This is a genomic window from Pseudomonas sp. OVF7 (assembly GCF_030644265.1).
GTDB lineage: Bacteria > Pseudomonadota > Gammaproteobacteria > Pseudomonadales > Pseudomonadaceae > Aquipseudomonas > Aquipseudomonas gorinensis.
This window is the reverse complement of sequence record NZ_CP128996.1, coordinates 803832-919174: the sequence shown is the minus strand read 5'-3', so window position 1 is coordinate 919174 and position 115343 is coordinate 803832. Positions and strand designations below refer to the sequence as shown.

Sequence of the window (115343 nt, the reverse complement as noted above, 5' to 3'; positions counted from 1 at the left end):
TGTCTCCGGGGTGGTCAAGGATGCCTTCAGCCTGTGGCTCAACGAACACCCGGAATTGGGCCTGGCCCTGGCCGAGCTCGCAATCAACAATGCCGGCCGCCGCCTGAAAGCCAGCAAGAAAGTCGAGCGCAAGCGCATCACCCAAGGCCCGGCACTGCCCGGCAAGTTGGCTGATTGCGCCGGGCAGGACCCGATGCGCTCAGAGCTGTTCCTGGTGGAGGGCGACTCCGCCGGCGGTTCCGCCAAGCAAGCGCGGGATAAGGAATTCCAGGCGATCCTGCCGTTGCGCGGCAAGATCCTCAACACCTGGGAAGTCGATGGCAGTGAAGTCCTGGCCAGCCAGGAAGTGCACAACATCGCCGTGGCCATTGGCGTCGATCCGGGCGCGGCGGACATGAGCCAACTGCGCTACGGCAAGATCTGCATCCTCGCCGACGCCGACTCCGACGGTCTGCACATCGCAACCCTGTTGTGCGCGTTGTTTGTGCAGCACTTCCGCCCGTTGGTGGATGCCGGTCACGTCTACGTCGCCATGCCGCCGCTGTACCGGATCGACCAGGGCAAGGAGATTTTCTATGCCCTGGACGAGGCCGAGCGCGATGGCATCCTCGACCGCCTGGTGGCCGAGAAGAAACGCGGCAAGCCACAGGTCACGCGATTCAAGGGCCTGGGTGAAATGAACCCGCCGCAACTGCGTGAAACCACCATGGACCCGAACACCCGGCGCCTGGTGCAGTTGACCCTGGAAGACTTCGACGCCACATCGGAAATGATGGACATGCTGCTGGCGAAGAAACGCGCGCCAGACCGCAAGTCCTGGCTGGAGTCCAAGGGCAACCTGGCCGAGGTGTTGGGCTGATGCGCACAGGTTTCGCCCTGGCGATCCTGATGTTGAGCGGGCTGGCGGCCACCCCGGTGGTGGCCGCGCCCGTGGCTGAGCTCAAGCTGGTGTCCGAACACCCGGTAGAGGGCATGCGCGGCGGTAACCTGTCAGGCCTGGCGCTGTGTGGCAAGGAGCTATGGACGGTTTCCGACCGTGATGACGACCGGATCTACCGCCTCGATATCAGCGCGTCGACCTGGCAGGCCGAAACCGTGAAGATTGACGTGCCGCCAGTGCCCGAGTCCGGCTTGCCCTGGGGCTTGCGCTCGCGCACCAAGGCCGCTTCATTCATTCGCGGCGGCGACCTGGACTTTGAAGGCATCACCTGCGATGCCGCGGGCAACCGCTACATTGTCAGCGAAGCCCATGCGGCGGTGTTGCAAGTGCCGGTAACCGGTGAGCCGCAATGGTTGAAAATCGCCCCCGGCATGGTGCGCGAAGCCCGCGCCAGTGGCATGTTGCTGCATTTCAATGCCCTGTTTGAAGGCTTGGCGGTCAACCCGGAAGGCAGCCAGATCTGGTTGGCTGCGGAGCGTGAACGGCGAGGCCTGATTTCCATCAAGCGGCCGCAAAGCCTTTGGGATTGTGACGGCCCCTGCGTGTTGTTGAGCGAGGCTGGCCAGGAAATGCAACCGGCCAAATTCCCCAACGCCAAGGCGGTGTCCAAGGATTTTGCCGACCTGGCGCTATTTGGCGGCAAGCTGTTTACTCTGGAGCGTAATGCGTTCCAGATTTGCCGGCGCGATGCGGTCACGGCCAAGGTCGAGCTGTGCTGGTCATTTGCCGACGAGACTCTGACGCCCGAGCGCCGCTATGCCCAGCCCTACGGCCTGGCCGAAGCCCTGGTGGTGGATACGGACGGTGCGTGGATTGGTATCGACAATAATTTCGGCCCGCGTGCCGATGGTGAAAAACGCCCCGTGGTCTATCGTTTCGCCGCCCCTGCCGGCGGTTGGAGCGCCAAGCCATGAGCCCCCGCTTTTTTGAATTGACCCGGCGCTGCGGCATTTCCGCTGCGCCTTACCAAATATTGATGAGGCCCGCATGAGTGACATCCTCGCAGACAGCTTAGATGGCGTAGAACGCCGGTCGCTGGCTGACTTCACCGAAAATGCCTACCTCAACTACTCCATGTACGTGATCATGGACCGTGCCTTGCCGCATATCGGCGACGGCCTGAAGCCTGTACAGCGGCGCATCATCTACGCCATGAGTGAGTTGGGCCTGGATGCCGATTCCAAGCACAAGAAGTCGGCGCGTACGGTCGGTGACGTGCTCGGTAAGTTCCACCCCCACGGCGACTCGGCATGCTACGAAGCCATGGTGCTGATGGCCCAGCCGTTCAGCTACCGCTACACATTGGTGGACGGCCAGGGTAACTGGGGCGCACCGGATGACCCCAAGTCCTTCGCCGCCATGCGTTACACCGAGGCGCGCCTGTCGCGTTATTCGGAAGTGCTGCTCAGCGAGCTGGGCCAGGGCACCGCGAATTGGGGCCCGAACTTCGACGGCACCCTCGACGAACCCCTGGTGTTGCCGGCGCGTTTGCCCAATATCCTGCTCAATGGCACCACGGGTATTGCCGTGGGCATGGCCACGGACGTACCGCCGCATAACCTGCGCGAGGTCGCGACCGCCTGCGTGCGCCTGCTGGATGAACCCAAGGCCACGGTCGAGCAGCTCTGCGAGCATATCCAGGGGCCGGATTACCCCACCGAAGCAGAAATCATCACGCCGCGCGCCGACCTGCTGAAGATGTACGAGACCGGCAAGGGCTCGGTGCGCATGCGTGCGGTGTACCACATCGAGGACGGCGACATTATCGTCACCGCGCTGCCGCACCAGGTGTCCGGTGCCAAGGTGCTGGAGCAGATCGCGGCGCTCATGCAGGCCAAACCGTCGAAACTGCCGCAGGTTGCCGACCTGCGCGACGAGTCCGACCACGAAAACCCGTGCCGAATCGTGATCATCCCGACCAATAGCCGGGTCGACCACGAAGTGCTGATGCAGCATTTGTTTGCCAGTACCGACCTGGAGTCCAGCTACCGGGTCAACATCAACATCATCGGCCTGGACGGCAAGCCGCAGCTGAAAAACCTGCGCAACCTGCTGGTGGAGTGGCTGGAGTTCCGGGTGCAGACCGTGCGTCGCCGCCTGCAATTCCGCCTCGACAAGGTCGAGCGCCGCCTGCACCTGTTGGACGGCTTGCTGATTGCCTACCTCAACCTGGATGAAGTGATCCACATCATCCGTACCGCCGAGCACCCGAAAGCCGAACTGATCGCGCGTTTCGAGCTGAGTGAGATCCAGGCCGACTACATCCTCGACACCCGTTTGCGTCAGTTGGCGCGACTGGAAGAAATGAAGCTGCGCGACGAACAGGATGCGTTGCTCAAGGAGCAGGCCAAGCTGCAAGCGCTGCTGGGCAGCGAAGCCAAGTTGAAGAAATTGGTGCGTAGCGAACTGATCAAAGACGCCGAAACCTACGGCGACGACCGTCGTTCGCCGATCGTCGAGCGCGCCGAAGCCAAGGCCCTGACAGAAACCGAGTTGCTCCCAAACGAGAAAATTACCGTCGTTCTGTCGGAAAAGGGTTGGGTTCGTTCCGCCAAGGGGCATGATATTGACGCCACTGGTTTGTCGTACAAGGCCGGTGATGGCTTCAAGACTGCCGCCGCCGGGCGTTCCAACCAGTTTGCGGTGTTTATCGACTCCACCGGGCGCAGTTATTCGGTGCCGGCCCATACCTTGCCGTCCGCACGGGGGCAGGGCGAGCCGCTGACCGGGCGTCTGACGCCGCCACCGGGGGCGAATTTCGAGTGCGTGCTGCTGCCGGACGACGATTCGTTGTATGTCATCGCTTCCGACGCGGGGTACGGGTTCGTGGTCAAGGGTGAAGACCTGCAGGCCAAGAACAAGGCGGGCAAGGCGCTGTTGAGCCTGCCGAACAACGCCAAGGTGATCCTGCCGCGGCCGGTGGACGATCGCGAGAGCAATTGGCTGGCGTCGGTCACCACCGAGGGGCGCTTGCTGGTCTTCAAGATCAGCGATTTGCCACAGTTGGGCAAAGGCAAGGGCAACAAGATCATTGGTATTCCAGGGGAGCGGGTCGCCAGTCGTGAAGAGTATGTGACCGACATCGCGGTGATCCCTGAAGGCTCTACCCTGGTGCTGCAAGCGGGTAAACGCACATTGTCGCTGCGTCCTGACGACCTTGAGCATTACAAGGGCGAACGTGGACGGCGTGGTAACAAACTGCCGCGGGGCTTCCAGCGTGTGGATGCCTTGCTGGTGGAAACGCCTGTTTAAGGCGGCAAGGAGGGCTCGGCGGGGTTCGCCTTGAAGCAGGCCTTGGAAAGGCAAAAACCATTCCCAGCGGCCTGCGCCTTGCCTGACCCGCTTTAAGGTGACAACGCAGTGGGGAAACTCACTGAGAACGCCCTCTGGAGCCGTTGATCTACGATTTAACGCGTAGATCGACGCTTTGGCGCTGGAGTCATGGCGCATATTCACGGATGATATGGCCTTTCCAGCGCCGGCGTGGCCGAGCGTGTTTAGGTTATTTTTAAGTATTACATTGTGGTTCGCCTTGTGGCAGCCACCTGGATGGGATGATGACTGCTCCACGCCTTCCTTTTATTTTGATGCTCGCTGGCCTTCTGGGGCTGGCGGGTTGCAGCACACACCAGCCTGTGTCGCTGTATCAGCTGGACAGCGGAAGTCCGGCCCAGCCCGCACAAACTGCGGGTATGGCAGTTTTACTGGGCCCGGTAGTCGTCGCTGACTACCTGCAACGTGAAACCCTGCTACAGCGTCAGAACGACGGCAGCCTGCAAGGTTCCGTTGATGGTCGTTGGGCCGGCAGCCTATCGTCCGACATCAACCAGCTGATGCTGCGCCAGGTGGCGGGTCAACTGGACAGCCAGCGTGTGGTCCTTGCGCCTGCACCCACTGGCTTTACCCCGGATGTTCAGGTGTTGCTGACCATTACCCGGCTTGATTCCGGTAAATCGCAACCGGCGATTCTCGATGCGCAATGGCGCTTGATCGACCGTCGTGGCCAGGTGCGCGATAACCGCATCGTGCACCTGCAGGAAGAACACACCGGCACCACCGCGTCCCAGGTCCAGGCCCAGGGCGTATTGTTGCAACACCTGGCGCAGCAATTGTCGGTGGCCCTCAAGCCATTGGCCAACCAGCCGCCGATCGCCGAGGCACCGCGTAAGCAGGCTCCGGTACAGGCCAAGCCCGCAGAGCCGCAGAAACCGAAGATGCCGATGGCGACACCGATTCGCACGGATATGGAAGTGTTCAGGTTCTGATCTGAATCGCAGACAAACAAAAAGGCCCGCTGACTCAGCGGGCCTTTTTGTTTGTGGTGAGATAAGTCACGGCGCAGATCAAGTGTGGGAGGGGGCTTGCTCCCGATAACGGTGGTTCAGTCAATGATGTGCTGACTGATGCTCCGCAATCGGGGGCAAGCCCTAATGCCGTTCAGTTAAGCGTACATCGCCTTTTGTAGGAGCGAGGGGGACGCCTAGTTCTTGCTCGCGAAAAACGTCAACGATAACGCGTGTCTCCTGAATGAACGCGGCGCCTGTGAGTTTTTCGCGAGCAAGAACTAGGCGTCCCCCTCGCTCCTACAAAAAAGCCTTAACTGAACGGCATTAGGGCAAGCCCCCTCTCACATGAGTCCGGCGGTTTTCTTCAGGGCTTTGTACGGGTCTCATGCATCCGCGCCAACTGCCGTTCCAGCATCGATGGATACGGCTCCATCAAGCGCTCCACACAACTGGCGCCTTCTGGGCTGGCAATGGGGCGAATACGCGCGCGTTGGCGAATCAGCGTGTCTTCGCTGATCTTGCGCTCCACCAGCAGGAGATTGCGGCTGTGTTGGGACAGGGCCAGCGCATCCTGGGCGATCTCGGTCAGCAGCAGGTCGATCTGGCTCATGCCAAACAGGTCGTCACCCACCGTCAGGCCCAGTTGCAGTTGCAAGGTGATGCCGCTGTCGGCCACTTCGATCTGCAATTCATGGCCCAGGGCGCGCAGCAGCTCGCCGCAGCAGATGGCGTTGGTCAGGTAGTCTTCGCCGCTGTCTTCGCTGTGGAACAGCATCAACGTGCTGCCGTCGTTCAGGGTGTGCAGCTCGCTCTGGTAGAGCGAGGCGGCCTGGTCGAGGCAATCGCGGTAGCGTTCCAGTAATTCGGTCAGGCGGGCGCGGGGCAGGCGGCGCAGTTGGTCCTGGGCGCCCAATTGCACGGCCAGTACGGCGCTGTGCTGGGGCTCGGCGTTCTTCGCTGGCACGGGCTTGGGTGCAACGGCGGTGCTGGCCGAGGTGTCGCGCAGGTCGGCGAATGGGTCTTCGTCGTCCAGCTCGTCTTCTTCGGCCCGGATCACATGGCGTGGCGCTGGTTTCAGGCCGGCTACCGGAGGGCGCTCGTCGAAGCCCGGGTCGCGCAGGTCGTGTACTTCGAACTCGGGTTCGTCGTCGAACTCGGGCTCGGGTTCAATCTCGCGTACCACCGGTTCCGGAGCGAAGCTGGCATGAAGTTGGCGCGCAAGGTCGCCGATTTCGTCCTGGCGATCGGTGGCCGGGGTATGTTCGTCGATATCCCGCAGCCAGATGCGCAGTTGCATCAGTGGCGTCGAGATATGCCGTCCCAGGCGCAGGCTCAAGGCCAGGGCCAGGGCCAGCAGGATCGCGCTGAGGATGCCCATGCTTTGCAGGCTGATGGTCATCGGCTGCTGGAATTGCTGCATGTCCAGGCTGATGCGCAATTGACCCGCCTTCACATCCTGGAACGTGATATTGCTCTGGTACAAGCCTTCGGCTTCGCCCAGCAGGCCGTTTTTCGGGCGTTGCCCGGCTTCGGCCATGATGCGGTTGTCCACGCTGTAGATGGCGGCGTGGGCGACCAACGGGTTCTTGGTCAGGTTGTTGAGCAGCACGTTGAGGCTGAGGATGTCGTTGGACACCAGCAGCTCGGTCGCCGAGGTGGCGGTCTGGGTGGTCAGGCTTTCGCCCAACGCATCGGCTTGCTCATGCATGGCCTGTTTGAACTGCAAACCCATCACGCAGGCGTAGATCACCAGGGCCAGGGCGACCAGGATCACGTTATGGCTGGCGATGCGTAATGCGATCGGTACACGGCGGTGGCGCAGTGCCCGGAAGATCAGCAGGAAGAAGTTGTCGGTTTTTACTGGCGTGGGCCGGTTCACTTGAGCTCGGCTCTTAGTCCGTGAAGTTGACGCGCAGTATAGCGACAGGCCCAAGACCGGCAAAGCGCTGGCTGTGCCCGGTGGTCACTGAAAGTGGGTAGAATGCGGTTTTTTTCCAGCCTGGGGGTGCGCTTTGCGCGAAATTGTCCTGATCAACATCACCGGCGAAGACCGACCGGGTCTCACCGCGGCCATTACCGGCGTTCTGGCCCAGGGTGGTGTAAACATTCTCGACATCGGCCAGGCGGTGATCCACGACACCCTGTCGTTCGGCATCCTGGTGGAAATCCCGAGCACCGAGCAGGCGTCTTCCGTGCTCAAGGACATTCTGTTTACGGCATACAAGCTGGATCAACAGGTACGGTTCACCCCGGTGTCCGAAGAGGATTACCAGCACTGGGTGGCCGGCCAGGGCAAGAAACGCCATATCGTCACCTTGTTGACCCGCAAAGTGACCGCCGAGCAGTTGCAGCGCGTCAGCTCGATCACCGCGCAGTTTGGGTTGAACATCGACCATATCGACCGCCTGTCAGGTCGTATGCCACTGGACACCCCGGCCGACAAGGGCAAGGGCTGCATCGAGTTTTCCGTGCGCGGCGAACCGGCAGACCCGCAGGCCCTGCGCGCTGAATTCCTCAGCGTGGCCCAGGAGCTGAACGTTGATATCGCCTTCCAGGAGGACTCGCTGTTCCGCCGCAACCGCCGCCTGGCGGTGTTCGACATGGACTCGACGCTGATCGAAGCCGAAGTCATCGACGAACTGGCCAAGGCAGCCGGTGTGGGTGAGCAAGTTTCTGAAATCACCGAACGCGCGATGGCCGGTGAGCTGGACTTCCGCGCCAGCTTCAAGGAGCGCCTGGCGTTGCTCAAGGGGCTGGATGTGAGCGTGCTGGACTCCATCGGCGCTTCCCTGCGCCTGACCGAAGGTGCCGAAACCCTGTTCGCCGAGCTCAAGCGCCTGGGTTACAAGACCGCGATCCTGTCCGGTGGCTTTACCTACTTCGCCAAGCAATTGCAGGCCAAGTTGGGCATCGACTATGTGTTCGCCAACGAACTGGAAGTGGTCGACGGCAAGGTGACTGGCGTGGCGGTGGAGCCGATTGTCGACGCACAGCGCAAGGCCGACCTGCTGAAGGACCTGGCCCACAAGGAAGGTTTGCGTCTGGAGCAGACCATTGCGGTGGGCGACGGTGCGAATGACCTGCCGATGCTGGCAATTGCCGGTTTGGGTGTGGCGTTCCGTGCCAAACCCTTGGTCAAGCAATCGGCCAAGCAGGCGATTTCGACCTTGGGGCTGGATGGTGTGCTGTATCTGCTGGGCTTTCGCGACCGCGACGGTCAGCTCTAATCCGAAGTCACTGTAGGAATACAGTCAACATGTGGGAGGGGGCTTGCACCCCGATGACGGTGGAACAGCCAATATACCTGTGGCTGGACTACCGCTATCGGGGGCAAGCCCCCTCCCACATTGGATCTCTGCAGGTTTTGAATCAGGCTTTCGGCAGTGCGATACCCTGGCCCATCTGCACCGGCGAACCGGCCACCAGTTCTTCAGCCCACTTCACCTGGTCCGGTCCGAACAGCACGATCGCGGTGGAGCCCAACTTGAAGCGACCCAGCTCCGCACCCTTCTCCAGGTGAATCGGCGCGCGTGCCGCTTCGTCATAGCGGAAGGTTTTCAGCTCGCGCTTGGGCGGCGTGACCAGCCCGGCCCACACGGTTTCAATCGAGGCGACGATCATCGCGCCGACCAACACCACGGCCATCGGGCCGCGTTCGGTGTCAAACAGGCAGACCACACGCTCGTTACGGGCAAACAGTTCCGGCACGTTTTCGGCGGTGGTCTGGTTGACCGAGAAAATCCGCCCAGGCACGTAGACCATTTCGCGCAGGGTACCGGCCAGCGGCATATGCACGCGGTGGTAGTCCTTCGGCGACAGGTAGATGGTGGCAAAATCGCCGCCCATGAAAGGCGCTGCCACGGCAGCATCGCCGCCCAGCAACTCCAGCACGCTGAAGCTGTGGCCCTTGGCCTGGAATATACGGCCATGCTCGATCGGGCCGAGCTGGCTGACCGCACCATCAGCCGGGCTCAGTACGGCGCCAGGGGTCGGGTCCAGTGGGCGCGCGCCGTCTTTCAAGGCGCGGGTGAAGAAGGCGTTGAAGTGCTCGTAGGCGGTCACGTCTTCCACCAGGGCTTGGGACATGTCCACTTGATAGCGCTTGGCAAACCACGTGGTGAAGGCATTCTTGAACCAGCGTACGCGGCACTCGGCAATGCAGCCGGCCAGCCGCGACAGCAGGTGATGCGGCAGCAAGTACTGGCTGAGGATAAACAACTGCTTTTTCATTAACTGTCCTTAAACCTTAAATCTCAACGGGGGTGTCGGGGTGGTTGCCCCATTCGCCCCAGGAACCGGCATAACCTTTGACTCGCGGATAACCGAGCGCCTTGGCCACCAGGTAGGTGAAGCCAGAGCGGTGGTGAGTCTGGCAGTGGGTGATGATTTCTTTATCGGGGGTCAGCCCGAGGCTTTCGAGGATCTGCGGCATGTCGCGGCGGATGCGCAGGTTGCGTGCCTTGTCCATGCCGGCGGTCCATTCGAAGTTCACAGCGCCGGGGATGTGGCCCCCCTTGGCGGCGAGGACTTTCTCGCCGGAATACTCCAGCGGGCCGCGTGCGTCCCAAATACCCAGGTCCGCCGCGCCGAGGCGGCTTTGCAGGTATTCGCGGGTTGCGGTGGGGCCCTCGTGCAGCGTGAGGCTGACGGGGCCACCGACGGGGGCGGGTACGTCGGTGGACACTGGGTGCTGCTCAGCCAGCCAGGCCAGCAGGCCGCCATCGAGGTAGTGGTATTTCTGATGGCCGATCACGTCGAGCATCCAGATAAAACGGCCAGCCCAGCCACCGCCTTCGTCGTCGTAGACCACGTAGGTTGCGTCCGGGGTGTGGCCCAGTTCGCCGAACAGTTTTTCCAGGTCGGCTTTGTTGGGCAGCAGGCCGGGTGCCGGCGGCTGGCCCAGTTGGGTGCGCTTGGGGTCAACGAAATGCGCGCCGGGGATATGCCCTTCGGCGTAGCGGGCGGCACTGGTGAGATCCACCAGAATCAGGTGTTCGGCATCAAGGCGACCGAGCAGGTCGCTGGATTCGATCACCAGCGGCAAGCCAGAGAAGTCAGGCATGTGAGGTCTCCTGGGCACAAATGTTGGCGATAAAGGACCGCGATTGTAGCGCAAGCATCAGGCGCTGCGGTTGGTAAAGCTGTGCAGGGCTTTCTCGATGCACTGGGCGGTTTTGCCGAAGGCCTGCACGGTGGTTTCCGAAAATGGCCCGCCGCCCTGGTCGGCCACCATCAACATCACCACGCGGCCATTGCAGCTCAGCGAACGCAGCAACAGGTGTTCCCCGGTGAACAGGCGACGCAGGATCGGCGGCAACAGGGCCGAGAACTGTGCGTGGTTGTCGGGCGTCAGGCGCACCTGGGCGGATTTTTCCAGCATGCGTTGCAGCAGCGTGCTGTTGACCACATCCAGGCTCAGGTTCGCGGCGTCCTTCGGCAGGCCATCGGCCTGATGCACGCGCAAGGTGCTCAGGGCGCGATCCGCCATGAACAGCAACACTCGTTGCATGCCACTGGCGACCAGCGCTTCCTTGGCGCACGTGGTCAAGTGCATGGCATTGGCAAAGCGGCTCGGCTCCACCAGCAACTCCGTGCAACGCTTGCGCCAGATGGCCAGGGACTCTGCGGTAGGCGGCGGCGCGGGCAGCAGGCCGCGATGGATCTTCTGCACATTCCATGGCCAGATCAGCGACAGCGCCGGGTGCCAAAGGTCGGGCATCAACGTCGTACGGGCGCTGGTGACGGCTTGCTGGTGGGACTGTTGCTGTACTTCGCTCAATGGCTGTTGCAGGTACAGGGCCGTGAGGTACTGCCAGCGTTTGGTGTGCGGGCAGGTCCATGACTCTTGCGCCGACATTGCCAGACCGTTGGCCAGCAGCACGGTATTGGCGGGTTGGTTCAACCAGCGGCGCAGGCTGGGGTCGGCATCGAGCAATTGCTGATGGCGCAGCGGGTCATCTTCCCGGGCGATGTGCAATGCCTTGACCAGCAGGCGTTGTTCCTTCAGCAGCAGGTTATAACCCTGGGACACCCAGATGGGCAGGTGCCAGGTTTCAGTCAGGCCGAGGCACAGGTCCAGCAGGCGGACGCCAAATAACTCCTGTTCGACCTGACGTGCCGACTGGCCTTTGTGGATAACTCGCAGTTCCCACTCTTCCAGGAGCTTGGGGTAGGCAACCGCCATCGGCCACAGCGGCGATAGAAACAGCAAGCTGCCCCAGTGAATGTCTTGCCACAGCCGCGCCAGGCGGCTGGCGAACAGGCCGTTGGCCTGCTGGGAAGCGTGTTGGCTCACCAGCAGCAGTTGGCGCAAGGCGACGGGAATCTCATTGGCAGGCACTGAAGGCAGGCGCGCGAGCAACTCTTCGGCGCGTTTGAGGCCGAGGCGGTTGAGCGCCACTTCGAGGTTTTCCGCCGGTTCCGCCAGGCTGCCATGGGTGTGGCTGTTGGCTTCGCGCATCACGCTGAGCACCAGCGCGGGGCTGTCTTGCATCAGTTCGGCAATATCTCGCAACGAACTGCGGCTGTCGCGGATGGCTTTGCACACGCGCTCGTGGTTCGCCTGGGGAACGGGCAGCCGCACTTCGTCCAGACGCTTGATCCAAGCAGCGAGGGTGGTGGGTTTTACAGTGGGTACGGTCGTTTCATTAGCCATGATTGGGGCGCGATCATCACTTGCGGTCAACACGCCCAGAGCGGGCCGAACTGGCTTTTCGCCTTAACGGCCTATAGTCTGGCGCAGTTTTGCCGATAAGTAGAACAAGAGTTTTGCAGTTCCTCCAAATATGTCCATGAACCTCACGGCGCAAGTACACATCCCCTATGGCTAAAATAATCGGCATCATCGTCGTCATCGCAAGCGTGCTCGGTGGGTACGTCCTGTCCCACGGTAAGATCGCTGCGTTGATCCAGCCCTTTGAAGTGCTGATTATTGGTGGTGCGGCGTTCGGCGCATTCTTGCAGGCCAACCCCGGCTACATGACCATGCATGTGATCAAGAAGTCGCTGGGCATGTTCAGCTCGCGCTTTTCCCACACCTTCTACCTGGAAGTGCTGGGGCTGATCTACGAGATCCTCAACAAGAGCCGCCGTGAAGGCATGATGGCCATCGAAGGCGACATCGAAGATGCCGCGGCCAGCCCGATTTTCGCCAAGTACCCGGCCGTGCTCAAAGATGAGCGCATGACCGCGTATATCTGTGACTACCTGCGCATCATGTCCTCGGGCAACATGGCGCCCCATGAGCTGGAAGGCCTGTTCGACATGGAGCTGTTCAGCCTCAAGGAAGAGCTGGAGCATCCTTCCCACGCGGTGACCGGTGTTGCCGACGGTATGCCTGGTTTCGGTATCGTCGCGGCGGTACTGGGTATCGTGGTGACCATGGCGTCCCTCGGCGAGGGCGACCAGAAAGCTATCGGCATGCACGTAGGTGCGGCGCTCGTGGGTACCTTCTTCGGTATTCTTGCGGCCTATGGTTTCTTCGGCCCGCTCGCCACCTCCCTGGCCCACGATGCCAAGGAAGAAATCAATCTGTATGAAGCGATCAAGGCCAGCCTGGTCGCTTCGGCATCGGGCATGCCGCCTTCGCTGGCGGTGGAATTCGGTCGCAAGGTGCTGTACCCGAAACATCGCCCGAGTTTTGCCGAGTTGGAACAAGCGGTTCGCGGTCGCTAAGCCATGGAAAACAACCAGCCGATAATCATCAAGCGCGTCAAGCGCTTCGCCGCGGGGCACCATGGTGGCGCCTGGAAAATCGCCTTCGCCGACTTCGCGACGGCGATGATGGCGTTCTTCCTGGTGCTGTGGCTGATGTCCACGGCCACGCCCGAGCAGAAGATCGCCATCGCCGGTTACTTCAAGGACCCTATTGGCTTCTCGGAAAGTGGCACCCCCTTTGTAATCGACCTTGGCGGTTCGCCGCAGTTGGCGCCTGAGCGCACCATCAACCCGGAGGTCAAGACCGAGGCGCCCCAGGAAAAAATTCCGATCGAGCGCGATACCGTCGAGAGCATGGCTGAGCAGGTCGAGCAGGAACGCCTTGAATTGCTGCTGCAGGAATTGCAGACCAAGGTCGAGGAAAACCCTCAACTGCTGAAGTTCAAGGATCAGATTTCCTTCGAGATTACCCCGGAAGGCTTGCGTATCCAGATCACTGACGCCGCGAACCGGCCGATGTTCGACTCCGGCAGCGCGCGCTTGAAGCCGTATTTCGAAGATATCCTGCTGGCCATGGCCGACACCATCAAGGCCGTGCCGAACAAGATCAGTATCAGTGGCCACACCGACGCCAAGCCGTATGCGGGGCAGGGCGACTTCGGCAACTGGGAGCTTTCGGCCAACCGTGCCAACGCTGCTCGCCGTGCACTGGTGGCCGGCAGCTACCCGGACGCGCAAGTGGCACGAGTGGTCGGCTTTGCCTCTTCCCAATTGTTTGATCCGAAAGACCCGTTCAACCCGATCAACCGTCGCATCGATATCGTTGTGCTGACTAAAAAGGCCCAGCGAGCGATTGAAGGCGATCAGCCACCGCCGCCGCCGACATCCGGCGCAGGCGCGCCAGGTGAAACCCCCGCCGATCCGAATGCGATTGCGCCTGGGCAGGAGCCATTGCCGGCGCATGAGCTGCGGCAGAAGCTGAACCTGTTTGATGACGGCGGGGTGAAGGATCCTACGGTGCCTGCGACGGGCTCGTAGTCACATCGGATGTTTGTGGTGAGCGAGCCTGTTGTGGGGGAGGGTGCGGGCTTGTTGTGGGATGCGGGCGTGCCCTGATGCCTGTCAGTTAAGGCGGAACACTGTAACTGTGGCGAGCGGGCTTGCCCCGCGTTGGGCTGCGAAGCAGCCCCAGAACCCGCCGCAGAGGAGTGCCTGATACTCCGCATTCCGATTGATTGGGGCCGCTTCGCAACCCAACGCGGGGCAAGCCCGCTCGCCACGACAGGCTTGCTCGCCAGATATTGCGTGGGGTGGTCTAGTAACTGCTTTCGGGCAAGCTCGCAATAATCGACCGATAGCTGTTCATCCGCTGCTGCTGCACGCGGCCATCCTCCAGCGCCTTGAGCAAGGCGCAACCGGGCTCGCGGTCGTGTTTGCAATCGCGGAAGCGGCAAGTGCCGATCAGGTCGTTGAATTCGATAAAGCCGGCTTCTACATCGCTGCGGCTGACGTGGCCGAGGCCGAATTCTCGAATACCTGGGGAGTCGATCAGCTCACCGCCGCCGGGGAAGTGGAACAATCGCGCGGTGGTGGTGGTGTGGGTGCCCTGGCCGGACAGTTCCGACAGCGGGCCGACACGGGTGTCGACTTCCGGTAGCAGGCTGTTGACCAGCGACGACTTGCCCACGCCGGACTGGCCGACAAACACGCTGATACGCCCATTCAGCTGCTGTTGCAGCTGTTCCATGCCGTTGCCGTGATGCGCCGAGACTTCCAGCACCGGGTAACCCAGGGTGCGGTAGACCGCCAGCAACGCATTGAGCGCCGGAGCGTTCTGCTCGTCGATCAGGTCGAATTTGTTCAGCAGCAGCAACGGACGAATGCCGGCATGTTCGGCCGCCACCAGGTAGCGGTCGATCAGGTTGGCATGAGGCTCGGGCAGCGGCGCGAACACGATCACGATCATGTCGACGTTGGCCGCTACCGGTTTGAGCTGGCCACGGCTGTCGGGGCGACGCAATTCGGTGGTACGTGGCAACTGGGCGACGATCACGCCGATACCCTGGTTGCCGGCACGCCAGACCACTTTGTCGCCAGTGACCAGTGCCGGCAGGTTGGCGCGCAGGTGGCAACGGGAAACCGAACCTGCGAATTCGCCCTCCAGCGCCTCGACTTCGACCTGCACACCAAAGTGTGCGATCACCAGGCCGGTTTGTTCGGGGCCCAGGTCGCCGCCCTCGAGCGCTTCCACGGCGGAGGATTCACGTTTGGCGGCGCGAGCGGCGCGTTCACCTTGAATCTTTTCGATGCGCCAGTTTTGGCGACGATTGAGCTGGCGTTTGGCCATTGGTGTTCCGTGTCGATAATGCGAAGGTTGGGTAAAACGGTCGCGAGTCTAGCACGCCCCTGCCTGCTAAACTGCGCAGCTACGCCAAGGTGCCAAGAGAATCAAGCCATGCAAAACCCACAAAACCTGATTTGGATCGATCTGGAAATGACCGGTCTGAACCCCGACACCGACGTCATCATCGAGATGGCGACCATTGTCACCGACAGCAACCTCAACACCTTGGCCGAAGGTCCGGTGATCGCCATCCACCACAGCGATGCCGTACTCGCCACCATGGACGAGTGGAATACTCGTACCCACGGCAACTCGGGCCTGACCCAGCGCGTGCGTGACAGCCGCATCAGCATGGCGGAGGCTGAGGCCGAAACCATCGCTTTCCTGGAGCAGTGGGTGCCGAAGGGCAAGTCGCCGATCTGCGGCAATAGTATCTGTCAGGACCGTCGCTTCCTTTATACCCATATGAAGGCGCTGGAAAGCTACTTCCACTACCGCAACCTGGATGTGTCGACCCTTAAGGAGCTGGCGGCACGCTGGGCGCCGGAGGTCAAAGACAGCTTCCATAAAGGCAGCACCCACCTGGCGCTGGATGATATTCGCGAGTCGATCGCCGAGCTGCAGCATTACCGCAAGCATTTCATCAAGGCTTGAAGAACCGGCGCCTTCGCGGGCGCCTGCTCCCACAATCGTTCCGCGTTCGTCATGGCGACTCGGTCAGGAGCGGGAGGGGCTCGCCCCCGATGGCAGGCAACTCGATTTATCGCCAAGTGCCCCCTTTTGGTGCCATCAGCAAATGATTAGACTGCCGGCCTCTTTGCAAGGATCGCCCTCATGTTGCTGATGCTCTACCTCATTGCCATTACTGCCGAAGCCATGACCGGCGCCTTGTCTGCCGGTCGGCGCGGCATGGATTGGTTTGGTGTGGTGCTGATCGCCTGTGTGACGGCGCTGGGTGGCGGTTCGGTGCGCGATGTATTGCTCGGTCACTACCCGCTGACGTGGGTCAAGCACCCGGAGTACCTGGTGCTGACCTCGATTGCCGCGTTGGTGACGATCTTTATCGCGCCGCTGATGCGCCACCTGCGGTCGCTGTTCCTGGCGCTGGATGCGGTGGGGCTGGTGGCCTTCACCCTGATCGGCTGCATGACCGCCCTGGAAATGGGCCACGGCATGTTGGTGGCTTCAGTCAGCGGCGTGATCACCGGGGTTTTTGGCGGCATTCTGCGGGATATCTTCTGCAACGATATCCCGCTTATCTTTCGCCGCGAGCTGTACGCCAGTGTGTCGTTCCTCGCCGCTTGGTTCTACCTGCTGTGCCTCTACCTGGAGCTGCCCAGTGAACAAGCGATTCTGCTGACGTTGTTCAGCGGCTTTCTGCTGCGGTTGCTGGCCATCCGTTTTCACTGGGAAATGCCCAAGTTCGTCTATAACGACGACGTGCATTGACGCTCGGCGTGCTGCTTGAGTGCCCACTCCACATGTTCACGCACCAGCTCCGAGGGGTAATCGCGGCGCGCCTTCAAGGCTTCCAGCACCGGAATGCTCGACGGCGCATTGCCCAGGCCCACCGCCAGGTTGCGCAGCCAGCGCTCATAGCCGGCGCGGCGCAACGGTGAACCTTCGGTGCTGCTCAGGAATGTGTCCTCGTCCCACATGAACAGTTCGGCCAGCTCTGCGTTGTCCAGATTATGCCGTGGCTTGAAATCGCCCTCTGTGGTGGGGCGCGCGAAACGATTCCACGGGCAAACGATCTGACAATCATCGCAGCCGAATACCCGGTTGCCGATCAGTGGGCGCAAGTCTTCTGGGATGGCGCTCTTGAGTTCGATGGTCAGGTAGGAAATGCAGCGCCGGGCATCCAGCACGTAAGGGCCGACGAAGGCGTTGGTGGGGCAGATGTCCAGGCACGCGGTGCAGCGGCCGCAGTGTTCGGTGCTGTGCGGCGGATCAACCGGCAATGGCAGGTCGACAAACAGTTCGCTCAGGAAGAAATAACTGCCGGCCTTGCGATTGAGTACCAGGGTATTTTTGCCGATCCAGCCCAGGCCAGCCTGTTCGGCGATGGCTTTTTCCAGCACCGGTGCGCTGTCGACAAAGGCGCGAAAGCCAAATGGGCCGATCTGTGCCTGAATACGGTCAGCCAATTGTTGGACGCGTTTGCGGATCAGCTTGTGGTAGTCGCGGCCGAGGGCGTAGCGCGAGATGTAGGCTTTTTCCGGTTTGGCCAGCAGTTGTGCCATCTGGGTCTCGCCGGGCAGGTAATCCATGCGTAGCGAGACCACGCGCAAGGTGCCGGGCACCAGTTCGTCCGGGTGGGATCGCTTGCTGCCATGGGCGCCCATGTACTCCATCTCGCCGTGGTAACCCGCGTCGAGCCAGCGTTGCAGGTGTTGTTCATGCTCGGCCAGGTCAAGGCCGCTGATGCCGACTTGTTGGAAGCCCAGCTCGCGGCCCCAGTCTTTGATCGATTGGGCGAGGGCGGGCAGGTCGTAGGTAATAGCAGGCATGAGACACGGGAAACCACGGGTTAGATGGGTATAATTCTGCCAGACATCGGAGCTTGAAGACGCATGCCGCAGACAAAACACGCAATAACCGACGTTCAGCCCCTGTTGCCCGGCCATTTGCCGCAACTGGCTGCACGTTCTCCGGACGCCCATAAGGGCCAGTTCGGCCACCTGCTGGTCATCGGTGGCGACCACGGCTTTGGCGGCGCCGCGTTGCTGAGCAGCGAAAGCGCCTTGCGCAGCGGTGCCGGCATGGTTTCCCTGGCGACTCGCGTCGAGCATGTGCCGGCTGCCTTGGCGCGCTTGCCGGAAGTCATGACCGTTGGGGTGAGTTCGGCCAACCAACTGATGGGCTTGCTGGAAAAAATCTCGGTCATCGTCATTGGTCCGGGCCTGGGCGGTGCCGCCTGGGGCAAAAGCCTGTTATCGGTCGCCGCCAACGCCAAACAGCCACAAGTCTGGGATGCCGATGCCTTGAATCAGCTGGCGACCGGCCGCGTAGCGCTTCCGGCTGACTGCGTGATCACCCCGCATCCCGGCGAAGCGGCGCGTTTGTTGGGGATATCGACAGCCGAGGTTCAGGCGGATCGTCTTAAGGTGGCGCGCGCGTTGAGTCAGAAATTCAATGCAGTGGCTATCCTCAAGGGGGCTGGCAGTTTGATCGCCAGCCCGGATGGGCGCGTTTCCCGGTGTGACCAGGGCCACCCGGCCATGGCGACGGCCGGGCTCGGCGATGTGTTGGCCGGCCTGGTGGGCGCACTGCTTGCCCAGGGGATGCCAGCCTTTGACGCCAGTTGCCTGGCCGTGTGGTTGCACGCGACGGCGGGAGATCGCCAGGGCACCTTGGGTCGCGGGTTGGCTGCCAGTGACCTGATACCTGCCATTCGTCAATTGTTGGAGGAGCAGTCGCCGTGCCTGAAGTAAACCGTTTCCTGGCCGATGAAGAGGCCATGGTGCAGTTCGGCCATTGCCTAGCACGGGTCACGAAAGGCGCGGGGCTGATCTTTCTCGAAGGTGACCTGGGGGCGGGCAAGACCACGCTGTCCCGGGGGATTATTCGCGGGTTGGGCCACCAGGGGGCGGTGAAAAGTCCGACCTTTACCCTGGTCGAACCTTATGAGATCGGGGCGATAAGAGCCTTCCACTTCGATCTCTATCGCCTGGTGGACCCTGAAGAGCTGGAGTACATGGGCATCCGTGACTACTTCGACGAAGATGCGTTGTGCCTGATCGAGTGGCCAGATAAAGGCACAGGCTTTTTGCCAAAGCCGGACCTGACCATTACCATTACGCCGCATGAGCATGGACGTCTGCTGAAGTTGTTGCCCCAGAGCGCGCGCGGTGAGTCGTGGTGCGCCGCTCTGGCATTGGAATTCAAATAATTGGTGGGGTTAGGTATGCGCTTTCGCGCGTTGGTTGCTGTCGTAGGGGTGTTGCTTGCGGCAATGACTGTCAATGCTCTGGCTGCTTCACAGGTGAAGAGTGTTCGCCTGTGGCGAGCGCCGGATAACACGCGACTGGTGTTCGACCTGTCTGGCCCTGTCCAGCACAGCGTCTTTACCCTGACGGCGCCTGATCGCCTGGTGATCGATATCAACGGTGCGACCCTGGCCGCGCCGTTGAAAGTCTCCACCGCCAATACGCCGATTACCGCCATGCGCTCGGCCCAGCGTACGCCGACCGACCTGCGTGTAGTGATCGACCTGAAAAAGGTCGTGACCCCGAAAAGCTTCTCCCTGGCACCCAACGCCCAGTACGGCAACCGGCTGGTGGTCGACCTGTTCGACAATGCCGCCGATGCTGCACCGCCGCCTGCGCCGACGCCGAGCGTGGCGACCGTGCCGGCGGTGCCGGTCAATCCGTCGCAACCACAGGTTAAATTGCCACCGCCACCTCCTGCCCCGGCGGGCAAGCGCGACATTATTGTCGTGATCGATGCCGGCCATGGCGGTGAAGACCCGGGCGCCTCCGGTTCACGCGGCCAGCATGAAAAAGACGTGGTACTGGCTATCGCCCGCGAGTTGCAGCGCCAGGTCAACGGCATGAAAGGCTATCGCGCCGAGCTGACCCGTACCGGCGACTACTTCATCCCGCTGCGCGGTCGTACCGAAATCGCCCGCAAGAAAGGCGCCGACCTGTTCGTGTCGATCCACGCCGATGCCGCACCTTCGGCTGCCGCCTTCGGCGCCTCGGTGTTTGCCCTGTCGGATCGCGGCGCCACCTCCGAGACCGCCCGCTGGCTGGCCGATAGTGAGAACCGCTCCGACTTGATCGGTGGGGCCGGCAACGTGTCCCTCGATGACAAGGACAAGATGCTCGCCGGTGTGCTGCTCGACCTGTCGATGACCGCTTCATTGACTTCCAGCCTGAACGTCGGCCAGAAAGTCCTGAGCAACATCGGCCGCGTGACCTCGCTGCACAAGCAGCGTGTGGAGCAAGCCGGGTTCATGGTGCTGAAGTCGCCGGATATTCCATCGATCCTGGTGGAAACCGGGTTCATCTCCAACTCCAACGAAGCCTCCAAGCTGGCCAGCGCCAGCCACCAGCAGGCGTTGGCACGCTCCATCAGTGCCGGCGTGCGTCAGTTCTTCCAGCAGAACCCGCCACCGGGCACCTACATCGCCTGGCTGCGCGACTCCGGGAAAATCGCCCAGGGCCCGCGTGACCATCGCGTGCAGCCTGGCGACACCCTGGCCATGCTGGCTGTCCGCTTCCAGGTGTCGGCCGCGACCTTGCGCAGCGCCAACAACCTGAAGACCGATGAGTTGAAAGTCGGCCAGGTGTTGACCATCCCTGGCACTGAATTGGCGGCACAGTAATGAGTGAATCAATCTTGCACAGCGGATCGCGCATCGAGCTGCTCAGCCCGCGCCTTGCCAACCAGATTGCCGCGGGTGAGGTGGTCGAGCGGCCCGCCTCGGTTATCAAGGAACTGCTGGAAAACAGCATCGATTCCGGCGCCAAGCGCATCGATGTCGACGTGGAGCAGGGCGGTGTCAAGCTGCTGCGGGTTCGCGACGATGGCAGCGGTATCTCCGCGGACGACCTGCCGCTGGCCCTGGCCCGTCACGCCACCAGCAAGATTCGTGACCTGGAAGACCTTGAACGGGTGATGAGCCTGGGCTTTCGCGGTGAGGCCCTGGCCTCCATCAGCTCCGTGGCCCGCCTGACCCTGACTTCCCGCACCCGCAGCGCCGACCAGGCCTGGCAGGTGGAAACCGAAGGCCGCGACATGGCGCCTCGGGTCCAGCCGGCGGCGCACCCGGTGGGCACTTCGGTAGAGGTGCGCGACCTGTTCTTCAACACTCCGGCGCGGCGCAAATTCCTCAAGGCTGAAAAAACCGAATTCGATCACCTGCAAGAAGTCATCAAGCGCCTGGCCCTAGCGCGTTTCGACGTGGCGTTTCATTTGCGTCACAACGGCAAGACCATCCTCAGCCTGCACGAAGCCAATGACGACGCTGCACGTGCTCGCCGGGTAGCGGCGGTGTGCGGCGCGGGGTTCCTGGAGCAGGCTTTGCCGATTGAAATCGAACGCAATGGCCTGCGCCTGTGGGGTTGGGTGGGGTTGCCGACCTTCTCCCGCAGCCAGGCGGACTTGCAGTATTTCTTTGTGAACGGTCGGGCCGTACGCGACAAACTGGTGGCCCACGCGGTGCGCCAGGCCTATCGCGATGTGCTGTTCAATGGGCGGCACCCGACCTTTGTGCTGTTTTTCGAGGTCGACCCTGCGGTGGTCGACGTCAATGTGCATCCGACTAAACACGAAGTGCGTTTCCGTGACGGCCGCATGGTGCATGACTTCCTCTACGGCACCTTGCACCGCGCCCTGGGCGATGTGCGCCCGGATGACCAGTTGTCGGCACCGATTGTCACGGCGGTGGTCCGGCCCAGCGGCCCGCAAGCCGGTGAGTTCGGCCCCCAGGAGGAAATGAGCCTGGCGGGTAACCTGTTGCAATCGCCGCAACCGCAGCCGACTTATTCGGCACCGGGTTCCGGTTCCGGGGCGGGATACCAGTATCAATACACCCCACGTCCGCAATCGGCCGTGCCGGTGGCCGAGGCCCAGGCGGCCTACCGTGAGTTCTTTGCGCCGCTGCCGGGTGCTGAGCCTGGTGCGGTCGCCTTGCCGGAAGGCGGAGGGGATATTCCTCCGCTGGGCTACGCATTGGCACAGCTCAAAGGCATCTACATCCTCGCGGAAAATGCCCATGGCCTGGTGCTGGTCGACATGCACGCCGCCCATGAGCGGATCATGTACGAACGCTTGAAGATCGCCATGGCCAGCGAAGGCCTCAGTGGCCAGCCGCTGTTGGTGCCGGAGTCTCTGGCAGTCAGCCAGCGCGAGGCCGATTGCGCCGAAGAACACCACGGCGTGTTCCAGAAACTGGGCTTCGAATTGCAGCGCCTGGGCCCGGAAACCCTGGCGATCCGCCAGATTCCCGCGCTGCTCAAGCAGGCCGAGGCCAACCGGCTGGTAGCCGATGTACTGGCAGACCTGATGGAGTACGGCACCAGTGATCGTATCCAGGCACACATCAACGAACTGCTCGGCACCATGGCCTGCCACGGCGCTATCCGCGCCAATCGCCGCCTGGCCTTGCCGGAAATGAACGGCCTGCTGCGCGACATGGAAAATACCGAGCGCAGCGGCCAGTGCAATCATGGCCGACCGACCTGGACCCAGATGGGCCTGGACGACCTGGACAAACTGTTCTTGCGCGGTCGTTGATGAGTGCCTTGCCCCCCGCGATCTTCCTGATGGGCCCGACGGCCGCAGGCAAGACCGACCTGGCCATCGAGCTGACCAAGGTGCTGCCCTGCGAGCTGATCAGTGTTGACTCTGCGCTGGTTTATCGGGGCATGGACATCGGCACCGCCAAGCCTTCCAAGCAGATGCTGGCGCAATATCCGCACCGATTGATCGACATCATTGACCCGGCCGAGAGCTATTCCGCCGCGGATTTTCGCGCTGATGCGCTGGTGGCGATGGCCGATATCACTGCGCGCGGCAATATCCCACTGCTGGTGGGCGGCACGATGCTCTACTACAAGGCATTGCAGGAAGGGTTGGCCGATATGCCGCCCGCCGACGCCCAGGTGCGCGCGGAGCTTGAGGAGCAGGCTGCACGCCTTGGCTGGCAAGCCCTGCATGATCAGTTGGCGGCTGTCGATCCGGTGTCCGCCGCTCGTATTCACCCCAATGACCCTCAGCGGCTCAGTCGGGCCCTGGAAGTCTGGCGTGTGAGCGGCCAGACCATGACCGAGCATCGGCAGCGACAATCTGCGCAAAGTGCTGACGCAGGCGCATCGGGGCAGTCACAATTGCCCTATACTGTGGCGAATCTGGCCATCGCTCCGGCAAATCGCCAGGTGCTGCATGAACGAATTGCACAAAGATTCACAATTATGTTGGAACAGGGGTTTGTGGAGGAGGTCGTAGCACTGCGTTCAAGAGGTGACCTGCATCCAGGGTTGCCTTCGATACGTGCTGTAGGCTACCGCCAAGTCTGGGATCATCTGGATGGCAAGCTGACGTCAGCTGAGATGCAGGAGCGCGGCATCATTGCCACGCGCCAATTGGCGAAGCGCCAGTTCACCTGGCTGCGCAGCTGGAGCGATTTGCACTGGTTGGACAGCCTGGATAGCGACAATCTGTCACGCGCCTTGAAATACCTGGGAACGGTCTCCATATTGAGCTGAGTCCTTGCAATTGCCGTCTATCCTTGGGGGTGTGACGGCCATAAGCTATCTATTTTCCGATTTTTTATTATTGATCCTTAAAGGAGTGCGGCACATGTCAAAAGGGCATTCGCTACAAGACCCTTACTTGAATACTTTACGTAAAGAGAAAGTGGGGGTTTCCATCTATCTGGTCAACGGTATCAAGCTGCAAGGCACGATCGAGTCGTTTGACCAGTTCGTGATCCTGCTGAAAAACACCGTCAGCCAGATGGTTTACAAGCACGCTATCTCGACAGTGGTTCCAGTTCGTCCAATCCGTCTGCCTAGCGCAGCGGGTGATGATGCAGCTGACGCTGAGCCAGGTAACGCCTGATAGGAGTCTCCTTTGTTCTTTGAGCGCCACGGTGGTGGTGAACGAGTGATCCTCGTTCACTTGGATGGACAGGACCCTGAGGCGCGCGAAGATCCGCAGGAGTTTCAGGAGTTGGCAAATTCGGCCGGCGCCGAGACCGTTGCGTTTTTTAACGTGCCGCGTCATCGGCCAACCGCCAAATTCCTGATTGGCAGCGGCAAGGTCGAGGAACTGCGCGACCTGGTCCATGCTCAAGAAGCCGATCTGGTGATCTTCAATCACATCCTCACGCCCAGTCAGGAACGTAACCTCGAACGTGTCTTCGAGTGTCGCGTGATCGACCGCACCGGCCTGATCCTCGATATTTTCGCCCAACGCGCCCGTACCCATGAAGGCAAGCTCCAGGTTGAACTGGCCCAGCTTGATCACATGAGTACCCGACTGGTGCGTGGCTGGACTCACCTTGAGCGCCAGGGTGGCGGTATCGGCATGCGTGGCCCGGGTGAGACCCAGCTCGAAACCGACCGGCGTCTGTTGCGGGTTCGCCTGCGCCAGATCAAGGGCCGGCTGGAAAAAGTCCGCAGCCAGCGCGAGCAGTCGCGACGTGGCCGTTCTCGGGCCGATATCCCTACCGTTTCCCTGGTGGGCTATACCAACGCCGGTAAATCCACGCTGTTCAACAACGTGACGAAATCGGACGTGTACGCGGCCGACCAACTGTTCGCGACCCTCGACCCGACCCTGCGTCGCCTGGAATTGGCTGACCTGGGGCCGATTGTCCTGGCCGATACCGTGGGTTTCATTCGTCACCTGCCCCACAAGCTGGTCGAGGCATTTCGGTCTACGCTCGAGGAATCGAGCAATTCCGACCTGTTGTTGCACGTGATCGATGCGGCCGAACCGGATCGCATGCTGCAGATTGAACAGGTGATGGTAGTGCTGGGCGAGATTGGCGCCCAGGACTTGCCGATCCTCGAGGTCTATAACAAACTCGATTTGCTTGAAGGCGTTGAGCCACAAATCCAACGCGATGAAGATGGCAAGCCCCAGCGGGTCTGGCTGTCGGCACGTGATGGCAGTGGCCTGGAATTGCTTGAACAAGCCATTGCCGAGTTGCTGGGCAACGATTTGTTTGTCGGCACCTTGCGCTTGCCGCAACGTTTTGCTCGACTGCGTGCACAGTTTTTCGAATTGGGCGCGGTACAGAAAGAAGAACACGACGAAGAAGGGGTCAGCTTGCTGGCCGTTCGATTGCCGCGCTCGGAACTCAATCGGCTGGTCAGCCGCGAGGGTGTCGTACCGACCGAGTTCATCGAACAACACACTTTGCAATAAAAGCCTGAGAAAGCGGTTGTGCCGCGGTAGCAGGCATTCTGTAGCATTGGTCGGCGCGCCGTGGGTGCGTCTTTGCTTTATCAGATGGAGAGCGCTATGGCTTGGAATGAGCCGGGTGGCAACTCGAATAATCAGGATCCTTGGGGTGGAAAGCGCCGCAATAATGGCGACCGCAAGGGGCCACCGGATCTCGACGAGGCCTTCCGAAAGCTGCAGGAAAGCCTGAATGGGTTGTTCGGTGGTGGGAAAAAACGTGGTGGTGACGAAGGCGGTCGCCCAAGCAAGGGTGGCGGCTACGGCCTGCTGGGCCTGGGTCTTGTCGTGCTGGCGGCCGTATGGCTGTACAGCGCGGTCTACGTGGTGGACGAGCAGGAACAGGCCGTGGTGCTGCGTTTCGGCAAGTACTACGAGACAGTCGGCCCTGGCCTGAACATCTACTTCCCGCCGATCGACAAGAAGTACATGGAGAACGTCACGCGTGAGCGTGCCTACACCAAGCAGGGCCAGATGCTGACCGAAGACGAGAACATCGTCGAAGTGCCGCTGACCGTGCAGTACAAGATCAGCAACCTGCAGGACTTCGTGCTGAACGTTGATCAGCCGGAAATCAGCCTGCAACACGCGACCGAAAGCGCGCTGCGCCACGTGGTGGGTTCGACCGCCATGGACCAGGTGCTGACCGAAGGTCGTGAATTGATGGCCAGCGAGATCAAGGAGCGCCTGCAACGGTTCCTCGACACCTATCGCACCGGTATCACCGTGACCCAGGTGAACGTACAGAGCGCAGCGGCACCGCGCGAAGTGCAGGAAGCCTTTGATGACGTGATCCGCGCCCGTGAAGACGAGCAGCGTTCGCGCAACCAGGCTGAAACCTACGCCAACGGCGTCGTGCCGGAAGCTCGCGGTCAGGCCCAGCGCATCCTCGAGGATGCGAACGGTTACCGCGACGAAGTGGTCTCCCGTGCCAAGGGTGAGGCGGATCGCTTTACCAAGCTGGTCGCCGAGTACCGCAAGGCCCCGGAAGTCACGCGTGAACGTCTGTACCTGGACACCATGCAGGAAGTCTTCAGCAACACCAGCAAGGTTCTCGTGACCGGCAGCAAGGGTGGGCAGAACAACCTGCTGTACCTGCCGCTGGACAAGATGATCGAAGGTGGTCGTAGTAGCACCAGCGCGCCGTCCACCGGTTCCAATGCTGCTGCCAACGAAGCGAGCGCCCGTGCGGCCGCTGACTTGCTGCAACAGCAAACACGTACCAGGGAGAGTCGTTGATGAGCAATAAATCGCTGACCGCCCTGATTGTGGGCGTCGTCGTGGTCATCGCTGCCTGGAACTGCTTCTACATCGTGGCTCAGACCGAGCGTGCGGTGCTGCTGCAATTCGGTCGCGTGGTTCAGGCGGATGTCCAGCCGGGCCTGCATGTGAAAGTCCCCTACGTCAATCAGGTGCGCAAGTTCGACGCGCGCCTGATGACCCTGGATGCTCCCACACAGCGCTTCCTGACCCTGGAAAAGAAAGCCGTGATGGTAGACGCCTACGCCAAGTGGCGCGTCAAGGATGCCGAGCGCTTCTACACCGCGACCTCCGGCCTCAAGCAGATTGCCGACGAGCGTTTGTCGCGCCGCCTGGAATCGGGCCTGCGTGACCAGTTTGGTAAACGCACCCTGCACGAGGTGGTATCCGGTGAACGTGATGCGCTGATGGCGGATATCACCCGTTCGCTGAACACGATGGCAGAAAAAGAGCTGGGCATTGAAGTTGTCGATGTTCGGGTCAAGGCCATCGACCTGCCGAAGGAAGTCAACCGCAGCGTGTTCGAGCGGATGAGCACAGAGCGTGAGCGTGAGGCTCGTGAGCACCGTGCCAAGGGTAACGAGTTGGCTGAAGGTATCCGTGCGGATGCCGACCGTCAGCGTCGCGTACTATTGGCAGAGGCCTATCGTGAGTCTGAAGAGGCCCGTGGTGATGGCGATGCTCAAGCGGCGGCGATCTACGCCAAGGCTTACGGCCAGGACCAGGAGTTCTACGCGTTCTACCGCAGCCTGCGTGCCTACCGTGAAAGCTTCGCGAACAAAACCGACGTCATGGTGCTGGACCCAAGCAGCGACTTCTTCCGCTACCTGGAAAAGTCCAAGTAACCAGCCTGTGATTCTGCAGGGCTCACTTCCGTCGGGCGGCTAAAACGCCTGGCGGGGTGATCCTTTCAGAAAACGGGTGTATGATGCGGCAGCCGGGAAATTCCCGGCTTTTTTGCGTCTGCATGTTTGATTCGGCAGGCGTGACAGGTTTTTCGAGGAAAGTGCCTGACGAGGCCGCTTGCAGGTCGTTCGTCACGTCGCTCTTGCGCGTGGTTTATGCAGGGGGCGTGTATTTTCTGCTTCACTCAAGGCTCGGCCGAGGGCTGGCCGCCCGGATCATAGGGGAATGGCGTAATGGCAACGGTAGACCGCTGGCTGCTGCCAGATGGCATCGAAGAAGTACTGCCACCAGAAGCTGCGCGCATTGAAGTAGCGCGTCGCCAGGTGTTGGATCTGTTCCAGAGCTGGGGTTACGAGTTTGTCGTGACCCCCCATATCGAGTACCTGGAATCCCTGCTGACCGGCGCGGGCCAGGACTTGGATCTGCGCACCTTCAAGGTTATCGATCCGCAATCGGGCCGGCAGATGGGCTTTCGTGCCGACATCACGCCGCAAGTGGCGCGCATCGATGCGCACACCCTGCGCCGCGAAGGCCCGAGCCGCCTGTGCTACGCCGGCAGCGTGCTGCATGCTCAACCGCGTGCCTTGTCGTCTTCCCGTAGCCCGATCCAGTTGGGCGCCGAGTTGTATGGCGACGCCAGCCCGAGCAGTGACGTGGAAGTGATCAGCTTGATGCTGGCCATGTTGCAACTGGCTGACGTGCCGGATGTCCACATGGACCTGGGGCACGTCGGCATCTATCGTGGCCTGGCCCGTGCCGCCGGTTTGTCCGGCGAAGTCGAGCAACAGTTGTTCGATGCCCTGCAGCGCAAGGCCATCGATGAAGTCATCGCCCTCACCGAGGGTGTGCCTGCCGATCTGGCCGGCATGCTGCGTGCGCTGGTTGGCCTGTGCGGCGGCCGTGAAGTACTGGCGGCTGCGCGTGAACGCCTGGCCCATGCGCCAGCGCCGGTATTGGCTGCGCTGGATGATGTGGTCGCCATTGCCGACCAGCTGTCGGCGCGGTTCCCGCAGGTGCCGTTGTACTTTGATCTGGGCGAGTTGCGTGGCTATCACTACCACACCGGCGTGGTGTTCGCGGTGTTTGTGCCGGGTGTTGGCCAGGCCATCGCCCAGGGTGGTCGCTACGACGACATCGGCGCCGACTTCGGTCGTGCGCGTCCGGCCACTGGCTTTTCCACTGATTTGAAAACCCTGGTGACCCTGGGGCGTGCTGAGGTCGAGCTGCCGTCTGGTGGCATTTGGATGCCCGACAGTACGGACGCAGCACTCTGGCAGCAGGTTTGCCAGTTGCGCAGTGAGGGTCAGCGTGTCGTTCAGGCCTTGCCTGGGCAGCCATTGGCCGCCGCCCGTGAAGCGGACTGCGACCGGCAATTGATTCTGCAGAACGGGCTTTGGCAAGTATCGCCACTGGCTTCTTGAGTTTTCCTGCCGGCCATCGCCGGCACCAAGTTTGCGCGAATGAGGACAAGTGTTATGGGTAAGAATGTCGTAGTCCTGGGCACCCAATGGGGTGATGAGGGCAAAGGCAAGATCGTTGATCTGCTGACCGAACATGCTGCCGCCGTAGTGCGCTACCAAGGCGGCCACAATGCTGGCCACACCCTGGTCATCGATGGCGAAAAAACCGTCTTGCACCTGATCCCATCGGGCGTACTGCGCGAAGGCGTGCAGTGCCTGATTGGCAACGGCGTGGTGGTTGCACCGGACGCCTTGCTGCGCGAGATCACCAAGCTGGAAGAGAAAGGCGTGCCAGTGCGCGAGCGCCTGCGTATCAGCCCTTCTTGCCCGCTGATCCTGTCTTTCCACGTAGCGCTGGACCAGGCTCGTGAAAAGGCCCGTGGCGAGCTGAAGATCGGTACTACCGGTCGCGGCATCGGCCCGGCCTACGAAGACAAAGTTGCACGTCGTGGCCTGCGTGTGGGCGACCTGCTCAATATGCCGCGTTTTGAAGACAAGCTGCGTGAACTGGTGGATTACCACAACTTCATGCTGGTGGGTTACTACAAAGAGCCGGCCATCGAATTCGACAAGACCCTGGCCGAATGCAAGGAATACGCGGAGCTGCTCAAGCCGCTGATGCTGGACGTGACTGCCGAGTTGCATGACCTGCGTCGCGCGGGCAAAGACATCATGTTCGAAGGTGCCCAAGGTTCGCTGCTGGACATCGACCATGGTACCTACCCGTACGTGACCAGCTCCAACACCACCGCTGGCGGCGTTGCCACCGGTTCGGGTGTTGGCCCTATGTTCCTGGACTACATCCTGGGCATCACCAAGGCTTACACCACTCGCGTAGGTTCGGGTCCATTCCCGACTGAACTGTTCGACGCAGTAGGGGCGCACCTGGCGAAGCAAGGTCACGAGTTCGGTGCGACCACCGGCCGTGCCCGTCGTTGTGGTTGGTTCGACGCCGTTATCCTGCGTCGTGCTATCGATGTGAACAGCATCTCGGGCATCTGCCTGACCAAGCTGGACGTGCTCGACGGCCTGGAAACCATCAACATCTGCGTCGGCTACAAAGATGCAGAGGGTCAGGACGTTGCTCCGACTGATGCTGACAGCTACGTGGGCCTGCAGCCTGTGTACGAAGAGGTGCCAGGCTGGGCCGAATCGACCGTGGGTGCCAAGACCCTGGAAGAGCTGCCAGCCAACGCTCGAGCCTACATCAAGCGCGTTGAAGAGCTGATCGGCGCACCGATCGACATTATTTCGACGGGCCCGGACCGCAACGAAACCATCGTTTTGCGTCATCCGTTCGCTTAATAAGTTATTGATGTAAAAAGCAAAGGGCTCCTTCGGGAGCCCTTTGTCGTTTCAGTTCTCCAAGCGGCACGACCCTTGCTGTGTTTCTTTCTTTCGCGGTGCTATCAAATTAATGGCACCCGTGGTGGAGGGATTCCCGATGTCTGCCGTTCTCTCATTGTTACAAAGCCGTCTGTTGCGGCCGGTGTTCGTTACCCTAGGTATCGCTCTTTTGGTGCAAGTGCTGGTGGCGGTTGCTCTGACCCGGAGCACGGTCACGGCACTTGAAGCTGATTTGGGCAGTCGCCTGGGCGTCGATAGTCAGAAGCTCTCTGGCGAACTGGCGCAGGCCGGCAAGGAAGTCACATCCAGCCTGGACAGCTTGTCCAGCAGTACCCGTCAGCGTCTGACCGCCGGGCTTTCCGAGCGCCTGCAGGCAGAACAGAAGCAATTGCGGGCGACCCTGGAAAAAGACCTGCAAGACTCCGCCAATGATATGGCGCAACTGCTGGCCTCGGTGGCGCCCCGCGCCATGTGGGACAGTGATGTGCCCACGTTGTCTGAGTTTGCCCGGCGTGCCCAACGCAATCCCAACGTGTTGTTCGTGGTCTACGACGACGCCGCCGGTGAGCATTTGACTCGCTACCTGAACCGCGAAAACCCGATCAACCAGGTGTTGCTGGCAAAGGGCGCAGGTGATCGCGCGCTGGATAAAGTGCTGGATGCGGCCAAGACCGACCCTTCTGTGTACTACGTCGAAGCGTCCATCAGCCCCAATGGTGTCGAGATTGGCAAAGTGCGCATGGGGGTTTCGACGGCATCGGTAGAAGCCGACCTGCAGGCGTTGGACAAGCGTTTTGCCGCCTTGATTGCCAGCGGCGATCAGTTGGTCGGCGATAGCCTCAAAGGGGCGGCAGCAGACAGCGCGACTGCCATGGGCGCGCGCCTGCAATCGGCGCAAACCACCGCCACCCAAATGACCGCCAATACCACCAGCGCTGTGCAGGAAGCCGCCGGCACCTTGCGCTGGCGCATCGGCATGGGGCTCGCAGGGGTTGGCTTTGGCGTGTTGCTGCTGATCGCCGTGGTGCTTGGGCGCCGTGTGGTCAATCGCCTGAAGTTGCTGATTGCGGCCATGGATGACCTGGCGGCGGGCGAGGGCGACCTGACCAAGCGCGTGCAGATCAATAGCCAGGACGAAATCGGCGACATGGCCTCGGCGGTCAATCGCTTTGTGGATAAGTTGCAGCCCATCGTGCGTGAGGCGGGTGATGTGGCTCAGCGGACCGGTGTGGAGATCGGTGCCATGACCTTGCGCAATGCCGGTGCCGATGCGGCCGCCGGCCTGCAGCGTGATGAGGTGGCCGAGAGCTTGCGCGCACTCTCGCAAATGGCTGATGAAGCCCAGGCCGAGAGCCATGCGATGCAGGCAGCGTTGCAGCAGGTGGTGGATATTCGTCAGGCCACCGATGAGAACGCGCGTACCTCGGCTGAAGTGGGGAGCCTGATTGAGGCACTGGCGGGGCAGGTCGAGGCGGGGTCCAAGGTGATCGAGCGACTGGCGCAGCAAAGTGAGCAGATCGAGGTGGTGCTGACCGTGATTCACGGCATTGCCGAGCAAACCAACCTGCTTGCCCTGAACGCCGCGATCGAAGCGGCACGCGCCGGTGAGACGGGCCGTGGCTTCGCCGTGGTGGCGGATGAGGTGCGGGCGCTGGCCAGCAAGACCCAAAGCTCTACCGGCGATATCCAGGCGCATATCGTGGCGCTGCAGCAGGGCGCGCGTGAGGCGGTAGAAACCATCGGCAAGGCCGGGCGCCAGGCCAGCGAAGGGTTGCTGGTGCTGCGCGACAGCGTGCGCTTGCAGCAGACCGTGCAGGCTTCGGTGGAGCAGGTGCATGCCGCGATCGGCCTGGCCACGCGCGCAGCCGAGCATCAGGCCCAGGGTGCCCATGCAGTGCGGGGGCGGGTCGAGGTGATCCATGCCCAGGCCGAACGTGCGGCGCAGGCGGTGGTGGAGACGACGGCCAGTGGTAAGGTGCTGGATGGTTTGGCGGCGCAGTTGAAGGCGAGCCTGGGGCAGTTTCGGGCTTAGCCTCGCCTGGACTGGCCCCCTCCCACGGGTTGAAATGCATTCAAATGTGGGAGGGGGCTTGCCCAGATAGCGGTTTCAGCGACTCAGATACATCCGTGTCGTCAGCAAATACACCGGCAACCCCGACACCAATATCAACAGCGCCGCATAAGGCGCCGCCGCCGCGAATTCCACATTCGAGGTATGCGCCCACACCGCCGTCGCCAAGGTATTCAGCCCGGTTGGGCTGAGCAGCAGCGTCGCCGTCAATTCCTTCATTGCGTCCAGGAACACCAGCGCAAACGCCGCGCCCAATGCCGGGAAGATAATCGGCAAGGTTACCCGGCAAAACGCGCTGAACGATGACGCGCCCAGTGTGCGCGCGGCTTCTTCCAGTTGTGGCGCGGCTTTGTTCAAGGCGGTACGAACCGGCGCCTGGGCCAGCGGCAAAAACAGTAGCGCATAGGCAATCAGCAACAGCGCTGACGTCTGGTACAGCACTGGCACGTAATGCAGGGCGAAATACACCAGGGTCAGCGCAATCACCAGGCCGGGCAGGGCGTGCAGCAAGTACGGCAGGCGTTCGGCCCAGATCGCCAGTTGGCCCTTGTAGCGCACCACCAGCAACCCCACCGGCACCGCCAGCACCAGGCACAGCGCCGCGCCACCCAGCGACAACGCCAGGGACGATAGCAGCGCCTCACTGATCTCGGCCACCGGGAACGCCGCCGACGAGCCCACCGCCAGCCAGTAACCCAGCATGCCCAGGGGAATGCCGCTGCCGATGATTGCCAGCGCAAGGCAATAGACTTGGCCCAAGAGCGCCCACCTGCCCAGGCGAACCTGTTCGGCATGCCGCGCAGCCCCTTGGCCGATGCGTACGTGTCGGCCCTTGCCGCGCACGCGCAGCTCCAGCCACAGCAGGGTGAGGCACATCACCAGCAGCACCGCCGATAACATCGCGGCGTTGGCATTGCTGAACTCCAGTTCGAACTGCTGGTAGATCGCCGTGGTAAAGGTCTGCAGGCCGATGATCGACAGTGCGCCGAATTCCACCAGCATATGCAACGCGATCAACAGCGCCCCGGCCAGCAGGGACGGCCACAGCAGGGGCAGGGTAATGCGAAAGAATACTCCCCAGCGATTGAGCCCCAGGGTGCGGGCTGATTCCTCCAGGGACGGGTCCAGATTGCGCAGGGTCGCCGCCACCGGTAGGAACACCAGCGGGTACTTGGACAGGGTCATGACCAGGATCGCCCCGCCGAGTCCTTCGAAGTTGGCGCTCAGCGACACCCAGGTGAAGCTGCTGACAAACGCCGGTACCGCAAACGGCAGGCACAGAATCACGCCCCAGATGCGTCGCCCTGGCAAGTTGCTGCGCTCCAGCAGCCAGGCCAGGGACAAGCCGATCACACCACACGCCAGCGTTACCCCGACCATCAAGGCGAGGGTATTGCGCAATAAGCCAAAGACGTAGGGCCGCCATAGCAGATGCAGCGCCTGCGCCCAGCCCGCTTGCCAGGCTTTGAGCCCGACGTAGGCCAGCGGCAACAGGCTCAAGCCCACCAGGAGCAGTACGGGCAGCAACAGCCAGATCGACGGGCGCTTGCGCCGTGGGCTGAACCCCCCGCGTAGCGCGGGGGCGGGTGGCGATGGGTTCATCAGTTCAGGCCAACGTCACGTTCCAGCTCGAGGGCTTCTTCGGCGTTACCCAAGTCAGCCGGGGTGACTTTCGGCGGTTGCAGTTCGCTGAAAGGCTTGAGGCCACGATTGGATTGCATGCCCTTGCGCAGCGGGTATTCGGCCGAGGTGTTGGTGATTACACGCTGGCCTTCTTCGCTGGCCATGAATGCCAGCAGTTGCTGGGCCTCTTTGGGGTGCTTGCTGGATTTCAGTGCCGCCGCCGAGGAGACCGTGATCAGGCCGCCGGCATCGCCATCGGTGAAGTGGTGCAGCTGGGAGTCCAGGTTGGTTTTTTCCTTCTTCAGGGCAAACCAGTAGTAGTTGTTGACCAGTACGGTGGCGACTTCGCCATTTTCCACGGCTTTGAGGGCAACCATGTTGTTGCTGTATACCTTGCCGAATGCGCGCAGGCCGGTCAGCCATTCTTCGGCGGCTTCGCGACCGTGCAGCTTGATGATTGCCACGGCTTGTTCCTGGAAGGCACCGCTGGTTGGTACAAAGCCGACCTTGCCTTGCCACTCGGGGCCGGCGAAATCCAGAACCGATTTGGGCAGGTCTTTTTCGGCGATCAGTTTCGGGTTGAAGGCCACGACGCGGGTGCGTGCGGTCACGCCCATCCAGTCGCCGTTGCTGCCGACATAGTCCTTGGGCAGTACATTCAGGGTGCTGGCATCGATCTTGGCCAGCAGGCCTTGTTCGCCGAGTTTGTTCAGTGGCGGCGATTCTTCGGTGTAAATCACGTCGGCAGGGGAGCGGTCACCTTCTTCCACGACCTGGCTGGCCAGCTGGTTGCTGCTGCCTTTGCGTACGTTGACGTGAATGCCGGTCTTGGCTTCGAAGGCCTTGGCGAGTTCATCGCCGACCTCTTTGTGTTGGCCGTTGTACAGGGTCAGGGAGACTTTATCGGCGCAATAGGCGGCAGGCGAAAGCAGGGCCAGTCCGAGTAGAGTGAGGGTCATGCCACGCAGAAGGGATGTTTTGAGACGGGTATCGCGGATCATCATCCAGGGTTTTCCTCGCTTGTGTGCAACAAATCATTGCAAGGATAAACGATAAAACTTCTCAAGTGCGGATGAGGGGCAAATAGCTGGGGAAGTTTTCAAACCCCGGAAACGAAAAAACCCGCTTTCGCGGGTTTGATCTGAATTTGGTGCCCAGGAGAAGACTCGAACTTCCACGACCTTGCGATCACCAGCACCTGAAGCTGGCGTGTCTACCAATTTCACCACCTGGGCATTCTCAAGCAGCGTTGCCGCTGTTGATGGGGCGAACTATACGGCGGGCTTTTTGATCTGTAAACCCCTGATTCGAAAAATATAAATCAAAATTCTCGTTAAAAATCAAAGGCCTGAAACGCAAAAACCCGCTTTCGCGGGTTTTTGGAGACTCAAGGTTGAAATCTTGAGTTTGAAATTGGTGCCCAGGAGAAGACTCGAACTTCCACGACCTTGCGATCACCAGCACCTGAAGCTGGCGTGTCTACCAATTTCACCACCTGGGCAGCATCAACAACGTTGCCGTCGTCGATGGCGCGCACTATACGGAGAGGATTTTTGGCTGTAAACCCCCGCTATCAAAAAAAACCTGGAAAATGTCACCAGTGGTCGTGCAAGGTGCTTTCCGAGGGGCGCAAAGGGCTTTTAAACGCTTGTTGATGCCTGAAATTTCCCGTTTCAATACGCGTATGCCAAACTAACCCGCATATAGACAAGGTGAAAACTCTCTAATGGCCGATTGGCAGTCCCTCGATCCCGAGGCCGCTCGTGAAGCGGAAAAATATGAAAACCCTATCCCTAGCCGCGAACTGATCCTGGCGCATCTCGCCGATCGGGGTTCGCCTGCTAGCCGTGAGCAGTTGGTCGAAGAATTCGGTCTGACCACCGAAGACCAGCTCGAAGCCCTGCGCCGCCGTTTGCGTGCCATGGAGCGCGATGCTCAACTGATCTACACCCGTCGTGGCACCTACGCGCCTGTGGACAAGCTCGACCTGATCCTCGGCCGCATTGCCGGTCATCGTGACGGCTTCGGCTTCCTGATCCCGGATGACGGCAGCGACGACCTGTTTATGAGCCCTGCGCAAATGCGCCTGGTGTTCGATGGCGACCGTGCCTTGGCGCGTGTTTCCGGCCTGGACCGTCGCGGTCGCCGTGAAGGGGTGATCGTCGAAGTGGTGTCCCGTGCCCACGAGTCCATCGTCGGCCGCTACTTCGAAGAGGGCGGTATCGGCTTCGTTGTGCCGGATAACCCTAAGGTCCAGCAGGAAGTGCTGATTACCCCGGGGCGCAATGGTGCCGCCAAGGTCGGTCAGTTCGTCGAGGTGAAAATCACCCACTGGCCCACTGCGCGCTTCCAGCCGCAAGGCGATATCGTTGAAGTGGTCGGCAACTACATGGCGCCGGGCATGGAAATCGACGTTGCGCTGCGCACCTACGATATTCCTCACGTCTGGCCTGAAGCTGTGCTCAAGGAAGCCGCCAAGCTCAAGCCGGAAGTCGAAGAGAAAGACAAAGAAAAGCGCATCGACCTGCGCCATCTACCGTTCGTCACCATCGATGGTGAAGACGCCCGCGACTTCGACGATGCGGTCTATTGCGAAGCCCGGCCTGGAAAACTGCGCCTGTTCTCCGGCGGCTGGAAGTTGTTCGTCGCGATTGCCGACGTGTCCAGCTACGTGAAGATCGGTTCGGCCCTGGATAACGAAGCCCAGGTGCGCGGCAACTCCGTGTACTTCCCTGAGCGCGTGATCCCGATGCTGCCTGAGCAGCTGTCCAACGGCCTGTGCTCCCTGAACCCTCTAGTCGACCGTTTGGCCATGGTGTGCGAGATGACTATCTCGAAAACCGGCGAAATGACCGACTATCAGTTCTACGAGGCGGTGATCCACTCCCAGGCCCGCCTGACCTACAACAAGGTCAGCACTATCCTGGAACAGCCGAAAACCAGCGAGGCCAAGGCCTTGCGTGGTGAGTACGGCCATGTCGTGCCGCATCTCAAACAGCTCTATGCACTTTACAAGGTGCTGCTGGGGGCCCGTCATGTGCGTGGCGCGATCGATTTTGAAACGCAGGAAACCCGAATTGTCTTCGGTTCCGAGCGCAAGATCGCCGCAATCACCCCGACTACCCGTAACGATGCGCACAAGCTGATCGAGGAATGCATGCTGGCGGCCAACGTGGCCACGGCTGAATTCCTGAAGAAGCACGAGATCCCTGCGCTGTACCGCGTGCACGACGGCCCGCCGCCGGAGCGTCTGGAAAAACTGCGCGCTTTCCTCGGCGAGCTGGGCCTGTCCCTGCATAAAGGCAAGGACGGCCCGACGCCGAAGGACTACCAGGCGCTGCTGGCCAGCATCAAGGACCGTCCCGATTACCATGTGATCCAGACCGTGATGCTGCGCTCCCTGAGCCAGGCGGTGTACAGCGCCGACAACCAGGGTCACTTCGGCCTGAATTACGAGGCGTACACCCACTTCACCTCGCCGATTCGCCGTTATCCGGACTTGCTCACGCACCGTGCAATCCGCAGCGTGATCCATTCCAAGCAGAACACCCCGCACGTCAAGCGTGCCGGTGCCATGACCATTCCGAAGGCACGGATCTATCCGTACGACGAAGCGGCCCTGGAACAGTTGGGCGAGCAGTGCTCCATGAGCGAACGCCGCGCCGACGAAGCCACGCGCGACGTGGTGAACTGGCTCAAGTGCGAGTTCATGAAGGATCGCGTGGGCGAGTCGTTCCCAGGTGTGATCACGGCCGTGACCGGCTTTGGTCTGTTTGTCGAACTGACCGACATCTATGTCGAAGGCCTGGTGCACGTCACCGCCTTGCCGGGTGACTACTACCACTTCGATCCTGTGCATCACCGCCTGGCGGGTGAGCGTACCGGTCGCAGCTTCCGTTTGGGCGATACCGTGGAAGTGCAGGTCATGCGCGTCGATCTCGACGAGCGCAAGATCGACTTTGGCATGCCTGACAAGCCCGCCGAATCGCCAACTGGCCGTAAAAAGCGTGGCAACGAGACGACTGCGCCTGCCAGCAAAGGCAAAGGCGCTCCCGCGAAAGCGGCAGTGGCAGAGCCCGCTCCAGCCAAGGCCGGGCGCCGTCCTGCAGCCAAGGACAAAGTGCCCGAGGCTTACCGCCCAAGCGATGCTGCGGCGAAAAACGCCGAACTGCGCAAAAGCCGTGAATTGAAGCAGCAGTTGCTCAATGAAGCCAAAAGCGGTGGTAAAGCGGCGTCTGGGGGAAAGTCCCAAGGGGCGGAAAAACCGTCGAGCAAACCCAGTAAACACCGTAAAGGCCCGCCTAAAGCGGGTTCGGCCCCCTCGAAAAGCGGCGGGTCGCGCAAACCTAAGGCCAAGCCATGAGTCTGGAAAAAATCTACGGCGTGCACGCCGTAGAAGCACTGCTGCGTCACCATCCCAAGCGCGTCAAGCAGGTTTGGCTGGCGGAAGGTCGCAGCGAGCCGCGCGTACAGGCGCTGGTCGAGTTGGCCAACCAGAATAAAGTTGCCATCGGCCAGGCCGAGCGTCGTGAGATGGACGTGTGGGTCGAAGGCGTTCACCAAGGCGTGGTTGCGGATGTAAGTCCAAGCCAGGTCTGGGGCGAGGCGATGCTCGACGAGCTGCTCGACCGTACTGAAGGCGCTCCGTTGTTGCTGGTGCTGGACGGCGTAACCGATCCGCACAACCTCGGTGCCTGCCTGCGTTCAGCGGATGCGGCCGGTGCGCTGGCGGTGATCGTGCCCAAGGACAAGTCGGCAACCTTGACCCCGGTCGTGCGTAAAGTCGCCTGTGGCGCTGCGGAAGTGATTCCGCTGGTGGCCGTGACCAACCTTGCGCGAACCCTGGAGAAGCTCCAGCAGCGCGGCCTTTGGGTCGTGGGCACGGCAGGGGAGGCCGAGGTCAGTATCTATGACCAGGACCTCACCGGCCCAACCATCCTGATCATGGGGGCCGAAGGCAAAGGCATGCGCCGCCTGACCCGTGAGCATTGTGACTACCTGGTGCACCTGCCGATGGCTGGTAGCGTCAGCAGTCTCAATGTGTCGGTGGCGACGGGCGTGTGCCTGTTCGAGGCTCAGCGTCAGCGCGGTGCCAAGGTCAAGGCCAAGAAGTAATTCTGAGCCTGGCATAGATGCAAAATGTGGGAGGGGGCTTGCCCCCGATAGCGGTAGATCAGTTACAGATGATGTGGCTGGCCCACCGCAATCGGGGGCAAGCCCCCTCCCACATTTGCTGTGTGGTGTTTGGAAGGTTGTTCAAATAATCACCAATTGCCTTGCGCCCATTCTCCCCCTTCTCTACAATTGCGCCCCTTGCCTTCCTGGCAGGCACCGATGTGCCTCCCTGCGGCAAGATCCATAAGTGTCATTCACTCCTTGTCTGACCGTTTTTGAGCGGCAGGCTACAACCCGTAAGGAGCATTCATGCGTCATTACGAAATCATCTTTTTGGTCCACCCGGATCAAAGCGAGCAAGTCGGCGGCATGGTTGAGCGTTACACCAAGCTGATCGAAGAAGACGGCGGCAAAATCCACCGTCTGGAAGATTGGGGTCGTCGTCAACTGGCCTACGCAATCAACAATGTTCACAAGGCTCACTACGTGATGCTGAACGTTGAGTGCACTGGCAAGGCCCTGGCCGAGCTGGAAGACAACTTCCGCTACAACGATGCAGTGATCCGTAACCTGGTCATCCGTCGCGAAGAAGCCGTTACCGGCCAATCCGAGATGCTCAAGGCTGAAGAAAACCGCAGTGAGCGCCGTGAGCGTCGCGACCGTCCTGAAGAAGGCGCTGATGATAGCGCTGATGACAGTGACAACAGCGATAACGCTGACGAGTAATCCACGGACCTTTTAAGGAGCCTATCAAATGGCACGTTTCTTCCGTCGTCGTAAATTCTGCCGTTTCACCGCTGAAGACGTGAAAGAGATCGATTACAAAGATCTCAACACTCTGAAAGCCTACGTATCCGAGACCGGCAAAATCGTTCCAAGCCGTATCACCGGTACCAAAGCACGTTATCAGCGTCAGCTGGCCACCGCTATCAAGCGCGCCCGCTTCCTGGCCCTGCTGGCCTACACCGACAGCCACGGCCGCTGAGACCGGGCAGTCGACAAGTAGTAAGGGATTGAATGCATGCGCGCCTTAGCTGAGTTCATCATGCGCGGTCGTGTGCAGGCCACTCTGGTAGTGGCTGGATGTGCAGCATTGCCGTTGTTGTATTGGTTGGGTGCTGCCGCGGGATGCCTTGTGCTCCTGCGGCGCGGTTTGCAGGACGCCGTGGGTGTCCTGGCCCTGGGATTGCTGGCCGCCTTGATCTGGTGGCTGCAATTGGGCGAACCCAAGGTGCTTATGGTGCTGTTGGGGTCGTCGAGCCTTGCGTTGGTTTTACGCGCAAGTGAGTCCTGGGTCCGCACGCTGCTGGTCAGCGTGGCATTGGGGTTGGTGTTTTCAGTGTTGCTCGGCGCGGCTTTCCACCCGCAAATCGAGGCGCTGGCGCAAGAGATCGTCAAGGTCCTGCCGCTGGCTCTCGGGGATCTCTACCAGCAGTTATCGGTAGATGAGCGAGCGCGCCTTGCGGCGCTGATAGCACCGGCCCTGATCGGCCTGATGGCGGTAGTGTTGCAGATTGTCAGTGTGCTGAGCCTGATGCTTGGGCGTTACTGGCAGGCGTTGTTGTACAACCCGGGTGGTTTTGGTCGCGAATTTCGCAGTATCAGGATTCCCGCGGGCCCGGCGATGTTGTTGCTGGCAGGCATGGTGGTGGGGCCGAACTTCGGTCCACAAGCTGCCTTGTTATTGCTGTTTTGCAGCGTACCGCTGGTGTTTTCCGGGCTGGCCCTGATTCATGGGCTGGTGGCGCAGAAGCGCCTGGCCAGGTTCTGGCTGGTGGGGTTGTACGTCACGCTGATGCTGTTCATGCAACTGATCTATCCGTTACTCGTGGTTTTGGCCATTGTCGACGGCCTGATTGATTTTCGCGGTCGTCTGGCGCCGAAAGACGCCGATAACGCGAACGGTGAAGGTTAAAAGTTAGAGGATTTTCACATGCAACTGATCCTTCTGGAAAAAGTCGCCAACCTGGGCAACCTGGGCGACAAAGTGAACGTTAAGGCCGGCTACGGTCGTAACTACCTGCTGCCATACGGCAAAGCCACCGCTGCAACCGCTGCCAACCTGGCTGCGTTTGAAGAGCGTCGTGCTGAGCTGGAAAAAGCAGCAGCAGACAAAAAAGCTTCGGCCGAAACTCGCGCTGCCCAACTGGCTGAGCTGGAAGTGACTATCACTGCCACCGCCGGTGACGAAGGCAAGCTGTTCGGTTCGATCGGCACCCACGACATCGCTGATGCACTGACCGCCTCCGGCGTTGAAGTTGCGAAAAGCGAAGTTCGTCTGCCGAACGGCACTATCCGTAACGTAGGTGAATTCGACGTAGCCGTGCACCTGCACGCCGAAGTTGAAGCCACCGTACGCGTTGTCGTGGTAGCAGCTTAAGCAGTACCTAACTGACTGGCACCTCGCGTGTCAGCCAGTTAACATCGGGCACGATCCTGTTTACAGGTCGTGCCTTTTGTTTTTCTACACACCCCTAATTCCAAGTGGCCATGAACGATATTTCAGCTCCTGAGCAATACGATCTGCAAACCGCTGCCCTGAAGGTGCCGCCGCATTCCATCGAGGCCGAACAGGCCGTGCTCGGTGGCTTGATGCTGGATAACAACGCCTGGGAGCGCGTGCTGGATCAAGTCTCGGACGGTGATTTCTATCGTCATGACCACCGCCTGATCTTCCGCGCCATTGCCAAGCTGGCCGACCAGAACTCGCCGATCGACGTGGTGACCCTGGCCGAGCAACTGGACAAGGAAGGCCAGACCTCCCAGGTCGGCGGCCTCGGTTACCTCGGTGAGCTGGCGAAAAACACGCCATCCGTCGCCAACATCAAGGCCTATGCCCAGATCGTCCGTGAGCGCGCCACCCTGCGCCAGTTGATCGGCATCAGTACTGAAATCGCCGACAGCGCCTTCAACCCTGAAGGCCGCACCGCCGCCGAGATCCTCGACGAAGCCGAACGACAGATCTTCCAGATCGCCGAAGCCCGCCCTAAAACCGGCGGGCCGGTCAGCGTCAACGACCTGCTGACCAAAGCGATCGATCGTATCGATACGCTGTTCAACACCGACAACTCCATCACGGGTATTTCCACCGGCTACACCGACCTCGATGAGAAGACCAGCGGTCTGCAACCGGCCGACTTGATCATCGTCGCCGGGCGTCCATCCATGGGTAAGACCACCTTTGCGATGAACCTGGTGGAAAACGCCGTGTTGCGCAGTGACAAGACGGTGCTGGTGTATTCCCTGGAGATGCCAGGTGAATCGCTGATCATGCGGATGCTCTCGTCCTTGGGCCGTATTGACCAGACCAAGGTGCGTGCCGGTCGCCTGGAAGATGACGATTGGCCAAGGTTGACCTCTGCGGTCAACCTGCTCAACGATCGCAAGCTGTTCATCGATGACACCGCGGGTATCAGCCCGTCCGAGATGCGTGCACGGACCCGTCGCCTGGTGCGTGAACATGGCGATATCGCCCTGATCATGATCGACTACCTGCAACTGATGCAGATCCCGGGCTCCAGCGGTGACAACCGGACCAACGAGATTTCCGAAATCTCCCGGTCCTTGAAAGCCCTGGCCAAGGAATTCAACTGCCCGGTGGTGGCGTTGTCCCAGCTCAACCGTTCCTTGGAACAACGTCCCAACAAGCGCCCGGTAAACTCCGACTTGCGGGAATCCGGAGCGATCGAGCAGGATGCTGACGTGATCATGTTCGTATACCGCGACGAGGTGTATCACCCCGAGACCGAGCACAAGGGGATTGCCGAGATCATTATCGGCAAGCAGCGGAACGGGCCGATTGGTTTTATCCGCCTGGCATTCATTGGTAAGTACACCCGTTTCGAGAACCTTGCGCCGGGTAGCTACAACTTCGACGACGACGAATAACCCTCGCGTTCAATTCCGACCATTACCGTCGGAATTGGTCAAAATTTGTGCTATATTCCGCGCCCGCGATTTTTCATCTCAACACCGGTCACCGTCATGCAAACAGCCAAGCCGTTATTTGACTATCCCAAGTACTGGGCCGAATGTTTCGGTCCTGCGCCATTCCTGCCGATGAGCAGGGAGGAGATGGATCAGCTTGGCTGGGATTCGTGTGACATCATCATCGTCACCGGTGATGCGTACGTGGACCACCCGTCGTTTGGCATGGCCATCATCGGCCGGCTGCTGGAGTCCCAGGGCTTCCGCGTCGGGATCATCGCGCAGCCGAACTGGCAGTCCAAAGACGACTTTATGAAGCTCGGCGAGCCGAACCTGTTCTTCGGCGTCGCGGCCGGCAACATGGACTCGATGATCAACCGCTACACCGCCGACAAGAAAATCCGCTCCGACGACGCCTACACCCCTGGCGGCATGGCCGGCAAACGCCCGGATCGCGCCAGCCTGGTGTACAGCCAGCGTTGCAAGGAAGCCTACAAGAACGTACCGATCGTACTTGGCGGCATCGAAGCCTCCTTGCGCCGCATTGCCCACTACGACTACTGGCAGGACCGGGTGCGCAACTCGATCCTGATCGACGCCACCGCCGACATCCTGCTGTACGGCAACGCCGAGCGGGCCATCGTCGAGGTTGCCCAGCGCCTGTCGTGGGGCCACAAGATCGAAGACATCACCGACGTGCGCGGCACCGCGTTCATCCGTCGCGACACGCCAGCCGGCTGGTACGAAGTGGACTCCACCCGTATCGACCGTCCGGGCAAGGTCGACAAGATCATCAACCCGTACGTGAATACCCAGGACACCCAGGCCTGCGCCATCGAGCAGGAAAAGGGGCCCGTTGATGATCCGCAGGAAGCCAAGGTCGTGCAGATCCTGGCCAGCCCGCGCATGACCCGCGACAAGACCGTGATCCGCCTGCCATCGGTGGAAAAGGTCCGTGGCGACGCCGTGCTCTATGCCCACGCCAACCGCGTGCTGCACCTGGAAACCAACCCAGGCAACGCCCGCGCCCTGGTGCAGAAGCACGGTGAAGTGGACGTGTGGTTCAACCCGCCGCCCATCCCGATGACCACCGAAGAAATGGACTACGTGTTTGGCATGCCATACGCGCGTGTCCCGCACCCGGCGTATGGCAAGGAAAAAATCCCGGCCTACGACATGATCCGTTTCTCGGTGAACATCATGCGTGGCTGCTTCGGCGGCTGCACCTTCTGCTCGATCACCGAGCACGAAGGCCGGATCATCCAGAACCGTTCTGAAGAGTCGATTATTCGCGAGATCGAGGAGATCCGTGACAAGGTCCCGGGTTTCACCGGGGTGATCTCCGACCTCGGCGGCCCGACCGCCAACATGTACCGCATTGCCTGCAAGAGCCCGGAAATCGAATCCGCGTGCCGCAAGCCGTCGTGCGTGTTCCCCGGCATCTGCCCGAACCTGAACACCGACCACTCGTCGCTGATTCAGCTGTATCGCAGCGCCCGGGCATTGCCGGGTGTGAAGAAGATCCTGATCGCTTCCGGCCTGCGCTACGACCTCGCGGTCGAGTCGCCGGAATACGTCAAAGAGCTGGTCACCCACCACGTCGGTGGCTACCTGAAGATCGCCCCGGAACACACCGAGGAAGGTCCGCTCAACCAGATGATGAAGCCGGGCATTGGCAGCTATGACAAGTTCAAGCGCATGTTCGAGAAGTACACCAAGGAAGCGGGCAAGGAGCAGTACCTGATTCCGTACTTTATCGCGGCCCACCCCGGCACCACCGATGAAGACATGATGAACCTCGCCCTGTGGCTCAAGGGCAACGGCTTCCGCGCCGACCAGGTGCAGGCGTTCTATCCGTCGCCGATGGCCACCGCCACCGCGATGTATCACTCGGGCAAGAACCCGCTGCGCAAGGTCACCTACAAGAGTGACGCGGTGACCATCGTCAAGAGCGAAGAACAGCGCCGCCTGCACAAGGCGTTCCTGCGTTACCACGACCCGAAAGGTTGGCCGATGCTGCGTGAAGCGCTGACCCGCATGGGCCGCGCCGACTTGATCGGGCCGGGCAAGGATCAATTGATCCCCTTGCACCAGCCCGCCACCGACAGCTACCAGAGCGCGCGTCGCAAGAACTCGACGCCGGCCGGCAGCCATAAGGTCGCCAAGGAAACCACCACCCGGATCCTCACCCAACACACCGGCCTGCCACCCCGTGGCAGTGACGGCAGCAACCCGTGGGACAAGCGCGAGCAAGCCAAGGCCGCGGCCATGGCGCGCAACAAGCAGGCGGCCAAGGAGCGCGCTGATGCGGCCAAGGGCAAGGGCGGCAAGCCAGCCCGCAAGCCGGTCGTGCCGCGTTGATCGCCGCGTGAATATGCAAAACGCCAGCCTCGTGCTGGCGTTTTGCTTTCTAGGCGGTGGGGAGTCTGTTTGTTAAGGTGGCGGCCATTAAATCGCTATCGGGGGCAAGCTCCCTCCCACATTTTGAATGTATTCACACATCAAGTGTGGGAGGGGGCTTGCACCCGATAGCGTCACTCCAGTTACCACCTCTTCAAGGAAGAACACCCCCATGGGCAACCCCCTGCTCGGCATCGGCATGGACTCCAACCGCTCCCAGTTCATGGCGCGCCAGCGCATCGAAAGCCAGATCAACCTGCAGCGCCTGTTCGCCGCCATCGACGCCGACCCCGGTATCGTCGGCGCGGGGGTGGTGTATGTCGACGCTGACTTCAATGTCATTACCCTGCGCGAATTCAAGCCCATCTGCAGCATCAAGCCCAAGCGCATCATTTTGCGTGAAGCGCAGAAGTACATTGCGCCAACACAGTTTGCTCAACATGTCGTGAGCAATCCTCGAGAATCGCGACTGATTGGCGAAGCCGTGAATACCGGAATCTCCTGCTTGGGGGCGGTCATCAGTTGGGCTGCGATCGCCAGTGGAACAATTCTGGTGCCTTTCAGCGCTGGAGCCAGTTCCGTCATCGTTGTAGTGGGGTATGCGGCTGCCGGCGCAAGTACGCTTCAGTGTTTCAACGGCATTGCCCGAACAGCGCTGGAAGTCGCCAAACCTGAGGTCAAGGATTCGCTCGACAGTGAAGGCTGGTACCAGAATGCGTCCATCGTGCTGGACGCCGTATCACTGGCAGGCGTGGGCGCTTCGGCCCTGACGACGGTCAAGCTGGTCAGGGCCGCCAAAGCATCGACGGGCAAGAGCCTGCGTGATGTGCTTCGCGGTTTGAATCGCCAGGAAAGAGCCAAGCTGACGAAAGAGCTGCTGAGCATCAACCATCCCAGCTTGACCGCGAAGATGATCAAGTTGAGGCAGGCGTCGGGCGAACTCACCAAGCGTTTCACCCCTACGCAGCTCAAGCACAGCACCACTACCCAGATCAAAGACGTCCTGGGCGCAAGCGTTGGGTTTGGCGGGAGTGCCTACTCCGGAAACGTCAACACCATCGCGATTGGACTGTACGAGGAGGTAAGCGAATGAGCGAATTGATGACGCTACGCGACTTTTTCAGACAATACTTTCTGACGTTTATGGGCGGCGTATTTGCTGCGTGTTTTTCTTTGGCGTTGGCTGTGGCGCTGGCGTTCATCACCTATTTTCGTGATGCGCCGATGGCTCAAGTGGGGCTCAAGATCATGTCTGCCGGGGCGCTGCTCATTCTGTTGACGGTCCATAGCAACTTTATGATTTTGCGGGGGCGACCCTCCTGGGTGTGGGTAATGGTCGGTATCTATGTCGCCTGTCTACTGTTTGTAGTTCCGATGGTTCAATTCCAGCCTCACAAAGTCCTTTATGGGTTGGCGCTGTTATTCCCATTGCTTGGATTATTGACACTTAACAGCAAGGTTCAACGAGAGATGCGCACGAAACTCGTGGGAATCCGTCGCATTCGGCAGGCGGTTAAATCAACCGTCAGATCGAGTAGTCGCATGTGAAGGCGCCGCCTTCGATAAACGGTTTCCTCGCGCGCTATTTCCCGGTCTTCATGGGGACGATTTTCATGGCGATCTTCTCCGGCTCAGCCTCGTTTTCCATGGCTGGCGTGACCTATTTGCGCGGTCTTGATCCCGCGCTCAAGGCCAACTATTCAGTAGGCGCGATCCTGGTGCTGTTTCCGTTGCTGGGCTTGCTGTTGCTCAACAGCAAGCGCCACCGCGAAATGCGCCAAAAGCTGCTGGAAATTCGCCGCCTTAAAGAAGCCGTGATCGCCAAGCACAAGGCTCGCTGACTGGGTAGATTCACCACCCCTCCTCACACGGGCGCCACAAATATGTGCAACCCTCGCACCAGGGCGCACACGTTGGCGCCGTTTTGGTGCTGTACTGCACCGGGTCTTACGATAAAGCGCAATGACCGCCGCTCTGGCATAAGTCTTGCGCGCGTTGTGTCCATGCCCTGGCTCGCAGGAGGCCGCCGTGTCGATTCATGTCGCGTTGCACCATGTTACGCATTACCGCTACGACCGCGCGGTCGAACTCGGCCCACAGATCGTGCGTCTGCGCCCGGCTGCCCATAGCCGCACGCGGATTTTGTCCTACGCTCTCAAAGTGCTGCCCGAGCAGCATTTCATCAATTGGCAGCAGGACCCCCAGGGCAATTACCTGGCGCGCCTGGTGTTCCCGGAAAAAACCGATGAACTGCGCATCGAAGTCGACCTGGTCGCCGAGATGGCGGTGTTCAACCCGTTCGACTTTTTCCTTGAGCCCTACGCCGAAAAAATCCCCTTCAGCTACGCCGCCGATGAGCAGCGTGAGCTGGCGCCGTACCTGGAAACCTTGCCGCTGACGCCGAAGTTTGCCGCCTACTTGGCGGGTATCGACCGCACGCCGTTGCCGGCCGTTGATTTCCTGGTGGGCCTCAACCAGCGCCTGGCCGCCGACATCGGCTACCTGATCCGCATGGAACCGGGTGTGCAAACCCCGGAATTCACCCTGGAAAATGCTTCCGGCTCCTGCCGTGATTCGGCCTGGCTGCTGGTGCAACTGTTGCGCAACCTCGGTTTGGCGGCGCGGTTTGTGTCCGGTTATCTGATCCAGCTGACCGCCGACGTCAAAGCCCTCGACGGCCCCTCCGGCACCGAAGTCGACTTCACCGACCTGCACGCCTGGTGCGAAGTGTATTTGCCCGGTGCCGGCTGGATCGGCCTGGATGCCACCTCCGGGTTGTTCGCCGGTGAAGGGCATATCCCATTGGCCTGTAGTCCTGATCCATCGTCTGCTGCGCCGATCAGCGGGCTGGTGGAACCCTGCGAGTGCGAATTCACCCATGAAATGTCGGTGGAGCGCATCTGGGAAGCGCCGCGGGTGACCAAGCCCTACACCGAAGAGCAATGGCTGGCGATCCAGGCCTTGGGCCGGCAGATCGATGGCGACCTGCTCAAGGATGATGTGCGCCTGACCATGGGCGGCGAGCCGACCTTCGTTTCTATCGACGATCCTGATGGCGCCGAGTGGAACACCGCGGCTCTCGGGCCGGACAAGCGTCGCTTGTCCGCCGAACTGTTCCAGCGCATGCGCAAGCACTACGCACCCAAGGGGCTGGTGCACTTCGGCCAGGGCAAGTGGTACCCCGGCGAGCAATTGCCGCGCTGGTCGCTGAACTGCTATTGGCGCCGTGACGGCGTGCCCATCTGGCACAACAGCGCGCTGATTGCCGACGAACAACAGGACTACGGCGCCGATGGCGCATTGGCTGGGCGCTTCCTCGCCAGTGTCGCCGAACGCCTCAAGCTGCCGGCACGCTTTGTGTTCCCGGCCTATGAAGACAACTTCTACTACCTGTGGCGCGAAGGTGCGTTGCCGCAAAACGTCACCGCCCAGGACCCGCGCCTGAGCGACGACCTGGAGCGCGAACGCCTGCGCAAGGTGTTCAGCCAGGGCCTGGATAAAGTCATCGGCCAAGTGCTGCCGCTGGCGCGCACGGCGGCCAATGACCGCTGGCAGAGCGGGCGCTGGTACCTGCGCGATAACCATTGCCGCCTGGTACCGGGGGATTCGCCGTTGGGCTATCGCCTGCCGTTGGCCTCGCAGCCGTGGGTGACGGCGGCGGAGTATCCGTTCGTGCACCCGACTGACCCGAACCAGGATCAGCCGGAGTTGCCGACCAGCGCCCAACTGCAAAGCCATGGCGAACCGGCGCCGAGCGACGAGCGCGTGCCGAAGATCGATGAGTCTGCCGACTGGCTGACCCGCACCGCTCTGTGCGCCGAAGCGCGGGAAGGGCGCCTGTACCTGTTCATGCCGCCATTGGAGCGGGTCGAGGACTACCTGGAGTTGGTCGCCGCCATTGAAGCCACCGCCGAAGAGCTGCATTGTCCGGTGTTGCTGGAAGGCTACGAGCCACCGTTCGATATGCGCCTGAGCAACTTCCGCGTCACGCCGGACCCGGGTGTGATTGAGGTCAACGTGCAGCCGTCCGCCACTTGGGACGAACTGGTGGAACGTACCGAATTCCTCTACGAGGAGGCGCGGCAAACCCGCCTGACCACCGAGAAGTTCATGATCGACGGCCGCCACACCGGCACCGGCGGTGGCAACCATTTTGTACTGGGCGGCGCGACGCCCAAGGATTCGCCGTTCCTGCGCCGGCCCGACCTGCTACGCAGCCTGATCAGCTACTGGCATAACCACCCCTCGCTGTCGTACCTGTTTTCCGGCCTGTTTATCGGTCCGACTTCCCAGGCACCGCGGGTGGATGAAGCGCGCAACGATGCGCTGTATGAGCTGGAAATCGCCTTCGCCCAAATGCCCCAGCCCGGTGAAGAATGCCCGCCGTGGTTGGTGGACCGCCTGCTGCGCAACCTGTTGATCGACGTGACGGGCAACACCCACCGCGCCGAATTCTGTATCGACAAGCTCTACTCGCCGGACGGTGCCACTGGCCGCCTGGGCCTGCTGGAATTGCGCGCCTTTGAAATGCCGCCCCACGCACGCATGAGCCTGACCCAGCAATTGCTGCTGCGGGCCTTGGTGGCGCGTTTCTGGCGTGAACCCTATGCGCCGCCGAAACTGGCGCGCTGGGGCACTGAGTTGCATGACCGTTTCCTGTTGCCGCACTTTATCGAGCAGGATTTTGCCGACGTGATCGTCGAGTTGAACGCCGCCGGTTACCCGTTGCGGGCCGAATGGTTCGCCGCGCACCTGGAGTTCCGCTTCCCCAAGGTCGGCGATTACGCCGTCAGCGGGATCGAACTGGAACTGCGCCAGGCCTTGGAACCCTGGCATGTGCTGGGCGAAGAGGGCGCGGCGGGCGGCACGGTGCGTTATGTGGACTCGTCCCTTGAGCGCCTGCAGGTCAAACTGACCGGGCTGGCGCCGCAACGCTACCTGCTGACCTGCAATGGCATTCCGGTGCCGTTGCAAGCCACCGGACGGGTGGGTGAGTTTGTCGCCGGCGTGCGTTACCGCGCCTGGCAACCGGCCAACTGCCTGCAACCGACCATCCCGGTGCATGCGCCGTTGGTGTTCGACCTGCTCGACACCTGGATGCAGCGCTCGCTGGGCGGCTGCCAGTACCATGTCGCGCATCCGGGCGGGCGTAACTACGACAGCTTGCCGGTGAATGCCAATGAGGCGGAGAGCCGGCGCATGGCGCGGTTCTTCCGTCTCGGCCATACACCAGGAAAGCTCCCCGTGCCGAGTGTTGTGATCAATGACGAATTCCCGATGACCTTGGATCTGCGGCGTCACCCCAATAATAATGACTGAATGCGACCCAAATATGAGGGGACCTTGCTCCCGATTGTGGTGAGTCAGCCGATACCTAGGTTGACTGACCCACCGCGATCGGGAGCAAGCCCCCTCCCACAGGGATTTGCAGTGTTTGTTAGGTTAATCTGAGCCCCCTTGCCTCTGCCGAGCGTTCCATGCCCGATTTGCTCGACCAATACCCGCTGACTGCGGGCACTTATCACGAACTCCTGGATGACAGCGGCGCGGTGCGTGCCCATTGGCGGCGCCTGCTTGATCACCTGCAACGTAGTACGCCCGCGCAGTTGGCCCAGCGCCAGGCGCTGCTGACCCGGCAGATCCAGGAAAACGGCGTGACCTACAACGTCTACGCCGACCCCAAGGGTGCCGATCGCCCGTGGGAGCTGGACCTGCTGCCCCATGTACTGGCGGCTGATGAATGGCAGCACTTGTCGGCCGGTATCGCCCAGCGTGCACGTCTTCTCAATGCGGTGCTGGCCGATCTGTATGGCCCGCAACGCCTGATCAAGGAAGGCCTGCTGCCGGCCGAGCTGGTGTTCGGGCATAACAACTTCCTGTGGCCGTGCCAGGGCATCCAGCCGCCCGACGGTGCGTTCCTGCACCTGTATGCCGTGGACCTGGCGCGAACCCCGGATGGCCGCTGGTGGGTCACCGCCGACCGTACGCAAGCACCCTCGGGTGCCGGTTATGCGCTGGAAAACCGCACCATTGTGTCCCGCGCTTTCCCGGATCTGTACCGCGACTTGCAGGTGCAGCACCTCACGGGCTTCTTCCGTACGCTCCAGGAAACCCTGGCGCGCCAGGCGCCGAGTGACAGCCAGCCGCCGCTGATCGTGCTGCTCACCCCAGGCCGGTTCAACGAAAGCTATTTTGAACACTTGTACCTGGCGCGCCAGCTGGGCTACCCATTGGTGGAAGGCGGCGACCTCACGGTGCGCGACAGCACGGTGTTCCTCAAAACCCTCAGCGGCCTGCGCCGGGTACACGCGATCATGCGTCGTCTCGATGACGATTTCTGCGACCCGCTGGAGCTGCGCACCGACTCTGCCCTTGGCGTGCCCGGCCTGCTCGACGCCGTGCGTCAGGGCAATGTACTGGTGGCCAATGCCTTGGGCAGTGGTGTGCTGGAGTCGCCGGGTCTGCTTGGCTTCCTGCCGAAGATCAATGAATTTCTGTTCGGTGAAGAACTGATCCTGCCGTCCATCGCCACGTGGTGGTGCGGGGAGGCGCCCGTGCTGGCCGAAGCCTTGGAGAAGCTGCCCGAGCTGCTGATCAAGCCGGCGTTTCCATCGCAGAGTTTTGCCCCGGTTTTCGGTCGCGACCTGGACGACGAACAACGCCAGGCCCTGGCCGAACGCATGCGCGCGAGGCCTTATGCGTATGTCGCCCAGGAGCTGGCGCAATTGTCCCAGGCGCCGGTATGGCACACCGTGGATGACCACCTGCAACACCGCGCCATCGGCATGCGTGTGTATGCCGTCGCCAGCGAAGACGGCTACCGCGTGCTGCCGGGTGGCCTGACCCGCGTGGCTGCCGAGGCCGATGCCGAAGTGGTCTCGATGCAGCGCGGTGGCGCGAGCAAGGACACCTGGGTGCTCGGTGAGCGCGCTGCTGGTGGCGAACATTGGCGCGCCCAACGCGCCATTGGTGCCCATGACCTGGTTCGCCGCGATCCGTACCTGCCCTCACGAGTGGTGGAAAACCTGTTCTGGTTCGGCCGCTATTGCGAGCGCTGCGATGACAGCGCGCGCTGGTTGCGTATCGTGTTGGCGCGCTATGTCGACGGCGACGATCCGCTGGCACTGCGGGCGGCGGTTGAGTTGGGTGAGAACCTGCACCTGCTGCCGGAAGAGGGCGAACTGCCCGAGCGTTTGCAAGCGGCCTTGCTCGGCGATGATTGGCCATCGAGCCTGCGCGCCAACCTGCAACGCTTGCAGTGGGCGGCGTCCCAGGTGCGCGGCAAGTTGTCCCGGGAAAACTGGCAGGCGCTGGTGGAGTTGCAGCGCGAAGCCCTGGAGCTGGAAAGCGAGAGCCCTGACTTTGGTGAGTTGCTGGATTTCCTCAACCGCCTGGTGATGTCCCTGGCGGCGCTGTCCGGGTTTGCCCTGGACGACATGACCCGCGACGAAGGTTGGCGTTTCTTGATGATGGGCCGGCGCATCGAGCGCCTGCAATTTCTTAGCAGCAGCCTGGCGGCGTTCCTGCGTGGCGTGGCGGTGTTCGATCAGGCGGGGCTGGAATGGTTGCTGGAACTGGGCAACAGCAGCATCACCTATCGCTCCCGCTACCTGGCGGTGCCGCAGCTGATCCCGGTGCTGGACTTGTTGCTGCTGGACGAGCAGAACCCCCATGCGGTGCTGTTCCAACTGAAACTGGTCAGCCGCACCTTGCGTCGCCTCAACGACGACTTCGGCGTACCCCGGGAAACCGGTCTGGCACCCTTGGTGGAGCGCCTCGCGCGGTTCGACCTGAGCTGCCTGGAGAACCCGCTGTTTGGCGAGCCCAGCGTGCGTGCCGCGCTGGATGGCCTGGCCGACCTGCTGCAAGCGGTGGCCGATGAGAGTGGGCAAGTGTCGGATCGCATGGCCTTGCGCCATTTTGCCCATGTAGATGATGTCAGCCAGCAAACGGTGTCGGTGTGATGAGTGCGCGCTATCAGATTTTCCACGATACCCATTACCACTACGACAGCCCGGTGTCCCTGGCCCAGCAGCTGGCGCACCTGTGGCCCCGGCCCTGCGCCTGGCAGCGTTGCAGCGCGCAGCAGTTGGACATCAGCCCGGAGCCGACGTCGCGGCGCGATGAGTTGGACGTGTTCGGCAACCCGATCACCCGCCTGGCCTTCGAGCGCCCCCACGATGAACTGCTGGTGAACGCCTCGCTGACCGTCGAAGTGCTGGCGCGGCCGGTGCTGGATTTCCAGGCGTCGCCGGCCTGGGACCAGACCCGCGACAGCTTGACCTACAGCAGCCAGCCGCTGTCCGGGGAGTTGATTGAAGCCTGCCGATATCGCTTCGAATCGCCCTACGTGCATTTGAAAAAAACCTTCGTCGAGTTTTCCGAAAGCTGCTTTCCGCCGGGCCAGCCATTGCTACTGGGCGTGCAGGCGCTGATGGAAAAGATCTTCGATGAATTCACTTTCGATGCCGAAGCGACCCAGGTCGCCACGCCGCTGGTGGAAGTGCTGGAGCGCCGACGCGGCGTGTGCCAGGACTTCGCCCACCTGATGCTCGCCTGCCTACGCTCACGGGGCCTGGCGGCGCGCTACATCAGCGGCTACCTGCTGACCCAGCCGCCACCCGGCCAGCCACGGCTGATCGGCGCCGATGCGTCCCACGCGTGGGTTTCGGTGTATTGCCCGGTTTCGGGCTGGGTGGATTTTGACCCGACCAACAATGTGCAGCCGGCACTGGAGCACATCACCCTGGCCTGGGGCCGGGATTTTTCCGATGTGTCGCCGTTGCGGGGGGTGATTCTGGGGGGAGGGAGCCATGACCCGGAAGTGCGGGTGACGGTGATGCCGCTGGAATGATGGGCTGGCAGCAGTCGGGCGGCTTGCCGATACAGGCGTGTCTGGCAAGCGGGCCTGCTGTGGTATTAGCGGGCTTGTTGTAGCGAGTTGTGGCGAGCGGGCTTGCCCCGCGTTGGGCTGCGAAGCAGCCCCAATCAATCGGAATGCGGAGTATCAGGCACTCCTCGGCGGCTGGTTCTGGGGCTGCTGCGCAGCCCAACGCGGGGCAAGCCCGCTCGCCACAACAAGCCCGCACAGCAACGGAAATTATTCAGCCGGGTCTTTCGGCGTTTCAGTCTCGTCTGCTGCCACTTCGCTTTCCGCGTCCGGATTCAGTGCGCCCGCTTCTTCATCGACAGCGGCTTTCTTACGTTGCAGCTTTTCCTCTTTCTTCTGTTCCTTGGCCAAGTCTCTCTGACGTTTGGCGAAGGAGTAATTAGGTTTGGCCATGGGCGATCCTCTAAGGTCGAAGGTGAGGGTGGGCGGCGCGCAGCTGCCTTGGGTCGCTATGGTAGCAGCTTAGCGGCGCGCTTGGCCCTCACTTACCGCAGGCGTACGCGGCCAACAGGCCATTGAACAGTTGATTGAGATGCATGGCTGGCGCTCCATAAGGGGGATGGGGCGATCATAGGGCGCGTGTGACACTTTGGCTGGTTGATTGTGTCGATAGGTCTGATAGCCTAAAGTTGTATACAATTTGTTGATTCAGGTCATAAGCCTTTATGCCTGGTTCAGGCACCCTTGTCGCACTACGCGTTTTTTAAACCCTGCCTTGGAGATCCACATGTTTGCCAAACTCGTTGCTGTTTCCCTGCTGACTCTGGCCAGTGGCCAGTTGCTTGCTGCAGAGTGCAAGGTCACCGTCGACTCCACCGATCAGATGTCCTACGACACCAAGGAAATCACGATCGACAAGAGCTGCAAGACGTTCACCGTAGAGTTGACTCACTCCGGCAGCTTGCCGAAAAACGTCATGGGCCATAACTGGGTGCTGACCAGCGCCGCCGACATGCAGCCGGTCGCGACCGATGGCATGGCCGCCGGCCTCGACAAAAACTACCTGAAAGAAGGCGACGAACGCATCATCGCCCACACCAAAGTCATTGGTGCTGGCGAGAAAGATTCGGTGAGCTTCGATGTGTCCAAGCTGAAAGCGGGCACTGACTATGCGTTCTTCTGCTCGTTCCCAGGCCACATCTCGATGATGAAAGGCACTGTGGTCGTCAAGTAAGACCGCGTTATCGTTCATCGGGGGCAAGCCCCTCCCACATTTGAATGTGTTCACAAATCAAGTGTGGGAGGGGGCTTGCCCCCGATGGCTGCCTGACCCTCAATACAACGCTCTCTGGCTCACCTCACGGCGCAAACGGCATCACCCGCTTGTGCTCAGTCTTGCGGTACGTATCGCAGATAATCCTGAACGCCTCTTCCCGCACCGGCTCCCCGTGCAGGAACGCATCGATCTCGGCGTAAGTCACGCCATGTGACGCTTCGTCTGGCTTGCCTGGCGACAGGTCTTCCAGGTCCGCCGTCGGCACCTTCTCCACCAACGACTCCGGCGCCCCAAAGTGCCGTGCGATCGCGCGTACCTGGTTTTTCACCAGCCCGCTCAACGGTGCCAGGTCGCAGGCGCCATCGCCGAACTTGGTGAAAAAGCCCATCACCGCTTCCGCCGCATGGTCGGTGCCGATCACCAGGCCACCGGCCGCGCCGGCGATGGTGTACTGCGCCACCATGCGCATGCGCGCCTTGGTGTTGCCGAGCACGAAATCGCGGGACACCGCCGCCTTGCCTTCAAACGCCGCCACTTCATTGGCCAGGGATTTCACCGCCGGGCCGATGTTCACGGTGTGGCGTTCGTCCGGTTCGATAAAGTCCACCGCCGCCTGGGCGTCGATTTCATCGAACTGGGTTTCGTAGGGCAGGCGCACGGCGATAAAACGGTAGGCCTCGTCACCCGTGCTGGAACGCAGTTCCTGCATCGCACGCTGGGCCAACAGGCCAGCGGTCAGGGAGTCGACGCCACCGCTGATGCCCAGCACCAATGTCTTGAGCCCGGCATTGCGCAGGCAGTCCTGGATAAAGGCCACGCGTCGGGCGACCTCGGCCTCAAGGGCGGCCTGGTCTTTGAACGGCGCTTGGACCTTGAGCTGCTGTGCAATCTCACGCTGTACGGCTTGCATGATTCACTCCTTGCTGGAAAGGGCAGGTACTTTGAAAACGTGACGCAAATAGGCGACGAAATTCGGGTCGGTGCAGTGGGTCTTGCCCGCTTCATCGGAGATCTTCGCGACGGGCTGGCCATTGCACGCGGTCATTTTAAGCACGATGCTCATCGGTTCCACACCTGGAATATCGCAGGTCAGGTTGGTGCCGATACCGAAGCTGACATTAATGCGCCCCCGCAGCGCACGGAATATCTCCAAGGCCTTGGGCAGCGACAGGCTGTCGGAAAACACCAGGGTCTTGCTCATCGGCTCGATGCCCAGCTTGTGGTAGTGGGCGATGGCTTTCTCTGCCCATTGCACCGGGTCGCCGGAGTCGTGGCGCAGGCCGTCGAACAGCTTGGCGAAGTACAAGTCGAAATCGCTGAGAAAAGCGTCAGTGGTGATGCAGTCGGTCAGCGCGATACCGAGCAGGCCACGGTATTCGCGGACCCAGCAGTCGAGGGCGGCAATCTGGCTGTCGATCAGGCGCGGGCCGAGTTGCTGGTGGGCCATGATCCATTCGTGGGCCATGGTGCCCAGTGGCTTCATATCGAACTCGCGCGCCAGGTGCACGTTGCTGGTGCCGACAAAACGGCCGGGGAAGTCATGCTTGAGCACGCTGACCACTTCTTCCTGCACGCGGTACGAGAAGCGTCGGCGCGTGCCGAAGTCGGCCACTTGCAGCTCGGACAGTTCGTCGCTGCTGGCGTTGGCGGTCAACCAGTCGAACTTGCGGTACAGCTGCTCGCGGGCCTGTTCGAGGATCACGGTCTGGTAACGGTAGCGGTTGCGCACTTCGCTGACGATGGCCAGCATCGGCACTTCAAACAGGATCACATGCAGCCACGGCCCGCGCAGGCGGATAAACAGCTCGCCGTTCTCGATACCGGTCTGCACATAACGCAGGTTGAAACGAAACAGCCCGAGGAAGCGCAGAAAATCCGGCTTCATAAAGCTGATGCGTTCCAGGAAACCCAGTTGGTCCGGGCTCAGGCTCAGCTCGGCGAGGCGCTCGATCTGGTAGCGGATCTCCGCCAGGTACGGGCGCAGGTCTTCGCTGTTACGGCAACGAAACTCCCATTCAACTTCCACATTGGGGTAGTTGTGCAGCACCGCCTGCATCATGGTCAGCTTGTAGAAGTCGGTGTCGAGCAAGTTCTGCACGATGCGATCGGCAAACACACTCTCGCTCATAACGGGAATCTCCAGACAGGTCGGCGATGGGCGACGACCTTTACGCACAATTAAGGAAGGGGGCTAGTGGCGCATAGACCTGTGGGGTTTTGCCAGTGATTTTTTCGGCCAGGCCACTGGCCTCATCGGGGGCAAGCCCCCTCCCACATCAGGAACGCACTCCAAGTGTGGGAGGGGGCTTGCCCCCGATAGCGCGATTTCAGGCACTAAATAACCTGCTCCATCATCCACTTTACAAACTCGCGCACCTTGGGCACTTCTGCCGAATGCTCGGGGTAGGCCAGGTAATACGCATCCTGGCTTGGCATCGCGTGCTGCCAAGGGATCACCAGCTTGCCCTCGGCCAGTTCCTCCTCCACCAGGAACCGCGGCAGCAGCGCCACGCCGCACCCCACCTGCGCCGCACGAATGCACATATAAAAGGTATCGAAGCGCGGCCCATGGTAGCTGTGCTCGGTGTGGAAGCCCTGGTCGGCAAACCAGTCATGCCAGCCTTGGGGTCGCGAGGCGTTTTGCAGCAGCACCAGGTTGCTCAGTTGCGTGGGGTCGGTGAACGGCTGCGCGGGCAGGCTCTCCGGGGCGCATACCGGGATCAGTTCTTCGCTGAACAGCTTCAGGCTCTCGGTGCCGGGGCGCGCGCCCTGGCCGAAGTAGAACGCCATGTCGGCCTTGCCTTGCAGCAGTTCATCCGGCGCCTGTTCGTTGCACAGGTCCAGGTGAATCTGTGGGTGACGCAGGCGCCAGCCCTTGAGGCGCGGTACCAGCCAGCGCGCGCCAAACGTGTAGGGCGTGGACACGCGTAACACTTCGGTCTCGCCGCCATAGGAGCGCAGGTAATGGGTGGACATCTCCACCTGGGTGAGGATCTTGCGCACTTCCACCAGATACAGGTCGCCCGCCGGGGTCATCTGCAGGCGACGGCGCACCCGGCGAAACAACAGGTGTTGCAGTAATTCTTCCAGCTGCGCGACCTGTTTGCTCACCGCGCTTTGCGTGAGGTTCAACTCCTCGGCGGCGCGGGTGAAGCTCAGGTGGCGGGTGGCGGCTTCGAAGCACTGCAGGGCAGTGATCGAGGGCAAATGTCTTTTGTTCAGCACGGCACGCCTCTTTTTATTCTTTGCATGAATAAACGGAATGATATCTCGCCTAATCGTCGTTTGTTGGCAAGTCTTGGGCCAGCTACAAATAAGTTCCGGATCGCCGTGTGGGCCGCGGCGCAATTTTTTTGTTGGTAGATTGAAGGAGTGACCCATGGTTGCCGCATTGCTTGATCGTCTCGGGGTAAACCCGGCGCTGTACCAGTCGGGTAAACAGCCCGTGCATTCGCCGATTGATGGCAGCCGTATCGGCAGCGTGCACTGGGAAGGTGCCGCCGAGGTGGAGCAACAGGTCAGTCGCGCCGAGCATGCATTCGAGGCCTGGCGCAAAGTGCCAGCCCCACGCCGTGGTGAGCTGGTACGCCAATTCGGCGACGTGTTGCGTGAATACAAGGCCGACCTGGGCGAGCTGGTGTCCTGGGAAGCCGGCAAGATCACCCAGGAAGGCTTGGGTGAAGTGCAGGAAATGATCGATATCTGCGACTTCGCCGTTGGCCTGTCGCGCCAGCTGTACGGTTTGACCATCGCCTCTGAGCGCCCCGGCCACCATATGCGTGAAACCTGGCACCCGTTGGGCGTGGTCGGCGTGATCAGTGCTTTCAACTTCCCGGTGGCCGTATGGGCGTGGAACACCACCCTGGCCCTGGTGTGCGGCAACGCCGTCATCTGGAAGCCTTCGGAAAAGACCCCGCTCACTGCCCTGGCCTGCCAGGCGCTGTTCGAGCGCGTGCTGAAGAACTTCAAGGACGCCCCGCAGTACCTGAGCCAAGTGATCATCGGTGGTCGTGACGCCGGTGCCGCGCTGGTGGATGACCCGCGTGTCGCCCTGATCAGCGCCACCGGCAGCACGCGCATGGGCCGCGAAGTCGCGCCGAAAGTCGCCGCGCGTTTCGCACGCAGCATCCTTGAACTGGGCGGTAACAACGCAATGATCCTCGGCCCGAGCGCCGACCTGGACATGGCCGTGCGCGCGATCCTGTTCAGCGCCGTCGGCACCGCCGGCCAGCGTTGCACCACCCTGCGCCGCCTGATTGCCCACGAGTCGGTCAAGGAAGAAATTGTCACCCGCCTCAAGGCGGCCTATTCCAAGGTGCGCATCGGCCACCCGCTGGAAGGCAACCTGATTGGCCCGCTGATCGACAAGCACGGCTTCGACAATATGCAGGACGCCTTGGAGCAAGCCCTGAGTGAAGGCGGCAAGGTGTTTGGCGGTAAGCGTCAGTTGGAAGACAAGTTCCCGAATGCCTACTACGTGTCGCCAGCGATCGTGGAAATGCCTGAGCAGAGCGACGTGGTGTGCACCGAGACCTTCGCACCGATTCTCTACGTGGTCGGCTACACCGACTTTGCCGAAGCCCTGCGCCTGAACAACGCGGTGCCGCAAGGCTTGTCGTCGTGCATCTTCACCACCGATGTGCGCGAAGCCGAGCAGTTCATGTCGGCAGTGGGCAGTGACTGCGGTATTGCCAACGTCAACATCGGCCCGAGCGGCGCCGAAATCGGCGGCGCGTTTGGCGGTGAGAAAGAGACCGGCGGCGGTCGTGAGTCGGGTTCGGATGCATGGCGCGGTTACATGCGTCGCCAGACCAACACCGTGAACTACTCGCTGGAGTTGCCATTGGCCCAGGGCATTACCTTCGACTGATTTCTGTAGGAGCGAGCTTGCTCGCGAAGATCGTCAACGATCAGGCGGGCAACCTGAATGAGCGCGATGTCCTTGCGTTTTTCGCGAGCAAGCTCGCTCCTACAGTGATGGTGTTGAACAAGAAAAATTGTTTGTTAGGTCTCATCGGAGTCTGGCAATGGCACTGCGCGAAACATGTTTGTGGGAACACCTCACCCCCGGCCGGCCGGATCGCGCCGCGCTCAAGGGCGAGGTCAAGGTGGATGTGTGCGTGATCGGTGCCGGGATCACCGGTTTGTCCGCGGCCATTCACTTGTTGGAACAGGGTAAAAGCGTCGCCGTGCTGGAAGCCCATCGCACCGGTCATGGCGGTTCGGGGCGCAACGTCGGGTTGGTCAATGCCGGCCTGTGGATTCCCCCGGACGAGATCGAAGCCGGTTTCGGCGAGGCGGTGGGCAGCCAGCTCAACCGCATGCTGGGTGCGGCACCGTCCCTGGTGTTCAGCCTGGTCGACAAATACAACATCGATTGCCAATTACGCCGCGAAGGCACCTTGCACATGGCGCACAACGCCCGTGGCGAAGCGGATCTGCGCAGTCGTGAAGAACAATGGAAGCGCCGTGGCGCGCCGGTCGAGCTGCTCACCGGCCAGGCCTGCGAGCAGGCCACCGGCACCCAAAAAATCGCCGCAGCCTTGCTCGACCGGCGCGCGGGCACCTTGAACCCGATGGCTTACACCAGTGGTTTGGCGAATGCGGCGGTCGGGCTGGGCGGGCAATTGTTCGACCATTCCCCGGTGACCCAGCTGGAACGCCAGGGTTCGCACTGGTCGGTGCAGACGGCCAACGGTGCGGTGCAGGCTGCACAAGTCGTGATCGCCTCCAATGCCTACACCGAAGGCGAATGGACCGAGTTACGGCGCAATTTCTTCCCCGGTTACTACTATCAGGTGGCTTCCGCCCCATTGACCGACGCCGCGGCCCAGCAAATCCTCCCCGGTGGCCAAGGTTCGTGGGACACACGCCAGGTCTTGAGCAGCATCCGCCGCGATGCCGATGGCCGCCTGTTGCTCGGCAGCCTGGGCAATGGCAGCCAGAAACCGACGTGGTTCCTCAAGGCGTGGGCCGATCGGGTGCAGCAGCATTACTTCCCGTACCTCAAATCGGTGCAATGGGAATACACCTGGACCGGTTGCATCGCGTTCACGCCCGATCACCTGATGCGCCTGTTCGAACCTGCCCCCGGCCTGGTCGCGGTAACGGGCTACAACGGGCGTGGCGTGACCACCGGCAGCGTGGTGGGTAAGGCATTCGCCGACTATTTGTGTCACCAGAATCCCCAGGCCCTGCCGATTCCGTTTACGCCAATGCAACCACTGGCCGCGGTGGGCCTGCGCAGCTGCCTTTATGAGGCCGGATTCTCGCTGTATCACGCAGGGCAATGCTTGAGGATCGTGATCTGATCAGCGATACCGCTCAGAAGCCTGCGTTTTCTGAGTAGGCTACTAATCTGTATTGGTGCAAGTCGTAGCAGTCGCGCACTGTAAATGTGCAGTTCCGTTACGCAGTCGGTTACAGCTGTAGGAACTGTCGTTTATCGCTTTGGTTGCAGGTGCGACCCGCCAGGGTTGTACTTTTTTGGCTGTCGGGTTGCACCTCTTGATACTAGAGGGTTGCACGTCCTGGCGAGCGGAGTCGAAACATCTGAAATAACAATGACACCGTGTCTTTTTGAAGAATAAAAACGTAATGGCACGAGGCTTGCTCAGGGCTTTCAGTGAAAGGTTTGAACGCAAGTTGTCGTGCCAAAAATCAAAAATATCGGAGCACCACTCATGTCCCAGACGTTTTACAAGAAAGGTTTTCTGGCCCTCGCCGTTGCAGCGGCACTGGGTGTTTCTACGTTTGTTCAAGCTGATGTGAAGATCGGCGTAGCGGGGCCCATGACCGGCGCCAACGCGTCGTTCGGTGAGCAGTACATGAAAGGTGCCCAGGCGGCAGCCGAGGTGATCAACAAGGCCGGCGGTATCAACGGCGAGAAGGTCGTGCTGGTTGCCGGTGACGATGCGTGTGAGCCGAAGCAGGCTGTGGCCGTGGCCAACCGCCTGGCGGACCAGGACAAAGTGATTGGCGTGGTCGGGCACTTCTGCTCGTCGAACACCATCCCGGCCTCCGAGGTTTACGACGAAGCGGGCATCATCGCGATCACCCCTGGCTCTACCAACCCACAAGTGACCGAACGCGGCCTGGGCGCCATGTTCCGTATGTGCGGCCGTGACGACCAGCAAGGCATCGTCGCCGGCGATTACATCGTCGACGTGCTCAAGGGCAAGAAAGTCGCGGTCATCAACGACAAGGACACCTACGGCAAAGGCCTGGCCGACGCCACCTCCGCCCAGTTGACCAAGCGCGGCGTCAAGCCGGTGCTGGAAGAGGGCCTGACCCGTGGCGAGAAAGACTTCAGCGCCCTGGTCACCAAAATCCGCTCCCTGGGCGCCGACGTCGTGTACTTCGGTGGCCTGCACCCGGAAGCCGGTCCGCTGGTCCGCCAGATTCGTGAAGCGGGCCTCAAAGACGTCAAGTTCATGTCCGATGACGGCGTGGTGACCGATGAACTGGTGGCCACCGCTGGCGGCGCGCAATACGTCGATGGCGTGTACATGACCTTTGGTGCCGACCCGCGCCTGCTGCCAGACAGCAAGGCCGTCGTGGAAGAGTTCCGCAAGGCCGGTTATGAGCCAGAAGGCTACACCCTGTACGCCTACGCCTCGCTGCAGGCCCTGGCCGCCGGTTTCAACGGCGCCAAGTCCAACAAGGGCGAAGACGCCGCCAAATGGCTGAAAGCGCACCCGGTCAAAACCGTGATGGGCGAGAAGACCTGGGACGCGAAGGGCGACTTGAAAGTCTCCGACTACGTGGTTTACCAGTGGGATAAAGACGGCAAATACCACCAGCTGGAAAAGCAGAAGTAAGGCATAGCTCCGACGTCCGAATGTGGGAGGGGGCTTGCCCCCGATGACGGTGTGTCAGCCCCCCGATGTACAGCTGACGCTCCGCAATCGGGGGCAAGCCCCCTCCCACAGGGGGACCGTGTTCTGATCGAGATCTGTCTTTTCCTCCAGAAGCGCCGCACACCTACTGGTGTGCAGGTGCTCACCGCGTGAGATTGCGTTATGGATGGTATTTTCCTGCAGCAACTGGTCAACGGCCTGACCCTCGGGTCGGTCTATGGCCTGATCGCCATCGGCTACACAATGGTCTATGGCATCATTGGCATGATCAACTTCGCCCATGGCGAGGTTTATATGATTTCCGCTTACCTCGCGGCGATCAGTCTGGCACTGCTGGCTTACTTCGGCATCGAATCCTTCCCACTGCTCATTCTCGGCACCCTGATCTTCACCGTGGTCGTCACTGGCGTTTACGGTTGGGTCATTGAACGTGTCGCCTACAAACCGCTGCGCAACTCCACCCGACTGGCACCGCTGATCAGCGCCATCGGGATCTCCCTGATCCTGCAGAACTACGCGCAGATCGCCCAGGGTGCGAAACAACAAGGCATTCCAACCCTGCTGGCCGGCGCCTGGCGCGTCGACATCGGCAGTGGGTTCGTCCAGCTCACGTACACCAAGATCTTCATCCTCGTGGCGGCGTTTGCCGGCATGGCGTTGCTCACCTACATCATCAAGTACACCAAGCTCGGCCGCATGTGCCGCGCCACCCAGCAAGACCGCAAGATGGCCTCGATCCTGGGGATCAACACCGACCGCGTGATCTCCTACGTGTTTATCATCGGTGCCGCCATGGCGGCCCTGGCCGGCGTGCTGATCACCCTCAACTACGGCACGTTCGACTTCTACGCCGGCTTCATCATCGGCATCAAGGCGTTTACCGCAGCTGTACTCGGCGGCATCGGTTCCCTGCCTGGGGCCATGCTCGGCGGGATCATCCTGGGTATTTCCGAGTCGTTGTTCTCGGGGTTGATCAACTCTGACTACAAAGACGTGTTCAGTTTCTCCCTGTTGGTGGTGATTCTGATTTTCCGTCCTCAGGGCCTGCTTGGTCGCCCACTCGTGGCGAAGGTGTAAACATGTCTGCTGCCAAACCTATCGATATCAAGAAAAGTGTGGTCGATACGATCCTTGCCGGGCTTATTTCGCTGATCGTATTCGGTCCGATCGTCGGCGTGGTCCTCGACGGCTACAGCTTCAACCTGGAACCTGCGCGCGTGGCCACCTTGGTCGCCATCGTGATGGCCGGCCGCTTTGCCCTCAGCCTGTTCCTGCAAACCCCCAAGGGCCTGAAGATTCTGCAAGGCTTCGAAAGCAGTGGCTCCGGCGTGCACGTACTGCCACCGGACTACAAGTCGCGGCTGCGCTGGATCATCCCGGTGTTGATCGTGATCGCCATCGTGTTCCCGATCTTCGCCAACAAATACCTGCTGACCGTGGTGATCCTCGGGTTGATCTACGTGTTGCTGGGCCTGGGCCTGAACATCGTGGTCGGCCTGGCCGGCTTGCTCGACCTGGGTTACGTGGCGTTCTACGCCATCGGTGCCTACGGCCTGGCGCTGGGCTACCAGTACCTCGGCCTGGGCTTCTGGACGGTGCTGCCCCTGGCAGCCATCTGTGCGGCGCTGGCGGGGTGCATACTCGGATTCCCGGTGTTGCGAATGCACGGTGACTACCTGGCCATCGTGACCCTGGGCTTTGGTGAAATCATTCGGTTGGTGCTGAACAACTGGCTGTCATTTACCGGCGGCCCGAACGGTATGCCGGTGCCTTCGCCAACCTTCCTCGGCCTGGAGTTCGGGCGCAAGGCGAAGGATGGCGGGATTCCGTTCCATGAGTTCTTCGGCATCGATTACAACCCCAACATCAAGTTCATGTTCATCTACATCGTGCTGTTCCTGGTGGTGCTGGCTGTGCTGTACATCAAGCACCGCCTGACCCGCATGCCTGTAGGCCGTGCCTGGGAGGCCTTGCGCGAAGATGAGATCGCCTGCCGTTCCATGGGCCTGAACCATGTATTGGTCAAGCTCTCGGCGTTCACCATTGGCGCTTCCACTGCCGGCCTGGCCGGGGTGTTCTTTGCCAGCTACCAGGGCTTCGTCAACCCGTCGTCGTTCACCTTCTTCGAGTCGGCGCTGATCCTGGCCATCGTCGTACTGGGCGGCATGGGCTCGACGGTTGGCGTGGTGATTGCGGCATTTGTATTGACCGTCGCCCCGGAACTGCTGCGCAGCTTCTCCGAATACCGCGTGCTGCTGTTTGGCGTGTTGATGGTGGTGATGATGATCTGGCGACCGCGTGGGCTGATCCGCATCAGCCGTACCGGCGTGACCCCACGTAAAGGAGTGGCGCCATGAGCAAGGAAATCGTCCTCAGCGTGGAACACCTGATGATGCACTTCGGTGGCATCAAGGCCTTGAGCGATGTGAGCCTCAAGGTCGAACGCAACTCGATCTTCGCCCTGATCGGCCCCAACGGCGCGGGCAAGACCACCGTGTTCAACTGCCTCACCGGCTTCTACAAAGCCAGCGGTGGCAAGATCGAGCTCAACGTACGCGGCAAGCAGACCAACGTGATCCAGTTGCTCGGCGAGCGCTTCAAGGCCGTCGACTTCGTCTCGCCGAAAAGCTTCTTCAGCCGGGTGTTCTACAAGATGTTCGGCGGTACTCACCTGGTCAACCGTGCCGGCCTGGCCCGCACGTTCCAGAACATCCGCCTGTTCAAGGAAATGTCGGTGCTGGAAAACCTGCTGGTGGCCCAGCACATGTGGGTCAACCGCAACATGCTGGCGGGCATCCTCAACACCAAGGGCTACCGCAAGGCCGAAAGCGATGCACTCGACCACGCGTTCTACTGGCTCGAAGTAGTCGACCTGGTGGACTGCGCCAACCGCCTCGCCGGCGAACTTTCCTATGGCCAGCAACGCCGTCTGGAAATCGCCCGCGCCATGTGCACGCGACCGCAGATCATCTGCCTCGACGAGCCCGCGGCGGGCCTCAACCCCCAGGAAACCGAAGCCCTCAGCGCGATGATTCGCCTGCTGCGCGACGAACACGACCTCACGGTGGTGCTGATCGAACACGACATGGGCATGGTGATGAGTATTTCCGACCACATCGTGGTGCTCGACCACGGCAACGTGATCGCCGAAGGCGGGCCGGAAGCGATCCGCAACGACCCGAAAGTGATTGCCGCCTACCTGGGTGCTGACGAAGAGGAGCTGGTATGAGTGCGCCTATCCTCGAAATGAAGGACTTGGATGTGTTCTACGGCCCGATCCAGGCTCTGAAGAAAGTCTCGCTGCACATCAACGAAGGCGAGACCGTCAGCCTGATCGGCTCCAACGGCGCGGGTAAATCCACGCTGCTGATGTCGATCTTCGGCCAGCCACGGGCGGAGTCGGGGCAGATTCTCTACAACGGTGTCGACATTACCCACAAGTCGTCCCACTACATCGCCTCCAACGGTATTGCGCAGTCGCCGGAAGGGCGGCGGGTGTTCCCCGACATGACCGTCGAGGAAAACCTGCTGATGGGTACCATCCCTATCGGTGACAAGTTCGCCCAGGAAGACATGCAGCGCATGTTCGAGCTGTTCCCGCGGCTCAAGGAGCGGCGTAACCAGAGGGCCATGACCATGTCCGGTGGCGAGCAGCAAATGCTCGCCATTGCCCGCGCGCTGATGAGCCGTCCCAAGTTGCTGTTGCTGGATGAACCGAGCCTGGGCCTGGCGCCGATTGTGGTGAAGCAGATCTTTTCCACCCTGCGCGAACTGGCCTCCACCGGGATGACCATCTTCCTGGTGGAGCAGAACGCCAACCACGCACTGCGTTTGTCGGACCGGGCGTACGTGATGGTGAACGGCGAGATTCGCCTCACAGGCACCGGCAAGGAGCTGCTGGTGAACGAGGAAGTGCGCAACGCCTACCTCGGCGGCCACTGATCCAAATAACAATGCAGTCCCCCTGTGGGAGGGGCGGTGCGACGATTCGACTTGCCCCCGATGGCGGTGTATCAGTCGGCACATCTGATACTGACCCACCGCTATCGGGGGAAAGTCGAATCGTCGCACCGCCCCTCCCACATTTGGTTTTATGGTACCCACAAGGGCGATCCCAAATTGTGGAAAACAAATCCAGCCTCCCTCCAAAGCGCGACATATAGCCGCCGCAAATCCCTGTTTTGTCACAGTTTTGACTTGTCCCCATCCACTGTGGAACCGGCTGTGGGTAACGTGGGAGTAGCTGGCTGAACGCCTTTAAAACCGTGGCTTCCAGCTGTGTGGTTGTTTTTTGATCAGTGGCTTTTTCGCGCCCGATCGAGGGGTTTGTCAACCTGTTTAAAGACACAGGTATATGACTGAAATATGTCCCGCCAGCCTGTGGATAAGTCTGTGATTAAACTCTGGAAAGACCGCCGCAGAGGCCGGAATGACTGGCCTGGAGCCATCGTTCGATTTTCCCCGCTGCTTATGGGGCTACATACGCCTGCGCTCAGGTCAAGCAAAAAACTTTCTAAAATCGCCTGAAAGCCTTGTACACAGCGGCCTGAAGCGTTTTGCACTTGCCCCCAAAGACTGTGGGCGCAGCTGTGGATAACCTGCGTGCATGTGGCTGCAAGCCACGGTTCATAAGGCTTTGCTCGTGATGGTTAAAAAATGACCAGGCGTGAGTGAGGTGATGTGCATAGCGGTTGCCGCAACCGCGGCGTAAAGGCATTCTGCTGGCTGATTTTTTTCCCCGATGCCCGCAAGGAGAACACCATGTCCAACACGCTGTTTATTACTGGCGCCACCTCAGGTTTCGGCGAAGCCTGCGCCCGTCGGTTTGCCGAAGCCGGCTGGAAACTGGTGCTCACCGGTCGTCGTGCCGAGCGTTTGAACGCGCTGGTCGAAGAGCTTTCCAAGCAGACCGAAGTGCATGGCCTGGTGGTGGACGTCCGTGACCGCAAGGGCATGGAGGATGCCATCGCCAACCTGCCACCATCGTTCGCCACGCTGCGCGGCTTGATCAACAACGCCGGGCTGGCCGTGGGCACTGACCCTGCACCCAAGTGCAACCTCGACGACTGGGAAACCATGGTCGACACCAATATCAAGGGCCTGCTGACCACCACCAGCCTGCTGCTGCCGCGCCTGATCGCCCATGGTCGTGGTGCCGGGATCATCAACCTGGGCTCCATTGCCGGCAGCTACCCGTATCCAGGCAGCCACGTGTATGGCGGCTCCAAGGCGTTCGTGAAGCAGTTCTCGCTGAACCTGCGTTGCGACCTGCAAGGCACAGGCGTGCGCGTGACCAATATCGAGCCGGGCTTGTGCGAGAGTGAGTTCTCCCTGGTGCGCTTCGGTGGTGACCAGGCGCGCTACGACGCCACCTACGCCGGCGCCGAGCCCATCCAGCCGCAGGACATTGCCGACACCATCTTTTGGGTGCTGAACACCCCTGCGCACGTCAACATCAACCGGTTGGAACTGATGCCGGTGAGCCAGACCTGGGCTGGGTTTGCGATTGAGCGTGGGGCTAAGGCCTAAGCCGCTTACGCCATACACTGTAGGAGCGAGCTTGCTCGCGAAAAACGTCAACGATGACGCGTGCATTCTGACTGCACGTGGCGCCCTCGGGTTTTTCGCGAGCAAGCTCGCTCCTACAATAAATGGCGGCAAATCGGTCAAAACAGGCCATAAGGTACACTCCACTCCTGAAAACCCCACCGCATCCAGCGGTTCAAAGGTTTTGACGGGAGGAATTGTGAGTAACCGAGGTGAGCAGTCGCTGCTCAAACAATCGACGATCCTGATGTTCGCTGTCGCGATCGCCGGGATTGTCACGGGTGTGGTTTCTGGCGCCCAATCCATTTTATTCGACGGCTTTTTCTCGCTGATCGCCACCGCCATCAAGGTGTTGATGCTGATCACGGCCAAGCTGATCGCCAAGAAAAGCAATGAGCGTTTCCAGTTCGGCTACTGGCACTTGGAGCCGATGGTATTGCTGATCGAAGGCAGCTTCCTGCTGCTGATCGCCATCTATGCGTTGCTTAACGGTGTGTTCGGCATTATCAATGGCGGGCGCGAGATCGAGTTGGGCCTGGTGATTATCTATGCCGCGGTATTTACCGTCGTCGAGTTCGCCTATTTCTTCTATGTGCGCTACCGCAACCGCAGGCTCAAGTCATCGCTGATCCAGTTCGACAACATCAGTTGGTTGGTGGACGCGATGCTTTCGGTGGGCTTGCTGGTCAGCTTTCTCGCCGCGCTGTTGCTTAAGTCCCAGGGCTATGGCGAGTGGGCGGTGTATGTCGACCCGTTGATCCTGATCCTGCTGGCCCTGAGCATGCTGGCGCCGGCCTTCAAGATCTTGCGCCCGGCCTTGCGCGAGGTGTTGGGGATTGCCCCGGACCACTTGGACGACAAGGTGCGTGAAGTGATGGACGCCGCCCAGGCCAGGCATGGTTTCGAAGACTACGTGTCCTACGTGCAAAAGCACGGACGGGCGCGGTTTATCGAGATTCATGTGGTGTTGCCGGCGGACTACCCGGTGGATAGCGTCGCGACCCTCGACGGGCTGCGCGAAGAGATATCCACAGGGCTGGGCACGCCGGATGCGGCGCGCTGGTTGACGATCAGCTTTACCGGGGATCGCAAGTGGATTGCTTGATGGTCAGTTAGACCGAGTCGTCTGCATCGGGGGCAAGCCCCCGATGAGGCCCTGAAGGTCACCCGAGATGCTGGATCAAACCCTGATAACAGGTCGCCAAATGATAAGGCGTGGTCGACGGCATATCCCGCCGGCTCACGTCGCCCTTGGCATCCAGGCATTCATGCCAGCCTTTTTCATGCAGGAAATGCTGTTGCAGCGCGAGTAATTGGCGCTGCAGCACGGCCTCACTGCCAGGCCGCAAGGTCAGTGCCCGCAGGTATTCCGCCTGGGCCCAGATACGCTGGGTGCCGTCGCGCACCGTACCGTCGAGTGCCAGCATGCCGCTGACCGCCCCGGTCTCGCTATCCACACCCTTGTGCTCTGCGTAGGCAAACGCCCGCGTCAGTGACCCATGCAGTGGAGTGCCGTGCAGCACGGGCGACGATTCCAGCAAAAAGAACCACTCGAACTGGTGCCCCGGCTCAAACCAGTTATCCACAGCGCCCAGCGGTTTTTCCATCATCACGCCATGCTGACGTTCGATAAAGCGCTGCTGCATGGCCGTCGCCAGGCTCAGCAGGGCCGCTTGCACGCCGGTATCCTCACGCACCGCCAGGGTGGCGAGGAAGCCTTCGGCCAGGTGCATCAGCGGGTTTTGCAGCGGGCCGGACTTGAGTGATGACCAGTTGCGCTCCAACACCGCCTCGTACAGGCCATCGCCGTTGGCGAAGCGCTCGGCCACCACTTCCAGGGCGGCATTCAATACCGACTCCACCAGCGGCTCACGCACCTTGGCCCAGTAGTGGGCGCAGGCAAAGATGATGAAGGCGTGGGTGTAGAGGTCCTTGCGTTTGTCCAGTGGCTGGCCGGCAGGGTCGATGCTGTAGAACCAGCCGCCATGTTCGGCATCGTGGAAATGCCGTTGCAGGGAGCGAAACAGCGCCGCTGCGCGTTCTTCGGCAAAGGCGGCACCGGGTACGCCGATCAGGCTGGCGAACAGGTACAACTGCCGTGCGCAAGCCATGGCGCGGTAGCGTTGCGGGGGCAAGGGCCGGTGATCGGCGTCCAGCGCCTCATAGGGTAACGTCAGCTCGGCATTCCAGCCCGGGCCCTGCCAGAGCGGCACGATCACGTCATGGAAGTGCGAGAGCACGGCATTCAAGGAAGACTGGGGGGTGGAGCTTGGAACGGTGGGCATCGGCTGGCGTCGTCACGGCAGGGGTGTAGGCGCGCATGGTAGCAGGCTTGGGATCAGTGGTGTCTGCGCCACCGCTATCGGGAGCAAGCTCCCTCCCACATTTGGATTTGTGAACACAGTCAAATGTGGGAGGGGGCTTGCCCCCGATGAGGCCCTTACAAACGGCGCAAATCAGCCCGCCAGCAACCACACCCCAGTCGCCGCCGAAGCCGCCCCGGCAACCCGCACCAACGGCGCCGCCGCAGCCGGCAGCCAGCGCACCAGCGCATACCCGGCGGCGTGCAGTGCAGCGGTCGCGCCGACAAACCCTGCGGCATACGCCCAAGGGTTCGACATGTCTGGCAGCTCAAGGCCATGGGCAACCCCGTGGAACAAGGCAAACACCGCCGTCGCCGCCACCGCCACGAACAACGGCGGACGCACTGCCAGCGCCACCGCCAGGCCCAGTGCCAGCACCGACGCGGCAATCCCGCTTTCCAGTGCCGGCAACCCCAGGCCCTCAAAACCCAGCACGCCGCCTATCAGCATGGTGCCCACAAACGTGCAAGGCAGGGCCCAACGCGCCGCGCCTTTTTGCTGCGCGGCCCACAGGCCTACCGCCACCATGGCCAGCAGGTGGTCGATACCGCCCAATGGATGGCTGATACCGGCCACCAGGCCGTTGTCGCCATGGCCCGGGTGAGCGAAGGCCAGGGCAGGGGTGAGCAGCAGGGCGGCGGCGCCGAAGAGTTTTTTCAGGCTCATGGACAGGTTCCTTAGGGTTGATCAGGCCGCGGTCAACAGACCTTGGCGTTCGATAAAGGCGACGATTTCTTCCAGGCCGACACCGGTTTTCTGATTGCTGAACACGAAGGGTTTGCCGTTGCGCATGCGCTGGGTGTCGCTGTTCATCAGTTCCAGCGAGGCGCCGACCAGCGGTGCCAGGTCGATCTTGTTGATCACCAGCAGGTCGGATTTGCAAATACCGGGCCCACCCTTGCGGGGCAGCTTGTCGCCGGCCGACACATCGATCACGTAGATGGTCAGGTCCGACAGCTCCGGGCTGAAGGTGGCCGACAGGTTGTCGCCGCCGGACTCCACCAGGATCAGGTCCAGGCCAGGGAAGCGGCGGTTGAGCTGGTCCACCGCTTCCAGGTTGATCGAGGCGTCTTCGCGGATCGCCGTGTGCGGGCAGCCACCGGTTTCCACGCCGATGATGCGCTCGGGCGCCAGGGCCTGGTTGCGCACCAGGAAGTCGGCGTCTTCGCGGGTATAGATGTCATTGGTGACCACCGCCAGGTTGTAGCGATCACGCAGCGCCAGGCACAGGGCCAGGGTCAGGGCGGTCTTGCCGGAGCCCACCGGACCGCCGATGCCGACGCGCAGAGGTTGTGTGTTCATGTGCTTCTCCAAAATAAAAGGCCTCCGACGTAAAAGGACCTATGAACGGAACAGGCGGCTGTACTGGCGCTCATGGGCCATGCATGCCAAGGACAGGCCGAAGGCGGCACTGCCAAAATGGTTGGGGTCGATGCGACCGGCGTCCTGTTGGGCCTGTTGCAGCAGCGGCAGCAGTTCGCTGGTCAGGCGCTGGGCGGCTTGCTGGCCGAGGGGCAGGGTTTTCATCAACACCGCCAATTGGTTTTCCAGCCAGCTCCACAGCCAGGCAGCCAGGGCATCGTCGGAGCTGATGCGCCAGGCGCGGGCGGCCAGGGCCCAACCGAGGGCCAGGTGGGGTTCGGTGTGTTGATCGAGTACTTCGCGAGCGTCAGCGTCGAGCTCGGGCAAGCCGTTGAGCAGTTGTTGCAGGGAGTAGCCCATCTGCCGGCTTTCCTGATACAGCTCGCGCGTCTCACGACTGGCGCGGTGTTCTGCGCACAACTGCGCCAACTGCGGCCAATCCTCGTCCGCGGCAGCACGGCAATGGGCAAGCAGCAGCGGGGCTTCGAAGCGTGCAAGGTTGAGCAGCAACTGGTCGCTGATCCAGCGTCGGGCACTGTCGGCATCACTCACGCGGCCATTTTCCACGGCCATTTCCAGCCCCTGTGAATAGCTGTAGCCGCCAATCGGCAGTTGCGGACTGGCCAGACGCAACAGCGCCCAGGCTGGGTTCATAACCGTACGCCGAACTGGTGCAGCTTGGGCGGGTAGTTGAAATCTTCGTCGCCATGGCGCGAATGATGATGGCCGCCGCCATAGGCGCCATGTTCCGGCTGGAAGGGCGCTTCGATGGTTTGCGTGGTGGCACCCAGTTGATCGAGCATCGCCTTGAGCACGTAGTCGTCCAACAAGCGCAACCAGCCATCGCCGACCTGCAGGGCGACATGGCGATTGCCCAGGTGATAGGCGGCACGGGTCAGTTCAAACGCGCTGCTACAGGTGACATGCAGCAGTTGTTCAGGACGCGCGCAGACGCGTACGACACGTCCGTCTTCAGCTTGTAGGAATTCGCCATCGTGCAGCGGCGGTTGGCCACGCTCCAGAAACAGGCCGACATCTTCGCCGTCGGCACTGAAACAGCGCAGGCGGCTTTTGCTGCGCGCTTCGAAATTCAGCAGCAATTCAGCGGCCCAGAGGGCCTGCGGGGCGATTCGGCGGTGGATCACCAGCATCAGGAAACTTCCAGCTATGAGCGATGCAAGAGCTAGAGCAAGGGCCTTGCCAATCATGCCGTGGAGTAGGAATTGCCTGTAGGTGCGTGGCAGTGCTGCCGAATAGGGCGTCAGAAAACTTCGCCAATGTTTCAAATTGGTGCGTCGCCATGTTTATGGCACCAAATATGTGCGCTTCTCCTTGGGGCGGACGGGGGCTGCAGGAAATCTCTTTCATCTTTTTTATCGCTGAATTTTTTCGGATTTGTCCTACGTGCTCACAGGAATAGGAGTTCATCGGATTACCTGATCGTTGATTAGGATTTGCGCCGTGCTCAATCCACGACGGGTTCCACCATGTTCAAATCAATTGTGTGTGTATTCATTTTCGGCCTTTTCCTGGTCACCACGTCTTCATCGGCCAATATCCAGAAGCGCGCTGTCGCCCCTCTCAAGGTCGACACTGCACTGCCAGCCCTGTCACGCAAACCGTCCATCGACGATGTGATCGATCGCGCTCATGAGTTACTCGGCACCCCCTATAAATGGGGTGGGAATTCAGTCGAGCAGGGCTTCGATTGCAGCAGCTTCCTGGTGTACCTGTTCAAGACCCAGGCCAATATCCACCTGCCGCGTACCACGGCGGCGATGCATGGTTCGAAGGCCGCCACGATCAAGCGCAACGCCTTGAAGCCTGGCGACGCGGTATTTTTCAAAGGTAACGGGCGCGGGCGGGTGAGCCATGTCGGCCTCTACATAGGCGAGGGCAAATTTATCCATTCGCCACGGGCGGGCAAAACCGTGCGTATCGACTCGCTGAGCAACCGTTACTGGGACCGTAATTTCACCACCGCCAAGCGTTTCCACGCCGCGGGCTGAGGGACTTACTCCGTGCTGCCCAGGCCCTGCCAATGCTTGAGGCCGATAAAGATAAAGCGCAGTTGCTGGGTGATTTTCGCCTGGGGCGTGAGGTGGGCCGGGAGGGCCTGGGCGGGAGGGTCGATGATGTCGGGCAGGGTGGCGAACACGCTCTTGACGATCAGGTCGGCCATCACGTGCAAACCGTCGGCATCCAGGTGCTGGAGCTTGGGCATGTGGGTGAGGTCCGCCGCGAGGTCGCGGGTGATGTCTTCGCGCAGGGCACCGATGGCCTGGCGCACCGCCAGGCAGCCGCCATATTGTTCGCGGGCGAGGAACAAAAACTGCGAACGGTTGGCCGAGACCACATCGAGGAAGATCCGCACGGACGCATCGATGATGCCGCCCATCACGAATTCGTTATGGCGCACCAGGCGAATGGTGGCGCGGAAGGTCTGGCCGACTTCGCTGACCAGCACCAGGCCCAGCTGATCCATATCGGCAAAATGTCGATAGAACCCGGTCGGTACAATTCCGGCCGTCTTGGCCACTTCGCGCAGGCTCAGGCTGCCAAACCCACGGCCACACTCCATCAGATGGCGGGCTGCGTCCATCAAGGCGAGGCGGGTCTGTTGCTTCTGTTCGGCGCGGGGCAGCATGTGGGGGCGGGCTTTGTCGGCAAGTACAGCGACGCACTCTAGCAAAACAACTTCGTTGACGTCGAACTTGACGGCGAGGTGTGCAGGGGGAGATGTGACGCAGGCTACATAAAGTCAAAAGCCCGATCGGCTGATCGGGCTTTTTTCTGGGCCATCACAGGCTTAGCTCTGTGCTTGATGCAGTTCTTGCAGACGGTCAGCACCGCCTTCGGCAACGGTGTTGCGTTCTTGCAGACGGTCAGCGCCGCCTTCGGCAACGGTGTTGCGTTCCTGCAGACGGTCTGCACCACCTTCAACCAGGCCTTTCTCTTCCAGGCGATTACGGCCATTTTCAGCGACGCCTTGGGTGTAGGCACGGTCGTTGGCTTGTTCAGCGCCGCCCTCTACCAGGCCTTTCTCTTCCAGGCGATTACGGCCATTCTCAGCAACGGCGCCTTTGGCGTAGTCACGGTTTTCATCTTCTTGCGAACCGCTGCGAGCCAGGGTTTGGCTGGATTGAACGGCTTGGGCTTTATTCTGTGGGGTGGCCTGTTCCGCAGCTGGCAGGGCAAAGGCACTGGAAGCCAGGACAGACATCAGGACGGTAGCAAGGACTTGGCGTTTCATGATGGGTTGCTCCTTGGGAGGGCGATAAAGTGGGTACGGAGCTAATGCTACTCTCGATAAGTCGATATAAAAGTTCATAAACACAATGGTAATAATCAACAGAATTGATTGTTCTCGGCGGAGGCTCTAGAACGAGCCTCTCAAGCCCGCGGTTTTGCACCGGTGTGGGTATTTTCGACACGAACCTGGGTAACAATGGTGCGCCGTTGAAGATCAAATTTGCCTGGTCGGTCAGGAAAGCCGGTGTCCGCGGGTTAAATCGTGCATCGGGTTAAACCCCCGTGTGGTTTACCAGTCGTAGTTTTATAGGCTGCTCTATAGGGGTAGCTCAGCCAGTCGTATTCAGGAGTCCTGTGCAATGACGCGCACTCGTAAAATCGTCGCTTGGAGCTGCGCCAGCTTCGTTCTATTAATTGCCATCGTGGCTCTGGTCCTGGTGTTCTTTGACTGGAATCGCATCAAACCCCCGCTCAATGCCAAGGTCTCCGAAGAGCTGCATCGTCCGTTCGCCATCAATGGCAACCTCGCGGTGGTGTGGCAGCGTGAGCCAGACGAAGGCGGCTGGCGTGCCTGGGTGCCGTGGCCCCATGTGATTGCCGAAGACCTGACCCTGGGTAACCCTGACTGGTCGAAAAAACCGCAGATGGTCACGCTCAAGCGCGTTGAACTGCGTATCTCTCTCCTGGCCTTGCTGGCCCAGCGTGTGGTGATCCCGCGCATCGACCTCACTGAGCCGAGCGCCGAGTTGCAGCGCCTCGCCGATGGCCGTGCCAACTGGACCTTCACGTTCGACCCCAAGGACCCCGGCGCCGAACCTTCCAGCTGGGTGGTGGACATCGGCACTATCGGTTTCGACAAAGGCCATGTGACCCTTGACGATCAAACCCTCAAGACCCAACTCGATGTGATCATCGACCCGCTGGGCCAGCCCATTCCGTTTGCTGAAATCGTCGGTGACGCCGATGCCAGGAAGGCCCTGGAAAAAGGCGCGGCCCCCCAGGACTACGCGTTTGGCCTCAAGGTCAAAGGCCAGTACCACGGCCAGAAACTCGACGGCACCGGCAAGATCGGCGGCCTGCTTGCCTTGCAGGACGCGGCCAAGCCGTTCCCGCTACAGGCCCAGGTGGACATCGCCGACACCCGTATCGCCCTGGCCGGCACCCTGACCGACCCACTCAACCTGGGCGCCCTCGACCTGCGCCTGAAACTTGCCGGCAGCAGCCTGGGCAACCTGTACCCATTGACCGGCGTCACCTTGCCGGATTCACCGGCCTACTCCACAGACGGACATCTGATCGCCAAGCTGCACGAGGCCAATGGCGCGTCGTTCCGCTACGAAAACTTCAACGGCAAGATCGGCAACAGTGACATCCACGGCGACCTGGCCTATGTCGCCAGCCAGCCACGCCCCAAGCTCAGCGGCACGTTGGTCTCCAACCAACTGCTGATGACGGACCTCGCGCCCTTGATCGGCGCCGACTCCAACGCCAAGCAAAAGGCCCGTGGTGGGATGAGCAAGCAACCGGCGAACAAAGTGCTGCCGGTGGAAGAGTTCCGCACCGAGCGCTGGCGTGTGATGGATGCCGATGTCGAATTCACCGGCAAACGCATTGTGCACAGCGCCGACTTGCCGTTCACCGACCTCTATACCCACCTGGTCCTCAACGACGGCGAGCTGAGCATGGAACCCCTGCGCTTCGGGGTGGCCGGTGGCAAGCTGGATGCGCAGATCCGCTTGAACGGCCGCACGGTGCCCATGGAAGGCCGGGCCAAACTGACCGCGCGTAACTTCAAGCTCAAGCAACTGTTCCCGACTTTCGAACCGATGAAAACCAGCTTCGGCGAACTCAACGGTGATGCGGATATTTCCGGGCGCGGCAACTCCGTGGCGGCGCTGTTGGGCACTTCCAACGGCGACCTGAAAATGTTGATCAACGACGGCGCCATCAGCCGTGGCCTGATGGAAATAGCCGGGCTCAACGTCGGTAACTACGTGGTGGGCCGCCTGTTTGGCGACAAGGAAGTCAAGATCAACTGCGCGGCGGCGGACTTTGGCATCAAGACCGGCCTGGCGACGACCCGGTTGTTTGTGTTCGATACCGAGAACGCCATCATCTACGTCGATGGCACTGCGAACATGGCCACCGAGCAGTTGGACCTCACCATCACGCCGGAGTCCAAAGGGTTCCGCCTGTTCTCGTTGCGTTCCCCGCTGTACGTCAATGGCCCGTTCATCAAGCCGAATGCCGGCGTCAAAGCCATCCCCCTGGCCCTGCGTGGCGCGGGCATGGTCGCACTGGGCGTGATCGCCGGCCCGGCCGCCGGCTTGCTGGCGCTGGTGGCGCCGAGTGGCGATGCGCCGAACCAGTGTGCGCCGCTGCTGCAACAGATGCGGGAAGGCAAGGCGCCAAAGACGGTGAAAGGCTGACAGACCAAACCGCGAACAAAAATGGGGGAGGGGGGCCCCTGATGCCGTTCAGTTAAGCGTATATCGCCTTCTGTAGGAGCGAGGGGGACGCCTAGTTCTTGCTCGCGAAGAACGTCAACGATAACGCGTGTCTCCTGAATGAACGCGGCGCCTGAGAGTTCTTCGCGAGCAAGCTCGCTCCTACAAAAAAGCCATTAACTAAATGGCATTAGGGCTTGCCACAGGGGTTACAGGCTTTCCAGGATGTCGGCCATGTCATCGGCATGCTCTTCTTCCTGAGCCAGGATCTCTTCGAACAGGCGGCGCGTGGTCGGGTCTTTATCACCGATGTACTGGATGATCTCGCGGTAGCTGTCCACCGCAATCCGCTCGGCGACCAGGTCTTCGTAGACCATTTCCTTCAGCGTATTGCCGGCCACGTACTGCGCGTGGGAGTTTTTCGACAGCAGGTCCGGGTTGAACTCCGGTTCGCCGCCCAACTGCACGATGCGCTCGGCGAGTTTGTCGGCGTGTTCGGCTTCCTGGGTGGCGTGTTCGAGGAACTCCTCGGCGGCGATCTGGGCCTTGACGCCGCTGGCCATGAAGTAGTGGCGCTTGTAGCGCAGCACGCAGACCAGTTCAGTGGCCAGCGAGGCATTGAGCAGGCGAATGATCTCTTCGCGGTCGGCGTCGTAGCCCTCGGTCACGGCGCCGTTTTCGACGTTCTGGCGGGCGCGGCTGCGCAGGGTCGCAACGTCAGTCAGGTTTGCTTCAGTCATCTCAATCTCCTGGTGCTAATCCGGTTTTGCGCCACGCTCTGCTGGCGTGATCGCTCCCAGTTGTGAGTGCCGCGCAACGCAAAAAGTTTTATTGGATTTACTGGGCGGTGTCATCTGCTCGTCGCTGGATTGGGCTAGCCTGCGCCTATCCTGTATCGATCAAGGACGTTCGCCCCATGCCGCAGTCGTTAGCCACGCGTTACCCCTTGGTGTTGGTGCCCGGCATGCTCGGGTTCGTGCGCCTGGGGTGGTTTCCCTACTGGTATGGCATCGTCCCGGCGCTGCGGGCGGGTGGGGCGCAGGTGTTTGCGGTGCAGGTCGCGCCGCTGGATTCCAGCGAGGTGCGGGGTGAGCAGTTGCTGGCGCACATCGAGCGGATTCGCCGCGAGACCGGGGCCGATAAGGTCAACCTGATCGGCCACAGCCAGGGGGCGCTGACCGCGCGCTACGCGGCGGCCAGGGTGCCGGAGTGGGTGGCGTCGGTCACCTCGGTGGCCGGGCCCAACCACGGTTCGGAACTGGCCGACCATATCCACACCCATTACCCGGCGGAGAGCGTCAGGGGCCGGATCATGAGTGCCCTGTTCCATTGGGTCGCCTGGGTGATGGGTGTGCTGGAAACCGGCTATCGCGGGCCGCGCTTCAAGGCTGACTTGCACGCCTCGCACCATTCGCTCACCAGCGTCGGCGTGGCCGCGTTCAACCGTGCGTACCCCCAGGGCTTGCCAGCAACGTGGGGCGGGCAGGGGGCTGCCGAGGTCAATGGCGTGCGCTATTACTCGTGGTCCGGCACCTTGCAGCCGGGCAAGACCGACCGCGGGCGCAACCTGCTGGACGGGACGAATCGCAGCTGCCGCCTGTTCGCCCGCAGCTTCGTGCGCGAAAAGGGCCAGTGCGACGGCATGGTCGGGCGCTACAGCTCACACCTGGGCGTGGTGATCGGCGATGACTATGCGTTGGATCATTTCGATATCGTCAACCAGTCCCTGGGGCTGGTGGGCAAGGGGGCGGAGCCGATCCGGCTGTTCGTCGAGCATGCGCAGAGGCTCAAGGCGGCCGGGGTGTAGCAGGTGCGCCGCGAGAACCATCGCTCAGGCAGCGGCGCGTTGACGCCCGACCGGCGTGGTCCAGCGCTCCGACAAAATCACCCCGCCCAGGGTCAGCAAACCGCCCACCAGGTGATACAGCGCCAGCGCTTCTTTCAACACCAGCGCTGCGATCAGCGCGGTGATCAACGGCAGCAGGTTGAAAAACAGCGTCGTGCGGCTCGGCCCCAGGGTCTTCACCGAATGCATCCATGCCAGCGGCGCGAGCATCGAAGCCAGCAAGCACGCATACAGCACCAGCGGTATATTCGCCCAGCCCAGGCCGGCTTTGGCCGAGAACAGGAACAGCGGAAACAGCACCAGCACCGCCACCAGTACCTGCAAGTACAGCAACACCAACGGCGGCAGGCGCAGTTGCCACTTTTTCAGCAAGGTGCTGTAGACCGCGTAGGCCAGGGTCGCCACCAGCATCATGCCGTCGCCCAGGTTGACCCCGTGTTGCAGCAGCGCCCCCAGGCTGCCGGCCGATACCACCACCACTACGCCGGCGAACGACAGCAGCGCACCGGTGAGTGCGCCGAAGGTCAGGCGCTGGCCCAGGCTGATGATCGCGGCGGTCAGCGCCATCAACGGCATCAGGGACAGGATGATGCCCATGTTGGTGGCCGAGGTCAGGGTGGCGGCGTAATAGGCCAGGCTTTGGTACACGGCCATGCCCAGCACACCGAGGATGAAGATCTTGCCCAGGTTGCGGCGGATGATCGGCCACTGGGCAAGCACCGGCTTGAGCATGAACGGCGTGAAGAGCACGGCCGCCAGCAACCAGCGGTAAAAGCCGATTTCAGCCGGGAAGATCGAACCCACGGCCAATTTATTGACCACGGTGTTGCCGGCCCAGATAAAAATGGCCAGCAGGGGATACGCGTATTGCATCGAAAGAAACCAGGTGGGTTGATGAGGCAGGATTATCCCCTGTCTGGATCGAAGCCTATACTGCGATCCAGACAACCGACCTTTGTATCCAGACAATATGCCCAGACATACCGTACGCCTTGCGGATTTCCCCCGGCTGCCGAGCCCGGTGTACTTCCGCTACTCCGATTTCGCCCCCGATACTGAATGCACGCCGCACCGGCATTCCTGGGGCTCGCTGGATTACTCGGCCAGCGGGGTGATGCGTATGGAGGTGGCCGGCAACCGCTTTATGTCGCCGCCGCAATACGCCGTGTGGATACCGCCGAATACCGAACACAGCTCCTACAATGCCCAGGCGATTGTCTATCGCTCGGTGGGCCTGGCCCCACAACTCTGCGAGCAACTGCCCAAGCAGCCTTGCACCCTGGCGATCAGCGAGATACTCAAGGCCATCCTCAGTGACTTCGCCCTGCGAGACGTCAACATCCCCCTCAGCGAGGCGGATATCCGCCTGGCCCAGGTGCTGGTCGACCAGCTCAAGCAGGCGCCGATCCACGATTGCTTCCTGCCCTACGCGCGCCACCCTGGGCTGCTTGGCGTGCTCGAAGGCATGCAGGCGGAACCCGGCGACAACCGCCCCCTGGCGCAATGGGCCGAGCAGGTGCACGTGAGCGAACGCACCCTGGCGCGCCAGTTCGTGCGCGAGTTGGGCATGAGCTTTGGCGAATGGCGCCAGCGCCTGCGTTACCTCGCCGCCATCGAAGCCCTCGACAGCCAGCGCAGTGTGCAACACGTGGCGTTTGACCTGGGCTACAGCAGCGCCTCGGCGTTTATCGCGATGTTCCAACGCCAGGCCGGCTGCACGCCAGAGCAGTACCGGCGGACGAATATCCGCAGCCGATGAAGATGTAACAAGGTTTGGCTACACTGCTGGGTAGGCCGTGCCTCCCGGCACGGTAACAGGGAGAAAACTCCATGAAGATGCTGCGTATTCCGTTGTTGATGATGGGCCTGCTGCTGTGTTCCCAGGGCTTCGCTGCTACTGCCCAGCAAAACAAGATGACCACCTGCAATGCCGAAGCCACCACCAAGACGCTCAAGGGCGATGAGCGCAAGGCGTTCATGAAAACCTGCCTGTCGGCGCCGGCGGCCAATGACGCGAAGACGCTTACGCCGCAGCAGCAGAAGATGAAGGATTGCAATGCGGACGCCAAGACCAAAGCCTTGACCGGTGATGCGCGCAAAACCTTTATGAGTACCTGCCTGAAGAAATAATAGCCCCAGGCCATAGAAGGCTGCGACACTCGCACACAGCCCCCTGTAGGAGCGAGCTTGCTCGCGAAGAACGCAATGGCCCCGCGTTTATTCAGAGTAAACGCGTTATCGTTGGCGACCTTCGCGAGCAAGCTCGCTCCTACAACATCCTTTAACGCAGTTCGTTTTGAGGCTGTATGCCAACGTTTTCTCAGCGTCACGTGTTATTGCTGGCCAGCTACATCATCATTTTCGGCGGGTTGTTGCTGGTATTGCCGCTGAAGTTGTTGCCCAGCCTGCTGGCCGGCCTGTTGGTCTTTGAACTGGTCAATATGCTCACCCCCCAACTGCAACGGCTGATCGAAGGCCGGCGCGCGCGCTGGCTGGCGGTGGCGTTGCTCGGCACCCTGATTGTCAGCGTGCTGGCCCTGATCTTCGCCGGCGCTATCAGCTTCCTGCTCCACGAGGCGGAAAACCCTGGGGCCTCCCTCGATAAATTCATGGGTGTGGTCGATCGCGCGCGCGGCCAGTTGCCGCCGTTTCTCGATGCCTACCTGCCTGCCAGCGCGGCTGAATTCCGCGTGGCGATTGGCGATTGGTTGAGCAAGCACCTGAGCGAACTGCAACTGGTCGGCAAAGACGCCGCCCACATGTTCGTCACCCTGTTGATCGGCATGGTGCTCGGCGCGATCATCGCGCTGCAGCGCGTGCCCGACGTGACCAAACGCAAACCCCTGGCCGCCGTGCTGTTCGACCGTCTGCACCTGTTGGTCCAGGCGTTTCGCAATATCGTCTTCGCGCAGATCAAGATCGCCGCGCTGAACACCGTGTTCACCGCGGTGTTCCTGGCCGTGGTGCTGCCCCTGTGTGGCATCCACCTGCCGCTGACCAAGACCCTGATCGTGCTGACCTTCCTGCTCGGCCTGCTGCCGGTGATCGGCAACCTGATGTCCAACACCCTGATCACCATCGTCGCGCTGTCGCTGTCGATCTGGGTGGCGGTAGCGGCGCTGGGGTATTTGATCGTGATCCACAAGGTCGAGTACTTCCTCAACGCGCGTATCGTCGGCGGGCAGATCAGTGCCAAGTCGTGGGAGTTGTTGTTGGCGATGCTGGTGTTTGAAGCCGCGTTCGGTTTGCCGGGCGTGGTGGCAGGACCGATTTACTACGCGTATTTGAAGAGCGAATTGAAGCTCGGCGGGATGGTTTGAAGGTGGGAGGGGAAGGGGCAACACTGTAATTGTGGCGAGCAGGCTGGCCTGTGGCGCGCGGGCTTGCTGTGGTGAGCGGGCTTGTTGTGGCGAGCGGGCTTGCCCCGCGTTGGGGCTGCGAAGCGGCCCCAAAACCAGGCAGCGCGGTGTGTCAGTTAAAAACACATCGCCTGTAATGGGGCCGCTTCGCGCCCCAACGCGGGGCAAGCCCGCTCGCCACAACAAGCCCGCTCGCCACAACGCTGCGTCGAAGAGGGAGTGGGTGAGATCGGTGGCGGTCAGCAGCCGTAACGCTTGCTGGCCTCGATCGCCAAGCCACTGCCGATGCTGCCAAAGATATTCCCTTCCACATGCCGCGCATTCGGCAACATCGCCGAGATGCTGTGGCGCAGCGCCGGAATGCCGCTGGAGCCGCCGGTAAAGAACACCGTGTCCACCTGGGCCACGTCCACCGAAGCGTCATTGAGCAATTGGGTGACGCTGTTACGCACGCGCTCCAGCAAGCCATCGATGGCCGATTCGAACAAGCTGCGGCTCAGGTCCACGCTCAGTCCTGGCTCAACCCGGTCGAGCAGCACATGGCGGCTGTCTTCGTGGGTCAGCTGGATCTTGGTTTCTTCCACTTCCATCGCCAGCCAATGCCCGGCGCGCTGTTCGATCAGCTTGAACAGGCGGTCGATGCCGCCGGTGTCTTCGATGTCGTAGCGCATGCTGCCCAGGGCCAGCTGGGATTTTTGCGAGTACACCGAGTTGATGGTGTGCCAGGTGGCCAGGTTCATGTGGTGGCTGGTGGGCATGTAGGCCCCGCTCTTCATCCGGCTGCCATAGCCGAACAACGGCATCATGCCGGCGAGCGAGAGTTGCTTGTCGAAGTCGGTACCGCCGATGTGTACGCCGCCGGTGGCGAGGATGTCATCGTGGCGGTTGTCATTGTGACGGCGATCGGGCGACAGGCGCACCAGCGAGAAGTCAGAGGTACCCCCGCCGATGTCGACAATCAGCACCAGCTCTTCTTTTTCAATGGTGGACTCGTAGTCGAAGGCCGCCGCGATCGGTTCGTACTGGAACGAGATGTCCTTGAAGCCGATCTTGCGTGCCACGTCCACCAGGGTGTTTTCCGCTTCCTGGTCGGCCATCGGGTCGTCATCGACGAAGAACACCGGGCGCCCCAGCACCACCTCTTCGAACTCACGGCCGGCGGTAGCTTCCGCGCGGCTCTTGAGCTGGCCGATAAACAGCGCCAGCAGGTCGGTGAACGGCATGGCCGTGCCGAGCACGCTGGTGTCGTGCTTGATCAGCTTGGAACCCAGCAGGCTCTTGAGCGAGCGCATCAGCCGGCCTTCGTAGTTTTCCAGGTATTCATGCAGGGCCAGGCGCCCGTAGACCGGGCGGCGCTCCTCGAAGTTGAAGAACACCACCGACGGCAAGGTGATCTTGTCGTCCTCCAGCGCGATAAGCGTCTCCTCGCCGGGGCGGATCCAGCCGACGGTGGAGTTGGACGTGCCAAAGTCGATGCCGCAGGCACGGGCTGGGGATGGGTTTTCCATGTCTATCGGGTTCCGGTTGAAAAACGGCCGCGCAGTGTATGCCACCCGCGTGCAGATGCGTAGGCCGACTATCTGTTAAATAGCGGGCACTGCGCCTTGAAAGACCAGGGTTCGTCCCCAACTTGTCCAGCATACGGTCGGTGGGTGCAAGGATATTCGTGCACTGCCGATAAACTTCTACGCACCCATCGGCTTGGGATTGAGATCAGTCAATTCAAACGCTGCAATCCGGCGCATGCTGTGCCGCTGGCTGTGCGAAATCGATCACGGAGGGTGACCCCCCAGATGGACTTTAAAGACTATTACAAGATTCTTGGCGTAGAGCCGACGGCGGACGACAAGGCGATCAAGGCGGCCTATCGCAAGCTGGCGCGCAAATATCACCCGGACGTGAGCAAGGAAAAGGACGCTGAAGCCAAGTTCAAGGATGCGTCCGAGGCCTATGAAGCGCTGAAAAGTGCCGACAAGCGCGCCGAATACGACGAGTTGCGCAAATACGGCCAGCATGGCCAGCCGTTCCAGGGCCCGCCAGGCTGGCAGAGCCGTGGCGGTTTTGGCGGTGGCCAGGGCACCGAGGACTTCTCCGACTTCTTCAGCTCGATCTTTGGCGGCCGTGGCGATGCCTTCGGCGGTGGCCAGCGCCGCAGTGCCGGGCGCAAGGGCCAGGACGTGGAGATGCAATTGTCGGTGTTTCTCGAGGAAACGCTGTCCACCGAGTCCAAGCAGATCAGCTTCCAGGTACCGCAATACGACGCCTCGGGGCGGCACGTCAGCAACACCACCAAGAGCCTGAACGTGAAGATCCCCGCCGGCGTGGCCGACGGTGAGCGCATCCGCCTCAAGGGCCAGGGCGCGCCGGGTGTTGGCGGTGGCGCCAACGGTGACCTGTACCTGATCATCAAGTTTGCACCGCACCCCAAATTTGAGGTGGAAGGCGAAAACCTGGTGATCACCGTGCCGGTAGCGCCTTGGGAGCTGGCGCTGGGTACCGAGGTGGCCGTGCCAACCCTGACCGGCAAGATCAACCTCAAGGTGCCCGCCGGCAGCCAGAACGGCCAGCGCATGCGCGCCAAGGGCCATGGCTTGCTGAACAAAAGCGGGCAGCGCGGTTACCTGTTTATCCAACTGAAGGTGGTGATGCCTAAAGACGCCGATGACGAGGTCAAGGCCTTGTGGCAGGCACTCGCTGACAAAGCCGCTTTCGAACCGCGCAAAACCTGGAGTCACTGACCCGGCACCTGCCCTGCATAGTTAAGGCCCGGTCTTTGTGGGTCATGAATAAGCTCCTCATTTCTCATTGAGGTACTGGTTCATGGCCCATGCTCAACCCCCGCTTCCTCCGGGAGATCAGGGGCAGCACTATGCAACGCTCGTCTCCCTCATACCGCAGGCGCTGGTAAAGGCTTCGCCTCCCCAACGTACGGCGTTGCGCGCTATAGACCCCAAGCTCCCCGCTGGGTACACCAGCGCAACCCAGCAGCAAAAAGACGCGCTCAAGACCTATGTCGACGCCAGTTGGACCTCATTGGTCCAAGGGGAAACGCAGATGGCGAAGATCCAGACGGTTGTGGCGTTCGCCAAGCCGCTGCTGGAAGCAGCCCTCAAGCGTCCCGGCCAGGTGATGACGGACGAACAATACTATGCAGACATCCTGATCTTGGATGAGGAAAGAAAAACCATACTGCGCAGGCTCTGTGACCAGGCGATGGGGCGTACCGCCAGCGTTGCCTAGTGTGCTCGACGCCCTGTACGCCCGGTGTGCGTTCACTGACCAGATGCGCACACCGATCGCCTGAGATGCGGTAGCTATACAGTCCACCCACACTGGGTCGTTCGATAGGCTGAGGGCTTCGGCTAACCCTCAAGGACGATCCACCATGTCAACACCCGTCATATCCTCCACCCTCCCCGAAGGCACGTTCACCACGGACCTTCGGGGTGTTCATTACGATTTTCTCAAAGACCGCGTACCCACCTGGTTCAACCAGGCCATCCCGTACCGACAGGAAGAACTCGGCAACCATGAAATGCACCAGCTACCCTCCTGGTATCGGACAGCTTCGCCTGACGCCAGGGCCCGGCTGGCAGACAGCCACAGCACCTTTCGTGAAACGCTGAACACGATCGAAAACAGCCTGGGGAGCATCACCGACATTCTGGCGTTTGCCGAGCAGCCGCTCAAAGAGGCGATCAAGCGAACCTTCAACCTGGACCTGGATGTCAGAAGCGTCTACTTCGCGCGCAAATATGCGTATCCACGAGGGCGTACAGACCTCTATGGTTTTTTTGCCTTCGAGCAACAGAACGATCCGACGCTGAGCTACCGGTATCGCGCTGTCTCCCTGCTGGAGGCCGCCCTGGCCAATTTCGAGCCCGGCGAAGAACGAGCCCCCTCCTGTCACGACTGCCAGATCATTACCACCTTCGGCGCGTATGACGGCGAGATTATCCCGACGTTCGATGCGCTCAGCGAACAGGCCGTGGCCATCGCCCCTCATGCGTTTGCCGCGCTGTGCCGGACGTTGGATCTGGGCGCGCGGTATCAAAAACACCTCAAGGAAATATTGACCCCCACAGGGAACGCCGAGCGCTCCGCACTGATGCAGCAACTGCAAACCCATCAGCGTCAACAGCTGGCGCTGAGCGGCGAGATCGCGAACCTTCAATTTGCCCTTCGCCCTGGCACCCGCCGGGTTGAATCGGGCATCAGTGCCGATGCCTACCGCATGCTCAAGCAAGTGCTTGCCGACCCGTCCGGCGCGACCTTGGACGGCCGCCCCGTCACGTTCGCGGCATTGAAAATCTTTGGGGTGTCCTTGATCGGGCCCTTGTTGATCGGGCCCGACCGTCAAAGCAGTCGCAGGGTTGAGCGCCTGCTGGCATACATCCCCAATGACCCGCTGCAACCGCTCAAGGAGTATGCATCGGGTGCCGACTTCATGGCTGATCTGAGGTCGCGCTTGCACAGTGCGTCCTATCGCCGGTTCTTCAGTCGGTTTATCCCGCAGCGCGAACAGTGGGCGTTCTTTAAACAGTTCAACCGGTTGTACCAGCCTGCCAGCAACGGCAACCCGGCCACCGATTACCCGCTCAAGCCTGAGCCCGCGCGGTTGCGTTTGGAAGAGACGCCCCTTACCGCCGCGCTGTGGGAGCAGCAGGTCCAGGCCTTCATCAACAAGGTGTTCGACGATGCCAGGGCGGTCGCCGTGCCCACCGGAGACGAGGACCGCAAGGCCCGCACGGAGCGTTTAGAGGGCTATCTCGATGCGGTGCTCAGCTTTTTGAACGTGGCCGCCTTTGTTGTGCCGGGGCTGGGCCCGATCATGCTGGCGGTGGGCGCGGCGCAGATGTGTTCCGACGTATTCGAAGGGATCGAAGCGGCTGAACAGGGCGATACCCGGGCGATGTGGGCACATTTTTCCTCCGTGGCGCTCAATGCCGCGTTCTTTGCCGCCGGGTCCCAGGTAGTGCCCAGGATCAAGTTCGTGAGCATGTTGGATAATTTCAAACCGGTCACGATGCCCTCGGGAAAAAGGATGTTGTGGAAGGCTGACCTCGGGCCCTATGAGTCCACGGTCACTCTTGCGCCGCAGTCCAAGGCCAACGAGATTGGCCTGCACCAGCACCATGGCCGGACGGTGCTTGCGCTGGAGGGCAAGCACTACCAGGTCAGGCAAGACGCGGATACCGGGCAATACCGTATCCAGCACCCGACCCGGCCCGATGCCTATGCGCCGAAACTGGAGCATAACCACCAAGGTGCCTGGAGCCATGAAGTCGAAGAGCCGCTGACGTGGGACGAGCCGACGCTGTTGCGGCGCCTGGGGCTTGCCGAGTCATCGGACCAGGTACGTATCAGTGGGGTCGAGCCGCAAACACTGCGTGAAACCTTCGTCAATCATGAGCCTGTTCCCCTGACCCTGGAGGAAACCCTCAAGCGATTTGAGATCCATCAGACGCTCACCACGTTTGTTGAGCAGATGCGTAGCAGCGATCCACTCGTTTATGCGAAGGCTGATCCGGTGTTGCAGCTGCAAAGCATGCAGCGCTACAGCCTGTTGCCCGAGACGCCGCTGCTTCGCGTATTGGACAGCGACGCCAATGTGCTGTGGGAAGGCGACGGCCCTGCATCAACCGACAGGCGAATGGTGGTGCTCAGCCAGGGCAACGTGGATCGGGGCGAATTGCTTAACGAGGTGCTGTACACGTTGCAAGGTGTCGATGCGGACCTGCCGGGTATTCCTGGCAGCGCCCAGGACCCGTTGCATGCCCGGGCCAGCCAACTGCGGCGATTCATTGCCGACAAGGTGGATGCCATCAAGGGTTCGATGGTGAATGAGCGCTACAAAGCCTTGACCCGTACGGATGACCCCGATGTTCAGCGGGTGCAGGCGGACTTCCCCGCCCTCTCGACCCCCGTGGCCACCCAACTGCTGGAAAACCTGAGCGCCGAGGCGTTGCAGCGTTTTCGCGGCAGCGGTCGCTTGCCTGAGGCCGTGGTTGAACAGGCCAAATGGTTTGAGCAGGAAGCGCGTGTCGCCCGTGCCTATGAAGGGCTGCACCTGGACACGCTGACGGACCTCGACAGCCAACGGTTGGCCTTGCGTACCCTCGAAACCCTGCCGGGGTGGCGGCGAGGAACGCGAGTGGAACTGCGCCAATATTCGGCGCAGGGCCCGATACTGGATGCCATCGGCTCCCCAGATGCGTTGCCCGCCAGGACGTTGGTCATCCAGAAAGACGATCGGTTTTCGGCGGGGGATTTTTACACCGCTGCCTGGGAAATCATGTCGCCGGGCGAGCGCCAAGCCATGGGGTTTAGCGAGGCGTCTCAATTGAAGCCGGCGATCCAGCAATCCCCGCTGTCGCGCCAGCGCCTGCGCACTGTGTTGCTGGAACATCCGGTCCGCAAGCCGGCGTTTGATCCGTCGATGCGTGCAGTGGGCGGCGGCCCGGGCTTTCGGCAACTGTTGAAAAAAACCACACAGGCTTTCCGTTCTCCCGAAGCGCGCGTTCGCACGCTGTTTCCTTCGTTCACTGACGAACAGGTTATCGAGTTCATTCAGTCATTGGGCACGGATGTATCGGCTGGGCTGGCTCGCCGCGAGGCGGAATTCGAAACCCTGGATAAGACGCTCAAGGCGTGGGTCAAGGAAAACACCCCGCAACTGGCGATTACCGCATTTGATCGTAACGGTGGCATGGCCGGTCGTACTGCCAATGACATCCGGCGTTGCTGGCGCCGGGAGACGGGGCCGGCGTTAACCCTGACGTATGGCCGGGGGACAACGTTGCCGGCATTGAGCGGGGACTTCAGTCATGTCCAAACGCTCGAACTCGCCGGTTTCAGGGGCGCAAGCAACGTAGACACGCTGCTCAAGAATTTTACCGCGTTGAAAAGCTTGAGCGTGCGCAACTGCCAGCTTGCCGAGGTTCCCCTGGCAATCGATGCCATGCCAGGCCTGACCTCCCTGAGCCTGGAGACCAATCGAATTCGGCTGACCGCCCAAAGCGCAGCGAGGCTGAGTGCGCTCACCACGCTTGAGGAACTGAATCTGCAAGGCAACCCGCTGGGCGTGACGCCGGATTTCAGCGGCATGCTCCAGCTGAAAAGGTTGAATTTAATGCTGACGCAACTGGAGCAATGGCCAACGGGGTTGCACAACCAGACCTCATTGGAAATCGTCAACCTCAGCCGTAACCGGTTGCAAGAAGTCCCCCAGGCCAACCTGAATCCGCCACCTGAGCAGCTTGCGGCGATTGCCCGGATCAATCGCGTGACGCTGCTGGATCACAATGCGTTTCCTGAAGACTACTGGCAACAATTTGACAGCTACTGGAAACGACTGGGAGAAAACCGGCCCGATTTACTCCCCGGTGGGCTTAATGAGGCGTTTGACAGCGGCAACCCCAGGGTGGGCATTGTGCGCAAAATGTACCCAGGCTATGGCGTTCAAAAGGCCCGGGAATTTATCTGGAACCTGGGCCCTGGGGCAGACGCCGAGCTGGCCAGGCTTGAGCAAGCGTTTGATGTCCTCCAGGCTCAACTCAATGCCTGGGCATTCTCGGGAGGTGGCGCGTATCAGCGGTATGCCCGCCCAGGTGAGCGGAACCTCAATACAGTGGCGCACCGGGCGCGGCGCGAAGCTCAGCAGCGGATCTTGAGCTGCTGGAGACAGGAGACCCCTCAGATGCTGGCCAACGACGGCACCCGGATTGGCCTGGAACTGGACCTCAGTGGCTTGGGTTTGCCGAGCTTGCCCGACCTTGACGTGGACTTCAGTCATGTCGGTTCGCTCAAGCTGAGCAATATGGGCCTGAGCGCTTCTCCCGAGGGGTTTCTGTCGCGGTTCCGCGGGGTGCGCTGGCTGGACCTGTCAGGCAACCAGCTGCGCGAACTCCCGCCTGCGCTGGGCGAGATGCGTGGGTTGACCCGTTTGTTCTTGCACAACAACAGGATTCGCTTGAGCCCGGAGACGGCCAGGATGTTGTCCGAGCGCGTGTCCCTCAGAGCCTTGATCATCCATGACAATGACCTGCGCCTGTCGCCCGATTTCAGCCAGATAACGGATATGCGCTCGCTCAGCATGGCGCGCGCAGGTCTTGAGACATGGCCGAGCGGTTTGGCCGAACAGCCGCTGCTGGACCGGATAGACCTGTCTGGCAACCGCATGACGACGATACCGGCGTCCGTCATTGCGCCGCCAGACGAACGCCTGGCGCAAACCGCCCGGGTCAATAACGTGACGCATGCGAACGACAACCCCTGGACGGATGCCACGCTGCAACAAGTGCGCGACTACGGCCAGCGACTTGAACGGGCGGGGCTGGCATCGCCCGGTAACCCCAACCGCCTGGTGGCCACGGCTTCTGCCGAGGTGAGCCGCGTCGCCACCGCGGCTCGGCCCGATGCACCGTTTCGGCGCTGGGCGGCGGGGTTGACCGAAGAGCAAATAGCCAGCCGAAAAGCCCAGTGGGACAGCCTGCGAGGGCAGGCCGGGGCCGATGGGTTCTTCGAGGTGCTCAGGGACCTGCAAGCGGGCGCCGCTGAGCATGAGGATCTTCAGCGCCGGGTGTGGGACGTGATAGATACCGTCAGCGCACACTCCGCCGAGTCTGAAAGCCTGCGCGAGCAGATGTTCGAATGGGCAGGCAGGGCGACGTGTTGCGATCGTGCGGCTTTGTCCTTCAGTAATCTGGAAATCATGGCAATGGTCTACAAGGCGCGGGCCCAGGCCCTGGATTCGACCCAGGGCGAGGTCTTGTCGACATTGTCCAGAGGCCTGTTTCGTCTGGACCAGGTTGAGAAGGTCGCCTTGAACGATATCGATCAACGTAGAACCGCCATTAACAACTCGAACCTGACGCCTGATCAGAAAACCCAGCAGTTGGAAAAACTGGAAGAAGTCGAAATAAGGCTGGCCTATCGGTATGGCCTCAAGGATCGGCTGCAGTTGCCGGGGCAGCCGCAACATGCGCGGTTCATCGGCCTTGGAAAGGTTACCCAGGCGATGCTGGACGCTGCTTATGAACGCATCGTGGCACTGGATAACTCACCCGAGGAGTTTCAAGCGCTGCTGTCCAGAGACTTCTGGCAGGACTATGTGACCCATAAATACCGCTCGCGATTCGAGGCGCAAAGCAAACCTTATCAAGACGAACTCGCCGTTTTGTTCGATAGATATACCGAGGGGAGTTTGTCGACCCACGCCTATGAGCGCCGGGCCCAAGAGCTGCAAGCGCGGCTGGTGATTGACGACGGCATGTTGATTGATGCGCTGACCCGCGAAGAGATCGTTACCCGCCCGATGGCGTCGGGAGATCTTGAAGCGCTGGTGGAGCCCGCTCCCGGCAGCTTGGCGGTGTTGGCGCTGTCGCAGGCACGCCCCATTGAGTTCGAGGGCAAGCGCTATTTTATTGCGAGCATGCCGGATGCCGGTGATGGGCAGTATTACCTGTTGAGGGTGCAGAGCCGGAGCAACCCCTACGAGCTGGTCAGCAGCGGGATTGTCGCCAAGCCTGACGTAGCCGGCGTTTGGAGACGTAGAGGCGAGACCGGCGGGGGCGGGACAGGCGCGTCTGGCGAGGCGCATGCCACCGTACCGGAGTCGATACCGATGGTGCCCTACACGGCGGGCGAACTCAGCTTCATGCGGCGGGACGTTCACTTCACCACCCAGCAAAACAAGTTGGGTAGCTATAACCGCGCCAACAACGGCAAGTATCCCCTCCGGGACCTGCAGGGCCGACCCGTTCGCATTCGAAGCCTGCAGACGCAGGTCAAAATGCCTTCAGGTCACACCTATACGTCCACGCCAATCAAACCCTATATCAAGTTTGAAGGGTTTGAGGCGGTAGGGGCGCTTTATGAAGAGAAACTGCGGTGGCGAACGTTCACTGCCGAGGATGTGAAAGTCCCTGGAGAAGCCGCGTTGGTCGGGCAGTCCATGGTGGTTGCCAACCGGCCCATTGCCAAAGGAGAAATCGTGGGGGTGTACGGCGGGGTGATTTTACCGCGCAGTTTGTCTGTGGCCTCGGAGGGGACATTCGGCATGGTCGTCGGCACGGCAAAAGTCGTTGAGGGTGGCACCTTCCATACCGTACCGCTCTTTATCGAGGGCGACTCCATCATTTCCAGAATCAACACCCATTTCGAATATGACGCCGATGGCAAACCTGTTCGACAGGCAGCGGGCGGTTACAACGTGGAGTCCGTGCCTTTCGCGGTAGAGGCCGAGCACGCGACCAGCCGTCCAGGCGTGAGGACCAACTATGTGCTCAATGCTGTGTTTGCCACTGAAGACATTCCGGCGGGTGTCGAGTTGCGACTGAACTACGAATATACGGAGGCGATGATCAAAACCAAGTTTGCGTGACTCTGCCTGTAGAGGTTCAACCCTGGACATGCAGGCCATGTTCAGGGTTGAGTGGCCCCCGTTAAAACAGGAAATACCGCTGCGCCATGGGCAGCACATCCGCAGGTTCACACCACAGCAACACGCCGTCGGCCTTGACCTGATAGGTCTGTGGGTCCACCTCGATGTCCGGCAGGTAATCGTTGTGGATCAGGTCGGTCTTCTGCACATTGCGGCAGCCCTTGACCACGGCGATCTGTTTTTTCAAGCCCAGGGTTTCCGGCAACCCGGCCTCCTGCGCCGCCTGGCTGATAAACGTCAGGCTGGTGGCATGCAGCGAGCTGCCGAAGCTGGCGAACATCGGGCGGTAGTGCACCGGTTGCGGGGTGGGGATCGACGCGTTGGCGTCGCCCATCAGGCTGGAGGCGATCGCGCCGCCCTTGAGGATCAGGGTTGGCTTGATGCCAAAGAACGCCGGACGCCACAGTACCAGGTCAGCCCACTTGCCGACTTCGATGGAGCCGACGATATGGCTGATGCCATGGGTGATCGCCGGGTTGATGGTGTACTTGGCGATGTAGCGCTTGGCGCGGAAGTTGTCGTTGCCAGGGCCGTCGCCGGGCAGCGCGCCACGTTGTTTTTTCATCTTGTCGGCGGTCTGCCAGGTGCGCGTGATCACTTCGCCGACACGGCCCATGGCCTGGCTGTCGGAACTGATCATCGAGAACGCGCCGAGGTCATGCAGGATGTCTTCGGCGGCGATGGTCTCGCGACGGATGCGGCTTTCGGCGAAGGCCACGTCTTCGGCGATGCTTGGGTCGAGGTGATGGCAGACCATCAACATGTCCAGGTGCTCGTCGATGGTATTGCGCGTGAACGGCCGCGTCGGGTTGGTCGAGCTGGGCAGCACGTTGGGGAAGCCACAGGCCTTGATGATGTCGGGCGCATGACCGCCGCCGGCGCCTTCGGTGTGGTAGGTGTGGATGGTGCGGCCCTTGAGCGCGGCGAGGGTGGTTTCGACGAAGCCGGACTCGTTGAGGGTGTCGCTGTGGATCGCCACCTGCACATCGTATTGGTCGGCGACGCTCAGGCAGTTGTCGATACTGGCGGGCGTGGTGCCCCAGTCTTCATGCAGCTTCAAGCCGATGGCGCCGGCCTTGACCTGCTCGATCAACGGCTCCGGCAAGCTGGCGTTACCCTTGCCGGTGAAGCCGATGTTCATCGGGAACGAGTCACTGGCTTGGAGCATGCGCGCCAGGTGCCAAGGCCCTGAGGTACAGGTGGTGGCGTTGGTGCCGGTCGCCGGGCCGGCGCCGCCGCCGATCATGGTGGTGATGCCACTGGTCAGGGCCTCTTCGATCTGCTGCGGGCAGATGAAATGCACATGGGAGTCGATGCCGCCGGCGGTGAGGATCATGCCTTCGCCGGCAATCACTTCGGTGCTGGCGCCGATGGCCATGGTCACGCCGGGTTGGATATCCGGGTTGCCGGCTTTGCCAATGGCGTGAATGCGGCCGTTCTTGAGGCCGACGTCGGCCTTGACGATGCCCCAGTGATCGATGATCAGCGCGTTGGTGATCAGGGTGTCGACCACCTCGTGAGCGAGCAACTGGCTCTGGCCCTGGCCGTCGCGGATGACCTTGCCGCCGCCGAATTTCACTTCTTCGCCATAGACGGTGAAGTCCTGTTCCACTTCGACGAACAGCTCGGTGTCGGCCAGGCGGACCTTGTCACCGACGGTGGGGCCGTACATGTCGGCGTAGGCTTGGCGACTGATTTTCATGTGTGTGCCCTGAAGATGTGTGTTGAATGTGAAATCGCTATCGGGGGCAAGCCCCCTCCCACCTTTGATTTGTGAACCCATTCAAATGTGGGAGGGGGCTTGCCCCCGATGAGGCCCTAAAGGTCGCCCATGATCCGTCCGGCAAACCCGAACACCCGCCGCCCGCCGCTCAAATCAACCAGCTCGACCTCGCGACTCTGCCCCGGCTCGAACCGCACCGCCGTGCCCGCCGGAATATTCAGGCGCATGCCGCGGCTCAATGGGCGGTCAAACGTCAGCGCGTCATTGGTCTCGAAAAAATGGTAGTGCGAGCCCACCTGGATCGGCCGGTCGCCGCTGTTGGCCACGTTGAGGGTGACGGTGCGGCGGCCGACGTTGAGTTCGATGTCGCCAGGCTGGATCTGATATTCACCAGGAATCATGCAGGTTGCCCCAGGGTCTTGAAGTAGATGGCGGTCGGGCTGTAGCGCCCGTCCGGGCTTTGGCAGTAGTCGGGCAGTTCACCCAGCTTGGTGTAGCGCAGCGACTGGTAGAAAGCTTCGGCCGGCGAGCCGGCCTCGGTGTCCAGGTACAGCAGGCCGCGCTTGTGCTGGCGCGCGGCGAGTTCCAGGGTGTTCATCAACTGTTGGCCCAGGCCATGGCGGCGTGCGCTGCTGTGCACCAGCAGCTTTTGCACCTCGGCGCGGTTCAGGCCATTGGCTTTCTGGCACAGCGCCAGTTGCACGCTGGCGATCACCTGTTCATCGCGCACCACCACCCATAGCAACAGGCTGGCGTCTTCGATACTTGCCTGCACAGCGTTCAAATAGCTGCGGGCCTGGGCCTCGTCGAAGTCGGCCATGAAGCCGACCGAGGCGCCGTGCTTGACCGCGTCCAGCAACAGCTCAATCAAGCCCAGGCGGTAGTGGGCAAAACTTTCAGCATTGACTCGACGTAATTGCGCGGCGCTCATCGATCTCACTCCTTGGGCGGTTCTGCGCCCGGGTTCAAGGTCAGTTGCATAAAGGTCAGGTCGAGCCAGCGGCCGAACTTGATGCCCACTTGCGGCATCTGCCCGGTGGTGGTGAAGCCCAGGCGCTCATGCAGGCGGATCGAAGCCTGGTTGCCGCTTTCAATGGCGGCAACCATCACGTGCTTGCCGCAGGTGCCGGCGCGTTCGATCAAGGCTTGCATCAGGCGTGGGCCGAGGCCCTTGCCGCGCTGGTCGCTACGGACGTACACCGAGTGTTCGACGGTGTAGCGATAGCCTTCGAAGGGGCGCCAGTCGCCAAATGAGGCATAGCCAACCACTTCATCGTGTTCCACCGCGACCAGGATCGGGTAGCGCTGGGCCTGGCGCGCGCTGAACCAGGCCAGGCGGTTCGCCAGGTCCACCTGTTGCTCGTTCCAGATCGCCGTGGTGTTGAGTACCGCGTCATTGTAGATGTCGCGGATTGCCGGCAGGTCGTGCTCGGTTGCGTCACGAATCATGGCCGGGCCTCAGGCAATGGGCTGGTGGACGGTGACCAGCTTGGTCCCGTCGGGGAAGGTGGCTTCCACCTGGATATCCGGGATCATTTCCGGGATGCCTTCCATTACCTGTTCGCGGGTGAGCAAGGTGGTGCCGAAGTGCATCAGGTCGGCCACGGTGCGGCCATCGCGGGCGCCTTCCATCAAGGCAGCGGAGATATAGGCGATGGTTTCCGGGTAGTTGAGTTTCACCCCGCGCGCCAGGCGCCGTTCGGCGACTAAGCCTGCGGTGAAAATCAGCAGTTTGTCTTTTTCCCGTGGGGTCAGGTCCATGGTTCAAGGTCCTTCAAAGAATGCATTCTTAAATACAACAGAGATCAAGTGTGGGAGGGAGCTTGCTCCCGATAGCAGTGGGTCAGGCAATACGTGTGCTGACTGATCCGCCGCCATCGGGAGCAAGCTCCCTCCCACATTTTGATCTTCATGTGCTCCAGATTCGTGGTGAGACCGCCTCTCGCCCAAACAGGGCGGGGCGTAACAATTTCCATAAATCGATCAACCACTGCCGCGCCAGCAATGCTTCACTGGCCAGGCAGCGGGCCACCAGCAGGCCGGGCAGTTGGGTCAGGTCGCCGCGCACCGCGTGGGGCAGTGAACGGCATTGTTCAAGCAATTCGCCAGGGATTTCGCCAGTCACCAGCAACGTCGCAAACACCGGCTGCCCATCCAGCCCGATGGGCGAGTCCAGCAAACCATCGGCGCCCACAATGCGCTGGCGTTCATGCCAGAGCAACTGGCCGTCGCGGCGGATATCCAGGTGCGATTGGAAGTGGCCCAGGTCGAAACGCTCACCACTGGCCGGGCGGCCGAGGGCGACCACGTCCCAGTAGAACAGGCGGGCATCGCCTTGCAGCTCGATACGCGTGGTGAGCTCGGCCTGGGCGGCGCTGAATACGATGGTTTCCTGGGGCAGCCATTCCAACGTGGCGCCGGCTTCTACGGTGAGATCGAGTTGCTGAAACGCCGGGCCGCTCGCGCGATACCACTTGGCAGCGCCAGGGCTGGTCAATTGCGCCCAGGCGCCCGCGCCGACGTGGGCGCTGATATCCAGGCGATCGCCGCCGGCAATCCCGCCGGGCGGGTGCACGATGATGTGCTGGCACACTTCGGGGCCTTCGGCGTACAGGTGCTTTTGCACCCGCAGCGGGCCGTGGTGGCGACGCATCACCGGGCGCGTGGTATCGCCGAAACGCGCGTAGCCGAGTTCCAGCGCGGCATGCCAGCTGGGGGTGAACAGGGCGGGGGAAACGGGCAGGTTCATGGCTCAGGCTTATTGTCAGGACGCTACAGATTAGATGGTTACGAGACCGCGTACACCGTCACTTTCCATATTTTCACCGCGGCCTTGCTGCACGATTTCGCCACGGGACATCACCAGGTACTGGTCGGCCAACTCGGCGGCGAAGTCGTAGAACTGCTCCACCAGCAGGATCGCCATATCGCCCCGCGCGGCAAGCTTCTTGATCACCGCGCCGATTTCCTTGATCACTGACGGCTGTATGCCTTCGGTGGGCTCATCGAGGATCAACAGGCGCGGGCGACTGGCCAGGGCGCGGCCAATGGCCAACTGTTGCTGCTGGCCACCGGACAAGTCACCGCCACGCCGATGCTTCATTTGCAGCAACACCGGGAACAGTTCGTAGATAAACGCCGGCACTTCCTTGGCCTCGGAGCCAGGAAAACGCGACAGCCCCATCAACAGGTTTTCTTCCACGGTCAGCCGCCCGAAAATCTCCCGGCCCTGGGGCACATAGGCGATCCCGGCGTGTACACGCTGGTGCGGCTTGAAGCCGGTGATGGCCTGGCCTTCCCAATTCACTGCGCCCTCTTTGGCCGGCAGCAAACCCATCAGGCACTTGAGCAGGGTGGTCTTGCCCACGCCGTTACGCCCGAGCAGGCAGGTGACTTCGCCGACCTTCACGTCGAAAGACAGCCCTCGCAGGATGTGGCTACCGCCGTAGTACTGGTGCAGCTTGTCGACTTGCAACATTCTCAAAACCTCCTCAATTCCCTGTAGGAGCGAGCTTGCTCGCGAAAAACCTGAGGGCGCCGCGTGCATTCAGGCTGCCCGCGTTATCGTTAACGATTTTCGCGAGCAAGCTCGCTCCTACAGAAAAGCGAACTCAGCGCCCGAGGTACACCTCGATCACGCGCTCGTTTTCCTGCACCTGCTCCAACGAGCCTTCGGCCAGTACGCTGCCCTGGTGCAGCACCGTCACATGGTCGGCGATCGAACCGACAAAGCCCATGTCGTGCTCCACCACCATCAGCGAGTGCTTGCCCGCCAGGCGCTTGAACAGTTCGGCGGTGAATTCGGTTTCCGCGTCGGTCATGCCGGCCACCGGTTCATCCAGCAGTAGCAGTTGCGGGTCTTGCATCAGCAGCATGCCGATTTCCAGGAACTGCTTCTGGCCGTGGGACAGCAACCCCGCCGGGCGCTGCACCGAGGCGGTGAGGCGGATGGTGTCGAGCACTTCATCGATGCGGTCTTTCTGCTCACCACTCAGGCGCGCACGGAGGCTGGCCCATACGGATTTATCGGTCTTCTGTGCCAGTTCCAGGTTCTCGAACACGCTCAAGGCTTCGAACACCGTGGGTTTCTGGAACTTGCGGCCGATACCGGCCTGGGCGATCTGCACTTCGCTCATGCTGGTCAGGTCGAGGGTTTCGCCAAACCAGGCCTTGCCGTGGCTGGGCCGGGTCTTGCCGGTGATCACGTCCATCAGCGTGGTCTTGCCTGCTCCGTTGGGGCCGATGATGCAGCGCAATTCACCGACACCGATGTACAGGTTGAGGTCGTTGAGCGCCTTGAAACCGTCGAAGCTGACGCTGATATCTTCCAGGGTCAGGATCGTGCCGTGGCGCGTGTCGAGGCCCGTCCCGGCCGCCTGGCCGATACCGATCGCATCGCGACCGCTGCCGGCATCAAGGATAGGTTCGAGCATAAATTCCGCCGTCGCAGTGATTCTCATGGTTCACCCCGTTTCTTCAGCAGGCCGATCACGCCCTTGGGCAAATACAAGGTGACGATGATGAACAGCGCCCCGAGGAAGAACAGCCAGTATTCCGGGAACGCCACGGTGAACCAGCTCTTCATGCCGTTGACCACGCCAGCGCCGAGCAGCGGCCCGATCAAGGTGCCGCGTCCGCCCAGGGCCACCCATACCGCAGCTTCGATGGAGTTGGTCGGCGACATTTCGCTGGGGTTGATAATGCCCACCTGCGGCACATACAACGCGCCCGCCAGGCCGCACAGCACCGCGCTCAGCACCCACACGAACAGCTTGAAGCCGCGCGGGTCGTAGCCGCAGAACATCAGGCGGTTTTCCGCATCGCGCAATGCCGTCAGCACCCGGCCGAACTTGCTTTGCGCCAGGCGCCAGCCGATGTACAGGCTGGCCACCAGCAACAGCACCGTGGCCACGAACAACACCGCGCGCGTGCCCGGTTCGGTAATGCCAAAGCCGAGGATGCTGCGAAAGTTGGTGAAGCCGTTATTGCCGCCAAACCCGGTCTCGTTGCGAAAGAACAACAGCATCCCGGCGAAGGTCAGGGCCTGGGTCATGATCGAGAAGTACACGCCCTTGATCCGCGAGCGGAAGGCGAAGAAGCCGAACACCAATGCCAGCAAGCCCGGTGCGAGCACCACCAGGCACAGCGCCCAGAGGAAGTGTTCGGTGCCGACCCAATACCAGGGCAATTCGGTCCAGGATAAAAACGTCATGAACGCCGGCAACCCGTCACCGGAGGCCTGGCGCATCAAGTACATGCCCATGGCGTAGCCACCGAGGGCGAAGAACAACCCGTGGCCGAGGGACAGCATGCCGGCGTAGCCCCACACCAGGTCGAGCGCAAGGGCCACGATGGCGTAGCAGAGGATCTTCCCCACCAGCGTCAGCGTGTAGGCCGATACATGCAGCGGGTTTTCCGGCGCCAGCAGCGAACACAACGGCAGGGCCAGCAGCAGGGCCAGGATCACGGCGCCGACGGCAATCGTCACTTTGGGGCCGGCCTTTTGCGTGGCGGTGAGCATCAATGGCTGGTTCATCAGTCGATCACCCGTCCTTTCAGTGCGAAGAGTCCTTGCGGGCGTTTCTGGATAAACAGAATGATCAGCGCGAGGATCAGGATCTTGCCGAGTACGGCGCCGATCTGTGGCTCCAGGATCTTGTTGGCGATGCCCAGCCCGAACGCCGCCATGACGCTGCCGGCCAACTGGCCGACCCCGCCGAGCACCACCACCAGGAACGAGTCGATGATGTAGCTCTGGCCCAGGTCCGGACCGACGTTGCCGATCTGGCTCAGCGCCACACCGCCCAACCCGGCGATGCCGGAGCCGAGGCCAAAGGCGAGCATGTCCACGCGCCCGGTGGGCACGCCGCAGCAGGCGGCCATGTTGCGGTTCTGGGTCACGGCACGCACATTCAGGCCCAGGCGCGTCTTGTTCAGCAGCAGCCAGGTGAGCACCACAACAAACAGTGCGAACGCGATGATCACGATGCGGTTGTACGGCAACACCAGGTTGGGCAGCACCTGGATGCCACCGGACAGCCAGGCGGGGTTGGCCACTTCAACGTTCTGCGCACCGAACACCAGGCGCACCAGTTGGATCAGCATCAGGCTGATGCCCCAGGTGGCGAGCAGGGTTTCCAGCGGGCGCCCATACAGATGACGAATCACCGTGCGTTCCAGGGCCATGCCGATGGCGGCGGTGACGAAGAACGCCACCGGCAGCGCGATCAGCGGGTAGAACTCGATGGCCTGGGGCACATAGCGCTGCATCAGCAACTGCACCACGTAGGTGGAGTAGGCACCGAGCATCAGCATTTCGCCGTGGGCCATGTTGATCACGCCCAGCAGGCCGAAGGTGATCGCCAGGCCCAGGGCCGCCAGCAGCAGGATCGACCCCAGGGACATGCCGCTGAAGGCCTGGCCGAGGATTTCACCCAGCATCAGTTTGCGTTTGACCTGCGCCAGGCTGGTCTCGGCGGCGGTGTGTACGCTGGCGTCGGCTTCCACGCCGGGGGCGAGCAGGGCTTCGAGGCGGGTACGTGCCAGCGGGTCGCCGGTGCTGCCGAGCAAGCGCACGGCGGCCAGGCGTACCACCGGGTCGGTGTCCACCAGTTGCAGGTTGGCCAGTGCCAGGCTGAGGGCGGTGTGCACGTCCTCATTGGTTTCGGCGGCGACCTGCTGGTCGAGGAATTTAAGTTGCGCCGGTTGCGCGGTTTTTTGCAGGGTTCGCGCAGCGGCCAGGCGTACCTTGGGGTCGGCGGCGAGCAGTTGCTGGCTGGCCTGTACGTTGTCGATCAGGCCGCGCAGGCGGTTGTTCAGGCGTACGGTCTTGGTTTCACCATTGAGCGTGAGCTGGCCTTGTTGCAGCGCGTCCACCAACTCGATGCGCGCCGGGTCGGGCTGGGCGGCCCAGTCCTGGAGCAGCTTGGCTTGTTGCGCGGGGTTGGCGGCGAGGAAGTCTTCGGCGTCGCCTGCATGTGCCGCCAAAGGCAGCAACAGCAGCAATGCCAGGAAATAGTGATTGAGGGCAGCGGGCATAAACAAATGTCCTAGTCATGCGCGGACAGTGTGGGAGGGGGCTTGCCCCCGATAGCAGTGGGTCAGTGACAAGTGCATTGCCTGACACGCCGCTATCGGGGGCAAGCCCCCTCCCACAGTTGACCTGTGGTGGGGCTTAGTTGCTCTTCACCGCATAGTCCGGCTTCTTGTCATTGCCAGGGATGTACGGGCTCCACGGCTGCGCCCGGATCGGCTCCTGGGTCTGCCACACCACGGAGAACTGACCGTCGGCCTGGATCTCGCCGATCATCACCGGCTTGTGCAGGTGGTGGTTGGTCTTGTCCATGGTCAGGGTAAAGCCCGACGGTGCCGCGAAGGTCTGGCCGGCCAGGGCTTCACGCACTTTGTCGACGTCGGTGGACTTGGCTTTCTCGGCGGCCTGGGCCCACATATGGATGCCCACATAGGTGGCTTCCATCGGGTCGTTGGTCACGGCTTTGTCCGCGCCCGGCAGGTTGTGTTTCTTGGCGTAGGCTTTCCAGTCGGCGACGAATTTCTGGTTGACTGGGTTCTCTACCGACTGGAAGTAGTTCCAGGCCGCGAGGTTGCCCACCAACGGTTTGGTATCGATGCCGCGCAGTTCCTCTTCACCTACCGAGAACGCCACCACCGGTACGTCGGTGGCCTTCAGGCCCTGGTTGGCCAGCTCTTTGTAGAACGGCACGTTGGAGTCGCCATTGACGGTGGAGATCACCGCCGTCTTGCCGCCAGCGGAGAACTTCTTGATGTTGGCGACAATGGTCTGGTAATCGGCGTGGCCGAACGGGGTGTAGACCTCTTCGATATCTTTATCCGCCACGCCCTTGGAATGCAGGAACGAGCGCAGGATCTTGTTGGTGGTGCGTGGATACACGTAGTCGGTGCCCAGCAGGAAGAAGCGCTTGGCGCCGCCGCCTTCTTCGCTCATCAGGTATTCCACCGCCGGGATCGCCTGCTGGTTCGGCGCCGCACCGGTATAGAACACGTTAGGCGACATCTCTTCACCTTCGTATTGCACCGGGTAGAACAGCAAGCCGTTGAGCTCTTCGAACACCGGCAGCACCGATTTGCGCGACACCGAGGTCCAGCAGCCGAACACCACGGCGACCTTGTCCTGGGTCAGCAACTGCCGACCCTTTTCAGCGAACAACGGCCAGTTGGACGCCGGGTCCACCACCACGGGTTCGAGCATTTTGCCGTTCACACCGCCTTTGGCGTTGATCTCGTCGATCGTCATCAAGGCCATGTCTTTCAGCGAGGTTTCGGAGATCGCCATGGTCCCTGACAGCGAGTGCAGGATGCCGACCTTGATGGTTTCTGCGGCCTGTACGGTCCAGGTCAGACCCATGGCGGCAATGGATGCCGACAACGTTAACGCCTTGATCAAGCTGCGACGCTGCATGGTGCGATCTCCGAGAGTGAGTGATTATTTTTCTGGGGCGCACGAACCGCCCGCCAACGTGGCTGTTTCGGTGATTGCAAAGGCTGTGCCCGGTCAGCGCCCGGTATGAAAGCGGCCTCTTTACGGGGCATTTGCAATGGCGGTTGTTCCAATGTGGGGCTGAAATGTCAGCGTGGGGCCTGCATCGGCACCGTTCTGGTGCTTTGCGCTGCGTCGCGTGTGAGGAGGGGCTACGCCAGGTCTACACATGTAGTGCCTGGCGCCTGGCGGGGGTGTTCAAAATCGCTGGACGGGGTGCGACATCCGTCAAGCGCCCACATCCGTCTACCAGCCGTCAGGAGTACAGGAGTTGGACAACCCACTATTCAGAGATGTGCGTTCAGCGCAGGGCACCCATGTTGCCGTATTACCACCGCTTAGCCCTCCTTTCATCACGGCGGACGACGCCGCCCGCTGGGCTCAGCAACACGTGGGCAGGAGTGTCGGCGACAAAGAGTTCGGGGGTGCGATTTTCAAGAAGGACAATCACTTTTTCGCCACGCGTCCCGTGGAGGGTGGGGAGGTCACGTTTGACCATCGCGAGATAATGGCCGTGGATGAACGCGATCATTTCATCGCCCCGGCTGGCTACACCTGCGCGGCGTTGTACCACTCCCACCCTGCGCACGCCGACAAGATCAAACAGCATAACCCCACCTTTACCGACGATCAGGCCGCCGTCTTTACAAGCTTTTTTTCGCCGGCCGATATGGTGTTTATCATTGAGCATCGCCAGTCGGTACCGGCCCACTATTTGTGTGGGCCGACCGGCACGCTGTTGAAATACACCACCAGTGGCAGTGCCCTGGAAAAGACGCTGCTGCAAGGCTTGAAAGGTCAGGTGCCGCTGGCAGCCAGTGCGGATTTTGAGAGCTTTATCTGGCAGGTCGCCGAGGGCGGCGATCTTCGGGTGGTGGTGGCCGATGCCTTGTGGGGGCAAGTGCGTGGCCGGGTAAAGCGCGGTTGGAGAATCAAGTCGCCGGTCGGGCCGCTGGAGACGGTACAGGAACAACCGTTTTTTACCCGGGTATTCAAGCGCCCCGAGTTGGCCGTGCTCGCCGCGTTGGAGAGCACCCCGGCGACCGTCACGGGGCGCACAGTGGGGTTTGTGCTCAAGCATGTCCAGAAAGACACCTACGTCGCCACTCGGCCGCAGGCGCCGGGCCCGGTGCTGTTCTCGCCGGCGAGCCTGTTCCCCAAGCGTCCCGACGGTAAACCCCGGTTACCCTCGCAGTTCCGGCTGGAGGCCATCTACTACCGGTCCTGGCCGCAGCCAAGTGATTTTCCGTCGAAAGAACCCTGGATGTACTCGGCGTTCTTTACGCCGGCGCAACTTGTTGCGGGCATTACCCAGGCCCGCAACACCGCCGATATCCAGGCCGACACCCGTGGCCTGGCGCTTTACATGGAGGCCAGCGACGGGGCCGTGCTGAAACTCCAGTTGCCCGGTGCCGTAGAGGCTGAAGAGTTGGTGGACGAAGGCCCCGGCGGGGTGTTCAACGACAAGGGTGCCCAGGCCGAGATGATCGCCGGCACGCTGACCCCGCGTGGTTTTGTCCGGCGGGTGATCAATACGTGCAGCCTGTCGGTGGTCCGGCCCGGTGAACTCTGGCGACGCGTAGGGGAGGTGGACAATCGCTCGTCGTTACTCACGCCGTTTTATCAAGCGGTACTCAGCCCGACGTTTCTCTCGGCCACGGACGCTGCGGTGTATGCCCACGAGAAAGTGGGTGGGCGGCGGGACCGATCCTATGGTGGCTACATTCTCAAGGGCGAAGATGGCCGCTTCATTATCACTGAGCCGATGGAAAGCCAGGTCAACCCTTTTGCCTCGGCGCTGTTTTTCCCCGCGGGCGACCAGGGCCCGCTGGTTCCTCCTGAACCCTATGTGATTCATGGGCGCTATGGTTCCCACGTGGCGTTGTCCATGGTGCATCCCGACTGGATCGAGCAGCGCCGTTGGACGCGGGAAGAGGCCGAGATCAACCTGCAGGTGTTTTCCGCCGAAGAGCTCCATGGGGTGATCCAACAAGGTCGTCCGGCGTATCTGTCGGCAAGCGAGGCATGCCTCTTGGCGTATACGCCAAGCGGTTCGGCAAATGAAACCGTGCTGTTGAACGGTGTCGTGCCGGAGCCTGGTGGCAGCAGGGCTCAACAGCGCCTGGACAAAGGGCTGATCAAACCTGCGCAATGGGTTGGCCGGGTGGCCGAGACCGGAGGTTTACAGGTTATCCAGGGGAATGCGCTGTGGGGGCCGCGTTCTCCCGTGTATTCAGACTGGACACCGAACTTCACCTACGCGGACCGCGCAGGTCCGCCCGACTTCATCACCTATGGCGCGATTTTCTCCACGGCAGAGGAGGCCGCCCGGGACCTGCATGCCCGGGTTCATGGGCACAACCGGGCCACTGAGTCCTGTTACGCGTTCATTCTCAAACACACGCAAAACGAGCAGTACATCGCGACTCAGGTGATGGATGTGACGACGTCTATCAAGCTGTTTTCGCGCAATGCGTTGTTTGCGAGGACGGATAAGGGCTATGTATTCCCGCCAGGGTTCATGCTCCGCGCGCTGTTTCGCTCCCAACAATGGCAACCCACCGGGCTGACCACTTCGAAGGCCTGGTTGACGCGTTTTTTCGTATTGCCAACGGTGCTGTATTCGAGCCTTTACGACGCGAAGCGTTTTGGCGAGCTGTACAACGCCGGGGACAACTTGCCTATCTATTTCTCCACCGAGGAGGGCGCGTTGCTGCGCTATCGCCTGCCGGGGCCGTTTGCGTTCGGCAGCGGCGGCGCGCTTGAAAAAGAACTGGAGGCCACTCAAACCGCGCTGGCCAGTGGTGCCAAGACACCGCTGGACTTTGTCCGGGAATGGGCCAAGCGCGGTCAGTTGCATGTGGTACGCACCAGCCAGTGTTGGGACGAACGGGGCGCGGTCAATGAGCATTGGCAAGGGTATGCAACGCTCATGCGACGACGCCTGAGCCCCGCATTTGCCGAACCGGACGATGCCGTGCGGCATGTGCGCACGTTGATTGGTGACAATCGTCAACGCGCCTATGGTGGTGTAGTGCTGCGCCTCGGCAATGGGCTGTTCGTCGCCACGGCGCCCTTGGCGATACCGCCTCAAGGTTTTGTGCTCAATTGGATCTTCCCTGACCAGGCGGTTTCGAAAGGCTTGTACCCCGAGGGGGCGACCGTTGTCGGGCGTTACCGCTCCACGCTTGTGCGTGAGGTGCCGATCCTATTGTCTGCGACCGAGAAGGCCATCTACACCAGCATGGTACCCACCAGCGTGCTGTCGAACCTGTTGCGGCGTGAAGTGCATGTCAAGCGTGAGTACCTGATCGGCTCCGATGGCGTCTTGTTGAGCTACAACCTGACGGACTCCCCCGAGGAACAGACGCTCAAAGCGGATCTGGCTGCGCTCGACCTGGTCAAGGGCGACGTTGGGGATAACCTCATCGAGCGGCGGATTCGCAGTGGCGAACTGCTGCCCACGCAGTTTGTGTCGCGGGTGGCGAAGGCGGGCGAGTTGAGGGTGGTTGAAGGGAGCCGGTACTGGGGACCGCCCAGGCGCTTGCTCGGCGAATTTTCCGCATTCGTTTATCAATGGCCAGGGCTCTTGATTCGGGGCTCCTTGGCTGACCCCGCGTTCAGCCCGGTGTTCACCCAGGCCGACGACGCCGTGAGTTCAGTGCTGCCACCGTCTGACGCGAGAGAATGGCTGACGTTTGGCTATCTGCTCAAGTCAACCCGCAAAGAGCACTACAGGGTCACGCTGCCGTTGCAACGGCAGGACTTCTCCCGGCTCGAGCAGGTGTTCCCCTACGCGCAGTTGCCTCAGGGCTATGCCATTGTGGGGTTGTATCTGTGTGCCTCCAGCGCAGCCATCGGCAAGGCTGGTGACCCCATGGGGCGCAGCTTTTTTTGGCCGCGCGACATTGCCGATGGACTGAGTTTCGTCAAGAAAACCGCAGATGAAGGTTATTGGCCGTTGTATTTGCGCTGCGCTGACGATGCTTTGCTCAAGTTTCAATTTGATGGCCTCGACCGGTCGGTGATGTTTTCCAGTGAAACGACCAAGCTGCACAGTTACTTGCGGGGTGGGGCGCTGCAACTGGTCGACTATGTGCACAGCCTGGCGGTCAAGGGCACGCTGGATGTCGTGGAAACGAGCCCGGTCTGGAACGGTCGAGGTCGCATTGACACCTCCTGGCAACCGGGCGCCGCCGCTGTGTATGTCTATGGCTTTCCGGCGCCTCTACTGGTGTGCGGACCGGTGTGTGCCCATCCTGATGACGCCGCACGGCACGCTCAGGGGTTGTCTGCCGGGTTTGCCGGCAAGACGCTCCTGGGCGGCGTGCTCAAGGTCGCCGGCACCAACGATGTGTGCGCGGTGACGCCGATAGAGGAAGACCAAAGCACGGCATTGACGGTGCCGGCGCTGTTTGCAAGTGGCGGCGGCCTGGCGCTGGCGTCGGCCCATCCAGTCGGTTACTACCAGGTCGTGGCCGTGCAGTCGTTCTATAAGGCAATGGCGGTTTCAGCGGGTGCCGAGGTTTTCGAAAGCACTCTCAGGGCCAACTTCATCGCCGAGGCGGATTTGAAGGCGATGCTGGACACTCTGCGAATGAACGAGCCGTCAGCCGAGGGATGCTATTTCATCAGCCGAGGCGGCGCATTGCTCAAGTACTTGCCGACCAACCCGGCGACAGAATACACACTGGCCGCCACGGGGCCCCAACGTTCTGCGACTCAATTGATCGGAACGCTGAGGGCAAACGGAAAGCTGTCGGTGCTGGAGACCGATGCTTTCTGGACGCGTCTGGGGGAGTTGGGGGATGAATGGCAAATCAAGGATGTAGGCGCCCAACCTGAGCCTGAAGACGTCCAGTACGGTCGAGACAGAGATGAACTTTGACCCCCGGTGACAAAGAGCCTGAAGGATGAAAAGAAATCCTTTGGCAACGCTGGAACAGGGCCATGACGGCGCCCCCGAGGGGCGGTGAAAGGGCCCGGATCAACGAACCGCCGCTGCCCTGGCCGTGTTGCCGGTGGCCTGGGCGCGGCGCCTGTTTCATGCGGAGCGGGAAGCAGCTTTGTCGGGGTTGAAAAAACGCGTCAACACCAGGCGATCCAAGGCCCATACGGTTATCAACGACGCGCCCACCAAGGGAAAAATGATCGCCAACCCGAGCATGATCACCAGGGCGGTTTTCCACTTCGGCAGGTCATGGCGCAGCGGCGGAACCCCCAGGCCACCCTGTGGCCGGCGTTTCCACCAGATCACCACGCCACTGACCGCACTGAGCAGGATCATCAGGCAGATCAGCAGCACGATCAGTTGGTTGACCCAGCCGAACATCTTGCCCTCATGCAGCATCACACCGGTCTCGGTCGCGCGTGCGACGATGCCGTAGTGTTCCCAGCGCACGTCGGCCAGCACCTTGCCGGTGTATTGATCCACATGCAGGGTGGCGTCGTTGCGCGGGTCGTCGGCGAATACCGCGATGGTGAACACACCGTCGGCCGTGGTGGGGAACGTGATGCTGTAGCCGGGTTCGACCTTGCGTGCGTTGGCCAGCTCGACCACCTGTTGCAGGCTGACCGTGGGCGCGGCGGGAGCGGCGTGCATGGCACCGTGCTGCATGTGCTCGGCATGGTCGCCGGACATCGGCATCGGCGTGTTTTCCATGGCCCAGGGCACGGTCTGCTGAGTCGCCGTGTTGAGCACCCGCGCCTGCTGGTCTGACTGCGGCACGTTGTTCCACATCGCCGCCGGGAAGGTGTTCCACAGGTCAGCGTATTGCTTGCCCCAGAAGCCCGTCCAGGTCATGCCGCTGAGCAGCATCACCAGCAAGAAGGCCGCGCCCCAGAAACCGGCGACCGCGTGCAGATCGCGCCAGAACACACGGCCACGACTGCTGAACCGTGGCCACAGCACCCCGGCCGAGGCCTTGCCGCGCGGCCACCACAGGTACAGGCCGGACACCACCAGCATCACGCCCCAACCGGCGGCAAGCTCCACCAGGCGATCGCCGACGGTGCCGATCATCAGTTCGCCATGCAGGGCGCGGGCGATGGCCTGCAGGTTGTACTTGGCATCCTGCTCACCCAGTACCGTACCGCGATAGGGGTCGACAAAGACCGTCACTTCGCGGCCGCCAGCGTGCATGACGAACTGTGCGCTGCTGGTGGCGTCGGCCGGTGGCAAGTACTTGCTGAGCTTGCCGTGGGGAAAGGCCGCCTGGGCCCGTTGCAGTTGCTCATCGGCACTCAACGCGTGCTCGGCGGTTTGCACCTTGAGCAGGTCGCCATACATCAGCGGGTCGAGCTGGGGCTTGAACAGGTAGATGATGCCGGTCAGGGCCAGCAGCACCATGAAAGGGGCGACGAAGAGCCCGGCGTAGAAGTGCCAGCGCCAGGCCAGGTTGTAGAAGGAGACTTTTTGAGTGGTCATTGGGGATGCTCCGCAAAGCTTGAATTGTTGTCGTTGGTCAGGCCGCCATCGGGGGCAAGCCCCCTCCCACATGTGGAATGCATTCCAATTGTGGGAGGGGGCTTGCCCCCGATGCTTTTAGAAGCTCATGTCCACCTTGGTCCAGAGCGTGCGCCCCGGTTCCTTGATGGCTTGCGGGTCGCTGGCCGGGTAGCCGAACCCCGCGTTGCCGGCCAGGTTCAAGTGCTCGGCGTAGGCCTTGCCGAACAGGTTGTCGACGCCGGTGCTGACCTTGAAGTTTTTATTGATGCGGTACGCGCCGTTCAGCGAGAACACGCCAAAGCCACCGCTCTTGTCGTAGTCCTTGCCGACCACGTTGCCCGCGTTCTGGTCGATGCGGTTTTGTGCGGCGACCACGCGCCACAGGGCGCCGGCACTCCAGTCGTCCTCGCTGTAGGTCAGGCCCAGGCGTGCGTCCAGGGGCGGCATTTGCGGCAGGGCCTTGCCGTCGCTGCTGTTCTTGCCCCAGGCGTAGGCGAGGGTGGCGTCGGCCTTCCAGTTTGGGGTCAGCTTGTAGGCCGCGCCCAGTTCGCCGCCCATGATGCGCGCATCGACATTACGTGCCTGGGACGTGGTACCCATCATCCCGGGCTGGTAGTCGAACAGGATGAAATCGCGCACCTGGCCGATGTAGCCCGAGGCCCAGGCTTCAAGGTCGGCAGTTTTGTATTGCGCGCCGAAGTCGAGCTGGGTGGTTTTCTCCGGCTTCACGCCATCGAACGCGTTGACTGATCCGACCGCCCCGGTGTTGGGGGAAAACAGCTCCCAGTAATCCGGGAAGCGCTCCGAGTGGCCCAGGCCCGCATAGAGGGTCGTGGGGGTGTCGGCCAGGTCATGCTCATACCGCACAAAGCCCGAAGGCAGGGTGTCGGCGCGGGTGTCGTTGGCGGTCGGGTTGGGGCGGGCCATCATTCCCGAGCCGGTAGTCTGGCGAAAGTCCTTGGCCGAGGCGCGGTCCAGGCGTGCGCCGGTGACCAGGCGATCGCGGTCGGCGGCGTACCAGGTCAGTTCGCCGAACACGCCGTAGTTGTGGAAGTTGGCGTCCTTGTTGCGTGGCAGGTCCTTGTAGGTATCGATGCCCATGCTGCTGCGCTGGCGGTGTTCGTTGGTCTGCGCGTCCAGGCCACTGATGAGCTGTACATCGGCCCAGCGCCAGGTGGCCTTGATGCGCGCGCCGAGGGTGCGGCGGTCAACGTTGGAGGCCATGGGCCCGGCCATCATCCCGGTGCCCGACGGGACGCGCAGGCTGTAGTTGTCCATCACGTGGTCGGCGTAGTTGTAGTAGACCTGGGCTTCGACCTTATCCAGCACTTCGCCGAGATTGGATTTCTCGAAACGCAGGCCCAGGCTTTCGCGCAGGAACTGCGAGCCATCCATGCCGCGCCCGGCGTAGCGCGCCTCGCCATCGCCACGGCCGGCGGTGAGTTCGAGCAGGGTATCGGCGTCGGGGGTGAAGCCGACCGCGACGTCGCCGTTCCATTTGTCATAGCGCGAGGCGACGGTGTCGTTGTTGCCGTCCTTGTAGTCGTCGGCATGCGCCTGGTTGCCGATCACCCGCACATAGCCCAATGGCCCCCCAGCGGCGGCATCGATGACTTTGTCGAAGCGGCCATTGGAGCCGGCCAGCACACTGGCATTGATCCGTGTGCCGAGTTCGCCGAACTGCTCCGGCTCGCGCTCGAAGAGAATCGTGCCCGCCGAGGCGCCGGGTCCCCAGAGCACGGTCTGCGGGCCTTTGATCACGGTGAGCTTGTCGTAGGTTTCCGGGGAAATATACGAGGTGGGCGCATCCATCCGCCCTGGGCAGGCGCCGAGCATCATGCTGCCATTGGTGAGGATGTTCAGGCGCGAACCGAACATGCCGCGCAGCACCGGGTCGCCATTGGTGCCGCCGTTGCGCACCAGGGCAAAGCCGGGGATGGTCTTGAGGTAGTCGCCGCCGTCGCTGGCGGGCACCGGTTGGCGCGGGTCCTTGGGGTTGGTGACCACGGTCAGTGGCGAACTGGGAGCGATCGCGGTGATCACGGTGGGCGTCAGCTCATGCTCGGCGTGCTCGTCGGCATGGGCCTGTGGCGCCAAGAGTGCGCCGCACAGAACGGCGAACACGGGGGCGTTTCCCAAACGGGAGTCAGCAGTAAACCTGGACATACACATTCCATCTATCAATCGTAAACAACACGGCCAGCAGCCTGCGGCTGTCTGTCTAAAGTCGGCCGGGGTGAAGTAACGGTGTTAAGGGTTTACGAGGCGATGGGGGGCGCGCGGCTGCGTGCGCCGGGGAAAATGCTCTGCCGGGCATGGCCCAGGCGCGGGGAGGGGGTGAGGGCATTGGCCGGCGGTGGGGGGCCGAGGGCCATGAATGACACGCTGCCAGGCAGGGCCGGGCAACTGAAGAGCAGGCTGCAATAGCCGCACTTTTCCCAGAGGACGTGATGCTCGTCGGGCGTCTTGGTTGGCTTGGACTCGCCATGGCAGTTGGGCATGTCCATCGACATGGCCATGGACATACCGGCGTGCTGATCCGTCGGCATCGCTTGGGAAATCAGCGGACCGATAAAGATCATCAGCATGGCGAACAGGCTGATCCAACTGCCGCGCATCACGCGGCGATGTGGAGATAACCTGGCGCGAGGGGCGCCCATCGAGGTTGGCTTACTGAGCGTGCATATGCTCGTGGCCGGCCATCGGCGGCGCTTTCTGCACCGACACTTCCACTTCGACCTTGCCGGCTTTTTCGAAGGTCAGGGTCAGTGGGAATTGCTTGCCATCGGCCAGCAGGCTGCGGTCCTTGAGGCCCAGCAACATCACGTGATACGCCATGGGCGCGAAGGTCAAGTCACCCTTGGCCGGCACGGCAACGCTGGGCACTTGTTGCATCTTCATCAAGTCGCCTTGCATCACATGCTCATGCAGTTCGGCCTTGTCGGCCACTGGCGTGTCGACACTGAGCAGGCGGTCCGGGGTAGCGCCGGTGTTATGAATCACGAAATACGCCGCGACGGTTGGCGCGTTCGGCGGCAATTCCTGGGACCAGGGATCGCTGACCGACAGGTCCCCAGCCTTGTAGTCGGCGGCATTGGCAGCACTGAACACCGGCAGCAGCAACGCAGCCAGAAGCAGGGAAGATTTAAGCATGGCAGTTCTCCAGAACGGTTCTAAACGCAGTTCACTTGCGAAGACAATCAGACCGTTGGAGAGGCGCGGGGGTTAAGGCTCGGCCATTGCTGGCGCGGTGTGGGATTTTGCAACGAGGGCGGCGGCAGGCTCTGCACCGCCTCGAACCGCGTGACGTACAACTGCGGCACATGCCCCGGCAACGCCACCAGCGACGGTGAGCCCGAGCAACACCAGCAATGCTGCATGGCGGAATGCTCGTCCTGCTGCGGCGCCGGAATTTCCAGCTTGCCCAGGGCAATCGTCTTCAGGCTGGCGCCATTGGACGAACAGAAACCACCCCACAGCAATTGCTGCACGGGGTCCTTGGATTGCTGCATTGCACTGGCCATCGGCATGGCAAACGCATTGAACAGCACTGCAAGGCAGGCGATCCAGGCAATTGCAAAGCGTTGACGGGCCATGGCGGACAATCCGTAGGGTTAAACGATCAGGTGGGTATTTAGCCTGATCGAGGGGGATAAGTAAAAAGGGGCGGTGTGGTTTGGTGTCGCAGTACTATCAGATCGCTGTAGCGTGAAGCTTGAGGCCCAAAGCCTTCATGACTTTCATGATAGTCGCGAACTCGGGATTGCCATTGCTGGAGAGGGCTTTGTATAGACTTTCTCTTCCGAGGCCGGCATCGCGGGCTACTTGGGTCATGCCTTGGGCGCGGGCGATGTTGTTTAGCGCTGAACGGATCAGCAGACCGTCACCCGTATCTTCTTCGAAGCACGCTTCAAGATATTCGGCCATATCCTCGGGGTTTTTTAGGTGCTCCGCCACGTCGAAGTCAGTGAATTCATTCATGAGTTACTCTTTTTTTCAAAGTCTTCTGCAATTTGTTTAGCGCGCTGAATGTCACGTTTCTGCGTTGATTTGTCGCCTCCGATCAACAGCAGGTAAACCACCTCGCCTCTGCGAGTGAAATAAACCCTGTAGCCAGGGCCATAGTGGATGCGCATTTCAAAAACGCCATTTCCGAGTGCTTCGCAGTCTCCAAAGTTGCCCCATTGCGCGTGATCCAACCTTGCCAGTACGCGTGCTCGCGCGGGTTTACTGCGTAACGAATCAAGCCATTCTAGAAAGTGTTTTGACTTCTTAAACTGAATCTTCTTGGATCGTATTCCTTGGGATACAAAGTGGCAAGATGCGACGCGCTGCAAAAGCAGTGCATCCCCCTCGCGGGCGCTGACGTAAAACCGCGAGGGAGGAGGTTAGGGCGGGGGCTTTTGGCTGAGCCAGCCAGCTGGTTCGGAAGTGTTTGTAGGGAGAATCGACTTTTTGGAGGGAGGCCAAATAGCTAGTCGTTTGGCTGGTTATTCGTACAAGCAGAAATTTCCGACAGGGATATGAGGTTGTCCCTAGGACACTCGGTCTCTAGTCTCCGTACACCGCTGTAAACGCAGCGGACGGGCGTCGCGGCCCGGGTTTTCTAAGAGAAAAAGCGCTATCGCCTGCTTTCAGTTGATGCTTTTTTATCGTCTACTGTGCGGCTAAATGGTGGCTGTGCGCGGGATACCTTCGGGTATGCCGGGATGCCTTAGACCGGTCCGCGAACCTGCGTACAGCTGCCACCCTATCGCGTCGCGGCGAATCAGTGGCAGCTCCACCTTTCTAAGGAGCTTCACAATGATCAAACGCACCC

The 115343-nt window shown here is 61.2% G+C and carries 96 protein-coding genes, 2 tRNA genes and 1 pseudogene (2 of these 99 cut by a window edge); 56 read left to right on the top strand and 43 right to left on the bottom strand.

Annotation, left to right across the window (positions count from 1 at the left end):
* The 4 genes from parE to QU606_RS04125 form a co-directional block, all read left to right on the top strand.
* On the top strand, positions 1–859 hold the end of the coding sequence (gene parE, locus QU606_RS04140) for a DNA topoisomerase IV subunit B (protein WP_024073062.1). The gene continues 1046 nt to the left of window position 1, outside the view; 859 of the gene's 1905 nt are visible here — the last part of the coding sequence; its start codon lies off the left edge, out of view; the stop codon is at positions 857–859.
* Positions 859–1854, top strand: a complete 996-nt coding sequence (locus tag QU606_RS04135) for an esterase-like activity of phytase family protein (RefSeq protein ID WP_024073063.1) — start codon at positions 859–861, stop codon at positions 1852–1854. Before parE ends, QU606_RS04135 begins: the two co-directional genes overlap by 1 nt.
* A 73-nt stretch (positions 1855–1927) precedes the next feature.
* Positions 1928–4192, top strand: a complete 2265-nt coding sequence (gene parC / locus QU606_RS04130; protein ID WP_024073064.1) for a DNA topoisomerase IV subunit A — start codon at positions 1928–1930, stop codon at positions 4190–4192.
* 305 nt (positions 4193–4497) lie between these two features.
* Positions 4498–5205: a membrane integrity-associated transporter subunit PqiC gene (locus QU606_RS04125; protein ID WP_024073065.1), complete on the top strand. Its 708-nt coding sequence runs from the start codon at positions 4498–4500 to the stop codon at positions 5203–5205.
* 385 nt (positions 5206–5590) lie between these two features.
* Here the strand turns inward: QU606_RS04125 and QU606_RS04120 are convergent, their stop codons facing one another.
* Positions 5591–7105: an AhpA/YtjB family protein gene (locus QU606_RS04120; protein ID WP_024073066.1), complete on the bottom strand. Its 1515-nt coding sequence runs from the start codon at positions 7103–7105 to the stop codon at positions 5591–5593.
* Positions 7106–7238: 133 nt separating this feature from the next.
* Between QU606_RS04120 and serB the strand changes: the two genes are divergently transcribed.
* Positions 7239–8453 carry a phosphoserine phosphatase SerB gene (gene serB, locus QU606_RS04115; RefSeq protein ID WP_304998132.1) on the top strand — a complete coding sequence of 405 codons (1215 nt, stop codon included), beginning with the start codon at positions 7239–7241 and terminating at the stop codon, positions 8451–8453.
* A 142-nt stretch (positions 8454–8595) separates the two neighbouring features.
* On the opposite strand, the gene asd is transcribed toward serB, so the two are convergent.
* From asd to QU606_RS04100, 3 genes are read right to left on the bottom strand one after another with little or no spacing between them, the layout of a single operon-like run.
* Complete coding sequence (gene asd / locus QU606_RS04110) at positions 8596–9456, bottom strand: archaetidylserine decarboxylase (RefSeq protein ID WP_024073068.1); 861 nt, start codon at positions 9454–9456, stop codon at positions 8596–8598.
* 16 nt (positions 9457–9472) lie between these two features.
* Positions 9473–10288, bottom strand: coding sequence for a rhodanese-like domain-containing protein (locus QU606_RS04105; RefSeq protein WP_024073069.1), 816 nt, complete (start codon positions 10286–10288; stop codon positions 9473–9475).
* Between the two features lie 57 nt (positions 10289–10345).
* Positions 10346–11881 (bottom strand): HDOD domain-containing protein, encoded by a 1536-nt coding sequence (locus QU606_RS04100; RefSeq protein WP_150095348.1) that lies wholly within the window; start codon positions 11879–11881, stop codon positions 10346–10348.
* 167 nt (positions 11882–12048) lie between these two features.
* Here QU606_RS04100 and motA point away from each other — a divergent pair, with 167 nt between their 5' ends.
* Together motA and motB are read left to right on the top strand one after the other, a co-directional pair.
* A complete protein-coding gene (motA, locus tag QU606_RS04095) occupies positions 12049–12900 on the top strand; it encodes a flagellar motor stator protein MotA (RefSeq protein ID WP_024073071.1) in 852 nt (283 codons plus the stop codon).
* Positions 12901–12903: 3 nt separating this feature from the next.
* The gene (gene motB / locus QU606_RS04090; protein WP_024073072.1) at positions 12904–13920 is read left to right on the top strand and encodes a flagellar motor protein MotB; all 1017 of its coding nucleotides are present in this window, start codon (positions 12904–12906) and stop codon (positions 13918–13920) included.
* A gap of 277 nt (positions 13921–14197) precedes the next feature.
* Here the strand turns inward: motB and rsgA are convergent, their stop codons facing one another.
* Positions 14198–15229, bottom strand: a complete 1032-nt coding sequence (gene rsgA, locus QU606_RS04085; protein ID WP_024073073.1) for a small ribosomal subunit biogenesis GTPase RsgA — start codon at positions 15227–15229, stop codon at positions 14198–14200.
* 108 nt (positions 15230–15337) lie between these two features.
* Between rsgA and orn the strand changes: the two genes are divergently transcribed.
* Complete coding sequence (orn, locus tag QU606_RS04080; RefSeq protein ID WP_024073074.1) at positions 15338–15880, top strand: oligoribonuclease; 543 nt, start codon at positions 15338–15340, stop codon at positions 15878–15880.
* Positions 15881–16060: 180 nt separating this feature from the next.
* Positions 16061–16675: a trimeric intracellular cation channel family protein gene (locus tag QU606_RS04075; protein ID WP_069075149.1), complete on the top strand. Its 615-nt coding sequence runs from the start codon at positions 16061–16063 to the stop codon at positions 16673–16675.
* Here QU606_RS04075 and queG read toward each other — a convergent pair.
* Positions 16654–17736 carry a tRNA epoxyqueuosine(34) reductase QueG gene (queG, locus tag QU606_RS04070; protein ID WP_069075150.1) on the bottom strand — a complete coding sequence of 361 codons (1083 nt, stop codon included), beginning with the start codon at positions 17734–17736 and terminating at the stop codon, positions 16654–16656. The two genes, QU606_RS04075 and queG, sit on opposite strands and share 22 nt — an antisense overlap.
* A gap of 63 nt (positions 17737–17799) precedes the next feature.
* Between queG and QU606_RS04065 the strand changes: the two genes are divergently transcribed.
* The 12 genes from QU606_RS04065 (at position 17800) to QU606_RS04010 (ending at position 32146) form a co-directional block, all read left to right on the top strand.
* On the top strand, positions 17800–18660 hold the full coding sequence (locus QU606_RS04065) for an NAD(P)H-hydrate dehydratase (protein WP_024073076.1): 861 nt from the start codon (positions 17800–17802) through the stop codon (positions 18658–18660).
* A complete protein-coding gene (tsaE, locus tag QU606_RS04060) occupies positions 18648–19118 on the top strand; it encodes a tRNA (adenosine(37)-N6)-threonylcarbamoyltransferase complex ATPase subunit type 1 TsaE (RefSeq protein ID WP_102624986.1) in 471 nt (156 codons plus the stop codon). The genes QU606_RS04065 and tsaE overlap by 13 nt, the downstream gene beginning before the upstream one ends.
* A gap of 15 nt (positions 19119–19133) precedes the next feature.
* On the top strand, positions 19134–20555 hold the full coding sequence (locus QU606_RS04055; RefSeq protein ID WP_034105712.1) for an N-acetylmuramoyl-L-alanine amidase: 1422 nt from the start codon (positions 19134–19136) through the stop codon (positions 20553–20555).
* Positions 20555–22468 carry a DNA mismatch repair endonuclease MutL gene (gene mutL, locus QU606_RS04050; protein ID WP_024073079.1) on the top strand — a complete coding sequence of 638 codons (1914 nt, stop codon included), beginning with the start codon at positions 20555–20557 and terminating at the stop codon, positions 22466–22468. Before QU606_RS04055 ends, mutL begins: the two co-directional genes overlap by 1 nt.
* Positions 22468–23439: a tRNA (adenosine(37)-N6)-dimethylallyltransferase MiaA gene (gene miaA, locus QU606_RS04045; protein WP_024073080.1), complete on the top strand. Its 972-nt coding sequence runs from the start codon at positions 22468–22470 to the stop codon at positions 23437–23439. The genes mutL and miaA overlap by 1 nt, the downstream gene beginning before the upstream one ends.
* A gap of 94 nt (positions 23440–23533) precedes the next feature.
* On the top strand, positions 23534–23794 hold the full coding sequence (hfq, locus tag QU606_RS04040; RefSeq protein WP_003171355.1) for an RNA chaperone Hfq: 261 nt from the start codon (positions 23534–23536) through the stop codon (positions 23792–23794).
* A gap of 12 nt (positions 23795–23806) precedes the next feature.
* On the top strand, positions 23807–25108 hold the full coding sequence (gene hflX, locus QU606_RS04035) for a ribosome rescue GTPase HflX (RefSeq protein ID WP_024073081.1): 1302 nt from the start codon (positions 23807–23809) through the stop codon (positions 25106–25108).
* Between the two features lie 96 nt (positions 25109–25204).
* Positions 25205–26380 carry an FtsH protease activity modulator HflK gene (gene hflK, locus QU606_RS04030; protein ID WP_024073082.1) on the top strand — a complete coding sequence of 392 codons (1176 nt, stop codon included), beginning with the start codon at positions 25205–25207 and terminating at the stop codon, positions 26378–26380.
* Positions 26380–27246 carry a protease modulator HflC gene (gene hflC / locus QU606_RS04025; protein ID WP_010213607.1) on the top strand — a complete coding sequence of 289 codons (867 nt, stop codon included), beginning with the start codon at positions 26380–26382 and terminating at the stop codon, positions 27244–27246. The genes hflK and hflC overlap by 1 nt, the downstream gene beginning before the upstream one ends.
* A 294-nt stretch (positions 27247–27540) precedes the next feature.
* A complete protein-coding gene (locus QU606_RS04020) occupies positions 27541–28728 on the top strand; it encodes an ATP phosphoribosyltransferase regulatory subunit (RefSeq protein WP_024073083.1) in 1188 nt (395 codons plus the stop codon).
* A 54-nt stretch (positions 28729–28782) separates the two neighbouring features.
* Positions 28783–30072: an adenylosuccinate synthase gene (locus QU606_RS04015; RefSeq protein WP_024073084.1), complete on the top strand. Its 1290-nt coding sequence runs from the start codon at positions 28783–28785 to the stop codon at positions 30070–30072.
* Between the two features lie 139 nt (positions 30073–30211).
* Complete coding sequence (locus tag QU606_RS04010) at positions 30212–32146, top strand: methyl-accepting chemotaxis protein (protein ID WP_024073085.1); 1935 nt, start codon at positions 30212–30214, stop codon at positions 32144–32146.
* A gap of 75 nt (positions 32147–32221) precedes the next feature.
* Here QU606_RS04010 and QU606_RS04005 read toward each other — a convergent pair whose 3' ends face one another.
* The 4 genes from QU606_RS04005 to QU606_RS03990 form a co-directional block, all read right to left on the bottom strand.
* Positions 32222–33787, bottom strand: coding sequence for an iron ABC transporter permease (locus tag QU606_RS04005; RefSeq protein ID WP_069075153.1), 1566 nt, complete (start codon positions 33785–33787; stop codon positions 32222–32224).
* Positions 33787–34812, bottom strand: a complete 1026-nt coding sequence (locus tag QU606_RS04000) for an iron ABC transporter substrate-binding protein (protein WP_304998131.1) — start codon at positions 34810–34812, stop codon at positions 33787–33789. Before QU606_RS04000 ends, QU606_RS04005 begins: the two co-directional genes overlap by 1 nt.
* A gap of 144 nt (positions 34813–34956) precedes the next feature.
* A tRNA-Leu gene (locus QU606_RS03995) sits at positions 34957–35043 on the bottom strand.
* A gap of 179 nt (positions 35044–35222) precedes the next feature.
* Positions 35223–35309: transfer RNA gene (locus QU606_RS03990), tRNA-Leu, on the bottom strand.
* Positions 35310–35534: 225 nt separating this feature from the next.
* On the opposite strand from QU606_RS03990, the gene rnr reads away from it, so the two are divergent.
* The 14 genes from rnr to QU606_RS03920 all read left to right on the top strand — a co-directional run bounded on the left by rnr (position 35535) and on the right by QU606_RS03920 (position 54104).
* The gene (gene rnr / locus QU606_RS03985; protein WP_024073088.1) at positions 35535–38171 is read left to right on the top strand and encodes a ribonuclease R; all 2637 of its coding nucleotides are present in this window, start codon (positions 35535–35537) and stop codon (positions 38169–38171) included.
* Positions 38168–38923, top strand: a complete 756-nt coding sequence (rlmB, locus tag QU606_RS03980) for a 23S rRNA (guanosine(2251)-2'-O)-methyltransferase RlmB (protein WP_024073089.1) — start codon at positions 38168–38170, stop codon at positions 38921–38923. The genes rnr and rlmB overlap by 4 nt, the downstream gene beginning before the upstream one ends.
* Positions 38924–39232: 309 nt before the next feature.
* The gene (rpsF, locus tag QU606_RS03975; RefSeq protein WP_005784250.1) at positions 39233–39649 is read left to right on the top strand and encodes a 30S ribosomal protein S6; all 417 of its coding nucleotides are present in this window, start codon (positions 39233–39235) and stop codon (positions 39647–39649) included.
* Between the two features lie 28 nt (positions 39650–39677).
* Complete coding sequence (gene rpsR / locus QU606_RS03970; RefSeq protein WP_002551829.1) at positions 39678–39908, top strand: 30S ribosomal protein S18; 231 nt, start codon at positions 39678–39680, stop codon at positions 39906–39908.
* A 36-nt stretch (positions 39909–39944) separates the two neighbouring features.
* Positions 39945–40838: a hypothetical protein gene (locus QU606_RS03965; RefSeq protein WP_024073090.1), complete on the top strand. Its 894-nt coding sequence runs from the start codon at positions 39945–39947 to the stop codon at positions 40836–40838.
* Positions 40839–40856: 18 nt separating this feature from the next.
* Positions 40857–41303, top strand: coding sequence for a 50S ribosomal protein L9 (gene rplI, locus QU606_RS03960; RefSeq protein WP_010563337.1), 447 nt, complete (start codon positions 40857–40859; stop codon positions 41301–41303).
* A gap of 110 nt (positions 41304–41413) precedes the next feature.
* The gene (dnaB, locus tag QU606_RS03955) at positions 41414–42811 is read left to right on the top strand and encodes a replicative DNA helicase (RefSeq protein ID WP_024073091.1); all 1398 of its coding nucleotides are present in this window, start codon (positions 41414–41416) and stop codon (positions 42809–42811) included.
* A 96-nt stretch (positions 42812–42907) separates the two neighbouring features.
* Positions 42908–45211: a YgiQ family radical SAM protein gene (locus QU606_RS03950; protein ID WP_024073092.1), complete on the top strand. Its 2304-nt coding sequence runs from the start codon at positions 42908–42910 to the stop codon at positions 45209–45211.
* Between the two features lie 211 nt (positions 45212–45422).
* On the top strand, positions 45423–46343 hold the full coding sequence (locus QU606_RS03945; protein ID WP_024073093.1) for a hypothetical protein: 921 nt from the start codon (positions 45423–45425) through the stop codon (positions 46341–46343).
* Positions 46340–46798 carry a hypothetical protein gene (locus QU606_RS03940; protein ID WP_024073094.1) on the top strand — a complete coding sequence of 153 codons (459 nt, stop codon included), beginning with the start codon at positions 46340–46342 and terminating at the stop codon, positions 46796–46798. Before QU606_RS03945 ends, QU606_RS03940 begins: the two co-directional genes overlap by 4 nt.
* Positions 46795–47091, top strand: a complete 297-nt coding sequence (locus tag QU606_RS03935; RefSeq protein ID WP_024073095.1) for a hypothetical protein — start codon at positions 46795–46797, stop codon at positions 47089–47091. Before QU606_RS03940 ends, QU606_RS03935 begins: the two co-directional genes overlap by 4 nt.
* A 187-nt stretch (positions 47092–47278) precedes the next feature.
* Complete coding sequence (locus tag QU606_RS03930) at positions 47279–50569, top strand: DUF2126 domain-containing protein (protein ID WP_024073096.1); 3291 nt, start codon at positions 47279–47281, stop codon at positions 50567–50569.
* 158 nt (positions 50570–50727) lie between these two features.
* The gene (locus tag QU606_RS03925) at positions 50728–53214 is read left to right on the top strand and encodes a circularly permuted type 2 ATP-grasp protein (RefSeq protein ID WP_024073097.1); all 2487 of its coding nucleotides are present in this window, start codon (positions 50728–50730) and stop codon (positions 53212–53214) included.
* On the top strand, positions 53214–54104 hold the full coding sequence (locus QU606_RS03920; RefSeq protein WP_024073098.1) for a transglutaminase family protein: 891 nt from the start codon (positions 53214–53216) through the stop codon (positions 54102–54104). The genes QU606_RS03925 and QU606_RS03920 overlap by 1 nt, the downstream gene beginning before the upstream one ends.
* A 246-nt stretch (positions 54105–54350) precedes the next feature.
* On the opposite strand, the gene QU606_RS03915 is transcribed toward QU606_RS03920, so the two are convergent.
* Complete coding sequence (locus QU606_RS03915) at positions 54351–54533, bottom strand: hypothetical protein (protein ID WP_024073099.1); 183 nt, start codon at positions 54531–54533, stop codon at positions 54351–54353.
* Between the two features lie 334 nt (positions 54534–54867).
* Here QU606_RS03915 and azu point away from each other — a divergent pair, with 334 nt between their 5' ends.
* Positions 54868–55314, top strand: a complete 447-nt coding sequence (gene azu / locus QU606_RS03910) for an azurin (protein ID WP_069075154.1) — start codon at positions 54868–54870, stop codon at positions 55312–55314.
* Between the two features lie 124 nt (positions 55315–55438).
* Here azu and nadE read toward each other — a convergent pair whose 3' ends face one another.
* The 3 genes from nadE to QU606_RS03895 all read right to left on the bottom strand — a co-directional run bounded on the left by nadE (position 55439) and on the right by QU606_RS03895 (position 58581).
* A complete protein-coding gene (nadE, locus tag QU606_RS03905; RefSeq protein WP_024073103.1) occupies positions 55439–56266 on the bottom strand; it encodes an ammonia-dependent NAD(+) synthetase in 828 nt (275 codons plus the stop codon).
* Positions 56267–56269: 3 nt separating this feature from the next.
* Positions 56270–57484: a nicotinate phosphoribosyltransferase gene (pncB, locus tag QU606_RS03900; RefSeq protein ID WP_024073104.1), complete on the bottom strand. Its 1215-nt coding sequence runs from the start codon at positions 57482–57484 to the stop codon at positions 56270–56272.
* A gap of 206 nt (positions 57485–57690) precedes the next feature.
* Positions 57691–58581 carry a LysR family transcriptional regulator gene (locus QU606_RS03895; RefSeq protein ID WP_024073105.1) on the bottom strand — a complete coding sequence of 297 codons (891 nt, stop codon included), beginning with the start codon at positions 58579–58581 and terminating at the stop codon, positions 57691–57693.
* Between the two features lie 154 nt (positions 58582–58735).
* Here QU606_RS03895 and QU606_RS03890 point away from each other — a divergent pair, with 154 nt between their 5' ends.
* From QU606_RS03890 to QU606_RS03845, 9 genes are all read left to right on the top strand, one after another.
* Positions 58736–60226, top strand: a complete 1491-nt coding sequence (locus QU606_RS03890; protein WP_024073106.1) for an aldehyde dehydrogenase family protein — start codon at positions 58736–58738, stop codon at positions 60224–60226.
* Between the two features lie 157 nt (positions 60227–60383).
* Positions 60384–61667 carry an FAD-binding oxidoreductase gene (locus tag QU606_RS03880; RefSeq protein ID WP_024073107.1) on the top strand — a complete coding sequence of 428 codons (1284 nt, stop codon included), beginning with the start codon at positions 60384–60386 and terminating at the stop codon, positions 61665–61667.
* Between the two features lie 372 nt (positions 61668–62039).
* Entirely contained in the window at positions 62040–63176 is a 1137-nt protein-coding gene (locus QU606_RS03875) for a branched-chain amino acid ABC transporter substrate-binding protein (RefSeq protein WP_024073108.1), read from the top strand.
* Positions 63177–63377: 201 nt separating this feature from the next.
* On the top strand, positions 63378–64292 hold the full coding sequence (locus QU606_RS03870; protein ID WP_024073109.1) for a branched-chain amino acid ABC transporter permease: 915 nt from the start codon (positions 63378–63380) through the stop codon (positions 64290–64292).
* A gap of 2 nt (positions 64293–64294) precedes the next feature.
* Positions 64295–65572: a high-affinity branched-chain amino acid ABC transporter permease LivM gene (livM, locus tag QU606_RS03865; RefSeq protein WP_024073110.1), complete on the top strand. Its 1278-nt coding sequence runs from the start codon at positions 64295–64297 to the stop codon at positions 65570–65572.
* A complete protein-coding gene (locus QU606_RS03860) occupies positions 65569–66444 on the top strand; it encodes an ABC transporter ATP-binding protein (protein WP_024073111.1) in 876 nt (291 codons plus the stop codon). Before livM ends, QU606_RS03860 begins: the two co-directional genes overlap by 4 nt.
* On the top strand, positions 66441–67157 hold the full coding sequence (locus QU606_RS03855) for an ABC transporter ATP-binding protein (protein ID WP_024073112.1): 717 nt from the start codon (positions 66441–66443) through the stop codon (positions 67155–67157). The genes QU606_RS03860 and QU606_RS03855 overlap by 4 nt, the downstream gene beginning before the upstream one ends.
* A gap of 819 nt (positions 67158–67976) precedes the next feature.
* Positions 67977–68744 carry an SDR family oxidoreductase gene (locus QU606_RS03850; protein WP_024073113.1) on the top strand — a complete coding sequence of 256 codons (768 nt, stop codon included), beginning with the start codon at positions 67977–67979 and terminating at the stop codon, positions 68742–68744.
* A gap of 217 nt (positions 68745–68961) precedes the next feature.
* On the top strand, positions 68962–69867 hold the full coding sequence (locus QU606_RS03845; protein ID WP_304998130.1) for a cation diffusion facilitator family transporter: 906 nt from the start codon (positions 68962–68964) through the stop codon (positions 69865–69867).
* Positions 69868–69925: 58 nt separating this feature from the next.
* On the opposite strand, the gene QU606_RS03840 is transcribed toward QU606_RS03845, so the two are convergent.
* From QU606_RS03840 to ureE, 5 genes are all read right to left on the bottom strand, one after another.
* Positions 69926–71047, bottom strand: a complete 1122-nt coding sequence (locus tag QU606_RS03840; protein WP_304998129.1) for an AGE family epimerase/isomerase — start codon at positions 71045–71047, stop codon at positions 69926–69928.
* A 171-nt stretch (positions 71048–71218) separates the two neighbouring features.
* Positions 71219–71791, bottom strand: coding sequence for a HupE/UreJ family protein (locus QU606_RS03835; protein ID WP_304998128.1), 573 nt, complete (start codon positions 71789–71791; stop codon positions 71219–71221).
* A gap of 21 nt (positions 71792–71812) precedes the next feature.
* Positions 71813–72427 (bottom strand): urease accessory protein UreG, encoded by a 615-nt coding sequence (ureG, locus tag QU606_RS03830; protein WP_012721947.1) that lies wholly within the window; start codon positions 72425–72427, stop codon positions 71813–71815.
* 39 nt (positions 72428–72466) lie between these two features.
* Positions 72467–73141, bottom strand: coding sequence for an urease accessory protein UreF (locus QU606_RS03825; protein WP_304998126.1), 675 nt, complete (start codon positions 73139–73141; stop codon positions 72467–72469).
* Positions 73138–73638 (bottom strand): urease accessory protein UreE, encoded by a 501-nt coding sequence (gene ureE, locus QU606_RS03820; RefSeq protein ID WP_024073118.1) that lies wholly within the window; start codon positions 73636–73638, stop codon positions 73138–73140. The genes QU606_RS03825 and ureE overlap by 4 nt, the downstream gene beginning before the upstream one ends.
* A gap of 336 nt (positions 73639–73974) precedes the next feature.
* Between ureE and QU606_RS03815 the strand changes: the two genes are divergently transcribed.
* The gene (locus QU606_RS03815; protein WP_024073119.1) at positions 73975–74496 is read left to right on the top strand and encodes a C40 family peptidase; all 522 of its coding nucleotides are present in this window, start codon (positions 73975–73977) and stop codon (positions 74494–74496) included.
* A 5-nt stretch (positions 74497–74501) separates the two neighbouring features.
* On the opposite strand, the gene QU606_RS03810 is transcribed toward QU606_RS03815, so the two are convergent.
* Together QU606_RS03810 and QU606_RS03805 are read right to left on the bottom strand one after the other, a co-directional pair.
* The gene (locus tag QU606_RS03810) at positions 74502–75134 is read right to left on the bottom strand and encodes a TetR family transcriptional regulator (RefSeq protein ID WP_024073120.1); all 633 of its coding nucleotides are present in this window, start codon (positions 75132–75134) and stop codon (positions 74502–74504) included.
* Positions 75135–75296: 162 nt separating this feature from the next.
* Entirely contained in the window at positions 75297–75740 is a 444-nt protein-coding gene (locus QU606_RS03805) for a hypothetical protein (RefSeq protein ID WP_069075157.1), read from the bottom strand.
* A gap of 358 nt (positions 75741–76098) precedes the next feature.
* Here QU606_RS03805 and QU606_RS03800 point away from each other — a divergent pair, with 358 nt between their 5' ends.
* Positions 76099–78168 carry an AsmA family protein gene (locus tag QU606_RS03800; protein WP_102625706.1) on the top strand — a complete coding sequence of 690 codons (2070 nt, stop codon included), beginning with the start codon at positions 76099–76101 and terminating at the stop codon, positions 78166–78168.
* 227 nt (positions 78169–78395) lie between these two features.
* Here the strand turns inward: QU606_RS03800 and QU606_RS03795 are convergent, their stop codons facing one another.
* Positions 78396–78926 carry a bacterioferritin gene (locus QU606_RS03795; RefSeq protein ID WP_024073123.1) on the bottom strand — a complete coding sequence of 177 codons (531 nt, stop codon included), beginning with the start codon at positions 78924–78926 and terminating at the stop codon, positions 78396–78398.
* Positions 78927–79102: 176 nt separating this feature from the next.
* On the opposite strand from QU606_RS03795, the gene QU606_RS03790 reads away from it, so the two are divergent.
* Positions 79103–79993 carry a triacylglycerol lipase gene (locus QU606_RS03790; protein ID WP_024073124.1) on the top strand — a complete coding sequence of 297 codons (891 nt, stop codon included), beginning with the start codon at positions 79103–79105 and terminating at the stop codon, positions 79991–79993.
* Positions 79994–80017: 24 nt separating this feature from the next.
* Here QU606_RS03790 and QU606_RS03785 read toward each other — a convergent pair whose 3' ends face one another.
* Positions 80018–80905: a DMT family transporter gene (locus QU606_RS03785; RefSeq protein WP_024073125.1), complete on the bottom strand. Its 888-nt coding sequence runs from the start codon at positions 80903–80905 to the stop codon at positions 80018–80020.
* 97 nt (positions 80906–81002) lie between these two features.
* Here QU606_RS03785 and QU606_RS03780 point away from each other — a divergent pair, with 97 nt between their 5' ends.
* The 3 genes from QU606_RS03780 to QU606_RS03770 all read left to right on the top strand — a co-directional run bounded on the left by QU606_RS03780 (position 81003) and on the right by QU606_RS03770 (position 83352).
* Entirely contained in the window at positions 81003–81791 is a 789-nt protein-coding gene (locus tag QU606_RS03780) for a helix-turn-helix transcriptional regulator (protein WP_304998125.1), read from the top strand.
* A 71-nt stretch (positions 81792–81862) separates the two neighbouring features.
* Entirely contained in the window at positions 81863–82162 is a 300-nt protein-coding gene (locus QU606_RS03775; protein WP_024073127.1) for a PsiF family protein, read from the top strand.
* Between the two features lie 176 nt (positions 82163–82338).
* Positions 82339–83352, top strand: a complete 1014-nt coding sequence (locus QU606_RS03770; RefSeq protein WP_024073128.1) for an AI-2E family transporter — start codon at positions 82339–82341, stop codon at positions 83350–83352.
* A gap of 278 nt (positions 83353–83630) precedes the next feature.
* On the opposite strand, the gene QU606_RS03765 is transcribed toward QU606_RS03770, so the two are convergent.
* A complete protein-coding gene (locus QU606_RS03765; protein WP_024073129.1) occupies positions 83631–84899 on the bottom strand; it encodes an Hsp70 family protein in 1269 nt (422 codons plus the stop codon).
* Positions 84900–85184: 285 nt separating this feature from the next.
* On the opposite strand from QU606_RS03765, the gene cbpA reads away from it, so the two are divergent.
* The 3 genes from cbpA to QU606_RS03750 all read left to right on the top strand — a co-directional run bounded on the left by cbpA (position 85185) and on the right by QU606_RS03750 (position 93775).
* Positions 85185–86129: a curved DNA-binding protein gene (gene cbpA / locus QU606_RS03760; protein ID WP_024073130.1), complete on the top strand. Its 945-nt coding sequence runs from the start codon at positions 85185–85187 to the stop codon at positions 86127–86129.
* An 82-nt stretch (positions 86130–86211) separates the two neighbouring features.
* Positions 86212–86631 carry a hypothetical protein gene (locus QU606_RS03755; protein ID WP_069075159.1) on the top strand — a complete coding sequence of 140 codons (420 nt, stop codon included), beginning with the start codon at positions 86212–86214 and terminating at the stop codon, positions 86629–86631.
* Positions 86632–86776: 145 nt separating this feature from the next.
* Entirely contained in the window at positions 86777–93775 is a 6999-nt protein-coding gene (locus QU606_RS03750) for an NEL-type E3 ubiquitin ligase domain-containing protein (RefSeq protein ID WP_304998124.1), read from the top strand.
* A 61-nt stretch (positions 93776–93836) separates the two neighbouring features.
* On the opposite strand, the gene ureC is transcribed toward QU606_RS03750, so the two are convergent.
* The 12 genes and pseudogenes from ureC to urtA all read right to left on the bottom strand — a co-directional run bounded on the left by ureC (position 93837) and on the right by urtA (position 103998).
* On the bottom strand, positions 93837–95537 hold the full coding sequence (gene ureC / locus QU606_RS03745; RefSeq protein WP_304998123.1) for an urease subunit alpha: 1701 nt from the start codon (positions 95535–95537) through the stop codon (positions 93837–93839).
* Positions 95538–95653: 116 nt separating this feature from the next.
* Positions 95654–95959 carry an urease subunit beta gene (locus QU606_RS03740; protein ID WP_024073134.1) on the bottom strand — a complete coding sequence of 102 codons (306 nt, stop codon included), beginning with the start codon at positions 95957–95959 and terminating at the stop codon, positions 95654–95656.
* Positions 95956–96489 (bottom strand): GNAT family N-acetyltransferase, encoded by a 534-nt coding sequence (locus QU606_RS03735; RefSeq protein WP_024073135.1) that lies wholly within the window; start codon positions 96487–96489, stop codon positions 95956–95958. The genes QU606_RS03740 and QU606_RS03735 overlap by 4 nt, the downstream gene beginning before the upstream one ends.
* Before the next feature lie 5 nt (positions 96490–96494).
* Positions 96495–97007, bottom strand: coding sequence for a GNAT family N-acetyltransferase (locus QU606_RS03730; RefSeq protein WP_069075161.1), 513 nt, complete (start codon positions 97005–97007; stop codon positions 96495–96497).
* 9 nt (positions 97008–97016) lie between these two features.
* On the bottom strand, positions 97017–97319 hold the full coding sequence (locus tag QU606_RS03725; protein ID WP_069075162.1) for an urease subunit gamma: 303 nt from the start codon (positions 97317–97319) through the stop codon (positions 97017–97019).
* 148 nt (positions 97320–97467) lie between these two features.
* Positions 97468–98307, bottom strand: coding sequence for an urease accessory protein UreD (locus tag QU606_RS03720; RefSeq protein WP_102624877.1), 840 nt, complete (start codon positions 98305–98307; stop codon positions 97468–97470).
* 30 nt (positions 98308–98337) lie between these two features.
* Positions 98338–99036 (bottom strand): urea ABC transporter ATP-binding subunit UrtE, encoded by a 699-nt coding sequence (urtE, locus tag QU606_RS03715; protein WP_024073139.1) that lies wholly within the window; start codon positions 99034–99036, stop codon positions 98338–98340.
* Between the two features lie 22 nt (positions 99037–99058).
* A pseudogene (locus tag QU606_RS03710) lies at positions 99059–99145 on the bottom strand (outer membrane lipoprotein carrier protein LolA); the annotation flags it as partial.
* A 24-nt stretch (positions 99146–99169) separates the two neighbouring features.
* Positions 99170–100018, bottom strand: a complete 849-nt coding sequence (gene urtD, locus QU606_RS03705) for an urea ABC transporter ATP-binding protein UrtD (RefSeq protein ID WP_024073140.1) — start codon at positions 100016–100018, stop codon at positions 99170–99172.
* On the bottom strand, positions 100015–101094 hold the full coding sequence (urtC, locus tag QU606_RS03700; protein ID WP_024073141.1) for an urea ABC transporter permease subunit UrtC: 1080 nt from the start codon (positions 101092–101094) through the stop codon (positions 100015–100017). The genes urtD and urtC overlap by 4 nt, the downstream gene beginning before the upstream one ends.
* Positions 101094–102596, bottom strand: a complete 1503-nt coding sequence (urtB, locus tag QU606_RS03695; RefSeq protein ID WP_304998122.1) for an urea ABC transporter permease subunit UrtB — start codon at positions 102594–102596, stop codon at positions 101094–101096. Before urtB ends, urtC begins: the two co-directional genes overlap by 1 nt.
* A 136-nt stretch (positions 102597–102732) precedes the next feature.
* Positions 102733–103998, bottom strand: a complete 1266-nt coding sequence (gene urtA / locus QU606_RS03690; protein WP_024073143.1) for an urea ABC transporter substrate-binding protein — start codon at positions 103996–103998, stop codon at positions 102733–102735.
* Positions 103999–104371: 373 nt separating this feature from the next.
* Here urtA and QU606_RS03685 point away from each other — a divergent pair, with 373 nt between their 5' ends.
* Positions 104372–108964 (top strand): DUF4329 domain-containing protein, encoded by a 4593-nt coding sequence (locus QU606_RS03685; RefSeq protein WP_304998604.1) that lies wholly within the window; start codon positions 104372–104374, stop codon positions 108962–108964.
* 156 nt (positions 108965–109120) lie between these two features.
* On the opposite strand, the gene QU606_RS03680 is transcribed toward QU606_RS03685, so the two are convergent.
* The 7 genes from QU606_RS03680 to QU606_RS03650 form a co-directional block, all read right to left on the bottom strand.
* Positions 109121–110503, bottom strand: coding sequence for a PepSY domain-containing protein (locus QU606_RS03680; RefSeq protein ID WP_193690134.1), 1383 nt, complete (start codon positions 110501–110503; stop codon positions 109121–109123).
* Positions 110504–110620: 117 nt separating this feature from the next.
* Positions 110621–112690 (bottom strand): TonB-dependent copper receptor, encoded by a 2070-nt coding sequence (locus QU606_RS03675; protein ID WP_024073146.1) that lies wholly within the window; start codon positions 112688–112690, stop codon positions 110621–110623.
* A 92-nt stretch (positions 112691–112782) separates the two neighbouring features.
* A complete protein-coding gene (locus QU606_RS03670; protein ID WP_024073147.1) occupies positions 112783–113184 on the bottom strand; it encodes a DUF2946 domain-containing protein in 402 nt (133 codons plus the stop codon).
* 10 nt (positions 113185–113194) lie between these two features.
* Complete coding sequence (locus QU606_RS03665; protein WP_168232253.1) at positions 113195–113677, bottom strand: copper chaperone PCu(A)C; 483 nt, start codon at positions 113675–113677, stop codon at positions 113195–113197.
* 47 nt (positions 113678–113724) lie between these two features.
* Entirely contained in the window at positions 113725–114120 is a 396-nt protein-coding gene (locus QU606_RS03660; RefSeq protein WP_150056061.1) for a DUF2946 domain-containing protein, read from the bottom strand.
* Positions 114121–114217: 97 nt separating this feature from the next.
* Positions 114218–114505 carry an addiction module antidote protein gene (locus QU606_RS03655; protein ID WP_024073150.1) on the bottom strand — a complete coding sequence of 96 codons (288 nt, stop codon included), beginning with the start codon at positions 114503–114505 and terminating at the stop codon, positions 114218–114220.
* A complete protein-coding gene (locus QU606_RS03650) occupies positions 114502–114807 on the bottom strand; it encodes a type II toxin-antitoxin system RelE/ParE family toxin (RefSeq protein ID WP_304998603.1) in 306 nt (101 codons plus the stop codon). Before QU606_RS03650 ends, QU606_RS03655 begins: the two co-directional genes overlap by 4 nt.
* 520 nt (positions 114808–115327) lie before the next feature.
* Here QU606_RS03650 and QU606_RS03645 point away from each other — a divergent pair.
* On the top strand, positions 115328–115343 hold the beginning of the coding sequence (locus QU606_RS03645) for a DUF6124 family protein (RefSeq protein WP_304998121.1). 239 nt of this gene lie beyond the right edge of the window; the window shows 16 of its 255 coding nt (coding positions 1–16); it begins with the start codon at positions 115328–115330; the stop codon falls past the right edge of the window.

Coding starts and splice junctions, on each gene's coding strand:
- QU606_RS04135 (WP_024073063.1), top strand. CDS start 859: ATGCGCACAGGTTTCGCCCTGGCGATCCTGATGTTGAGCGGGCTGGCG.
- parC (WP_024073064.1), top strand. CDS start 1,928: ATGAGTGACATCCTCGCAGACAGCTTAGATGGCGTAGAACGCCGGTCG.
- QU606_RS04125 (WP_024073065.1), top strand. CDS start 4,498: ATGACTGCTCCACGCCTTCCTTTTATTTTGATGCTCGCTGGCCTTCTG.
- asd (WP_024073068.1), bottom strand. CDS start 9,456: ATGAAAAAGCAGTTGTTTATCCTCAGCCAGTACTTGCTGCCGCATCAC.
- QU606_RS04105 (WP_024073069.1), bottom strand. CDS start 10,288: ATGCCTGACTTCTCTGGCTTGCCGCTGGTGATCGAATCCAGCGACCTG.
- QU606_RS04100 (WP_150095348.1), bottom strand. CDS start 11,881: ATGGCTAATGAAACGACCGTACCCACTGTAAAACCCACCACCCTCGCT.
- motA (WP_024073071.1), top strand. CDS start 12,049: ATGGCTAAAATAATCGGCATCATCGTCGTCATCGCAAGCGTGCTCGGT.
- motB (WP_024073072.1), top strand. CDS start 12,904: ATGGAAAACAACCAGCCGATAATCATCAAGCGCGTCAAGCGCTTCGCC.
- rsgA (WP_024073073.1), bottom strand. CDS start 15,229: ATGGCCAAACGCCAGCTCAATCGTCGCCAAAACTGGCGCATCGAAAAG.
- orn (WP_024073074.1), top strand. CDS start 15,338: ATGCAAAACCCACAAAACCTGATTTGGATCGATCTGGAAATGACCGGT.
- QU606_RS04075 (WP_069075149.1), top strand. CDS start 16,061: ATGTTGCTGATGCTCTACCTCATTGCCATTACTGCCGAAGCCATGACC.
- queG (WP_069075150.1), bottom strand. CDS start 17,736: ATGCCTGCTATTACCTACGACCTGCCCGCCCTCGCCCAATCGATCAAA.
- QU606_RS04065 (WP_024073076.1), top strand. CDS start 17,800: ATGCCGCAGACAAAACACGCAATAACCGACGTTCAGCCCCTGTTGCCC.
- QU606_RS04055 (WP_034105712.1), top strand. CDS start 19,134: ATGCGCTTTCGCGCGTTGGTTGCTGTCGTAGGGGTGTTGCTTGCGGCA.
- mutL (WP_024073079.1), top strand. CDS start 20,555: ATGAGTGAATCAATCTTGCACAGCGGATCGCGCATCGAGCTGCTCAGC.
- miaA (WP_024073080.1), top strand. CDS start 22,468: ATGAGTGCCTTGCCCCCCGCGATCTTCCTGATGGGCCCGACGGCCGCA.
- hfq (WP_003171355.1), top strand. CDS start 23,534: ATGTCAAAAGGGCATTCGCTACAAGACCCTTACTTGAATACTTTACGT.
- hflK (WP_024073082.1), top strand. CDS start 25,205: ATGGCTTGGAATGAGCCGGGTGGCAACTCGAATAATCAGGATCCTTGG.
- hflC (WP_010213607.1), top strand. CDS start 26,380: ATGAGCAATAAATCGCTGACCGCCCTGATTGTGGGCGTCGTCGTGGTC.
- QU606_RS04020 (WP_024073083.1), top strand. CDS start 27,541: ATGGCAACGGTAGACCGCTGGCTGCTGCCAGATGGCATCGAAGAAGTA.
- QU606_RS04015 (WP_024073084.1), top strand. CDS start 28,783: ATGGGTAAGAATGTCGTAGTCCTGGGCACCCAATGGGGTGATGAGGGC.
- QU606_RS04010 (WP_024073085.1), top strand. CDS start 30,212: ATGTCTGCCGTTCTCTCATTGTTACAAAGCCGTCTGTTGCGGCCGGTG.
- QU606_RS04005 (WP_069075153.1), bottom strand. CDS start 33,787: ATGAACCCATCGCCACCCGCCCCCGCGCTACGCGGGGGGTTCAGCCCA.
- QU606_RS04000 (WP_304998131.1), bottom strand. CDS start 34,812: ATGATGATCCGCGATACCCGTCTCAAAACATCCCTTCTGCGTGGCATG.
- rnr (WP_024073088.1), top strand. CDS start 35,535: ATGGCCGATTGGCAGTCCCTCGATCCCGAGGCCGCTCGTGAAGCGGAA.
- rlmB (WP_024073089.1), top strand. CDS start 38,168: ATGAGTCTGGAAAAAATCTACGGCGTGCACGCCGTAGAAGCACTGCTG.
- rpsF (WP_005784250.1), top strand. CDS start 39,233: ATGCGTCATTACGAAATCATCTTTTTGGTCCACCCGGATCAAAGCGAG.
- rpsR (WP_002551829.1), top strand. CDS start 39,678: ATGGCACGTTTCTTCCGTCGTCGTAAATTCTGCCGTTTCACCGCTGAA.
- QU606_RS03965 (WP_024073090.1), top strand. CDS start 39,945: ATGCGCGCCTTAGCTGAGTTCATCATGCGCGGTCGTGTGCAGGCCACT.
- rplI (WP_010563337.1), top strand. CDS start 40,857: ATGCAACTGATCCTTCTGGAAAAAGTCGCCAACCTGGGCAACCTGGGC.
- dnaB (WP_024073091.1), top strand. CDS start 41,414: ATGAACGATATTTCAGCTCCTGAGCAATACGATCTGCAAACCGCTGCC.
- QU606_RS03950 (WP_024073092.1), top strand. CDS start 42,908: ATGCAAACAGCCAAGCCGTTATTTGACTATCCCAAGTACTGGGCCGAA.
- QU606_RS03945 (WP_024073093.1), top strand. CDS start 45,423: ATGGGCAACCCCCTGCTCGGCATCGGCATGGACTCCAACCGCTCCCAG.
- QU606_RS03940 (WP_024073094.1), top strand. CDS start 46,340: ATGAGCGAATTGATGACGCTACGCGACTTTTTCAGACAATACTTTCTG.
- QU606_RS03925 (WP_024073097.1), top strand. CDS start 50,728: ATGCCCGATTTGCTCGACCAATACCCGCTGACTGCGGGCACTTATCAC.
- QU606_RS03920 (WP_024073098.1), top strand. CDS start 53,214: ATGAGTGCGCGCTATCAGATTTTCCACGATACCCATTACCACTACGAC.
- QU606_RS03915 (WP_024073099.1), bottom strand. CDS start 54,533: ATGGCCAAACCTAATTACTCCTTCGCCAAACGTCAGAGAGACTTGGCC.
- azu (WP_069075154.1), top strand. CDS start 54,868: ATGTTTGCCAAACTCGTTGCTGTTTCCCTGCTGACTCTGGCCAGTGGC.
- nadE (WP_024073103.1), bottom strand. CDS start 56,266: ATGCAAGCCGTACAGCGTGAGATTGCACAGCAGCTCAAGGTCCAAGCG.
- pncB (WP_024073104.1), bottom strand. CDS start 57,484: ATGAGCGAGAGTGTGTTTGCCGATCGCATCGTGCAGAACTTGCTCGAC.
- QU606_RS03890 (WP_024073106.1), top strand. CDS start 58,736: ATGGTTGCCGCATTGCTTGATCGTCTCGGGGTAAACCCGGCGCTGTAC.
- QU606_RS03880 (WP_024073107.1), top strand. CDS start 60,384: ATGGCACTGCGCGAAACATGTTTGTGGGAACACCTCACCCCCGGCCGG.
- QU606_RS03875 (WP_024073108.1), top strand. CDS start 62,040: ATGTCCCAGACGTTTTACAAGAAAGGTTTTCTGGCCCTCGCCGTTGCA.
- QU606_RS03870 (WP_024073109.1), top strand. CDS start 63,378: ATGGATGGTATTTTCCTGCAGCAACTGGTCAACGGCCTGACCCTCGGG.
- livM (WP_024073110.1), top strand. CDS start 64,295: ATGTCTGCTGCCAAACCTATCGATATCAAGAAAAGTGTGGTCGATACG.
- QU606_RS03860 (WP_024073111.1), top strand. CDS start 65,569: ATGAGCAAGGAAATCGTCCTCAGCGTGGAACACCTGATGATGCACTTC.
- QU606_RS03855 (WP_024073112.1), top strand. CDS start 66,441: ATGAGTGCGCCTATCCTCGAAATGAAGGACTTGGATGTGTTCTACGGC.
- QU606_RS03850 (WP_024073113.1), top strand. CDS start 67,977: ATGTCCAACACGCTGTTTATTACTGGCGCCACCTCAGGTTTCGGCGAA.
- QU606_RS03840 (WP_304998129.1), bottom strand. CDS start 71,047: ATGCCCACCGTTCCAAGCTCCACCCCCCAGTCTTCCTTGAATGCCGTG.
- QU606_RS03835 (WP_304998128.1), bottom strand. CDS start 71,791: ATGAGCCTGAAAAAACTCTTCGGCGCCGCCGCCCTGCTGCTCACCCCT.
- ureG (WP_012721947.1), bottom strand. CDS start 72,427: ATGAACACACAACCTCTGCGCGTCGGCATCGGCGGTCCGGTGGGCTCC.
- QU606_RS03825 (WP_304998126.1), bottom strand. CDS start 73,141: ATGAACCCAGCCTGGGCGCTGTTGCGTCTGGCCAGTCCGCAACTGCCG.
- ureE (WP_024073118.1), bottom strand. CDS start 73,638: ATGCTGGTGATCCACCGCCGAATCGCCCCGCAGGCCCTCTGGGCCGCT.
- QU606_RS03815 (WP_024073119.1), top strand. CDS start 73,975: ATGTTCAAATCAATTGTGTGTGTATTCATTTTCGGCCTTTTCCTGGTC.
- QU606_RS03810 (WP_024073120.1), bottom strand. CDS start 75,134: ATGCTGCCCCGCGCCGAACAGAAGCAACAGACCCGCCTCGCCTTGATG.
- QU606_RS03805 (WP_069075157.1), bottom strand. CDS start 75,740: ATGAAACGCCAAGTCCTTGCTACCGTCCTGATGTCTGTCCTGGCTTCC.
- QU606_RS03800 (WP_102625706.1), top strand. CDS start 76,099: ATGACGCGCACTCGTAAAATCGTCGCTTGGAGCTGCGCCAGCTTCGTT.
- QU606_RS03795 (WP_024073123.1), bottom strand. CDS start 78,926: ATGACTGAAGCAAACCTGACTGACGTTGCGACCCTGCGCAGCCGCGCC.
- QU606_RS03790 (WP_024073124.1), top strand. CDS start 79,103: ATGCCGCAGTCGTTAGCCACGCGTTACCCCTTGGTGTTGGTGCCCGGC.
- QU606_RS03785 (WP_024073125.1), bottom strand. CDS start 80,905: ATGCAATACGCGTATCCCCTGCTGGCCATTTTTATCTGGGCCGGCAAC.
- QU606_RS03780 (WP_304998125.1), top strand. CDS start 81,003: ATGCCCAGACATACCGTACGCCTTGCGGATTTCCCCCGGCTGCCGAGC.
- QU606_RS03775 (WP_024073127.1), top strand. CDS start 81,863: ATGAAGATGCTGCGTATTCCGTTGTTGATGATGGGCCTGCTGCTGTGT.
- QU606_RS03770 (WP_024073128.1), top strand. CDS start 82,339: ATGCCAACGTTTTCTCAGCGTCACGTGTTATTGCTGGCCAGCTACATC.
- QU606_RS03765 (WP_024073129.1), bottom strand. CDS start 84,899: ATGGAAAACCCATCCCCAGCCCGTGCCTGCGGCATCGACTTTGGCACG.
- cbpA (WP_024073130.1), top strand. CDS start 85,185: ATGGACTTTAAAGACTATTACAAGATTCTTGGCGTAGAGCCGACGGCG.
- QU606_RS03755 (WP_069075159.1), top strand. CDS start 86,212: ATGGCCCATGCTCAACCCCCGCTTCCTCCGGGAGATCAGGGGCAGCAC.
- QU606_RS03750 (WP_304998124.1), top strand. CDS start 86,777: ATGTCAACACCCGTCATATCCTCCACCCTCCCCGAAGGCACGTTCACC.
- ureC (WP_304998123.1), bottom strand. CDS start 95,537: ATGAAAATCAGTCGCCAAGCCTACGCCGACATGTACGGCCCCACCGTC.
- QU606_RS03740 (WP_024073134.1), bottom strand. CDS start 95,959: ATGATTCCTGGTGAATATCAGATCCAGCCTGGCGACATCGAACTCAAC.
- QU606_RS03735 (WP_024073135.1), bottom strand. CDS start 96,489: ATGAGCGCCGCGCAATTACGTCGAGTCAATGCTGAAAGTTTTGCCCAC.
- QU606_RS03730 (WP_069075161.1), bottom strand. CDS start 97,007: ATGATTCGTGACGCAACCGAGCACGACCTGCCGGCAATCCGCGACATC.
- QU606_RS03725 (WP_069075162.1), bottom strand. CDS start 97,319: ATGGACCTGACCCCACGGGAAAAAGACAAACTGCTGATTTTCACCGCA.
- QU606_RS03720 (WP_102624877.1), bottom strand. CDS start 98,307: ATGAACCTGCCCGTTTCCCCCGCCCTGTTCACCCCCAGCTGGCATGCC.
- urtE (WP_024073139.1), bottom strand. CDS start 99,036: ATGTTGCAAGTCGACAAGCTGCACCAGTACTACGGCGGTAGCCACATC.
- urtD (WP_024073140.1), bottom strand. CDS start 100,018: ATGAGAATCACTGCGACGGCGGAATTTATGCTCGAACCTATCCTTGAT.
- urtC (WP_024073141.1), bottom strand. CDS start 101,094: ATGAACCAGCCATTGATGCTCACCGCCACGCAAAAGGCCGGCCCCAAA.
- urtB (WP_304998122.1), bottom strand. CDS start 102,596: ATGCCCGCTGCCCTCAATCACTATTTCCTGGCATTGCTGCTGTTGCTG.
- urtA (WP_024073143.1), bottom strand. CDS start 103,998: ATGCAGCGTCGCAGCTTGATCAAGGCGTTAACGTTGTCGGCATCCATT.
- QU606_RS03680 (WP_193690134.1), bottom strand. CDS start 110,503: ATGACCACTCAAAAAGTCTCCTTCTACAACCTGGCCTGGCGCTGGCAC.
- QU606_RS03675 (WP_024073146.1), bottom strand. CDS start 112,690: ATGTCCAGGTTTACTGCTGACTCCCGTTTGGGAAACGCCCCCGTGTTC.
- QU606_RS03670 (WP_024073147.1), bottom strand. CDS start 113,184: ATGGGCGCCCCTCGCGCCAGGTTATCTCCACATCGCCGCGTGATGCGC.
- QU606_RS03665 (WP_168232253.1), bottom strand. CDS start 113,677: ATGCTTAAATCTTCCCTGCTTCTGGCTGCGTTGCTGCTGCCGGTGTTC.
- QU606_RS03660 (WP_150056061.1), bottom strand. CDS start 114,120: ATGGCCCGTCAACGCTTTGCAATTGCCTGGATCGCCTGCCTTGCAGTG.
- QU606_RS03655 (WP_024073150.1), bottom strand. CDS start 114,505: ATGAATGAATTCACTGACTTCGACGTGGCGGAGCACCTAAAAAACCCC.